The organism is [Scytonema hofmanni] UTEX 2349 (assembly GCF_000582685.1).
Classification (GTDB): Bacteria; Cyanobacteriota; Cyanobacteriia; order Cyanobacteriales; family Nostocaceae; genus Hassallia; species Hassallia hofmanni.
Genome location: NZ_KK073768.1, coordinates 590,723 through 702,273, shown reverse-complemented (window position 1 = coordinate 702,273; position 111,551 = coordinate 590,723). Strand labels below are relative to the sequence as shown.

Below are 111,551 nucleotides of genomic sequence, written 5' to 3'. Positions count from 1 at the left end.
ATTACTTACTAAACCTTAAGAACCCCACCCCGCCAAAGCTACGCTTTGTCTCCCCTCCCCGCAAGCGGGGAGGGGCTGGGGGTGGGGTGCAATGACTGTGGGAATAATAACTAATTACCCGGACATGATATAACGCACCATTTCTGGTTCCGAGTTGTGACCGGGAAAGAGAAAAAAAACTTCTTGGATAGTTGTTTGTCATTTGTCAGTGGTTAGTGATTTTGCAAGATTCTGCTTTGCAGCAAGGCAAACCCGGTCATTTTCATCTTTAACTAACTGCTCTAAGACACTTTTAGGAGTGTTAGGATTTTGTGCTACAGCAATCCGGATGTACTCATGATTATGTTTGGATAACTTCTCTAAAGATTGATTAGGCGTGTTTTCGTTTTCTGCCACCTGAATTTGGATATAAACTATTTCGCTTTGGGCTAGTTGCTCTAAAAGACTTTGGCTTAGATGTAAGGGAGTATTGGTATTCTGTGCTACATCAATGCGAATGTGTTCTTCGCTATCTTCAGCTAACTTCTCTAGTAAATAACTGGGTGTATTGTTGTTTCTTGCTACCGTGCAGCGAACATCAACCATTTCATCTTCTGCTAGCTGCTCTAAAGTGTGACTAGGAGTGCTATGGTTTCTTGCTACCGTACAACGGACACTGTTATTTTCATCTTTTGCTAGCTGCTCTAGGATGCTTTCTGGTGTATATAGATTACCTGCCACACCAGCACGGACACTCTTTTTTTTATCTTTGGCTAACTGCTCTAATATATTTTTAGGTGTATTGTAGTTTTTTGCTACCCGGTAGCGAACGAATCCAGCTTTATCTTGGGCTAGTTGTTCTAGGAGACTTTCAGGAGTATGGCAATTATTTGCTACATCACCACGAACATTCTTATTTTTATGTTTGGCTAGTTCTTCTAATACTTGATTCGGTGTGTTTTGATTAGCAGCTACGTTGCGGCAAATATCAATCGTTTTATCTTGGGCTAGTTGTTCTAAATAAGGTTGAGGTATGTAAGGGCTATCTGCTACAGCAGCTCGGATTTGTTCATTTGGGTGACTTACTGCCCATTCAATAAAAAATAACGGCAACCCATCCTCATTAAAAACAGAAGTATTAGCTTGATAAAGTTGCTCTATAAAGTTCGGATTCTCTACCAGGAGCAAATCTAGGACGGGATTGTTCAGCACTTGACATGGATAGTACTTAAACAAATTCAGCAATACATCCGTTGGTGTGTTGGGATTTTGAGCAACAGCTTGGCAAATGGCTTCATTGTCACTTTCTGCCAACTCCTGAAGTAGTTCCAGTGGTGTGCTTGGGTCTGCTGCTTTTTCCTCTGGGGTTTGGGGTACATTGCTCATGAGGATATTCTGATTTATGCTTGTTGTAAGTTTTTAGTTGTTAGAAGCAATACAAACCTTAAGAATGAGATAAGGAACACTCTTACTAACAGCTTATGACCTTCCGTGAAGAGTTTAAACTGCTGCTACGTGCCCGTTACCCTTTAATCTACATTCCCACCTACGAAGAGGAACGGGTAGAAGCAGCGATTCGGGAAGAAGCGGCAAACCAGGGCAACCGTCCGGTGTATACTTGGGATTTTGTGGATGGCTACCAAGGCAATCCGAATGATGCGGGGTTTGGTCGTCGCAACCCGCTGCAAGCTTTGGAGTTTATCGAGAAATTATCGGCTTCTGCGCCGGCGGTGTTGATTTTAAGAGATTATCATCGCTTTTTAGAAGATGTGGCGATCGCTCGCAAACTTCGCAATCTTGCTCGTCTCCTCAAGTCTCAACCGAAAAATATCGTTCTATTGTCGCCGAAAATCGCCATCCCGGATGACTTAACTGAAGTTTTGACGGTTTTAGAGTTTCCCTTACCGGCGGCTCCAGAAATCAAAGGAGAGATAGAACGCTTGTTAATCGCAACTGGTGGGAATTCACTTTCTGCCAAAGTTTTAGATGACTTGGTACGCTCTTGTCAAGGGCTTTCGATGGAAAGAATTCGCCGAGTTTTGGCTAGAGCGATCGCTACTCACGGCGAATTGCAACCAGAAGATGTAGATTTAGTTTTGGAAGAAAAGCGCCAAACTATTCGCCAAACGCAAATTTTGGACTTTTACCCCGCAACTGAGCAAATATCTGATATTGGTGGATTGGATAACCTGAAAGACTGGCTTTTGCGTCGGGGAGGCTCATTTACCGAAAAAGCCCGTCAGTACGGATTACCGCACCCCCGTGGTTTAATGTTGGTGGGTATTCAAGGAACTGGTAAATCATTGACCGCAAAAGCGATCGCTCATCACTGGCATTTACCTTTACTACGTCTGGATGTCGGACGGTTATTTGGTGGTTTGGTGGGTGAATCAGAATCCCGCACCCGCCAAATGATACAAGTAGCTGAAGCTCTCGCGCCTTGCATTTTGTGGATAGATGAAATAGACAAAGCCTTTTCCGGGCTTGGTAGCAGAGGTGATGCGGGAACCACTAGCCGCGTCTTTGGCACATTTATTACTTGGTTAGCCGAGAAAACCTCACCCGTGTTTGTCGTTTCTACCGCAAATGACATTCAAGCGCTACCACCAGAAATGCTGCGAAAAGGTCGATTTGATGAGATTTTCTTTGTTGGTTTACCCAGTCAAGAAGAAAGAAAAGCGATTTTTAACGTTCATTTATCCCGACTACGCCCACATAACTTGAAAAGTTATGAAATAGACAGGCTAGCTTACGAAACACCCGATTTTTCAGGAGCGGAGATTGAGCAAACTTTAATTGAAGCGATGCATATCGGGTTTAGCCAAAACCGGGACTTTGCTACCGACGACATTTTAGAGGCAGCCAGTCAGATTATACCCCTAGCGCGAACCGCTGTGGAGCAAATTCAGAAACTGCAAGAATGGGCAGCATCAGGTAGAGCGCGTTTGGCATCCAAACACAATCCCTTGAGCGATGCCTTGGGCAAGCTACGCTAACGCATTCAACGACAGCTGCAATAATAAGTTAGGAGTGATGAGTTAAGAGTTATGAGTTATAATCTTTGACTTTAACCCCTAACTCTTAACTTCTATGGTGGAAAGGTTATAAATATGGTAATTTCTAACGTATTAAAGTATATACTTGGGATTTTCTTGGCGATCGTTGTTTTAATCGGTGGTGGTGCCGGAACAGCGCTGTATATGATGAATCGAACTGCCGTACCTCCGACTAAACCGATTTTTGCGAATGATTCACCTGAGATAAAAGCACAAGCTCCCAAAACTCCAGGAGCATCACCCGTACTCACCCCTATCCCTGTTAAAGCGCAAACTCCCAAGCCAAACGCCACTCCCACTTTATCACCCGATACTGCTGAATCAACAAAGCCATTACCACCGGGAGCTTACCCTGCCCGTGTTAGTTGGTCTCAAGGTTTGATTTTGCGAGCAGAAGCAAAACAGGATGCTGAACGGGTTGGTGGAGTTGGTTTTAATCAAAAAATTGTCGTTGTAGAAGAAAGCGAAGATAAACTCTGGCAAAAAATTCGTCTTGAAGGTAGCGATAAAGAAGGTTGGGTGAAAGCAGGTAATACTAAAAAAGTTGACGATCAAGATAATTCCCAACCAACACAACAGCAATAAAGCCGTTGCTACGTTAAATAGTAATAAAAACCTACCTACCATCGTAGAGACGTTCCGGTGGAACGTCTTTACCGAAAAATTGGGTTTAAAGCCCCGTCGTTCGCGCGATCGGCTTTATTTCAATTAATTAGTGTACCAATATACTATACTAATGATAGTGGAAAGGTAATTAACCACTTAAAAAACCTAGCTGTCAAAAGACAAAGCACTGAACCTTGACAATTAAATCTATGCGGTTCTACTGCATTGTTCTAGTTTCCTCCTAGCAGTAGGTAAAAGATTTATAGGAGCTAGACGACTCAGATTTTTGGGGCTATTTGTTTCAAACTAAACAGGACTTGCAGCAATGCAACTAGGGTAGGGCATACCCAAAGTTAACGCTTGGGGAGAGTCCCACCTCTGGGCTAGGTAACGCAAGGAACCTAGTTTAAGTGGTCTCATTGAACCAAGAATCCCCGTCGATTTATCGCGGGGAGTGTCAAATTAGTTCTTGAAGTTTTGCTGCTACTGCGCCATTACTAAATAATTCTTCCGCCTTAATTATACCCGCTTGCATATCTGAACAAATACCACTGCGCCATAGATAAAATCCGCCATTCCATAAGGCTGTTTGCATCAGTTCGGAAGGTTTTCCACTTAACACGCTTTGCATATCCGCTACTAGTTGTTCGGTAGTTTCTAAGGGTACATTCTTGGTAGTAAAGTTGTAATCACGCGGAGCGAGGAGTAACCTTTCTATTGCTGTTAATCCTTCTTGTTGCGGTGCTTCAGGTGCAGATAAACCGATGATTGCAGTGCGATCGCGTGGTAAATCGCAACTACCTTCCAATCCCTTGACTAATGTAAATTTGCTTACTCCCCGCAGCGTCAAAGCTTGTTGAAACATTCCTTCTGTGGGAGGATGGACATACCCAGAAATAATATGAGCATCGCCAGTATAAGGACACCAAATTAACTCCATTGTCGCAAAAGGTGGACGCTTGCCTAGTTGGTCGCGGTACTCCCAAATACTATTAGTTAAGGGAAAATGCCGAGGCGTATAAACAAAGCCAATGCCTGTTTTTTCAAATACTTGCTGTTGTTTTTCTAGTGTCAGTGTAGTCCAATCAACTCCTAACTTCTGCCAAACTTCTACTAAAGGTATACCGTATTTTGTCGGCAAGCGAGATCCACCATGCATCACCACAAATTGCCCCGCAGAAGCCAACAGTAAAGCCGTCACGGGGCTGATGGGTGCGGTGCGGGTTCTGCCATCATAAGGTATGCCTAAAACTATCACTGGACGCGCAGAGTTAATATTTTGCAGTTTGGGTCCTAATTCTTCGTAAGCATCCAACATTCCCGCTAACTCTTCTCCCGTGGGACGTTTGATGCGGTGAGCAATTAAAAAGGCGCCGATTTGCGCTGGTGTCGCTTCACCGAGTAACATCATTTTAGTTGCTTTATCTGCTTCAACACGAGTTAAATTTTCTCCTGTGTGGTTCCCGCTGCCTACTTTTTTTAGTAATTCTCTGAATATATTGCTCATATAGTTAATGGATAGTGGGTACTGGTTAGTAGATAGTGGGAAAGAATAACTAACAATCAACAACTAACAACTATCAACCAACAAAGTTCCGTTAATACAAAAAAGTACCCTTGAGGGTACTGCGATAAATACATTGGCTAAGTCATAAATAAAGATGTGGGCAGAAAAACCATAGCCCCGAAGAGTAGCAACAATTAGAAACATTGGAGAAATTTTATGACAACACAACTTAGCCATGAAAGCCTAAAGGAGTTAGAGCTAACAAATTTCATTTTGACTCCAACGCTATACCTTGAAAAAGTTCCAGTAGCAGAACTATTAACAGTAGCAGCAGAAGGAACGTCATGGAGTGTCCAGCAAGCAAAGGGTAAGATTCAGGGCGTTGGCGCGAGTGTATCCGGGCTTGGTGCATACGCGCGTGTCAATGGATCAATGCGCTTCTCGACTATAACACTTGAAACGTCGAGAACCTTTAAAGAAATGAAAAAATCCTACGGTTTTTCTGCTGGTGTCAGCGGCTTCTGGAGTTGGATTGGTCTTGGGGCAAATGCTTCCTCCCACAAGCAAGAATTAACGCAAGTATTTAACGAGTTAAGCCAATCGACTAAAACCAGTGGTAAAATTAACATTGACCTTTACGTCACTGGATTGTTTCCTAACGTTCCAGTATCTGCCGCAGCATACATCCTAGCTTTTCAGGTGTCATCGAAGACTGATAGCACTATCAAGTTCCCAGTTATATCTTCAGGTGCGCCTACTCAAGATACTGGGGCGCAAGATCAAAATGGACAGAATCTCCCTACAAAGGACAATAACAGCACTATCGACATTTAGGTGTTAGGAAATCGTAGCTGGCATATTTTGGGCGGCGCTTGAAAAATCAGTGCCGCCTTTGCGGCTATCAATCATTTATTTTGAATGTGGGAATCATGATGAGGTGGAATTGATAATTCATAGCGTGTTTTGGCGGATTTAGGATATTTGCTGAGTGTAGATAGCAGGCAATATTGCCATCGTTGTAATACTGATATTGAACAAGATAAGTTAGCTCGCTTTGACCGTATTAAAGCGGCGATTGTGAAACTGGAAAAGCAACAAAAAAAATTTCAAACAAGGAAAACTTGCCCCTCCCACAGTTGATAGTATCAACGCTCCAACCAACAACTATCAACCAACAATTAAGAAGCCGATCGCTTTAAAGAATCAAACTGTTGTGGTATATTTTGCTGTACCAATTGCCAAAAGTACTGGATGGGTGGAATTAGCAGGCGATCGCCTGTTGTTACCATGACAACCCGACGAGTTAGACTAGAACTATCTGACAAATTAGTGTTTTGATTGCAGGCTAACTGACGAACTGCAAGAGTAGGGTCAAGACGTGCTTCGACTAATGCAGAGTGAGGCAGCAAAGCTATTAGTTCTCCTTGCCGTACCACTCCCCGGAAAGCATCTAAAGTATTTACCTCTAAAGCTGCTTGCAGTGTGGCTTCTAGACGCTCAAATCTATCCTGCACTAAGCGTTGCATCCCATAACCATCTTTAAAAACTACTTGGGGATAACGAGTTATTTCTGCCCAAGGAACGCAATCGTGTTCCGCTAGGGGATGATTGGCACAACAGAGTAATTCTATAGGTTCATCAAATAGGGTTTCTACCACCATTTCTCTAGCAGTGGTCAGAAAGCGGTTATTCATGACAATTGCCAAATCTACTAATCCATCTTTGAGAACTTTTAAAGCGCGATCGCTTCCCAATGATGTCACTCGCAATTGCACATTTGGATATTCATGACAAAATTTTTGCAGAATTGGTGGTAGATAATAAGCGCAGAGCGAGTGAATCACAGCGATACAAAGTTCTGACTGCCTTCCTGCGACTAAATCTGCTAACTCTTGACTGACAGTTTGCCACTCTAAGCAAATTTTACGCGCACGGGGTAGCACCCGTTCACCCCCCAAAGTCAGTTTTGTTTGTCCTGTTCTGTGAAACAATTCTAAGCCCAAATCTGCTTCTAGTGCCTGAATTTGGCGACTAATAGTTGATTGAGTGACACCACATTTTCTCGCTGCTTGTTGAAAGCTGCCAGTTTCTGCGATCGCTAGAAAGGCTTGCAACTGCTCTAGGCGCATTTTTATGTAGCCTGAATTACATTATGGCATTAACTAGGTTATCGGATGTTAGCGCATAATTTAGTAATCTTTGTTACAACCTGGAGCGATATGAACAGGGGGTAGGGGGTAGGGTGTAGGGTGTAGGGTCAATTGGACTCTTGATTCAAACCCCAACCAAATGTTGTAACCTTAAGGCTTATGCCAATTTTTTATAAAGCTGTATTTTACGCATAAGTAGTCAATTGTGCGTAAGTCAGTGCAAGGTAACTTTATTTGATTCATCAAAGCTGTCTTCAAGTCTTGGCACATTTTCTTTTTGAACATTACCGATAGGCAATGTAACAGTAAAAGTAGTTCCTACCCCAACTTCGCTCTTGACAGCAATTTTACCACTATGTAAGTCAACACACTGCTTGGCGATCGCTAATCCCAAACCAGTACCGGGAATCTTTCCCACATTACTGGCACGATAAAATGACTCAAACAGATGTTGTTGGTCTTCAGGGGAAATACCAATCCCTTTATCTTTAATCTGGAAAATTGCCTCTTCCTCATTAGAGATTAATTCCAAATCAATTGGACTGCCTTGAGGTGAATACTTAATTGCATTTGTCAGCAAGTTAGTCAGAATATGTCGTAACAGCTTTTCATCAATACAAGCATTTATATATTTATTTGGGCAAACAAAGTTAATTTTATTAGCACTAATAATTTGAGTTTCTTGAATAACTTGCTCGCAAAAATTATTTAAATTACTTGTAGTTAAATTGATTTTTTGCTTTCCTAATTCTCCTCTCGACAACAATAATATATCATCTAAAAGATTTGTAATGTTTTTGACATAAAATTGAATTTTATGGTAAAAATCCTGTTTTTTTTCTTCAGTTAATTTCTCGCTAGAACGGTGGAGTATTTGTGCAAAAGCAGAAATTGTATGTAGTGGATTGCGAATTTCATGAGAAGCAATTGAGATAAAGCGGGTTTTGATTTCGTTGATTTCTTGCAGATTCTCATTAGCAATTTTTAACTCTAAAGACAATTGTCGTCTTTGAAACAGCATTTCAACCCGCGCTTGCAATTCTACCTTTTCGATAGGAATGATAATCAGCTCATCAATAGTGCGCCATAAATGACGAGTTACCATCCCTACATTTCGACGGGATGTAACTAATAAAAAAGGTAAAAATAATGGTTCTTGAGCTTTTTTAGTCGCTTGTAACCAATGACCGTATCGATCCAATGCTCTCCCGCTTAAAATACATAAATCAAAAGATTGTGGTAAGCTGGGCAAATCATCATCAAAATCAGGTGAAAATACTTCGTAACGTGTTTCCAACCACTGGGATAGTAAGCGACGATTTTCTTTATGTTCTAGAAGTAGTAAAATCTTACACATATTTAATCTCCCAACAAGCTCTTAATCAACGCTAATAATTGTCGCATAACAAGGGGTTTAACTAGCATACTCCTAGCACCGTGAGCAAGGCTTTGGAGTTGAATTGTAGCACTTTGTTTAGGCGAGATAACCAAAAAGGGAATTTGTTGATTTTGCAGTTGTTCGCAGCGTTCCCAGATAGTACGATCAAAACCAGCAATATCTAGCATAACTAACTTAATTTCGGATAATTCGCTTAATTGGCGATCTAATTCCTCTAAACTAATAACACCGATGGTTTCATATCCTTGTTTAGTTAAAAATTGGTTAAGTAATTCCAGATTGCGGCTGTTGCTGTCTACAGTTAAAATCAGGGGTTTTTCACTCATTTTTCCCCATCAAAATTCTCTGTCCATTCGGGAGTGCCGCTGAGAATTTTTCTAAGTTTGCTGAGTGGTTTACCTACCTTGATACCGTAACGAGTTAGCTCAATTTCTCGCAAAGTTTTTTCAAAATCAGATAAGCGTTTCTTTAAAACCCCGATCGCTTTCCGCATTTCTCCTTGAATTTCTAAATAGCGCAAAAAGATGATATTATCTGCAATGTAACTGATACCAACATCAGTCGCTCGAAATTCACCGGTGATGTGTTGCATCTCGTTAACAATAATCACCGTCACACCCATATTCTGCAAATACTTGCATAAAGCGTGCAGATTGGTAATTAAATTGTCACCGCGCATCGCCAATTTATAACCAGCAACGCTGTCAATCATCACAATGGTGGCTCTTCTTTCTTCTACCTCTTCACGCACCAAACTAGCAAATTCATCGGCACTCAAGCGTAATGGCTCAACTGGCACAACTGACAGCGTACCGAAGTTAATCATAGCGTGAACTGGAATATTAACGCCTTCGGAACGAGCCACCAGAGTTTCTTCGGTTTCCTCAAAGGTGTAAACTACCGATCGCTCTCCTCTTCCTGCGGCTTCTTTCATAAACTGAAGTCCGATAGTAGTTTTGCCCACACCAGTAGGACCGGTTAAAATTGTCACCGTCCCGCGTTCTAAACCACCGTGCAGCAGTTGATCTAATTCTGGCACACCAGAAGCAACAGCCTGATTAGTATATTCGCGTTTGTAATTTCCTGGTTGCAGACGGGGAAAAACTTGCATTCCTTGATCGGTTAAGCGCACCGCATGAAAACCAGAGTGAAAGTCAGAACCGCGAAACTTAGTAACTTGCAACGTCCTGCCTTTGCTAGAATTATGCAGGTGAATTACACCATCGCTCATAAATTGTAAATCTTCGTCGGGAGCAGCTCTACTCGCTTCAGAAGTGAAAATTACCGTCGCACCACCTTCTAACAAATAGCGCATAAATGACAGCACTTGTTTGCGAAACTGGAAAGCGTCAGTAGACATGTAGCGAAACTGCGTGATTGCATCTAAAAACACTCGCTGGGGTTTAATCGTATCCAGAGACTCGATTAATTTTTGAGTCGTTGGTTCTCGTTCTACCTCGGCTGGTGAGAAAATATCATAAGTTTCCATTTGGGTGAAAAATTCCGCAGATGGGCTGAGATCCAAAAAGTGCATCGCTTCGGTGTTGAAACCAATAGCTGCACCATTACTTTTGATTTGCTCTGCGGGTTCACCAAAAGTTATATACATACTCGGTTCGTCGTTAGCTACACCTACTGAGAGGAAATGCAGTCCCAGTGTAGTTTTACCAGAACCAGGACCACCGCGCACCAAATAAGCTCGACCGGGGATAAAACCACCATGAAGAACTTCGTCAAAACCTCGTATTCCAGTCGAGAGACGCTTTTGATTCATTTATGAAAATTTCCCATAAACTCCACTACTGTTGAGGTGGAGTTGAAAAATAAAAGTTTGTACCCATTAGATAGATACCATAAATCTTAGAAACTTTTATCCCAAAGCTAGTTGGGAAATCCTCACTGGCTATCAGGCTCACATTGATAGAATTGAAGTAGTAGCACTATTGTTCAATCTAGCCGAATTAGAAACATGCCTTCAAGTTGCATTTCTGTTGAGAAAAAAAAGTTAAAAAATCCGCCTTTGTCACTTCACTATCTAGGCGATCGCGTTCTGCGTCAACCAGCGAAGCGTATTGCCAAAGTAGATGACGAACTTCGCCAACTGATCCGCGAAATGCTGCAAACTATGTACAGCAAAGATGGCATTGGTTTAGCTGCACCCCAAGTTGCAATTAATAAACAACTAATTGTCATCGACTGCGAACCAGAGAATGCAGCTAATCCGCCACTAATTTTAATTAACCCGACAATAAAACAGGTAAGTCGTGATATTATTGTTGCTCAAGAAGGATGTTTGAGCATTCCCAACGTATATATAGATGTCAAACGCCCAGAAGTTGTAGAAGTTGCATACAAAGATGAGAATGGGCGCCCCCGGACATTAAAAGCAAGCGATTTACTGGGACGCTGCATTCAGCACGAGATGGATCACCTCAATGGTGTATTGTTTGTAGATAGGGTAGAAAATTCTCTGACGTTGAATGAGGAGTTATCCAAGCATGGCTTCTCTTATCAAGCTGTGAAACCAGTACTATAAGGTAGTGTGAAGGATGATGATGACTCCAAAAAGCGGACTGTTTTTAGCAGGTTGTTGTATAAGTGCGATCGCTGGTGTCGGTTCAGTTTTTGAACTTACTTCCGGACAACCCGATTTAGGTATGCAAACAACTGCAATCATTCTCGCATTGAGCATTCCCCTCACCGGATTCTTTTTCTTTGCCGCAGTGCGAGACACAAAGGCTAACATTAAATAAGCATCAGGTACATAAAAAGGTAAAAGGCGAAAGGATGGACGGAATTTATTCTTTACCTTTTACCTTTTATTTTTTTTGGGCAATGGGCATAGGGCATTGGGCATTGGGCAATGGGAATTAAACAAGTGGCTGTAAGTAATGCGTTCTAATAGAATTCTTTCCATGCCCCATGCCCCATGCCCATTGCCCAATGCCCTAAAATAGAATCATGCTTTCAACTTCAACTCAACTAATGCGACTTTCTCAAGGACAACTCAACTTACTAGAACGTTGTCCCCGTCAGTTTCAACACACCTATTTACAACAATTAAATTCTCCCTTAAATCCAGAATACCAAGAAGGGCAAACTCTAGGTAGTCGCTTTCATCGACTAATGCAGCAGCAAACAATGGGTTTGCCAATTGAAAGTTTTCTCCAAGAAGACGCCCAACTACAAAGCTGGATGAAAGCTTTTGCGGATGCAGCACCGGAAATTTTAACTTCTGCCAATAGCGAAACTTTCCGCGACAGCGAACATTATCGCACTCTACAAGTTAAAAATTATCTGCTCACAGTAATATATGATTTATTGATTGCAGATAACCTGCAAGCGCAAATTCTCGATTGGAAAACTTCTCCCAAACCGCCAAACAAACGCAACTTAGAAAAAAATTGGCAGACACGTCTTTATATGTATGTGTTGGCGGAAACTAGCGAATATCCACCAGAAAATATTTCTATGACTTACTGGTTTGTCCAATCTGAAGGCAAACCGCAAAGTATTAAGTTTAGTTATAATACTGCCGCACACGAACAAAGTACAAAGAAGCTAAGTCAGCTATTAAGCAAGTTAACTAATTGGTTAGAACGTTATCAGCAGGGAGAAGAATTTCCGCAAGTAGCTTTATATAACAAGGCTTGTGAATATTGTCAATTTGCGACTCGATGCGATCGCGCACAAACCTCTACTGATATCATATCTGCGGCAAATCCCACTTCTAATATAGACAATACTCTACTCAATGTTGGTAGCATTCAAGAAGTAACCTTATAAAAGCCCTCAGGCTGGAAGCCTGGGGCTACACGAACGAGAGCTTACCAACGCGTAGGCTATATTATAAACAAGGCTGACTGAAAAGCAACTACGTTGCTCTTCGCAATTTTATGCTATTCATGTTAACATAATGGTCTAGGTGGTTGGGTCGAGCCAAAATGATAATTTACGAGTTCAAGGTCAAGGGAAAAGACAGACAGTATAGGGCGATAGACGACGCTATTCGTACTAGTCAGTTCATCCAAAATAAGTGTTTACGTCAATGGATGGACAACAAAGACAAGAACATCGACAAGTATGCATTGAACAAATATTGCGCTGTACTAGCTGCTGATTTCCCCTTTGCAGATGAACTCAATTCAATGGCTAGGCAGTCTGCTGCTGAACGTGCTTGGAGTGCGATTAGTCGGTTTTACGATAATTGCAAGAAGAAGGTCAAGGGCAAAAAGGGCTTTCCAAAGTTCAAAAAACATTGTCGTTCTGTGGAATATAAGACAAGCGGTTGGAAACTTTCTAATACTCGTAAAGCCATAACCTTCTCAGACAACAAAGGTATTGGAACTCTTAAATTAAAGGGAACCTATGACCTTAACTACTACCACATCAAACAGATTAAGCGTGTGCGGTTGGTACGTTCTGCTGATGGGTACTATGCTCAGTTTGCAATTGATATTGACATCAAAGTTGAAACACAACCAACAGGTCAAGTAGTCGGTATTGACTTAGGGTTGAAGTATTTCATTGCCGATAACAAAGGTAATGTGGAGCAATCACCGCAATTTTACCGCAAGTCTGAGAAGCAATTAAATCGTGCTAATCGCAAAAAATCCAAGAAATTTAGCAAGGACAGAAAAAAGGCGAAACTTCCACAATCAACCAACTACCACAAAGCTAGAAACAGGTATGCCCGGAAGCATTTAAAAGTAAGTAGGCAACGAAAAGAGTATTGCAAGGGTGTTGCATACTCCGTCATCCAGTCTAACGATTTGGTAGCCTATGAAGATTTAAACGTGAAAGGCTTGGTACGTAACCGACATCTGGCTAAATCAATCTCTGATGCTAGTTGGTTCACTTTCCGCAGCTGGTTGGAATATTTTGGTCACAAGTATGGGAAAGTAACGGTTGCCGTTCCACCTCATAATACAAGCCAAAATTGTTCTAAATGTAGCCAGAAAGTGAAAAAATCTCTGTCTACTAGAACTCATGTCTGTCCACACTGCGGATTCAATGAAGACAGAGACGTAAATGCAGCCATCAACATCTTGAAACTAGGACTCAGTACCGTAGGGCATACGGGAACTTACGCTTGGGGAGATTTGCCCTCTTGGGCGATTGGTGTAAACCTGTCGTCTAACGGCGAGTCAGTGAACCAAGAATCCCCGTGTCTAAAGACACGGGGAGTGTCAAATGAACTCTGATGAATTTGATGCGGTTTATGTCCGCGAATTAGGAATTGATGACATTGCCCCAGTTTACCACTTGGGGGAAAAGTTATTTACGAGCGAATTATACCCATATTTATATCGTACTTGGGATGAATGGGAGGTAATTGGACTTTACAACACAGATCCCGAATACTGTTTAGTTGCAGAAATCGATGAAGAAGTAGCCGGATTTATTTTGGGAACCATCATCATCAAAGCATCCTGGACTTACGGCTATATTCTGTGGTTAGGAGTTAGTCCTGCATTTCAACGTCGGGGAGTCGCTGACAAGCTAGTTGATAAAGTTGTCGCACGTATGATTGAAGATGGAGCGCGGTTCATGTTGGTAGACACCGATCCGACAAATGTACCCGCAGTGAAGTTTTTTAACCGCAAAGGTTTCGGAAATATCCGCCAGCATATTTTCTTGTCGATGAATTTAAGCAAGCACGATTATTATGGCAGACTAATTGATTATGAGCATCAAAAAGCAGAAAGAGCAGGTTATAGGCGATCGCGTCCTACCATTCGTCCACGCAAACCTGATGGAATTGGTAATGAAGTAGTCCTCAATCCTCTTGTGAACGAACCTCAAACAACCGACGAACAAAATCCGATTTAAGTAGAGAGAAAGTAAATAATTAAAGGTTTGTAGTGAGGGCTTCAGCACTCAAATGAGTGCTGAAGCCCTCACTACGAAATAATCTCAATATTTTTTACATTACTTAATCTACGCCTACTTACTTAGATTATTAATTTCTAATTTATTTAAATGCAACAGCAGTGGAATATTGTCGCAACTGAACAACCACCAGAATGGTTCATCGAAGCGGTGAAACACTACACCCCCAATAAAAGCGGACATTACGCAGCGCAGTTATTATGGCAACGCGGCATCAAAGACACAACACAACTAGCTAATTTTGTCAATCCTCAAGCTTATCAACCCGCGAGTCCCTTTGAGTTTGGCGAAGAAATGCTGTTAGCGGTGAGACGTTTGAAACAAGCGCGGGATGAAAAGGAAAAAATCGTTATTTGGGGAGACTTTGATGCTGATGGTATCACCTCTACTGCGGTGCTGTGGGATGGTTTAGGACAGTTTTTTCCCCAGAATACCCACTTAAATTACTACATCCCCAACCGCATAACAGAATCCCACGGACTCAACAATCAAGGCATTGATAAGCTGGCAAAACAAGCTTGCAAATTAATAGTTACTTGCGACACTGGCAGCACAAATATCAGTGAAATTATTTATGCTAAAGAACAAGGCATAGATATTATTGTTACAGACCACCACACATTACCCGCTGAACGTCCACCAGTTACAGCAATTATCAATCCCCGTTATCTGGCAAATACACATCCATTATTTCATCTTTCTGGGGTGGCGGTAGCTTACAAATTGGTTGAAGCGCTTTATCAAAGCTTACCGAAAGTACCTCAACAACCGCTAGAAGATTTATTAGATTTAGTGGCAGTGGGCTTAATTGCGGATTTAGTACAGCTAAGTGGAGATTGTCGTTACTTAGCGCAATTGGGAATTCAAAGATTGCAAGAAGACTTTAAACAGCTTCCAGCAACCAGAAGGCGTCCGGGGGTAGGGCGATTATTAGAATTATGCCAGAAAAGTGGCGATCGCCCTACAGATATTTCCTTTGGTTTGGGTCCACGAATCAACGCTGTCAGCCGTATTCAAGGCGATGCTTCTTTTTGCGTAGAACTACTGACTAGTCGCGACGAGAAGCACGTAAATCAACTAGCAGAAGAAACAGAATTAGCCAACAGCAGACGTAAATCTTTACAGAAAGACGTTGCTCAACAAGTAACGCAAAAGCTTGCTCAGTTAGACTTATCAACCACCAGCGTCATCGTTTTAGAAGATCCTCAATGGGCAGTTGGTGTTTTAGGTTTAGTTGCTGGGCAAGTAGCACAAGACACAGGACGACCGACAATTTTGTTGAGTACGGAGAGTGTGGGAGGAGTGGGGGATGAGGGAGATAAGGGAGATAAGGGAGATGAGGGAGATAAGGGAGATGAGGGAGATGAGGTAATTAATTTATCTCCCCCTGCTCCCCCTGCTCCCCCTGCTCCCCCTGCTCCCTCATCTCCCCCTGCTCCCCCTGCTTCCCCTGCTCCCCCTGCTCCCTCATCTCCCCCTCCTCTCGCAAGAGGTTCTGCCCGTTCAGTAAACTCAGTTGACTTGTATCAATTGGTAAAAGACCAAGCACATTTATTACATCGCTTTGGGGGACATCCCTTTGCAGCGGGGTTGAGTTTGCCGGTGGAGAATATTTCTTTATTTACAGAAGCGATTAATCAACGCTTGCGGCAAACTTTAGGTGGGGCAACTTTGACAGCAACAATCCAAGCAGACTTAGCTGTAACGGTAGCAGAGTTGGGCAAAGAGTTATTTTATGAACTGAAATTACTTGAACCGTGCGGAATGGGAAACCCTGTACCGAAACTGAAGATTGAAAATTGCTGGTTTGTAAATTCTTGGAATCGCAATCAGCAAGATTCGCGGGGGAAAAAGGTACAGTATATTAAAACAGATTTTGAAATTCGGGATGATTCTATTAGAAGCGGTTTTCCTGGGATTTGGTGGGGACACTACAAAGAGGAATTACCAATGGGAAGGTGTGATTGTATCGCTGAATTAGATTACAACACCTTTAAAAAGCGCTATGAAATCAGATTAATTGCCGTGCGAAAAAGTGAAACCTCAACTTTATTTCAGCACGCGCTTAATCCCTCAGCATTAATAGTAGACTGGCGAAATGTTTCTATTAAAGAAGATTCAGCATTTTTAGTTAAAGAGTGTCCCACAAGCTGGAATGATTTAAGAGTGTGGTTAAGGCGATCGCTTTACAATCAACAACAACTAGCGATCGCTTGGTCGAAACCTGAAAAGCAACAACCTGAGCAAATTTGGCTTACCCTTGTGGGAATTGCTAAATACCTCAGTCGCACAAATCAACCAGTTACTCGCGTTCAGCTTTTAGAAAAACTCGGCATTAAAGACCAGACTTTGTATTTTGGATTTAGAGCTTTAAAATACTTAGGATTCACAATCACTCGACTTGACCGTAACTTGCAAATGAGCTTCCATTCTACCAATATTGCGGAAACTCAAGCCGATGCTGCTGTTGAACTATTTTTAACCGCAGTGCGAGAAGAACAATTTCAGCGTGAGTATTTTGCCGAAGTTCCTTTATCTACTATTGTTGTGATGATTAATAGCCAGTAGTGAAAATTCCCGGTGTCCAGATCCCCGACTTCTCTAAGAAGTCGGGGATCTAAGAGACAGCTATATATGATCAAAGTATTAGATAAATAGCAATCAGATCATGCTACAGTACGATCCGCTGGACTGCTTACCCTCCGCCGAGGATTTGCCGGACTCTGACGATACCCCTGTGGATAACGAATTACAAAATTTGATTTCCGGTTTACTCAAAGCCATACTAGCTATGGTATGGGCAGACCGTATGGACTGGTTCTTTGGCATTGATATGGGGATTTATTACGATCCCGATCAACCGGCAATTGTACCAGATGGGTTTTTGAGTCTGGGAGTTGAACGGATTTTTGATGAGAATCTGCGTTTAAGTTATCTACTTTGGGAAGAACAGCGCGTACCGACTATGGTACTAGAGGTGGTGTCTCATAAACGGCGTGGGGAATACAGCACCAAAAAAGAATTTTATGCTCAGTTAGAAGTTTTATATTATGTCGTTTATAACCCCCAACGGCGAAGAAAAGCATCTTTAGAAGTGTATCGTTTAGTAAATGGCAAGTATCAATTACAGCGAGGAAATCCCGTTTGGCTACCGGAAATAGGGTTAGGAATTGGCTGTGAACGGGGGACATATCTAGGTATTACACGCGAGTGGCTTTACTGGTATGACGAGCAAGGGCAGCGTTTATTAACACCAGAAGAACGGGTTCAACAAGCACAACAAGAAGCGCGACAAGCACAACAACGCGCTCAAATACTGGCAGAGCGTCTAAAATCCCTCGGTGTAGATCCAGATTCTTTGGTTTAGAATGTGCTTCGGGCTGAATTATATCGGCTGCCAGCTGTGACAAGCAAGGCACAAGTCTAAAAAACTGGTGAACGAGTATCAAAGACTCATTAATGGAGTTCAAAGACTCATTAATGGAGTTCAGAGACTCATTAATGGAGTTCAAAGACTCATTAATGGAGTTCAAAGACTCATTAATGGAGTTCAAAGACTCATTAATGGAGTTCAAAGACTCATTAATGGAGCTAAAAGACTCATTAATGGAGTTCAAAGACTCATTAATGGAGCTAAAAGCCTCATTAATGGAGTTCAAAGACTCATTAATGGAGCTAAAAGCCTCGTGGATGAGTCAGCTTAACGCAAAATAGGCGGATCGCTTACACCAATTCTTCAAAATAGGCGACAGATGCCAACCTGAAAAGCCAAATTAAATGCTGACTTTCTTAATTACGAATTACGAATTACCAATTAAACCTTGCACTCTCGCTACCATTTGCCTAACTGCCTCAGCATCAGGAGATTGGATACGCTGCAATATCTCCAAGGCTGGCTGCAAATAATCTAAAGCTTTATTGTAATCGCCCTGTTGCTCTGCTATATGCCCTAACCGCCCCAATGTCATTGCCTTAGTTTGGACATCGCCGATTTGTTCAGCGATGGCAAGGGATTGTTGATAAAGTGCGATCGCATCTTCTATTTCTCCGCTATTAGCTTTGAGTATCCCCAATTGGTGCAACGTCGCTGCCTTAGTTTGGATATTACCGATTTGTTCATTGATAGCAAGGGATTGTTGATAAAGTGCGATCGCATCTTCTATTTCTCCGCTATTAGCTTTGAGTATCCCCAATTGGTGCAACGTCGCTGCCTTAGTTTGGATATTACCGATTTGTTTATTGATAGCCAGGGATTGTTGATAAAGTGCGATCGCTTCTTTTATTTCTCCCCTATCGGCTTTGATTCCCCCCAAGTTGTTCAACGTCGTTGCCTTGAGTTGGACATCGCCGATTTGTTCACTCAGAGCAAGGGATTGTTCATAAAAGGCGATCGCTTCGTCGATTTCTCCGCTATTGGCTTTGAGCAGTCCCAAGTTGTTCAACGTCATCGCCTGACCTTGGACATTGCCAATTTGTTCTGTGATCGCAAGGGATTGTTCATAAAAAGCGAGCGCTTCGTCGATTTCTCCGCTATTGGCTTTGAGCAGTCCCAAGTTATTCAATGTTCTTGCCTTTATTTGGACATCGCCGATTTGTTCTGTGATCGCAAGGGATTGTTCATAAAAAGCGATCGCTTCTTTTATTTCTCCTCTATTGGCTTTTAGCAGTCCCAAGTTATTCAACGCCACTGCCTTCATTTGGACATCGCCGATTTGTTCTGTGATCGCAAGGGATTGTTGATAAAGGGCGATCGCTTCTTCTATTTCTCCTCTATTGGCTTTGAGATTTCCCAAGTTATTCAACGTCCCTGCTTTCATTTGGACATCGCCGATTTGTTCAATGAGAGCGAGGGATTGTTGATAAAGGGCGATCGCTTGTTCTATTTCTCCGCTATTAGCTTTTAGCAGTCCCAAGCTATTCAAAGTCGTTGCTTTCATTTGGACATTGCCGATTTGTTCTGTGATCGCAAGGGATTGTTGATAAAGGGCGATCGCTTCTTCTATTTCTCCGCTATTAGCTTTGAGATTTCCCAAGTTGTGAATAATTCCTGCTTTTTCTTCTTCGTCTTCTGCTGGACAGCTATCCAGGGCTTGTTGATAATGCTTTTGGGCTTTACTGATTTCACCTAGTCTTTCTTCAGAGCAAGCTAACTCATGTAAAACTAAGTGATCTTCAGCAATTTCTAGAGTTGATTTGCACAGTTGAACAGCTTCCCGAAATCGGCTTTGATTTCTCCAAAGCCTTGCCAACCTTGCCAGGTCTAAAACAATATTATCTACCTTCCCCCGCAACGCCAAGCGATGAACTTCTAAGGCATGTTCCTCGCTAGAGGTTTCCACCTCTTGCCCCCAAAGGCGATACAACACCTCAGCCGCTTGCTTATGCAAAGCTTCCTCATCTTCCGGTAACTGCACAGGCAAAATGCGCGGCACTCGTAACGCCCCATCATGGCTAACTTCCAACAGTCCCAACGCCACAGCCCGACTAATATAATGTGACAAATTGGGAATATTCTCACAAACTGCGGCTAAAGCTTCCCTCGGTACTGGCAACTCAAACACCAAACCCCGTGACAACATCTCCCGCATAATTGTATCCATCTGTTCCAGCAGCGCTTCTGCTAAAACTTGCTCTCGCAACTCCACCGGATCTGCTGCCAACCGATTCAAAATTGCCGCCACATCAACAGTTGTATTTTGCAGAATCTTATCCAACCATTCCAGCAAGCGGGGATTCCCATCCGCCAACTTCTGCCCTTGCAATTTTAACCCCTCATCCACCTGAGATTTAACACCAAAGGCAGTGAGGCGATTAAACTTTTTTTGCAAATCTGCCCCTTGCAGTGCATCCAACGGCTGCTTGTGGAAATGCTGCAACTGCGTAAATTCAAAGTCGTAACGGCAAGTAATAATGATGCGGTGGGAAGTGTAATTTTCTCTAATTGCCCAAACTAAAGCCTTCATTACCTCTGCTGCTTCTGTTTGCAGCACATAACTCTCATTGCGGGGTTCCAAATTCCCTTCAAAGTCATCCAGCACCAACAAAAACGGCTTTGCTTCCTCATGCAACTGCTGGAAAACTCGCTTCAGCCGAAATCTCAATTCTTCATCGTAATTTTGTAAGCTCTTGCGTTGTTCGTTGTCATCCAACTTTTCTGTTAAGCGACTCACCAAACTAGCTTCATCAATGTGTCCCAACCAAACAACACGCTCAAAATTCGGTAGTCTGTCACAAAGCCTAGCTGCTAAACTACTTTTACCCAAACCGCCCATGCCATGAATCAACACCCCAACTTCATCAGTTGATTGTATCAGCACCCTTAAACAACTTTGCAATTGCCGACGACGACCAACAAAACTTTCCCGCGTCGGGACTTTCACCTTACCCGCAGGATCTAAAAATTGGGTAGAAACAGAAAGCGCTGGTGCTGGTTTCCGTCCACGAGTCCGCAAAGGTGTAACTAATGAACTTGGTAAATTACCTGCTGCATACAACCGCAATAAATGCCAATCCCGTGCTTTCTTCTTAATTAATGCTTGATAAGTACAAGCAAGAGCTTCGGTGATTTGCTTTCCCGCAGACAATTCTTGATACAATGCAGCAGCTGCGGCTGTAGCTTCAGGATCTAAAACCTTTTGACCCCAACCCAAAACCGCTTTTGCACCGGATTTCAGCAACTCTTCTGCCATCGACGGCACAGATCCAGAATTGCCAGCTTGCCCAGTGCGACAACCAGAGAGGAATATCAGTTTGGGCAGTCGAAATTGTAATTCTTGGGCGATATGCCCAGCACTGGCATAGTAAGCTTCACCTGTTGCCGTTTCTGTAATAAAGCGCGGTTGCCCATCTTGTAGAGTAGCATGACCCGTCAGGTGTAAAACATCAAAATAACCACTGTCGTAACTCTTGACTAAATAACCCAACTCCGATAAACAGCCGCTTTCTTCCACGGTCAAAGCTAAAGGTTGCCGCTTTGTCGCTTCGAGAATCCGTGCTTCCTCTCCCTCAAAATCCAGCACAGGTTTGACATCCAGCGGCGAAGTTGCCATAAACAAAACTTGCAAAGCTCGGTTTTCTGGTTCCCCTTCAATTGTCAATTTTTTTACCGTGCTATCCGACACCCACCGCACCGGGACAATAGCCGGGACACGCTGCACCAAAAAGCTAACCCCATCGTGCAGCACTTCCCAAGGCAGATGGTGTAGAGACGCGTTTTGTAGAGACGCGATTAATCGCGTCTGTATCGCTAAAACAATCCCCTCACGCTTATACTTATCTAGCATGGATTGCAGAGTGCGATCGCTCCCATCCAACCAGTTATACAACCGCCGTCCAGTTACTATATAATCCTCTGGTAAATCTGAAACGTAATAATCTCGCTCTGCCAACTTAATCAAATCGGCGATTTCTGTTATAGAGAGCGATCGCTTCTCATACTGGTTAGAATTATCAATAAAGTAACGTAGCTCTACGTAATTCTCAGCAACTTGCTTAAGGTCGAGGTGGAGTGTTTGCACATTCTTGCACTACAACTTTGAGACTTCAGTATTTACCTCAAGTTTATCACCCTCGATTCCGGAGACGCGATGAATCGCGTCACTACGATTCTAAAATTTGGCGAATCTCTTCCAAGGTTGCATCTTCTAAAAGGAGTCGTCTGCCATTGCGTCCCACAATCAACACCTTTTCAATTCTTTTACCAGATTGTTTTGCTTTATACTCTTGATACCACTTGCGGATTTGTTCAGCAATAGCGATCGCTCCCCCAACAATACCAACGATACTAGCAACAGTTGCGATTACTCCCTCTCTTTCGGGTGCTTCTGCACTAACCTTGTAGTTACCTGAGATACCGGGAATTGCTAAAAGCTCCTCTGTTGCAGCGATCGCATCTTCACCCTCAATCACCAACTTAATTTCTGCCATACTTTACCTGCAAGCATATCCAATCCAGGCTTATTTTCAATAATATCACCAGAGCGATCGGCGTTTCTTGGTCATTAATTATTCATTGACCACCAAAAAATCAAACTTTTTACCAAAAACACCTTATTTAAGGACTCCATACTTATTAGTTTATGTAAATCATTCTTAAGATATATTTTTATAATTCCTTTTCAGATGTATATTTACACCAGTCAGGCAAATAATACGTAAATCTACTTAATTAATTTTTAATCGTGGAAGAACTCCTCAAAGACATAGGAAGAATTCTACATCACAAGCCTCTGGATTCCATTCAGGAGTTTGTACTCTGTCAATCGTGGCAGGGAAAAACTTACAGTGAAATAGCAAAAGCATCGGGTTACGCTAGCGATTATATTAAGGAAGTTGGCTCCGAGTTATGGCAAGAGCTTTCAGAGGCTTTGGGTGAGAAGATAACAAAAAAAAATCTGTATATAGTATTGAGCAAATTGCTCGAAGACAAAGACAAAACTGTTTTACATGAGAACCAGACTCAACAAAAATTCACACAAGACATCAAGGTACAAAAAAGTTCTTTTGATTTAGTCGGTGTAAATAAGATAGAGTTTCCTAGCGGTCCGGTGCCGCTGGATTCTCCTGTCTACATCAATCGTCCTCCGATGGAAGAACTTGTTTATAGCGAAATTATGCACCCTGGTTGCTTAATGCGGATTAAAGCACCGAAAAAGACGGGGAAAAGTTCGCTCCTGAACCGGATTATTGCTCACGCTAAAGGGCAGGGTTATCAAACTGTGACTTTGGACTTTCAGGAAGCTGATGAAGCTGTTTTTGTTTCACTGGATAAATTTTTACGTTGGTTTTGCATTAATATCAGCAGGCAGTTAAACCTCGCTCCCAATTTGGATGATTACTGGGATGCAGAAATGGGCAGCAAAGTCAGCTGTAAAATCTATTTTGAGGGATATATATTAGAGCAAATTGATAGTCCGATAGTCTTGGCTTTGAATGAAGTCAATTTAGTTTTTGAACATCCGAATATTGCCCAAGACTTCTTACCAATGCTGCGATATTGGCACGAACAGTCAAAGCAAGATAAGACTTGGCAAAAACTGCGGTTAGTGGTGGTGCACACAACAGAAATTTATATCCCGCTGAAGCTGAACCAATCTCCTTTTAATGTTGGGGTAACAGTTTCATTACCTCCGTTTAGTTTGAAGCAGGTACAAAATTTAGCACAGCGCTATGGACTTTCTTGGGCAGCTTCAAAACAAGGAGCGCAAAGCCTTGAACCTTTACAAGAAATGGTGGGAGGACATCCATATCTGACGAGTTTAGCGCTTTATCATTTATGTCAGGGAGAAATGACGCTAGAAAAGTTATTAGAAACAGCTTCTACACCTGTGGGTATTTATAGCCAGCATTTACGAGAACTATTGAGTTTACTTCAAGCTGAACCCGAATTGATATCAGCTATGCAACAAGTTGTGAGTGCCGATCGCTCGAATCAGTTAGACGCGATCGCTGCTTATAAACTAGAAAGCATGGGTCTGGTTCAACTAGATAGCAATCAGGCTCTTCCTAGCTGCGAGTTGTATCGCCTTTATTTTAGCCAACAAATATTAAAGCACACAGGAGCTAGTCATCAAACAAAGCTGTTAGAGTCACAAACACAAGAATATTCAGACAGACATGACAACGCACTTATTACAGCTTTGCATAAGTTCGTAGCAAATTGACAATCTTTCAACTTGCTAAGATAGCTCCCGTCTTTTCAACTTGCACTGTTTTACGATTAGGTAAATTAGTCTGCTTAGTGATAGAGAATTCTTTTTTTGATATATCAAGAAGATAGGTAGTCGTTTGGCGAGAAATGAAAGGAAGAAAACCTTTATTATTAATTCGTTCTGCCTTTGTAACATTAGCACTAAATACGTTACCATCTCTATCTACTTGTGTCGCAGGCAAAGTTAACTTCTCTCCAGTTTTTTGGTTTTGCAAAATCATGTTACCTTTTTTATCTGATTTCACGCACACCTCAATCACATAGGTACTGGTGACTGTCGATGCGCTTATAGTGCAACCATCCATCGCTAATTGCATTGGTTGATTGGCTGGTAAAGTTTGAGCAGAAACAACGGAGTTTATTGCTCCACCAAAACTCAGAGCTAACAATGGAATGCTACTGATGATAAGTTTTTGAATATAACCGCGCATAATTTTGTCCGTAGCAGTTTTTTGATGGTCATCGCGACGTAAAATGGGCATTCTGTGACAGGGGGTAAGTTGCTCTTTATTTACTGTTTGCATTTTGATAGTTTTCCAGTTTTTTGTAGTTGAATTTACTGTTAAGTTTAGATTCATTCTGGCATTATTAAATTCCAGAATTTTCTCAAAAAAAAGCGCATTTACGGGCATATGCCACAATCCTCTATAGTGCAATACGCTTGGTGTTAAGCCCGAAAACCTCTGTAGAGACGTAGCATTGCTACGTCTCTATATGCCGAAATCAATACCAAAAATCCTTAAATGAACCGTATTGGCAGGTATTCCACCCCAAGTAGCGCAGTCTCGACGATTGATTTATACTAAAGAATCTACAATTTCTTGCAATCGCTTGCGAAGCTTAGTGCGATCGCATGGCAGTTTGAGAACATCAATAGCCTCTAAGAAGGGTGTTTTTACATGATTGTGATAAGTTTCCATCACGTTAGTAACGCTAGGTTTTGTTTTCGGATACCCTAATAAATATTCAATTACATCGCTATCTTCCACCCCGCGTAGATTGTGCATTATTTGATTGCGTAGGTCAGATTCCCCTAAATGTGCCCAAGGCTTAAAATTGCTATTTAATGCACGTAGCCACTCCAACATTCCAAAACGAGTAAATTCTAATGCTCCATCGTTTTTACGATTATATAAATAATAGCTAATAGTGTGTTTAGCAACTGGAAAATTTAATAAAGTCAATATTTGATTTTTAGTATTCTCTAGATTATCACTTTTTGTAAGTTTTAGTTTGTTTCCTACTTCATAATCATTAATTAAAAATAATCCTTGACAAGTCCATCGAATTAATTTGGATGCAGCTACACCGCGATATTGATTGCTAATTTTAGCTGTTTCATGAATAATTGCAACCTTCAAAAAAGTTTCTTGTGCCGCTGCAAGTAAAGAAATTCCTTGTAAATAATTATTTTGATTGAAGAAAAAGCTTATTAACTCTAAGCTATCAACAATTCTCTGACTGGCGTTATCAATTTCAAAATCCTTACTACTATTTTTATCAACACTATAAAGATTGAAAAAATTTACCATTATTTTGATTTTATCAAGTTCTGGTTGAATTCGTTCTATCCCATCTAGCATTTTTAATGCTGCACCAGGAAAACCACTAGTAATTAATTGCTTTGCCTTTTGAATTTGGATACCGCGCCAATATTCAGAATTTATACTACTAACTTCTTCTTGCTTTGCTTGCTGGGTGTATTCAACTTCTGGAGATTCAGATTGCTGGGAGTATTCGACTTCTTCTGCTCGCAATTCTTGATTATATTTAATATCATAATATTGATTGCTCAGAACAAATTTAACTTTTTTAAATTTGTTCAAACCCACAAATTGTACAGCAGAAGAGATTGCAGGTGTCCCGGCTTGATGGCTTATATATACAGGTTTTGATGGATTATATTTTATATTTTCTAAAGTATTGGCAACTAATTTATAAGTTTCATTCCAATGGTCTAAACCTTGACCTGATGTTGGTGCTAATTCTAAAAAATCATATTTTAAATTAAAATTTTTAACCTTTTCTCGGAAAAACCATTCTAAGATTGGTTTTAATGTTAAAGTATCCTGCCAATACGGACTTTTTTTATAACATCTTTGTTCTTCTTCAAAAATATTTTCTTGGTTGGTTAAAAGTACAATTACTCTCTCTAATATAATATTATTAACTTTAAAATATTCACGAAAAGTATTGAGTAGTGGAAAATCTAAATCCGAGTCATAAGAATTAGAATGATTTTCATATACCCGACCTAAAACTCTTGCCGGTGCGGTGTAACCTGCTTGTTTTTTATCCTTATCAATGCGGTCAGGTTGAGAAAATTCTTTACACTCTAAATCATTCCTAACTTTTTGATAAAATTCAGGTTTACCCCAGTTCTTATCATCCTTGAGAATAACATCGCTATTACCAGTAGTCACAATCCAAATACTCATACTTTTTCCTCTGGTTTCCAAACTTGGGTAAAGTTGCTATCCGTATCTAAAAAGTCTAGAAAGTCGCAGGTTTTATCAGAATTATCAGGAAATATTGTTAGTATTTCTATAAATTCTTGACCTTTGCGCTTAATATCACCATCTTGAGGTTTGATATATCGCGGGTACATGCGATGCCAAATTCTGCCGATTTGACTCATTTTCCCGGTTAGAACTGAGCTTTTAATTGAATTAGTTTCTTCGTAATTACCGTGAAACCATTTAACTGCTTCACTGTCTGTAATATCTTCGGCGATGCGTGCCCAAACTTCTACTTTTTGAGGATGCCAAACTTCACGCCAGTTACTATGTTGGTAATTAAGATTTCTTCCTCTTGATTCTACCCACTCTTTAATCGATTTATCGAGAAAATTTAAGAAATTTGTGATGCTATTTAGATTCCTTATTGAAATGTAGAAGTTTTTAGATTTATCTACAAATTCCCAATGACAACCTATCATCGGTTTTCTATTCCCTTCTAAATAATCTTCAAATACTAAGCGATGGTCTACTCTTCGCCAAGATTTACCAAAACCGCCTAAAAGCATCGAAAATTTAACTAGTTGAATAGCTAGTTTTTTTAACTTATCTCTTTCATCGTCAGGGACTTGACGCAAACAAAGGATATTTAATACTCCTTCAGTCAATTCATATGTTGGCATGTAAGAATTATTGTATCTGTAGGAATCAATATCTAGTTCCAGTGGATTAAACGCGATTCCTAAAAGTCCCACAACGGCATTTTTATCTGCAAATCCTCCCCAAAGTTCGCGGGTTAATTCTTCAGCGGTTTGTTCATTGGTGACACCGCTAAATAACCGCAATGTATGACCGCGTAATGCTGCTTTAAACATGTTTGGACGAAATTCGCCAACATCATCAATCAGCTTCGATGCTAATCCTTGTCCCGATAATCCGACTGTTACTAATTTAGTTTCTGGGTGTTTTACAGGTTGACCGTAACCTGCACTGACACGGCAACCAATTCCTTTCTCTAAAGCTTTTTCCCAGATACCCCAAATTGTATTCCATTCAGTTTCATCTTCTTTTAACTTAATGGTACTAGAAATACCAAAAATCAAAGTTGGTTGATAAAGGGATATTTGCAAAAATGCTGAATGGTTTTTATGATTATTTTCTTTTACTTGCCAATCTTGTTGGGGATGGATAACATCTACTAATTCTGTTTCCTTCCAAGTATCATCTTGGGGATATCCACCGTGAAAACGCAAAATACCAGGTTGAGTTTGATTATCTGAAGTATTTCCCCCGCAATAGCGTTTTTTTTGTTCTGGAGTGCAAGCACGTAAAAACGCACCTTTCATACTTGCACCGGGATAATAAGGAAATCCCCCTGCTGCAATTACTGGACGAATAATATCTTCATCCTGTCCGCTATTAGAAACAATTCGCCAGGTAATTTTATATTTTTTTGTTTGGAATATTTTACTGTGTTCTTGGGAGATAAACGTCGGAGATTGATTTTCAGCACCCTCTTTCCATTCCTTAACCCAGCGTTTGATATTGGTGGTGTCCCCGATATATTGAGTTTGCCCCCGTCCAGAAATCTGCGCTTGAAACATCAAGGGGACTTCGTTGGCGTTATTATTGGGGTTATTCTGCGTCATTATGACCTCCGGGAAGCTTATATCTCTGAGTCCACCACACTAAGCTGTCGCAGAATTGCGCGAGAACAGCTAAACAGATACGTTGGTCTTCAAGGGGAAGATTCCACAACTTTTCTGCTGTTTCTTGAATCTTTTTCGTGTCACGACTTTGTATTTCTTCTTTAGGAAGCAATATACCAGTTGGTTGCATAATGACTGCAAAGTTTTTCCATGTATCGCGCCAATATTTACCTTTATTTTGCTCTTTTGAGTCATTTTTAGCTATTAAACGCAGGTGTTCTCCCCAAAACCGCTCTAACCCAAACGCAACTGTTGTCCGCATTTTGTGGGATTGTCCAATTACACCTTCTATATCGCGATATTGTAAGACTAAACTTTGTGCTTGTTGGTCTAAATTATAGGGTTGCCAAGTCATATTTATACCCCCTCCAAAGTGATAACGCAATGTCCAAAACCGATGGATTCTAACCCACCAAGATACATTTCTGCTTCGTTTTTTCTAGCTTTACCGAATGGTTCCCATTTTTCATCGGGTTTATCTTTATTTTTCTTAATCGCAATGGGAAAAATCAGGATTGTTCCTTCAGGTAAGGCTTCGGTATTGAAAAAACCACCACCATCTACGACTTTTTCATTATCTTTCAAACGCACGCGACTTTGGCGATATAATGCCATGTCGTGAATCATTGAAATATCAGCATCATCGACGACAACCGCAGGTTGTTCTTTACCAGAGGGGAAACAATGACTGAGGTTTTCTAATTTATTAACTGTCAAAAAGCCCAAATTGAAAAATAAGGTTTTCTGACCTCGCGATTCGCGTGCTTTTAAAATGCTAGAACCAGTATAGCGATCCGGAATCTCAAAGTCTTTACCTGTAATACGTTTATAGCGTTTAAGTAAATAGGGACAAGTTACCCATACAATCGGTTGACCGGGACAAAATACGGGAAGCCAAACTATCGAAGCATGTTCAAATTTAATGATTGACTCGTTATTAATGTTTGACTGTTCGGAAGCAGCACCTTCACCGTACCAGTAATTAGTCTCAGTTTCGCCAGTATGTTGACGCATATCTGCACGAAAACGACCGCGTACCGAACTACCGGGAACAATACCTGTTTGGGTAAATTGTTCGCGGAAAATCAAGTTTAAATTACCAGCTTCTTCTCCCGCAGTTGCACCAACATGTAGGGGTGATAAAGTTTCAATAACCCCGTAAGCTTTTTTGTACATTATCAAGCAACTCCTTTAATTTTGATTGGTAAACACAAACCACATCCCACTCGTTTTAAGCTGTAGCCTTCGTTGGGAAACCAATTGATATCCCAGTCCCACCAAGGTTTATTAATTGGTGTTTCTAAGACATAAACACTACCTGCTGGAACTGCGTATCTTCCCCTTCCGAGTTGTCCTTTGGCGCGATAACGGTAATGGATGGGTTTGTCGGTTAACATTTGGATATTTGCACTGGGGAAATTTTCTTGTTGGGGGTGACGGTAGGAAAAGCGGGTTGAACCCCAAATTCCTGGTGAAATTAAAGCAAATGTCCGTTCTACAGGTTTATTTAATAGTTCGAGTACATCAGAATATGTGATTTCTTCACACTCGATTTCGACTAAATGGTTTTCTCCACCAAAACGATACCAGCCATTTTCAATTGGATAATTGGAGAGGTAAACAATGGAAGTATCTTCGGGTATTTGCACGGAGTTTTCTAGAAATAATCCGTCCTTTTGTTTCACGCATCGTTGGTTAGATTCTAAGCTGGGGTGGAGTGAGGAAACAAATTTCCAAGGATTTGTGGCGACAGATTCATTATCTTTGAGAAGTTCGGCTGAATTTTCCCAAGCTGTGATTCTTTGCCATTGGTAATCTGGTTCGATATTATCTTCTAAGCTGTGATTTTTGCGGCTGAATTGACCATCTACAAATATCCATTCATCTACACCTTTTTTACTAATAATTTTTGACCAAGGTATAGGAACATAAAAGTTTTGCTTGTCGTTGTTGTTTGTTGTCCAAAAAGGTCCCGCAACAAAAAGATTATTACTTAATTCTTGCTGAAGCTTTTCTTGTTCTTTTTTCGGTAGTCCTTCTTGATTAATTTTATTAATACTAAAAATTAAACCTGATAGCGTAGCGGCTTCGGGAGGGAATTTGGCACCAGAACGACCAACCAAATTTTCAGGAGAAAGAAATGCACCTGCACTTCCGTACATCATTCCTAAGGGAGTAATATAAATTATATATTTGAACATAAGTGCCAGCCAACTTTAATTAAATTAATTATCCATTCCACTGTGGCTTGTGCGCGTTCGTAACCGTTTGCTTCTTCACCAAAACCAACTATATTTTGAGTTATTTGATCATTAAGTAATGTATTGGCTATTTTAGGAAAATAAATTTCCAAAAATTTGACTGCAAACTCAATATTGTAAGTTTCTCGGTCGATTTGAAAGGCATGGCGTGCAGTTAATTGTGCTAAGTCAGTGTATATATGACTCCAATTTGGTTGTTCATTGTCGTCAAAATTAGTTTTTTCCCATTGCAAGTAGGTTTTATGATTCTTATCGCGGTATTCTCGCAAAATACCCAAATATTTCCAAGGACAAGTCCACTCAACGTACTGTCCGCTATTAAATAAAATTCTGATAGTTACTCTGTTACGTCCTAAGGCTTTTGCTACTTTTTCAGCTTCTCGGCAGTGTTGTAAAATATCTCGTTGGGGGACACTATGACCAGCCCAAATAAATCCAACACTTAAGGTTATATCTTGCTCGTGTTGTTTCCATTGTTGGGGTAATTGCATCAACCAGTTGAGTACATCTTGTAATTGGATGGCTTTTTTCTCTTTTTCGCTGTAAATCGCCCCTAAAAAATCATCACCACCAGCATAAACTACTCGTCCTAATTGTTTCGGAAATTCATTACTAAATTTCTCTCCCCAAAGACGCATCGCTTTACTAAAATTTTGAATTTCTTCATCACCATTTTCTAATTTTGCTAACTTTTTTAAATGGTCTCCAACTTTGTCACCATCTCCCATAAACCAACCCGTCCAACGCCCTTTATCTGTTTCAGTTACCTTTTCAGGACGGCGGTAAATATCGCTGAAGCTATCACCAAGAGGAGTCATGCCCAGATTTTCGGCTATATCTTCTCTGGTAACAAGCCTTTTAACTAATTCTGGTATGCTTAATTTCTCATTTGGAGCAATAAATTTACCTGATGGTTCTTCGTTTAGCCGTTTGTACTCTGATACGCAAGCTAGATTTTTATAGAATTCTTTGATTTGTTTGTCTTCATCTTTCCAGTGGCGATCGCGTGGATTTCTATCTTCTGCACCCAATCCCGGAAATGCAATTCCATCTGTACCTGTTAAACTTGAACTCTCCCCTATCCAATTAATCGCCGTCCAAGCACGGGAAAGTTTATGGGTTTCTAAATCTGCGATCGCTTTTTCTATCGTATTTCCCTCTCCCCAAAATACTTCCCAGGCATAGTTTCCCCAATTTCGCCATTCCCGTTCCCAGTGATATTCCTGAGGTAGTTTCTTTTCTACCCAAGTGCGACATTCTTGCAGTATGCGTTTCCAACCTGCAATCAAGGCATCATGAGCTTGTTGTTCGCTAAACTCCCCTTTGAGTAAAATCCGATTTGGCATTCCTTTATCAAGGTTGATAATTGCCGGCGAAATTACCTCAGTCGTTTCTCGCGCTTCTAAGACTATCTGCTGGCTAAGATAAGAGAGAATCTGCGATGCTCCATGTAAATCTCGCAGCTTCCGCGATTTTTCAATATGTCCCTGTACTGGCGCAAAGGTGACAACAGTGTATGTAGACTTAATTACGGTATCCACAGGGTTTATACATATAAGTTTTTTCGTCCTGTTGTTTGACAATTGAGTATCAATTTTTGCTTTAAAATCCGTACCAAAAAATAGCCATCCATAATAGCGCTAGCACTTATACTACAAGCTGGGTATCCAGTTTGCAGTAGTAGTAATCCAGTCCATAAGGCTGTCGTATTCAAGCTGATTTAAGTTAACATATGTACCTCAGGAATACGCAAGGGTTTTCGTGCGAATGACGAAAAAGTTAAAAGTCAATAGTCAATAGTCAATAGTCAAAAAGCTTATAGGGCAGACTTCTTGGCGGTTTTGAATGGATGGTTTATTTACGCCGCACTGTACTAGTAGCGGCTTGCAATTGAATCCAATACACTCTCAATACTGCTCGGTTAAGGAAATCGTAGGTTGGGTTGAGGCTCTGCGAAACCCAACAAAGCCCCCCAAATGTTGGGTTTCGTTCCTCAACCCAACCTACACGGGTTAAGGTTTTTGGGCTTAACCGAGCAGTATTGAATACACTCTGACCTCTCCCCAACCCCTCTCCTACGAGGAGCTACAGTGTACACACAAGTCGGAAAAACTTCATCCAGCTTTCATATTTGCGGTGCAAGACGCTGGCGTGACAAAGCTAAATTGTTGCAATCATGGCGATGTCTACGGCTGGCTACGCCTACGCATTTGTTATTTCGGCGGCGATCGCATTTGTTATTTCGGCGAACTCATTTGTTATTTCGGCGAACTCATTTGTTATTTCGGCGAACTCATTTGTTATTTCGGCGAACTCATTTGTTATTTCGGCGTGTCCATAACGCACGATAGTGGCGTGTCTAGACTAAAATGTTGCAAAAAAATTGTAGGTTGGGTTGACGTAACCAAACCCAACCTACACCGAATGCAGGATTTTAGCCAATACGCGCTACTACGAAACTACTAGAAGAGTTGAAACCTATGCTGGTTATACTTGTGTGTACACACAAGTCGAATTACCCCCCTTAATCCCCCCGATGGATTGGGGGGAAATTAGAAAATCTAGTTCCCTCACGCCACTTGCTACAACGGAGGGAACCTCCGCAACGCAGTGGCTCCCCTTTCCAAGGGGAGGGTTAGGGTGGGGTAATTCGAGAACTGGTAGTGATTCGATAACTTGTGTGTACACCGTAGTACTCCTCCACACCCTCGCGACGGGGTAAGCAATGTGCTTCAAACTCCTAATAGTTCGTTGACCCCGCCGATATCTTGTTGTATATAGGTTTCAGACGTTTTATACAACCCCAAGATGTCATTTCAGCCAACTGGTGATAAACCCCGTCGCAAATCGGGTCTTGACATTCGGTGGAGTAGGGGTTTCAATTAGAGGGGTGACTTTTCTTCGGAGAAGTGGAATTAATGGAAACAGCATCGCACACTCAGAGTAGAAGTTGATGGGTTCTAGTCACTTTTCTTCGGAGAAGTGGAATTAATGGAAACTAGATGGTGTCGCCATAGCTGAAAACCACTCTTGTGTCAGTTTTCTTCGGAGAAGTGGAATTAATGGAAACTTAATGGTTTCGGTGGCTGGATGAAAGGTGGCAAGAGTGTCACCAGTCACTTTTCTTCGGAGAAGTGGAATTAATGGAAACTTCTCAATCACTTCACCTGTGAACTTATCTACTGCGTCACTTTTCTTCGGAGAAGTGGAATTAATGGAAACACAGGAGCAAACAAAGGTAGTGGTGTGGACATCAGTCACTTTTCTTCGGAGAAGTGGAATTAATGGAAACGGTTGTGTTTTCAACCCTTTGCTTGGCGATCGCTAACTCTGAGCGTCACTTTTCTTCGGAGAAGTGGAATTAATGGAAACCTCCTGTGTTTTCTCCTACGGGAATTTGGGCAGAGTCACTTTTCTTCGGAGAAGTGGAATTAATGGAAACACCGGAACTACCTTGCACTGTGGGTCGGTGCTAGTGGGGGTCACTTTTCTTCGGAGAAGTGGAATTAATAAAAACACAAAAAAGGGGCAGAATATTCTGCCCCTTTTTCATTTCTCAACTCAAATAATCGTCGAACCGGGAATCTCAATTACAGGTGGTTCACCCCAAGTTTCAATCTGATTTAAAGTATGCTTCGTTATCGGATAAAACCGTACCTTATCTTCACATTCATGACGTACAGAATATTGAATTAACCGCAGATGAAGATAGATAAACGCCGATGGACGCAGATAAATTTGTACCTCAGTTCCTCATTCGCTTTTCAGGACTCGACACACCCAGACATTAAACATAGGATAGAAAGTAAAGCAAATTCAATAAAATATTCCTCTTAAATTTCTGCCTTTCATATTCCGATGTCTGCATCAAATATCTGCCACTTTCTCATCGGTGTTCCCGGTAGCGGTAAATCAACCTTCGCAACTGCACTCTGCAAACTCGGTAACTATGTCATCGTCTCTACCGACGAAATTCGCGCTGCACTCTACGGTGATGCTGCCATTCAAGGCAATTGGAATGAAGTTGAAAACCAAGCACTCGAAAATGTTGAAAATGCACTTGCATCCGGTAAAGGTGTCATCTACGACGCAACTAACTTCAAACGCGCTTTCCGCATGGATTTTTTAATCAAGGCAGAAAAACAAGTAAAAAGAGATTCTGTTGACTTTCCCGTTTGGATTGCCTGGTATCTAAAAACACCGATTGAAACCTGTATTGAGTGGAACCAAAAACGCGATCGCCAGGTTCCTCCAGAAATAATCGAAGCCATGTCCAAATCACTCTCAAACTTTCCACCGCTTCCAGGTGAAGGTTTTGCAGCAGTCGAAGAAGTTGATGTCACAACACTTGAACCGAATACCGCAGCAAAAGCAGCACAAATCGAAAAGCGCATCAAAACCCTGCAACGTCGCATCATCAACCGTCACAACCGCACCCAACACAACGGTATCACCTTTCATAACTATAGCCATTTGCTTGATTTTGACCGTTTAATGCACTTGATTTCCCTCATTATCAAGTATCCCGGTATCGGTAACTTGCACGCAACTAACCCCAATTTGCTGCACAATATTTTAGGCAATGTACCTGAATTTACCAATGATATCCAAGAAATTACTGCTATAATGGCGAAGTTGCGCGGCAATATCTACGCTAACCAAGAAGCGATCGCCAAAGACTTGCAGTGGTTGGAAGAAAATGGTGTAATAGCTGGAAATATAAGACAACAGAAGCTAGAAGCACAGATTCCTCTACTCTCCCCATTCTCCACTCATTCCTACTCAGATATCGAACCCTTCCAGCGCTTGATCGGAACAATTCGCTTTATCCTTCACCACCCTTTTTTAGCCAACACTGATAAAGGAAGTTTACCAACTCTAGCGATCGCACTTCAACAAGCGGGAATTATTTAAAGTCAATCTTCCCAAGTCTATATTTTCGTTGAAACAAACCGATGATAGAGAATTTCCCAATCGATTTCAGGCTGTATTACCTAAATGGTCATTAGATGAATTTGATTTATTGCGGTGGATTATTGGCTTTGGTGGAAATGTGAAAGTGATAGAACCACCGGAATTAGTGGAGAAAGTGAAAGGAGTTGGTAGCGGTATTATTGGAGTTTATGACAAATGAATACATGAAAATATTTAATTTTACCCATTGTACCAAGTTAATATAAGTTTTCAGCCAAAAGTGCATCTATCAACAATGCCAAAACCCGCAGATACCAGCACTAAAAAACTAATTAGTCTTGCACCTGATAATTGGGTACGATGGGTGACAAATATTCCCAATATTCGAGCCGGTGAAATTTTATCAGGGGAATTTCAATGGATAAGCCGAGAAAGTGAGCAGCGCGTTGCGGGGGTTCCCCCCCGTTGTAGCGACTGCGAACCCGTAGGGTGATGTATTAATCCGTGCAACCAGTCCCGAATACGGGGAATTTCTGGTTTTAAATGAATTACAATTACGCTACAGTTCTAAAATGCCCAGACGAATGCGTTCCTATGCAGCACTTGCAGAAGAAAAATACGAGTTACCTACTTACCCTGTGTTGATTAACATTTTGCAAACAAGCGATCGCACATTTCCAACTAATCCTATTTAACCCAATCGGTAGGGGACTTTCAACAAATACAGTGTAGTTCCCATTTCAAAATCAAGGATGACTTGCGACAATTTACATAGAATGATAAACTCCCTTAGTTTCATGCTGTAGTGAGTACTAAATCTTGAGTAAAAATTTATTCTCAATAGCTAGCTACTTGGTAGTGAATAATACTTAATCATTCGTTTGATTTCGTAGTATTGTGGGAAAAAATGTGCTCATAACGGTAAAAATCACTCTTTGTAACTATTTGTTTTTTATCCTTGTCTTTCTTGTGCTTGCAAAATGAATGTTTCTCTAGCTCAGGATCTGTCTATATATCAACTAGCTTTGAGCGTACAAAATCCTCCTCAACCACTACCTCTTAGTGCTGCTACTCTGCTGTCGCTGCTGCGATCGCAAATTGACTTATTAATTGAGCATAAAATTGCAGCCACTTTATGGGTAAAGCTACCACCACAGAAAATTTGGCAATCAGAATTAGCGCGTTATCACTCGTGGGTAAAAGCGTCTGATGTCATCTATAGTTGTGACGTGGATCTGGTTCAAAGGTGGAGAAAAGTCCGAAGTTCGGACGACTCAAATGGACATTTGGCTTCTAGTGACGAAAAAAGCATTATTCCATCGCTTCATTACCGCCAAGTGCAACTACCCCCAGATAGCCAACTGCGACGAGAATACTTTTTAATGGTGTTGTCACCGCAGTATGTTAGTTTAATTTTGGCACAGCGATGTCTGACGACAAGCGGCTTCTCTACGAGACGCTCCGCGAACGCGTCTACGCACAAAATAGGCAAAACCGATTTCACAAAAGTAAAAGGCAATAAAACCCCAGCTTTACTAACGATAAATATTTTTGAAGGAAGAATAATTCAGCAAGTTTTAGATGGTATAAAACAAGCAACTGCACCAGATTCATTTTCTCTCGTCCCGGCTGATTTTATTTGTCCAAGTATGCCGGATGCAACATTGATAAGTTCCCTGCTGGTAAAACAACTTCAACGACAAGAAGAAATAAATCGGCAAATGGCTGTTAGGCGTTTTAACAAAGTTCAGCAGCGAAATCAAAAACAATACAATAAAGAAGAACTTAAAGATGAATATTTAAAGAATGTGTGTCAAGAATTGCGTACACCCCTAACGCACATGAAGACAGCACTTTCATTGTTGAATTCCCCTAATCTAAAACCGCCACAAAGACAACGTTATTTACAAATATTGAATAGTTTGTGCGATCGCCAAAGCTCCCTAATTACTGGTTTACTGGATCTGGTAGAATTAGAGCGCAATTTAAACTTAACTACTTTAGAGTCAGTACGCCTGAGTGACATTGTACCGGGGGTAGTCAGTACCTATCAACCTTTAGCCGAAGAAAAAGGCATTCTCCTCGCCTACACCATACCCAATGACTTGCCAGCGGTTAGATGTGTCACTGGTAGGTTAAGGCAGATTGTTATTAATTTATTACATAACAGTATTAAGTTTACACCTAATGGTGGTCAAGTATCGGTGCGAGCCTTTGTAGGCGGAACTTACCCGCGTGAAGGCATCCAAAAAGCATCTACCACTAGCCGGGTTCAAAGAAATTATATCCAACTAGAATTTCGCGACACAGGTATAGGTATTCCCGAAAACGAGATTCCCAAAATCTTCGATCGCTTTTATCGCGTGCGTTCAGGGGCAACAGAAGACAAGGGAGGCGCCGGTTTAGGATTAACGATTGTTCAGCAACTGCTAGGACACTGTGGAGGCTCGATATCTGTCAAAAGTAAACTGTGTGAAGGTTCTATTTTTACAGTACAATTAGCGATCGCTCATGACGATAGGGCAATGGGTATGGGGAATGGGACATCGAAAGAATCCTATTAGAACGCGCATCAAAACTTGAGCGTCTTTAATGCCCAATGCCCATTGCCCAATGCCCAATTCTTAACAACTAACAATGTTTATCACCTTAATTGCAGACTACGGAAATGGCGATCCGGCTTTTGCTGAGGTTACGCAGCGTTTATTAACGGAATTGCCGCAAGCGCAAATAAATTTAGTTTCAACTCCGGCTTTTAGTACCCTCGCTACTGGCTTTTGGATTGCTCAACTTGGTTTGAACATTGGTCAGGAAGAACGTTTAATTTATCACAATTGTGCGCCCCGCCAAGATGATAAACAAGCTAGACGGAACAATGAAGGGGAGGGATTAACTTATGCTCTCCTTTCTAATAATGTTAAAGTCGTTGGTGTTAATGCTGGTTACACCCTCTCGTTTATCAAAGATTATGCACAAGTGCTGCATATTGTCAACGTTTCTAGAGGCGGTTCGCAATTTCGATCGCGTGATGTATTTCCCAGTGCAGCAGGTGCAATTGGTAGAGGGGATTTAAGCGTTTTGGGAGAAGTTTTGAACAAAAGTGATATTCCTGATGCACCAAGCGATCGCGTAGCCTGGATTGATGGTTACGGTAACATCAAAACCACCATCCCCGCAGATAGCATTAACCTCAAACCTGAAGCCAAAGTAATTATCCGCGTCGGTGATGTAGTAAGTGATGCAATATATTCCGACGGTAGCTTTAAAGTCCCAGAAGGAACATTAGCTTTTGCACCGGGAAGTTCTGGTTGGTTAACACCTGATGGAAAGCGACAAATTCGTTGGATGGAATTATTTCTACGTGGTGGTAACGCTTGGGAACGCTTCGGTAAACCGCGTGTAAATCAGTTAGTGACTTGTATTGGATAACACAAGTAATACCAGATTGTTAATCCAACAATCATGATTTTAGTTGATGAGTGGGTGGTGCGATCGCCCACCAACAGAGATGCTTTAGGTGATCATATTCAGAAATCCCATGTGAGGGGAATTTCTGCGGGGTTCTGGCAAATTACTGGCAGCCAACTCGCACAAGGAAACTCATCTTCTAAACCTTGTAGTTTAGAACGTGCCTCACGCACCGATTGATATAAAGGTTTACCACTAGAAAATTCTGTGAGAAGATTCTTCAAAAACTCCTGTGCTACTTTGTCAGGTACTGGTTCACGCATGACAATCATTTGGGGAATATGCAAATCTCCTAAATTAGTTGCTAATCCCAAACCATCGCAGGAGTTAAAAATTGCCAGGTGCAAACCTCGTTCAATAGCTTTAGTCAGAGCATTTTTTAACTCAGCAATAGTTAAACTATCAGTTTGGTTGATGCGAAAATGACCAATTTCTTTCTCAGATTGAGTAAAACTGTGACCAGCAAAAAAGAGAATATCCCAAGGTTGCAACCAAAGTTCATCATTTAGTACTTGACGTTGTGGTTCTACTAAAAACTTGACTTCGGTGTTGGGTAATTGTTTAAGTAAAATTCTATCTTTTTGAGTATTAATACCAGTGCTATCTCCTAATATTGCTAATATTTTGAGATATGATTTCGAGGATTTAGACTTTTCTTTTTTCTCATAAGTAGTTGAAGAAAGAGCAATTTCTGCTTGAGGATAGCGTTCAAAAAAATCCCAAAGCTGCAAGGGTATCCGCCGTAACTGAGTATCTTCTGTTTGCAGGAGAATCCGAATAGATTCTGATGGATTTAACTTTTCTAGTAATTGCTCTTTAACAGACCGAAATAATTCTGAATTTAACCATAAGTTTAAATGTTTTTTGAAATCATGTGCCAAATTATCACATTCCTTGAATAATTCTCGCTTGCTAATATTGGTAACTTGTGTTTCTGGAAACTTGATTCGCAAACTTCCCTGTAAGCTTTGGCGATATGCAGATTGCCATTGATTGTATACTAAAGCTAATTCTGAAGCCGGAGGTAATTGACCGTGAGATTCAAAATATGGGCGATCGCCTTCTAAACTGATTTGTATTGTAACTGGAAATCCTCTACTTAAGTCGCCTTGACCCAATTTTAAAATCACCAGCTTTCCCTCGGTTAATTTATTAACATTGGGAGCTATCATTTGCATTAAGTTCTTTAAATCTGATTGGTGTTGACGATAAAGACTAATTTGTTCATCTTTACTTTTTAATTCTGCTTGATATCTTATTTCTAACTGTTGGAGAGCAAATTCATAATTTTGAGTAAATTCAGCGTGGATTCTTGCCTTATTGGTTGACTCTGGTACATCCACACGCACAACTACAACATCATCACCCTTATTTTCAATACTTTTAATGGCTAAAGGAATGCCTTCATTTTCTATTTTTACTTTTGCTAAAGCCGCAGATAAAGCCTGTAAATCTAAACCGTTGCGGAAAATTAAATCAACAGTATTTATGGCTATTTGAAATAGTTTAGTAAATTCTCCATTAGCAAATTCTCCACTGCTAGGACGACGTTCTTGTTGATTATTTAAAAGATAAACGTAGTCACAAATAACTCTTTGTAGTTGAGTTTTGCTGTCAATATTCCAGGCTTCTAAACAAGCTCCAGTTAACCTTGATTCCTGAAAATTTGTAGCTACTGCTTGAGTTTTAGTCAGGTTTGCGTATTCTAGATTTGCACACTCTAAAGTAGCATCACTAATATCTGCTTCGCTTAAATTACTATAACTCATGTCAGCATAATCTAGGTTGATACCTTTGAGATTACAGCCGATATAAGATTTATTAGTGCCTCTTTTAGTAACAGCTAAATCTTGAATTATTGGGTTAATTAAAATAGTATTATTTAATCTGGCTAAATAAAGATGATGCGCTAAATGAAAATTAGTACGAATAATTTTGGCGTTGCCAAAGTTAACATTTTTCAGTTTGGCACAGCTAAAATTAGCATTGGTTAAATCTGCCTCCTGAAAGCTTGTTCCACCGATGCTAGAGACAGCAATAGCTAATTTTTGTATCCAGAGAAACTTTTTATCTCGATCACCCACTCGCCAACTGATATAACTAACAAATAATATTACAGCAAAACTGCCAATTGTCGCTGCGATCGCAGCTTCTTGGACTGCTTCAGCTTTTAAGTTTGGCAGTCTGTTAATCCCTGCAAATACTTCAGCGACTGCAACACCAATTCTCGTACCAGCTATAGTTCCAATAATACTACTGATAAACATGACAATTAGAGCTACAATTGCTATTGTTATCCCAGCAATTTGTTCAGCTACAGTCACCAGTAATACCATAATTATTAACATGACATAAATAATTAATGTGGTGACAGTAACACTCACAATACCAGCCGGAATTCCCGCAATTTTACCAGTCATGATTCCTAGCACAAATCCACAAAATATAGCTGTGCAAGAAACAACAAAAAATGCAGATGATAAGCTTTTGTAAATAGTAGTGATGGCAAAAACTATAAAAATACTTAAAACTATAATAGCCGCAAAATAATTGTCTGGACTAATTGAGTAAGGGAAAAGCAAATATCCCGTAAACACTGGTGCAAATCCTGAGACTAATCCTAAGATTATAGTTATTAGTAATGTTAACAGAACTAACCCAAATACCAATTTTTTCGGTAATCCAGCTTTAGCATTTTGGAAGTTAGCATTTTTAAGAATAACATTAGTAAAATTTGCCCCACGAATGTCAGAGTTACTGAAGTCTGCACCTATAAGGTTTTGACCGCTAAAGTCACGTCCTTGAAGATTTTTACTTGCAAAATTAAGAAGGAGCGCTAGTAACATAATAGTTTAATGTAGGTATGGTTTTTGCACTTAAGAAAAAAATATTTCTGTTGCTAATTGTTCCATAACCTACATAGTTTGATTCAATTAAATCACAAAATCTTCACTAAAATTAGCATTACCCAAGGCTACTTGCACGCTAAATCTTTCTCCCATTTCACAGCTAAATTTGAGTTGAATATAAACATCTGCATGTCTAGCAGTGACTTCACGCAATATTTGTCCAGAATCATCCAGCAATATTAACTTTAAATCTGGTGGTAAATAATTATCATTTCCTGCGGGGTAAAGTTGCAAAAGCACGCTAACATCACCATCAATTTTTTGTAAAAATGCCACAGCCAAAGCTACAGCTTTGCGTGCAATCTCCATTCCTAAATCAATTAGTTTAACCCTCCTGATTCCCACAGATGGATTTTCTGGGTCAATTTTTCGTAAACTTTCTACGGCTATCCATAGAGTTTCATCATCTGAATTACTTCGTAACAAACTGACCAAAGCTTGAATTGCTTGGGAACTACCAACAGCAATTTCTCCTAACTGCTTGGCTGCTCGTTGCCGTTGCCTTTCGTCATTTTCAGATGATAATTGCTGAATAATTGCTGCAATTTCATCAGGGGTTGACTGAGAAGCTTGTAAGTCAGTATAACTGCGGGTTGCAATGGCGATCGCTAAGTTTGGTAATGTAGCAAAAGTCTGCCATTCTGGCTCAAAAATATTTTCCCACCAGCGACTGAGGACAGTGTAAGTTTGATTAAAAGAGCCAGATAGTAAGTTTATCTGTCTATTTTGACTCAACCCAAATTCTGCCAAATCTTCGTTTATTTGTAATTGATCGTGCAGAAGTTTAGTGGTCAAATTCACACTTTTAATGTATGCGCGATAAGCTGCCACTGGTATTGTTAAAACATCACTCCAAGCTTGTTCTTGTTGGTGAAAGAGGACTAGTGTAGATATTTCTAAAGCTTGTTTTGTACCTATTTTTAACCCTAATCTCTCAATCTCATCAGTTTTTGGCTGTTGATTTACTAACCCATGATAATAGTCTCCTATAGTTAATAATATATCATAAATATCACGCGAAATCCTCTTAGCAACTGGCTGTAATAAATTGCCAATAAGCATCGGTTGTACGTGCCAAGTTTCAGCCAATAAATCTTGTGTTGAACCAGAAATATGTGCGGGAATAAGTAAATCAACATCGGAAATAAAATTAGTTTCCGTAGATAATACCATCACAGAAACAATCTCTGCCTCTGGTTCAGTCACAATCATTACATAGCGGGGTGGAGTGTTCCCTTGGAAAAAGCTTTGAGCTTCGGTTGAGTAGAGCTTATTTTCTTCATTTAAAGAAAATTCTCCATAATATTGCACCTGGTAACTTAATTCCCAGATTTCTCCAGGTTGTGGTGTTATTGGGTAATGTTTTTGCATATTAGCAGGTTTGGATTTTTCACGTTTTCTACGCATAGGGTGACATTTCCCAATATTGAAGGATAATTAATTGTCTTAACAAGTAAGCGCATGATTCTATGCCGATAAATAATAAATTTATTAAAGACTTGACAAAAACCTTACCATGTAGATTTTGAACGTCTACGAGTATCTTTGAGTTTAGTATTTTGTTGTTCTTGTTTAATAACTTCGGGTTGCAGTAGTCCTAATTCGATGGTGACACGTCCGACTAATTCCTTCCAACGCTTGGAAACTTCCCCTTGACTAATTCCCAATGCAGATGCTTGTTGGGTTTGGTTTTTACCTGCAACTATAAGTTGCCATATTTTGAGATAACCGCGATCGCCATAACGCGAATCTAGATTAAAAATAGCTTGTTTTGCTTTGCTGATTAAATCAGCACGCGCTACAGCATCCCACAAGTCGAACTCATCAGGAATTGTCTCTACCAAAGAGATATCTGTACCAGTAATGGTTGCATCGAGACTTTGGTGCTTTCGCAAACATTCTTTTTTGACAAAGTTAATAATCTCATACCGTGCTACAACAGTAGCCCAACGCTGAAATTCTTTAATCCCACCCTGAAACTTACCCGCGTTCAGGGCTTCGTAGACTTTCATTATGGCAGTTTGTGCGGCATCTTCGCAAGATACGGAAGTTTCTCTAGTATATTTGCGAGCAATCTTAGTGATTAGCTCTTGATGCTCTGCATCAATTAGTATAGTAGCAGGCTCTGCCACTGGTTTTGACTGCATATATTATCTCAACTTAATAAGCAGATTAGTTCCAGAGACTAATCTCTAATTTGTTTGTTCCAGATTTACCTAGTATTTTTGAGAATAAAAACACAGGTAGTTTGACTACGTATTTTATATATAGGTTTGGATATGGGATTTTATGCATCCACTGAGTAATTTAATTTGGGCTAAAAAGCTTTGTAAGCAAGGCTTTAATAACTTTCTCTCATGTCATCCAAAAAATTTCAGAAAAATTTGGAATAATCTATTTTGCTCATTTGTTATTGAAAGTGAGGACAAAAGAAAGCACCTCTAGAGATTATAAATAATTAAATGTGAGGAAATACTCATGAAGAATCATCTTCAAATCAAAAGCCTAATTCTCGGTTTATGTGATTACTCCTGATTGGCTTGAATAATTTGTTTGTCAGGATAGTGGAGTAATACAACTACAACCGCTATCCAATGATGAATAGCAAAATACCCTGATTTTACTTGTCAAGCAATATTCCAACCTAATCAAATTTCCAGGGATTATCTTATGGCATTAAATACATCGAAAGTTACCCGAACTCTCTTTTTATTGCTAGTTAATACTGCTCCTGCGGTATTCATTTCTAGTACAGCAGTCATGGCAGAACCTGTTCCTGTTGTACCTCCTCATTTAAGAACTCCACTACCAAAAGTCTGTATTGACCGTGGACTTTCTGAAAATGCTTGTGCAAAATTTTTATCAGAGCTTCAGGACAGTAGAATTCTTCGCGACATCAGAATCCAACGAATACCGGAAATAAAAATTCCTGATCGTTGTCTTTCTTGTCCACCTATTCCTACGATTGATTCCCAGATTCAGCCTGTTGTGAAGTAAGAGAACTAGTTTCTCACATTAAGAACAAATCAAACATTACAAAGAAATAATCATTTATGATTCGTCCAATCTATGCACTTTCTCATTTAAGTGTCGTTGCTATGAGCATTGCTACAATCGGCATATTATCAGCTGCTGCTGCTCATGCAGACACAAAGGTTGTGGTTCGCATGACTACAGGATCTGACGATTTGCGTGGTGGTAACAATGCTTTCATTAGCCTCAATTTGGTAAGCGGAGGAAGCACTGCTGAACAACCCCTTGGTGGTGGTTTTGGTCAAAACAGCGTTGTTCAGCGAAATATCACTTTTAATGAAACGGTGTCGTTAAATCAAATCAGGAGTATCACCATTCGTCACGATGGTTCTCCTCGCTCTGGTCATCCTTTTGATGGGTATGATAATTGGGACTTGCAAAGGATTTTAGTCTCCTTTGCTAACCGCAGTTTTCGTCCTACTGGAAACATTTACAACTCTGTCAATGATCCAGCTAGAAGGCGTTTTGTACAACGATTTACTGGAGAGACTCGCCAAATTGTGTTGCCCCGGCAATGATTTTTAATTTTTCTAGAAAGTTGCGATCGCTTTGATTTTAAGCGATCGCATTTTTTTAATTTTTTTTGGCTAATTCGATGACTTGTGTACACACCGTAGCTTAATCCTTCAGCGGCAGAAAAATCGTTAAAACTTCGCCGTGCTGCGGACGCTGACGGACAATTAGCTTACCGCCGATCGCCTGAAATAAATGCTTTGTCGCAGAAAGATTTAAACTAATTACACCCGTCTCTGGTTGGAACATCAACAATTGACCTAAAGCTTTACGAATTGGTGGGGTTACGGCTTCATAAGTGTTGTCACTATGTTTGCATTGACTATGCGGTGATAATTGTAACTTTAATTGATCGCCGGCAGGAATAACGTGTACTTGAATATGGCTACCGGCTGGTAAGCTGCGGGTAAAATTTTCGATTAAACCGGTGAGTACGCGATCGAGCATGGAAGGATTGCTTACCACCATTGGTAATTGCTGCGGTAAGACAACATCTAAAGTTAAATTACGTCGATTTGCGGTTTGTTGCCAACGGGGAATGCTCTGTTGTAAAACTTGATCTAGAGAAGTTGGTGTCAGTTGAGTGTTGCTCGATTTTGCGGTAGCACAAGTTTCTAACTCTGCGGCTTTAAAGAGCAACTCCATACGATCAATTTGCTCTGTACACTCGTGATCGATAACTTCCAAGCGCTTGATCACGTTTGCTGGTAATGTTTTCTGCTTTAATAGCAGACGTGTCATGGTACGAATTGTTGTCAACGGTGTGCGGACTTCGTGAGCAAAAGCTTGAAGCAATTCTACATCGGGACGGGGTGAACGATGAGCAGAGGCAGAAGAAGGAAAATGTTCTTTATCGTGTCGGTTGGTGGTTTTTTCTTCTTGGGGTAGTTGCGTTAACAATAACTGACTAAATTGCATCAAGATGTGGTAATCTGGTGCAACTGGTTCGTATTTCTGTACTAAAGAATTGAGTTCAGCGTAAAAATCAGGATTGTTTAGCATGACTCTCGCACCAAGCGATCGCCACGCCATCTGAACTACTTCTGGATCAAAGGAAAAGGAAAACCTTTTTTTACTGCAACTATCTTCTGCTAAAACTAGTACTAATCTAAATTTTTCTGTAAAAATTAAGCAAAATTGCTCACTTCCCAACGGATCGGCAGCTAATAAAGGCAGTACCGATTCATGAGGAGCAATTTCATCTGCCATTACTGTTGTCCCAGTCGGCATTTGAAATGGCATCAATGCCAACGGGTTGAATGGTTTTGCTGTAAAAGTTATTGTTTGCAAGCTTTGAGTTAATCTAGGATCGCTGAACAAAGGTGCTGGTGCAGCTAAAACTAATCCTTGGGTAGCATCAGTTGAAGTAGTTGCTAAAGTATTTAATAGCAACTGTTCAGTTGCAGCTAAACTGACGCACCACTGCCGGTCTGATGCAGCAGGTGAACATTCAGCCACGTTTAATTGACTTTCGGCTAAAATTTCACTCAGACTTGGCAAGATCCATTTGTACACAGGTTTTCACCTCTTAGTTCACTCAAGGGCTGACAGCATCTATAAAATACATATCTACTATGAGGTTATAGTTATTTGTGTACTGTCAACAGTCGTAGAACCGAACACCTTAGGAGCGATTTCCCCTAGAACAGCGATTGAGTATTCATTGTGGCTAGTGAATATTATTAGCTAGAAACGTTGCACCACTCTTAACTAGACATCTCCAGAGTCATACGTAGAGACGTAGCACTTGGTAGTCTAATCAAGGGTTTAGGGCAACGCATAATTAGTTTCTACCAGATGTCTACTGTAAAATTGCATAAGCCAAAAAGTGTTTGATATTTTGCACCGGACGATTAAAATCGCGGCGTTGCGCGTACAAAGTCCGCCTATGCGGACTAATTAGCATTCTTGTTTGCGTCTCTGCGTGAGATAAAAAATTGCATAAGCCGATGCGATTAGTGCGATCGCGCTGCTTTGTGCCAAAGCGGCAAAGCTACTATTTAAAGAACTAGTTAAAAGGATTTATCTAGAGTGAAATTGAACGAAAGTATTTCTACTGTGTTTGACTTTACTTGATATACTTTATACATAAAACATCAAATCTTTATGTACTTAAATCTTTTATAAGAAGAATAATGGGAATACTAGGGTAAATCAGATTCAGTAAAGTGCTTACCTACCTATGAACCAAAAATCTCCTATCACCAAGACTTGTGCTTGTTGCAATGTTGTACGCTGTCGGAATAGGGAAGCAGGCAAACTCTTTCTCTGGTTCCCCGTTCCACATACCCTGAAAAAAGTTACCTCCTACCTCCAGCAGTTTGCCGTAAAGTATGAACTGATGCACGAGCGACCAGGACTGAGTTTGGACTGTAGACCCGGACAGGCTCAAGAAATTGCCCGTAACCTGGCTCAACTATTTGCACCCAGAGAATTAAGAGAGACGCAAGTCCTTTTCATTCGAGGCACTATCCAGCCTCAACTCCAAGATTTTAGTGACATAGCCTCATTGCAGCGCTTCATTAAGTTCAACCAGTCGGACTGGCTGGTTGAAATGCTGGCAACAGAACGATTCACTAGTCACTTCCAAGCGATCGTCTCAATTAAAGATACATCCCAGATTTATGGATATGAATCGCTCTTGCGGGGGCTGGATGAACAAGGCAATTTAGTATTGCCAGCACCTATTCTGGATTTAGCAACAGAAGCCGGACTCCTGCCACAACTAGACCGAGTTGCTCGTCTGAGCGCAATCAATCAATTCACCCGTCATCAAGTGAGCGGGCATATCTTCGTCAATTTTTCACCCACAGCCCTTTATGACCCTGCTTCTTGCCTATACAGTACGGTAGAAGCAATTGATCGAGCAGGCATTTCCCATGAGCGCGTCGTCTTTGAAGTTGTGGAGTCAGACACTCCTCAAGATTTAGCCCACCTCAAAGCAGTGCTGCAATACTACCGGGATGGTGGGTTTTTAGTAGCCCTTGATGACCTTGGTTCTGGTTATTCCAATCTGAACTTGCTGCATCAGTTACGTCCTGACTTTATCAAGTTGGATATGGAGTTAATTCGAGATGTGCATCAAGATTTGTATAAAGCCTCGATTACTGAGAAACTTCTAGAGATCGCTCAAAAGTTAAACATTCAGACCGTTGCTGAAGGAATTGAATGCATCGAGGAACTAAACTGGCTGCGAGAACGAGGTGCAACGCTTGCCCAAGGCTATTTGATTGCCAGACCTAGTGCAGTCCCTGTCACTACAACCCCTCGTTTTGATTCGATCGCCTTAACTGTCGCATCTGCTTCTCAGCCGGTTAAGCAGCGCGTCCAACACCAAACTGAGTCCGAGCGAATTGTCGCGGCTGTTACCCAGCGCATCCGACAATCATTGGAGTTGAACGAGATTTTGCAAACTACAGCAGCCGAAGTGCGACAACTGTTTGAGGTAGACCGAGTGGTAATCTATCAGTTTAAGCCAGACTGGAGTGGGTTAGTTGCTGTAGAATCCCTAGCAGAAGGGTGCATGTCCATCCTGGGATTTAACGTTATGGATACGTGCTTTCAATCTACACATGCAAGTTACTACCAACAAGGCAATACTACATCGATTGAAGATATTGAAAATGCCGGACTATCGCCGTGTCATGTTAAGCTCCTGCGGAGTTTGCAAATCCGGGCAAACCTTGTGGTACCCATCTTGCAGCAAGACCATTTGTGGGGGTTATTGATCGCTCATCAATGTCGTAACTCCAGACGATGGCAGCAATCCGAAGTTAACTTGCTTAACCAGCTAGCAGGTCAAGCAGCGATCGCTATTCAGCAATCGGAACTTTACCAGAAATTACGACAAGTAAACCAGGAATTAGAGCGTGTTGCCTCTTCAGATGGTCTGACTCAAGTGGCAAATCGACGCTGCTTTGATGATACGCTTAAGGTCGAGTGGCAACGGTTGGCATCAGAGCAAGCCTCACTATCTTTGATTTTGTGTGATGTAGATTACTTTAAGCTTTACAACGATACCTATGGACATCTGGCAGGAGATGACGCACTCAGACATGTTGCCAAGGCAATCTCTCAATCAGTCAAACACCCTGCTGATTTAGTTGCTCGATATGGTGGAGAAGAGTTTGCAGTTATTTTGCCGAATACCGATGTCGAAGAAGCTATCATACTTGCTAGAGAGATCCAGACTAATATTAGTGCATTACAACTGCCCCATCGGAATTCTCAAGTCAGTAAATTCATCACCCTAAGTCTTGGCGTCACAACTATTACTCCTGATAATCAATCATCTGCTGCCACCTTGATTACTGCTGCTGACCAAGGACTCTACAAAGCAAAAGCACAAGGGAGAAATTGTATCGTGCAGATGGACTGTGAAAAGCCTAGCATAATATCTATTATTTAGTACCTCATAAGGCAAATCAACCCGGAGAAAATGAAATGCCCGGTATGGATATGCACCATTAACAATTAATAACTAACTTTGATGGGTGCATCTTTAATTAAACAATAAGGACGACTGTAGCACAGTGGAAGTTCTAAAGCGTGAGCCTGCAAAAATTCTGAATCGTTCATTACCTGCTCAGTCTCACCATCGAAAACAATTTCCCCTTGACTCAATACAACAGTGCGGGAACAAAGTTCCAAAGCTAAATCTAAATCGTGGGTAGCAATTAGTTGAGTAAAAGGCAAAGTTTGTAACAAATCAATTAACTGACGACGCGATCGCGGATCTAATTGAGCAGAAGGTTCATCCAATACCAAAACCTGCGGATTCATCGCTAAAACCCCTGCGATCGCAATCCGTTTTTTTTCCCCTCCAGACAAATTATCAGTATTTCGTTGCCCAAACCATTCTGGATCGATATCAACCGCAGCCATAGCTTCAAGAACCCGCTTTTTAAGTTCTTCGTCTCGCAAACCCAAATTCATCGGACCAAAAGCAACATCTTCCCATACTGTGGGCATAAATAGCTGATTATCTGGATTTTGAAAAACTAATCCGACAAAGTTCCGAATTTCTCGCAAATTCTTAGGTTCTACTAACCATTCCCCAATAATTACTTCTCCTTCTTGAGGTAAAGTAATTCCATTTAAGTGAAACTGTAACGTAGATTTTCCTGAACCATTTGCTCCAATTAATGCTACCTTTTCCCCAGCTTCAATAGATAAATTAATTTTTCTTAAAGCCTGAGTTCCATCAGGGTAGGTATAGCTAAGATTTTTGATTATTATCGGATTATGATGCATCAATATAATCTGATATTAGTTAGTGGTTAATTGATAGTTGATAGTGGGTAGTGGTTAGGGGATAGTGGTTATTAGTTAGTTGATAGTGGTTAGTAGACAACTTATAACTTACAAAATCAAATAAACAGCTTGTCCAATTAATGCTAAAATCACCGTCAAAGTTAAAGCGATCGCATCATTTCGTCCTGGTTCTGGTAATTTTTCTATCGGCATTACTCCTTGATAACCCCGCGACAGCATCGCTTGATGAATGTGGTTTCCTCGGTCGTAAGTGCGGATAAATAGCGCTCCAATCATATTACCAAGTACCAAACGAATAGTTTGATTACCGTTCATCAAGTTGCGCGATGCTGCGGCTCGTCGCATAATGTTAAATTCACCGATCAACACACCAATATAGCGATACATTGAAGCCAAAATTGCGACTAACAAAGGTGGGGTTCGCAGTTCGATTAAAGCATTAAGCAAGGCTGATACTGAAGTTGTTAAAGTTAACAAATTCAACATCAGTAAAGATAGCAACGCCTTAGTGGTGACACTACCTAACACAGTTAGCCCGACTGTAGTAATTTGCAAGGGACCCCAAGCCCAAAGTACTGTACCACCACCTCGGAACAAAGTACCCAAAAGCACAACACCCACAAAACCGAACTCAACAGCTAAACGTTTTAGTAGCACGCTGAAGGTGACTTTACTGAGTAATAAAATGCTTGCCACAGCCAAGGCATAAATTGCCCAAGTCCACCAATGTCCATTTGGTGTGAGGGCAATTGCAAATACAAGCAGCAATGTACATAGTATTCGGGTGCGGGGAGCGAGTTTGTGCCAGAGAGTAATCTGTTTACTATTAACATCAAGAGCGATCGCCCCAATATGTAGCAGCATCTAAGAATTTTGGATTTAGGACTTACGCATTTTGACGAAAAACTCAATCTTTAGATGAACTTGTACCACGTACAACTAATTTGCCAATTCCCCAAGCCAAGCCAAAAACGGCTAAAGTTCCGACTAAACCAGCGATGGGAGTAGCTACAGCTTCGGGTACACCTCTGAGGGCATATTCATCAAAAACAGCGTAGAAAGGTAGCTTTTTAGCTGGTGCATCTTCATGTGCTTTATCCTCAAATTTGAGATCCTGGGAGACTCGATCCAAGCCATCAGGGTTTTTACTGGCAAAGGGAGAAACAAAAATTGCAATTAGCAAAGCAATACCCAAACCAGCTATTACAAAAGCCCGATTGCGCGATCGCATATCATTACTCATAGTTGAATCCCTATTAATAACGTGACAGAGGACGAGATACAACCACCTTGCGTGGGGGATCGTAAAATAAATCCGGTCGAGTCCGCCAAATAAACGAAAGAGCTACTACGGTAATCGCTGCTTCACCAATACCGATTAGTACGTGCCATGATGCCATTGCAGCCAAAGCAACAGTTAACGGAACTGTTCCAGATATAGCTAGTTGTACAGCACACATAACAGAGGCAACCACTACACTTGCCCAAGCTGCAACAGAGGAAGCAATTGCCATTCCTGACAATTTATTGCCACCTATGGTAAACCGAATTGCTTTGTATAGATAATAACCACCAAATGTGCCAATCAACCCCATATTAAAAATGTTGGCGCCCAGCACAGTCAAGCCCCCATCTTGGAATATTACGGCTTGGACGATAAACACCGACACCATGACCAAAGAACCAGCCCAGGGACCCAACAAAGCACCTGCGAGGGTTCCACCCAAAAGGTGTCCGGAAGTGCCTCCAGGAATAGGGAAGTTTATCATTTGAGCCGCAAAGATAAAAGCACCACATACACCCATTAGGGGTACAGCTCGTTCTTGGTATTCTGTCTGCGCTCTCTTCAGCGCGAGTGCAATTAAACCGATGGCAATTACCCATGTGACAGCGATAATAGGTAAATTCAGAAAGCCATCGGGGATGTGCAGGGCTAACTGCGGCTGAGTTATCCAGTACAGCCAGCTTGAATATGTAATAAAAGTAAACACAATTATTCCTGTAATCTAAAGACTTTTTCAGTCAGCTTAGGCAATATAGGCAACATTCGACATTAACTGAGAATTTCCTAATATTTCAATGCTGTGGGGGGGCATTTTTACTGAAATTACACATTGGACATCCGGTAGAAAAGACGTAGAGACGTTCCGCCGGAACGTCTCTACAATTGTGTGGAATGTCGAAAAATCGTGAGATAAGGGGTGATACCCCACCAATCGCAATAGCTGTATCCTTTCGTTCTCGACGTAGTTGAAGTGGCTTCTCTTCTCCTGGTTGTCCTTTTAACACATAAATTCACCGGAAAACTAATAAAAATTACATAATCATTGGGTATTATTATTTGGGTTTAATAAGTGGTGGGGTGTTAATGTTGGTTCGGCGTAAACGTATCGTTATTATTCCTGTTGGTCTGAGCATTGCCTTGTTGCTCAGTGGTTGCGATAACAGCAAAGTTGCTCAGTGCGATCGCCTGATGAAGACTGTTAGTGAAGGAAATGCTCTGATTGAAAAAAATAAAGGTCAGCAGGTGACAACCAGTTTGAAACTAGCGGCTGATCTCCAAGCTGTCACCAAATCGCTCAAGGAAATGAATCTACCAGATCCTGAACTGAAAAAATATCAAGACGAATTTGTGAAAGTGTTTGACACTCTCGGCAAACAGATAACCAAAGCAGGTAAAGCTCTTGGTTCAGCTAAAACAGCACAAGCCTCAGAATCTGGTAGAGAAAGAATACAAAAAGCTAGAACAGATATCGATACCGCATTCACATCCGCAGCAACCACGGCTAAACAGTCTGATGCTTTAGAAGCTGAGGTGAAAAATTACTGTAGCCAACCGGAATGAAAAAGAGGGGGAAGGGGTAAAGGGGAAAGGGGAAAGGTTTTTTAAGAGGGAAAAGGCTAATAGCTAATGGGAAAAAAGCAGTTAGCATATTCACTTACTAGTCATTTTTATTACGTCTAAGTACGAAAAATTCCTGAAATACACCAATTTTATATGTCAAGAGAAATATTGGTGTTAGTAAGGTGAAATACAATGAGCGATATCGGTCTGCTGATGGCGGGCGTGTTAATTACTGGGCAAGCATTTCCGCCCAAATTACCTGAACAGCCATTAGTTGAGTCAGATAATGTGGTGCAGCAGTCAAAACATAGTCAGGCAATGAAAATTGTCCCACCGACTCAAATCACACCACCTGAATTGATACAACCAGATGCAAGTCTCCAAACCGTTCAATCAGCGCTAAAACCAGAGCATCAAAATATACTTAATAAATTTAGAGAAAAAATTGAGTCTCAAAGCTCCTTTACTCAAGTAGGGGATCAGGGAGACAAGGGAGACAAGGAAGACAAGGAAGACAAGGGAGACAAGGGAGACAAGGAAGACAAGGAAGACAAGGAAGACAAGGAGACAAGGAGACTTGGGGGAATTTCTTCCCCTGCTCCCCCTGCTCCCCCTGCCTCCCCTGCCTCCCTCTCCCCCCCTCCTCCACTCCCTCCATCACCCCAAATGTCTCAAGTCACATCGGTGTCACAACTGGACGATGTGCAACCTTCAGACTGGGCTTTTGGAGCTTTGCAATCTCTGGTAGAACGCTATGGCTGCATTGCTGGATATCCAAATAGGACTTATCTAGGTAACACTGCGATCAATCGTTATGAATTTGCATCTGGTTTAAACGCTTGTTTGGAGCAGATTAATAAATTAATAACCAACAATACAGCTAATACTGTTAAAGATGAGGATTTAATCGCGTTACAACGCTTACAAACTGAGTTTCAATCAGAGTTAAAACAAGTTGAGCAACGGGTAGACAATTTAGAAAGCCACGCAAGCGAAATACAAGGAAATCAGTTTTCCACGACAACGCGACTACTTGGGCAAGCTATATTTAGTCTCCAGGGAACGAATAGCGCTGATGTCGATTTGTTTCCTAGAGATAAAGTGCCAGAACGCAAGGCAGAAACCAATCTGACTTTTGCCAATAGCGTGCAACTAACCCTCGCGACTTCTTTTACAGGGAAAGATTTACTGCTAACTGGGCTGAGTTCGGGAAATTTAAATTCTTCTGCGTCCTCAGTATTTAACAATATGGGGCGGTTGGGTTTTGAGTCAAATACAAATAACGATTTATATATCAGTGATTTATCTTATCGATTTCCGCTTTCAGACAACTTGGGAATTATTATCGGTACGGTGGGTGTTAATCCTAGTAACACCTTTCGCGGTATTAATCCTTTAGAAGGGAATGGTGAGGGAGCAATTTCTTTATTCGGTCAGCGTAACCCGATTTTGGCAATTGGTAACGGTACTGGGGGTATTGGCTTTGACTGGCAAATAAGCGATCGCCTGAGTTTACAAGGCGTTTACAGTGCCGAAATTCCCAGTTTTCCCGGTGATATCCAAGTTGGGGGACTTTTTGGCGGCAGATATACCGCCGGCGCTCAACTAACTGTCGCACCCACCAATAAAATCGATGTCGGGCTGCATTATCTTTTCTCCCACTCCCCTGATGGCTTACTAGGAACCGGTACCGGCGATGCTCAGTTAATTTCCCCTTTTGCACCTGCGACAGCTTTTGATACCCATGCTGTCGGCGCTACCGTCGCATGGCGCATTAATCCTAATTTTCACTTAGGGGGTTGGGGAGGCTGGACTCACTCAAATCCAGTCAATCTTCCTGGAAGTGTGGAAACTACAAACTGGATGGTATTCGCTGCTTTTCCTAATTTACTGCGTTCCGGTAATTTGGGCGGCATTCTCGTCGGACAACCCCCGAAAATTACTTCTAGTTCTTTACCTGAAGAATTCAATTTTCCCAACTTTTCTGAAGGAGGTACAGCGGGTGGACGGGACGACACATCACTGCACGTAGAACTTTTTTATCGCGCTCAACTCAATGACAATCTCTCTCTCACTCCGGGTATCTTTGTGATTTTGAATCCAGATCACAACACTGCTAACGATCCCTTGCTAATTTGGGCATTAAGAGCAACATTCCGGTTTTAATTTTCTACGGATGTAAATGTAAATAAATGCACTAATTGCATACGGTTGTAGATAGTTCAGTTTCATTTTCACGCGCGTAATTTCCAGCAGATATTCCCCTGCTATAAAAACATGCGTGATTTTTTTTTTCATATTAATCAAGGAAGTTTTCAATGCAATTAAAATCGTCAGCAATTAAAACCAAATCCAACTCCCAAATTAAGAGTTTCGTAGTGAGCGCTTCAGCGCTCAAATCAAGGACTAAAGTCCTTACTACATTATTCACCTATCAAAATTCCTTTAGTGGACTACTAGTTATTACTAGCAGTATAGCCGCAGCCATTATCGGTTTCGGGGCAGAATCTGCTTCCGCTCAAATCACAATTCAAACTACTGGGGCTTTATCAGGTACTATCCAACTTCCCAAATTTAATCCTAACTTCAATCGGGTGATTACTCGTGTAGATACAAATTCCAAGGGTACTTATTCTCGCCAAGGTGTACCTTTGTATACGTCTAACTATGTAAAGGTACAAACTCGTGCCGATGGCAGTCTGCATTACTTCGTTGACTTTAAGGGACTTCCGGTTGTCTCATTTGATGGCTTACTGACTTCACCAGCACTTTCAAGCGGTAGTTTGACACCCTATAATTATCAAGGAAAATTGCCCGGAACCAAATTTGAAGCTGTAGTTCAAGATGAGTTTGGGTTAAAAAAAGCGCTCTACACAGGCATTGTCACCGATCCAAAAACGGGACAGCGGTATCAAGGTACTTTTAAAGTCACTGGACAAGGACCGCGATATAGCGATCGCAATGGTAGTGCTACCCCTACAGTGTTTGACTTCAAGTCGGATATACCAGGTAAACCAACCATCAGCTCGTTGAAAATGACTAATGCACCTCTGGTAAAGTTATTTATCACTATTCCCGCAGGTACAACTCCCATCACTCCCCGTAGTGATGCTGGTGGTGGTACACCGATCGCTGGTGGTGTTACACCGATTGATGTTGGTGGTATACCGATCGCTGGTGGTGGTATACCGATCGCTGGTGGTAGTACATCCATTGATGTTGGTAGTACATCCATTGATGTTGGTAGTACATCCATTGATGTTGGTAGTACACCGATTGATGTTGGTAGTACATCCATTGATGTTGGTAGTACACCGATTGATGTTGGTAGTACACCGATTGATGTTGGTGGTACATCCATTGATGTTGGTGGTACATCCATTGATGGTGGTAGTATTGATAGTGAGATTATGTCACCCATACAAAGCGCGATCGCAACAGAATCAAATTCTCCCTCACCCTCTGCTGAACCCAATGTAGAATTTAGTAACGGTAATTCTTCGGCACGAAATCCTTTAAGTATTGCCTCAAATATTTGCTCGCGCAAAGATATAAATTGCCCGACAAAACCATCTGCATCCAAGCAAACTATTGGTCCGCGCAGTCGAGTGCTGCTGCGTTAGGGAAATTGGGCATTAGACATAGGCATGAAAATGTAGAGACGTAGCAGTGCTACGTCTCTACAGGGGTTCGGGATAACGCATATTTAATTTTTACCAGATGTATATTGGGCATTAGACATCTCCATAAATTAATTATGCGTTACCCGAAACCCTTGTAGAGACTTTCCAGTGGAACGTCTTTACCTCTTTTCTTGTTTTTCTTCCCCCTTCCCCTCTTAAAAAAGCTCCTTTCCCCAATTTGGCAAGAAAAATAACACACCAGCTAATTGCACCCCTTAAAATAGTGTCAATCAGACCTTTTTTGGGAAATGCATATGAAAGAACGTCTTTCTGAATTACTACCCATAGTCATGCAAGTCTTGCAAAGAAATGTGGGCTGGATGACTTGGAACTTATTTCTGGCTTTTATACCTTTGGCTTTGAGTGTTTGGTTGTTTCGCACTCGTCGCGGACGTTCTTGGGTTTGGTGGTTTGGCTTCCTGGTGTTCTTCGCTTTTTTACCGAATGCACCTTATTTATTAACTGATGTCATTCACCTAATAGATGATATCCGTAGAGTTCCATCGATATGGATGATTACTTTAATCATAATTCCAGTGTATTTGGTGGTGATTTTATCTGGATTTGGGGCTTATGTAATATCTTTAATTAATTGGGGTTACTACTTACACCGCATTGGCAAAAGCCAGTGGATTTTGGGTGTTGAGTTAATTACCCATGCTTTGAATGCCGTTGGTATTTATTGGGGACGATTTTTGCGTTTCAATAGTTGGGATTTTATTACGCAACCTGATGCCATAATCACCAAAGGCGTAGAAGAAATTCTTGGTAAACAGCCTTTGGTTATTATCGCCATCACTTTTGTTGTACTAACAGCCTTACACTGGCTGATGAAAAAAGTGATTTTGAGTTTTCTTAAGCAACCGCAGAATAAGGTAGACATGAAGTCACGATCATCTCAAAATAAAGATGCAGCAGAACACATCTAGAGCGGCAATTTTCCTAATTAATAAAGTTTTTGCCGTGCTGCTTCTAAAATTATCTTTTGTTCGGCACGAGCGATCGCTTTATATGTTCGTTCTACCGCTTCTGGTTCCACAGATATAGACGTAATCCCCCATTCGACCAACTTATCAATAATTTCTGGATACAGCGCTGGTGCTTGTCCGCAAATTGAGCAAGGAATCCCGGCAGATTTTGCCATTGAAATTAGTTGAGCTACAGCTCTCATCACTGCTGGATGTCGTTCATCAAATGAAGACGCTAACTCTCCTTGTTCTCGATCTACTCCTAATAGTAGTTGAGTTAGGTCATTTGTACCAATAGAAATTCCTTGTACACCTGCTTTGACATATTCTGGTAATAAAAATAGCACACTTGGCACTTCTGCCATAATCCAAAGTTGAAATTGTGGCTTTTGAGTTAACCCTGCTGACTCAACTTTTTGACGACAAAAAGAAAACTCTTCCACAGTGCGAACAAAAGGCAATATTAAATGGATATTGTTGTAGTCTGCTTGCTGTATTGCCGCTATTGCTTCAAGTTCCAACTCAAAAACTGCGGAATTTTGCAAATAAGCAAAAGTGCCACGCTCACCTAACATCGACTGTTGCGAAGATGGTACATTAGAACTAAATGATGTCAATTCGTGCGATCGCCAATCTAAAGAGCGATAAAAAACTGGTCGTGGTGCAAACGCACGAACAAACTGCATCATTTGCTCAGACCATAGCTCTAATAATTGTGCCTTACGTCCGCTAGAAAGCCAACTACTCGGATGTTGTCCTTCAAGTATTGTTAATACCATCAATTCTGAGCGTAACAATCCTACCCCATCTAGAGGCAAATTTTGCACCTGTTCTATCAGGCTGGGCTGACTTAAATTAACCAGCAACTGTGTAGCAATCATGGGTAGGTGCGCTGACAAAAAAATAGGTGAATCAGAGACTAAAGGTTCCGTTTTCAAGTTGCCCAGTTGAGACTGTTGCCCTTTGTGGTATCCTGTAACTTGGGTAATGAGGGGAACTTCCTGACTTTCCGTATCATCTTTTCTTACACGATAAACTTCTCCCCTGTCACCATCCAAAAGTAGGCGATCGCCTGTTTGAATTAAAGTGGTGGCATCTTTTGCACTCACTACAGCTGGGATACCCAACTCTCTAGCAAGAATTGCCGCATGGCTGGTCAATCCTCCTTTTTCTGTGATGATACCGACAACTTGCTGCAATAACGGTAGCCAATCGGGAGCGATCGCTCGTGCAACTAAAATAACTCCTTTAGGTAGTTGTTCTGATGATAAAAGTGAATTTACTACATAAGCTGTCGCTGTCACCCGACCCGTCCCTGCTCCTATTCCCTTGAGAAAGTGTGTGTTGGAAACCGCAAATTGGGGAGCGGTAACTTTTATCAGATAAAGCTTTGGAGCCGGAAATTCCTCAGAGATAGTCCACTCAACGGTATAATTTGTACCGAGATCATTTTCAAGTAGATTCGCCAGTTGAATTAATTGTTGCAAATATTCTTCTTGTAAAGCGTACTGTTTTTGTTGAGATAACTCAAGCAAATGTGCCACCAAACAAGTATTATCTAGCGCCAAAGAATCTGTAGGTGCATTAAGACGATAAGCAAGCATTTTATTGCCCAGTTGTCGTTCTCTGACAACGCCGGTTTCCCGTTGAATGTAGTAAACATCGGGTTGAACTTCGCCGTGTTGCAGTGACATTCCCAATCCCCAGGTTGCTTCAATATCCCATCCAGAAGAGTTGGAATTGAGTAAACCGCTAGCGAGTGCATTTTCAATTCCTTGCACTAAAACTGCTAAATTAATTTGTCGCAGGTCAATTCCTAGACGTTGCCAATATAGTAAACTTTTGGCACGAAATAATTGGCTCCAAGTGTATTTTAATGCCAAAGCGATCGCTTCATATTCACAACGGCAAATTTGCGACTCCAGCAACCCAGATATATTCCCGACTCCATGCGTTGCAGTCGGTATCGCCAAAGTAGGTCGAAAAATTAAACACGCAGTTTTCCATTCCTTAGCTGCTTCAAGAATTTTATTCACCCACTTTGATGGTACAGTCGCCGCGATAATTTCCTGATGTAAATGACCAGCCACCTGTTGTAATTGACGCCAATTATTCACATCTAGGTGTAACGAAGAATAAGGCAAATCGGCAACTAATGCCTCTGAACTATTAAGAGTTTCCAGAAATTGCCGCAAAATTTCCGCACCCACTATAAAACCAGGCTTCACCGGGTAGCCACGCTGCATAATTCTGCCCAAGTGAAACGCTTTGTCACCAAGTTTGGCGCGGTCTTGCAGTTTAATTTGGTCAAGCCAGTAGAGTTTATCCACTCAAATTGTTAATTGTCAGTTGTCATGTAACTACGGGCATTATCTCCTGGTAGTTTGTCAGATTTCATCTACTCATTACCTTCGTTAACCCTCCTGTACCCGTGGCAAAAGGGGTTTAGTTAATTTATATAGTTGCACATGGGAGTATATTAATAATTAAAGTAGAATATAAGATTATTTTTTCTCTAAAAATATAAGCATTGTTAAGCACTTACTACCTTTTGCCCAATGATTGGCTAAATATCACTTTCCGGCTATGCCTCGCTTTGCTTTTTGGGGCAATTATCGGCTTAGAACGGCAACTCAAGCACAAACCCGCTGGTTTAAGAACTCATATGTTGGTATGTTTTGGTTCAGCGGTATTTACTCTCATACCTCTGCTCACAAATACCACTCAACCAGATAATAATTCTCTTAGTCGCATCATTCAAGGAATTACAGCTGGTGTTGGATTTCTTGGTGCAGGGGAAATTTTACGTGAATCTTCCCAAAAATCACAGCATTCTGAAGTTCACGGATTGACATCAGCAGCAGCTATTTGGGTTTCCGCTGCTTTGGGAATTGTCGCTGGCTGTGGTTTCTGGCAGTTAGGATTAATTGCTGTTGTACTGACTTTTTTGGTTCTCAACCTTTTTAAAAGGTTAGAAAAAGGTTATTACTTAAAAGTCAAGCATCAAAAGGAAGATATTTATAAGTTGGGAATTCCGCCAATTGAGGAAAATGAGCGTACAGACACAAATCAAGATAATAAATAACTTTATACCACCCAAGTACAACATTGCACAAGTTCGTAGCGAATCCTAGAGAAAAAAACTCTGCGTACCTCTGCGCTTTCCTCAGCGTCCCTCTGCGTTAAAAAAACGCTACGATTTTACCCAAAGCTGTACTAAGTCTTAATTAAACAACGCAAGTGCTTTAGCAAAAATAGTTTCTTCTGCTCTAGTTTCCAGAATTGACTTGACTAAATTTATCAACTCACCGTCGATTTTAGTATCATTTTCAATTGTTTTACTAGCTGCATAAAAACTCACATCATCTATTTTTAATTCATTGGTATTGCCTGTTTCCCAGCCTGATGTTTTGCTATCCCAAGAAAGCGATCTACCGCGTAAAGTAAATTGAAACCAAGCTATTTCATCGTTTTTCAATTCAAAAAAAATATCAAAATAGGGTTCTTCTCCTTGGAACCAAACCCTGCTAACATCTCCTTTTTTACTATGTTTAAGTATCTTTTGCTCAATTCTTCGCAATGATGCACCTAAGGATGCAATTTCATTTTTTTCGACAAAATAATTGCTTTTAGGCATGTTGGGAACCGTCAGTAAATTTAATTGAAATAAACAATAAGTATTATTTTTTTACTTGTAATATACAATATGATTACAGCAATTTCTAAGTTACTCCATAAAATATATCTGATTAGGGTATTGTGTATTCGTAGTGAGCGGTTTACCGCTCATAACTTTGATTATAAGGGCTGAAGCCCTTACTACGAAAGAATATTTTTTATTTTCAGTGACTAAAAAGCGGATGTGGATGATATTTCTCCTGCTTTAACGAAAAGAATTTGCGAAGAATTTAACCATTGAGAATCAAAAGAACCGAGGTGAGTTGTAGTAATTAAAGTCTGAAAACGGTCTTGAATAGCATCAAGTAATTGATTTTGTCTGGATGGATCTAGCTCGGCAAGAACATCATCAAGTAATAATAGTGGTGGTTCTCCAACGACTTCTTCAATTAGTTGTAATTCAGCTAGTTTTAAAGCTAGTACCAGCGTTCTTTGTTGACCTTGAGAACCGTATTGACGAGCGGGTGTTTGATTGATAATTAATTCTAATTCGTCACGGTGGGGACCGACAAGGGTTGTACCCTGACGAAGTTCAGCGATCGCTCGCAGCTGAATTTTTTCTAAAAAAGCTTGCTGTATTTGTTCGGGATGATTTTGGTCTAAAGGAACACTAGGAACGTAATTAATTTGTAAAATTTCTGTACTACCGCTAATGCTAGCGTGCCAAGCTTGAGCAATGGGTGTTAATCGTTGTAAAGCGCGATCGCGTCTTCTAATTACTCGTGTCCCCGTGGTAGCTAATTGTGCATCCCACAAGGCAAGTTCTGAGTCTTGAATGTTTGCTGAGTCTTGATGTTGTTTCAAAAAAGCATTACGCTGTCGCAATACCTGATTATATTGTTGCAAAATGTGAGCGTAAATCGGTTCAAGTTGAATTAAAAGCGTATCTAACCAGTTTCGCCGATTTTCCGGACCACCCCGCACCAATTCTAAATCTAAACTAGAAAATTGTACCGCATTCAACACACCGAGAAAATCCATCTGACGCCGCAGATTTTCGCTATTCAGAGCAACCGTGCGGCGACCATTGCGACGTAAAGTTAAAGTTAGATCGCTAATCCCAGTTTGTCGTTGTAAAGTGGCATTAATTTGAGATGCAACTTCCCCATCTTGAATTAAATCGCGATCGCGTGCCATTCTATGCGATCGCAATGTCGCTAACAACTCCACCCCTTCCAACAAATTCGACTTTCCCTGAGCATTATTGCCCACCAAAATAGTTTTCGCAGCAGAAAAATCAACCTGCTGCTCTTTATAGTTGCGAAATTGTCGGAGGTGAATGGTTTTGAGGTACATAGGGGGGATGGGGGAGCAGGGGGAGCAGGGGGAGCAGGGGGAGCAGGGGGAGCAGGGGGAGCAGGGGGAGCAGGGGGAGAGTATTAAATTTTGAATAATCCTTGTCTCCTTGTCTCCCTTGTCCCCCTTGTCCCCCTTGTCTCCTTGTCTCCTTGTCTCCCCCACTGTCCTTAAACGACTTTCTTACCCATTAATCTGAAGAAAATTTTCTCTGCTTCAATCCAGACAAACATCAAAGCACTAAAGCCGATGCAAACCCCTAATTCTTGTAAATTGAGATAGTGAGTACCAAAGAAAGCTCGCAGGGGTGGGACGTATACTAACATCAACTGCAAAATTGTTGTGACAACCACCGCTCCCAATACAAAGATATTAGAAAACGGATTCATTTCTATCGTCAGCTGATTGTTAGAGCGAATCGCGATCGCATGACCCATCTGAGCAATACATAATGTTGTAAACACCATTGTTTTCCAAGCATCGCGATCGCCTGTATACTCTGGTGCATGGGTATGCTGGTAAGCCCACCACATCAAAGCAATTGAGATTATAGCAAAGATAATCCCAATGCGAATCATATAAGAACCTAATCCCCTAGCAAAAATACTTTCGCGGGGATTAAAAGGTGGACGCTGCATTACATCTGGTTCTGGAGGTTCCACAGCTAACGCTAAAGCTGGTAAACCATCTGTAACCAAGTTCATCCATAAGATTTGTAAAGGTGTTAGGGGAACTCCTCCCAAACCGAGTAATGGTGAAGCGGCAATTGTGAGAACTTCGCCAATGTTACTACCTAAGATGTATTTAATAAAGCGGCGAATGTTGGTATATACGACTCTACCCTCTTTGGTGGCAGCAACAATCGTGGCAAAGTTGTCATCAAGTAACACCATGTCACTGGCTTCTTTACTCACATCAGTGCCTGTGATGCCCATCGCGATACCGATATCAGCTTGTTTGAGGGCGGGGGCATCGTTGACACCATCGCCTGTCATAGCCACAAATCGACCCCGACGCTGCAATGCTTGAACAATTCGCAGTTTGTGTTCTGGGGCTACTCGTGCGTAAATGCTTACCAAGTCTACATTTTGCTCTAGTTCTTGGTCGCTCATGCGTTGCAATTCTTGACCGGTGAGGACGCGATCGCCTTCTTTGGCAATTCCTAAATCTGTAGCGATCGCTCTTGCCGTTAGCTGGTGATCCCCGGTGATCATTACTGGACGAATTCCTGCATCCCGACATTCTTGCACAGCTGCCCTTACTTCTGGGCGCGGTGCATCCAGCATTCCCACCAATCCCAGCCAGACTAACTGTTGCTCGGAAGCTTCATCTGATCCTGATGGTGGTACTTCTGTCAACGGTTTGTAGGCAAAACCCAGCACCCGCAAACCTTTGCTCGCCATATTATCATTTTCGGCGAGAATTTGTTTACGTTCTGCATCGGTTAATTCTGCTGACTTATCGCCCAAATAAAGTTGGGTGCAACGTGCCAAAATCAACTCTGGTGAGCCTTTGGTGAACATTAAGTAACGTTCGGAGTTTAACATGTGAGCGATCGCTGGATCGACCGCTGTCATCGGCGATACTCCTGTAGAGACTTCCTCAACTTGAGTAATTACACTCATTCGCTTGCGTTCTGAGGAAAAAGGAAATTCTGCTACTCGCGGTAATTTACTACTCCATTGGTCTTTTTCAATACCGGCTTTTCCCGCAAGTGTGACTAATGCGCCTTCTGTCGGGTCGCCTAAAATTATCCATTGCCCTTTATCTTGTTGCAGTACCGAATCATTACAAACGGCACAGGCAACAAGCATTGCGGGGATTTCGGGATATTGTTCAACGGAAAGTTTTTGACCATTTAACTGAAAATCGCCTGTAGGAGCGTATCCTTCACCCGTGACCCGAAAAGACAAGTTGTTAGTATAAACTGATTGCACCACCATTTTATTTTGAGTTAGGGTGCCAGTTTTATCAGAGCAGATGGTGGTGACAGAACCTAAAGTTTCCACTGCTGGCAATTTGCGAATCAAAGCATTTCGCTTCACCATCCGCTGAGTTCCCAGTGCCAAAGTGACGGTAATTACAGCGGGTAAACCTTCGGGAACTACAGCCACTGCCATACTTAAAGAAACTTCTACAAGTTCTTGGAGGTTGCTAAAACCTCTAGCGGCGATGACACCACCAACAATGACGATCGCGACTAAAATTAAAGAACCAGTAACTAGCACGTTACCTAATTGAGTCATCCGTTGCTGCAAAGGCGTCGGTTCGCTTTCTACCGACTGCAACAAAGTGGCGATTTTCCCCAGTTCTGTTGTCATTCCGGTATTCGTTACCAGAACTTTAGCGCGTCCTTGGACAACTTCTGTACCTTGAAAGACTAAATTCAGGCGATCGCCTAATGATGTATCTTCTGGTAAAATTAATACAGCTTGTTTATTTACAGCTTCTGCTTCGCCCGTCAGTGCCGACTCTCGAATTTGCAAATTAGACTCTTCGATTAAGCGTCCATCTGCGGCTATCTGCACCCCGGCTTCTAGGAAAATAACATCACCAGGTACAATATCCTTGCCGGCGACATCTAGTAGTTTACCAGAGCGGATGACTCGCACATGTGGAGAAGAAAGTTTTTTCAGAGCCGCAAGAGCTTTTTCGGCACGACTTTCTTGAACATAGCCGAGTATACCATTGAGGATGACAATTGCTAAGATAGCGATCGTGTCTTTAAATGGTACTTCACCAGGCTTAAGCTGTCCCGATTGCCAAGACAGAAAATCTAAACCTCCAGAAATCAAGGCTACGGCAATCAGCATCAACAACATAATGTTCTTGAACTGATCGAGTAGAATTTCCCAGGCACTACGACCACCAGTTTCTTCTAGTTCATTGGAGCCGTATTTGTGCAACCGCTGTTCTACTTCTTCGGGCGTTAAGCCAGAGTCTGCGTTACTATCGAGCAGGTCTAACGCTTTATTAACTTCTAAACTATGCCAAACAGGGGCACCTTCGGGCAAAGAATTAGCAGACATCGTATTGGTCACAGGAAATGGTTACAAAACTCGATCATAATCTTAGTGATGGCGATCAAACATCAACTAAAGTTACATTCACACTGTTTCTTGGTTGTCACACCATAAGTGTAATGTCTGAGAGAAGAGTGATTTTTATTGTAAAAATGCATTACAGCAGCCTATCGCTCTAATCGAATACACGTAGAAACCTAGCGGTGTTAGGTCTCTAAAAGATTTTGGGATTTATACATGTACTTTATTTACCTCAAATCTGCCGTATGTCTTATTACTGATAAAACAGTGTGATTTCACACACACATTATACAAAAGTCCAAAAGTTTATTTTGCACTTTACTTGAGAAAGAGTAAAGTTTTTTTTCTCTCCCCCCTCCCCTGTTAAATGTTTACACAAAGAACAATTCGACCGCTTAGTGCTGCTGCCTTATCTGGCATAGCCTTTATCCAAGATACACTCATCGCGATTGACAGCGCCAAAGGGCATCTACTGCAAATTGATCCGATCTCCGACAATACCAAAATTCTGAATTCTCACCAAGTCAGGGAATTTAGGGATGTGACAGGTCTTGCCGTGTGGGAAGATACCCTATGGGTAACGCGGGATAACAGTGTTTATTTGTGTAACCTAAATTCTTTAGGTTTAGAGCATTTTGTTACATTACCTTATCCGGCTGATGGTGTTGCTGTTTGGGAATCAACCGTTTATGTCAGCTGCCAAAAGTTAGGCAGTATTCTGGTTTTCGACCGAGAGACACGAAAGGAGATTACTAAATTTTATGCTCCTGGCGTGGGGATCGAAAATTTGGTAGTTAGTGAAGAAACTCTTTGGGTTAGCGACACCATAGAGCAAACAGTTTACTGTATCGACAGAGCTACCGGAGAAGTTCAATTTAGCGTGTTAACGCCGTTTGCATGTCCTACAGGCATTGGTTTACATAAAAATGGCGAAACAGGCGAAGAAACGCTTTTCGTCGCTTATGCCTCAGAGGAGCCGTATATTCGGGATAATCCCAATGCTGATCCGAGTTATGAATTGACCTATCGCGATCGCACTTTTATTCACCCGTTACATTATCATTACGATCCAGATAAGCGCTACGCCCTCTCTAACGGTTATCTGATAGAAATGTCTTATGCTGAAGAAATTTCTCCCTTAGAAGAGGTGTATTTACAAGATATAGAATGGCGAATTGCCCTACCGTCACAAACTGACCGTCAAAAGCTCAAACACATTGAACCGATTGGTTTGCCTTTTATAGAAGAAGAAATCGACGGACAACGTGTGGCAGTATTCAAACTTGATACCCTTGCCCCAGGTGAACGACATATATTTGGCTGGAAAGCACTTTTAGAAGTTCGGGGCATTAAGTATCGTATCACACCCAAAGATGTAGAAGATATTCCGGAAGTATTACCAGAATATCAAAGTCGTTACTTAGTTGATGATGACGACTTATCAATGGATAGTACTATAGTCCGCCGCTCGGCTTATGAAGCAGTTGGTTCAGAAACCAATTTGCTGCGGAAAATGTACAGTATCCGCAATTACGTTTACGACCAATTATCATATGGCATTAAACCATACATCGACACGCCAGATATAGTTTTAGAACGCGGTATTGGTTCTTGTGGGGAATATGTCGGTGTATTGCTTGCATTATGCCGTTTAAATGATATCCCTTGTCGCACCGTCGGGCGTTATAAATGCCCTGCCTTTGCTGAACATAAGAATGTGCCGCTACAACCTGATTTTAATCACGTTTGGTTAGAATTCTACGTCCCGAATATTGGTTGGTTGCCAATGGAATCAAATCCTGATGATACAGGCGATCGCGGTCCTTATCCCACACGCTTTTTTATGGGCTTATGCTGGTATCATATCGAAATAGGCAAAGGTGTCACCTTTGAAAGCTTGAGCAGTAAAGGGACACGATTGACAAAAGAAGATGTGGCGATCGGTGATTTGGCGATTAACCATATTCAGTTTACAATTCTCGAAGAATTACCGCCTTTTTAGCTACCTATAACTACTTTTTGCTGCCATTTTTTTTCAGCGGTTCCGTTCCTTCCCGACTTCTTAAAGAAGTTGGGAATCTGACCAATTTCTCACAAAAAAATTCGCTCTTAAGTCCGTAAGGTGCGTTACTAAGTTAACGCACCCTATATTTACTGGCTATCTTGAATTAAATTTATATTATCACCGTTAAGTCTCGCAGGCAAGACAGATGACACAAGAATTAGTAGACCTAAAAAATAGTATTCTGGAAGGAAGATACGCAGATGCTTTGATGATTGTTGATGAATTAGAGGGCATGAGTAAACAAGCTAATCTGCGTCAAATTAAATCGTTTTTAAGGATTATGTTAATTCATTTCATTAAGAATCAATTAGAGCAGCGATTAACAAATTCTTGGGCTGCTTCTATTCGCAATGCCATACGTGAAATTAAATCAATAAATATCAAAGATAATAAAAAGTCTTACTACATCAATCAAGATGAATGGTCAACGTTTATAGAAGAGGAAGTAATTGAAGATGCTATAGCTGATGCAAGTATGGAAGTTTTGAACGGAAAATATACTCGCTCTCAACTGTCAGCAATACTAGATAGAAACCAGATTTTAACTACAGCAACTGGGTTTCTAGCTTTAACATATACTTATTCAGCAAAAGAATTACCAGCGATTATGGATGATTATCTAGCTCAATTACCTGGTGGGGAAGATTGGATAAGTAAGTGAGTCCACCTTTTGTCTTGGCTTCTGCCAAGATGGGAGCGTAGCGAAAGATTGAGTGTGAGTAAAAATAAAGATAAGCAATTGAGAACAATGCCCCTTATCGAGCGTGCCCAATTCAACTAGGCTTACGCAAGATGACCAAAAAACGAACCGCAGAGGACGCAGAGAACACAGAGGAATAAGAGTTTGAGAGAGTTTTTGCGTAAGTCCTGTCAACGTGGCAAATGCACCTTAGTCGGCTTTAAAGACGAAAAATCACAGATTGAGTTAAACGGACAAAATCGACAATGATATCCGGGATTTGCGGGAAAAATTTTACTAAAACCATTATTCATTTGTTGATATCGTTGTAAATCGCGCTGATGTTTTTGAGCAATGCTAGCTAATTCAAATTCTAAAGATGTTAATTCGCTTTTTGTAATGCTAATTAATTCAGATTTTTTACTAAACTCTAAATTATAAAATGAAGCGACTGCCTGATACTTAGGATAAAGATAACGAGCAGCTAACAAATAAACTAATGCCTGTCTTCTATCAAAAGCGGATTTACCAGTTTTGAAATCTAAAATATGTAAAGTGTCAGAAGAATCTGAAAAAACACAGTCCATCGTCGCATATAAGCGGAAGGAATAATTTTCCTGTTTAATCAAAATAGGTTTAGGAAAACCTTCATCACCACGAGTTAATTGAATGATGTGTTTACCCGAAAGTAATGGTTCTTCATGATATTTATTTAAAATTTGCAATACACGCTGCTGAACTTCCTCACTTGAGTAATTTAATTTCAGTAGCTGTGCAACTTTTTCTACACCGTCTGAAGAGTTCAACAAGTGTCTATTGTGATGAAACTCATAAACGCCTTTTTGGGCAAGTAGCCCAATGCGCTGGGGTGCCGTGGCTGTTTTTAACAGTGCTTTGACTAGTGGATCGTGTTGACGCGCTTTGATAAACCCCCGTCTCATCTGGCAATGCCAGCGTTCTTGTCCGGAAGCTGGGGCAATTAAAGACCAAAGGTGATAACTGGCAAAAGGTTGATCGGGGGTTGACATTGCTCAGAAACAGTGAGAGAAAATACGGTGGGGAGAAGTACGATCAAAGGAAAACCGCAATTCATAACTTCTTTAGATGGTTGCAGCTACACACGCTTTGCGGGAAGCTTCATATAGTATTCACGATGGACTCTTAGGAAGTAGCAAAAATGAGCGCGAGTAGCAATTCTGGTAAAATCAAGTTTGGTACTGACGGATGGCGAGGAATTATCGCCGATGACTTTACTTTCCCAAATGTGCGGAAAGTAACAAGAGCGATCGCTACTTATCTGGAAACGGCTTATACAAAAGACCGACCAGTTCTGATAGCTTACGATACTCGCTTTTTAGCTGACGAGTTTGCCCAAACAGCAGCCAAAGTATTGGCTGACTTGGGTTGGACGGTAAAAATTACTGACAGGGATTGTCCCACACCAGTAATTGCTTACAATGCCCGTCACTTAAATTCAGCAGGGGCACTGATGTTTACTGCCAGTCATAATCCTGCACCCTATTGTGGGATTAAATACATCCCTGACTATGCAGGTCCTGCCACTCCAGAGATTACTGATACTATTGTGGCAAATATTGAAGGAGCATCGGATGAATTGCCCAAAACCAATTCAACTGATAAAATTTCTACCTTCGACCCGAAACCAGAGTACATGAAGTTTATCTACACTTTATTGGATGTAGATAAAATCAAGAGCGCTCAGTTAAATGTCAAGTATGATGCCTTATATTCTACATCTCGCGGCTATTTAGATGAAGTTTTGCAACATTGTGGCTGTGAGTTAGAAAGTTTTCACACCTACCGCGATGTTCTTTTTGGTGGCGGAATGCCCGAACCCAAAGGCGAACAACTGGTAGAGTTAGTAGAAGCAGTACGCAACGGTAAAGCAGATTTAGGTTTAGCAACGGATGGAGATGCCGATCGCTTTGGCATTGTCGATGAACTAGGCAACGTCCTTACCCCTAATAACGTGTTACTACTACTAGCACGCCATTTAATTAAGAATAAAGGGAAAAAGGGCGCGATTGTTCGCACGGTAGCCACAACCCATCTTTTAGACAACTTTGCCGCGAAATACGGGGTGGAACTTTATGAGACACCAGTCGGGTTTAAATACATCGGCGAAAAAATGCGCGAAACCACCGTTTTGATTGGTGGAGAAGAATCTGGTGGTTTAAGCATCATCGGACATATTCCCGAAAAAGACGGCGTATTAGCCGATATGCTAGTGGCAGAAGCGATCGCCTACGAAGGCAAACCGCTGAGTCAAATGGTAACTGAAGCGATCGCTGAAGCAAATGGTCCCCTTGACAACAAACGTCTTGATTTGCACCTCGAAGATGCCCATAAAGCCGCTGTCATCGACTCTTTTAGCAAAAACCCCCCCGCAGAAGTTGCAGGCATTAAAGTCAAAGAAATAGGGCGCAAAGACGGCATTAAACTTTACTTAGAAGAAGGTAGCTGGGTACTGCTGCGTCCTTCTGGTACAGAACCCCTGATGCGCGTTTATCTAGAAACCAACTCCCCAGAAAAGCTAGCCAAAATCGCTGAAGAAATGGAGAGCGTAATTGCTAAACTAGAGCCGTAGTGGATAGTGGATAGTGGATAGTGGATAGTCGATAGTGGATAGTGGTTGGTGGATAGTCGATAGTGGACTGTTAACAATCAACCACCAACCACCAACCACTAACAACCAACGACCAACCACCAACCACTAACAACCAACCACTAACAAATAACCACCAACAAAAAGTGAAAACTCTAGCTAATCTGCTCATATCGTTAGTTGTAGCTATTTGGGTAGTAGCGATCGCGATTATTTCAGTCCAAAACGCCACACCAGTATCTTTAAAATTCTTTACTTTCCAGTCAATTCAAATTCCAATCGGTTTAGTCTTGGCTTTCAGTGCTGGTGTTGGGATAATTGGTATCGCACTCTTGCAGCCATTGTGGGGTCTTTCTACTCCACAGCGTAATTATACGCAAGACGATGCTGAATTTTTTGTAGACGACGAAGATTTTTAATAATCTACAAGCAAACTTAATTTAAAGATAAGATTAATGTGTTCTAAGATACTTGCTATATTGAAGTAGCTTTGCTACAAGTATATGAAAATACAATTATACAAGCGGCGAATATGCCAGAAATAAACTTTTTAATCAGCCCAAAAGCAATTCTGGAAACTCTCAGAAACCCAAAAATGATTACCAGGGGTTTTGAGGTAGCAAAAAATACACTTTTTGGAAAGGAAACACCTATAGACAATAATGACAGATATGTATTGGAAAAAATAATTATTCCGTATTTTGTTGAGAGAGAAGAATTTACGAAAGTGCTATTTGTGGGATGTGGTTCTTATACAAAACATTATGAAAAATGGTTTAAAGATAAAGAAGAGTATTGGACTATTGATATAAATCCATTAAAAAAAATATACGGAGCCAAAAACCACATTGTTGATTCTTCGAGTAATTTAAGCTCTTACTTCCAAGACAATCATTTCGATTTAATCATCTGCAATGGCGTATTTGGGCATGGATTGAATGACAAAGAAGATGTTGAAAAAGCATACGGCGGATGCTATCAATGTTTACGTGATGGTGGTGTTTTAATTATAGGGTGGGATGATTTCCCAGAATCAAAACCCTTTGATCTGGAAACTTGTGAAAGTATTAATCGATTTAAGCCATATGTTTTCCCCCCAAAATCAACTTCACAAATATCAACTGCACAAATATTGAATTTGACAGACCCTGCGGAAAAACATATCTACAATTTTTATGTTAAGTAAGCAGTAGGCGAATATTTGGGAATTAACTTTGGCTGCCCAATTGGGTAGCTAAGTATAGCGATCGCATTTTTTACGAGCGCGTTTTTTAACGCAGAGGAGCAAAGGAGGTAAGCGCACAGTGACGCAGAGTTTTTTTCTCTAGGATTCGCTAGGAAAAAAGCGAAATTCTGTACTAAGTTAATTTTCAGATGAATCTGATGTTTTTCGTGGTCGTCCACCTCGCTTGCCGTTTTCACGCGCTGCGCTTGCTTTTGCAGTTGAGCTTACGGAACCTCCTTTGCTTCCTAATTCAGCCATCCAAGCCTTAGTACCAAATATTCCCACCATCAGGGCAGGGATGCTCATATCTACATCCAACTGTTCCCAGTGCAGCCCTTCACCAGAAGGAGTGACTTCCACATTATTAAGTTTATCTGGAGATGCACCCGCCAATCCCTGAACCAATTCAGGAGGAAACAAAAAAGTAGCCCCTGAGCGCAGTTCAATAACTATGCGATCGGTATTTAGATCGTAATGGGCAGCTTGAGCGCGTGGCTCAGAGGCATCTGCGATCGCAGCAGATGCTCTTGCCTGGGCTATCTCATTATTTAAGGTTTCCTCCGTCAAATCTAGGTTCTTCATGAATTTCTCTCCATTTTTCTAATAGTTCCGTTTGGTGTTCGATCACCAGCTTTAGCGCTTTAATTGCATCCTTATTGCTCATGTTCCAGACTCTGAGGAATGTAGGACGCTCAGTTTCACTACCGAGGTTAATCTTGGCTTCTCCCTCAGCTTTAAGAACATGAACATGGGATGGAAGATGATCGTTAAAATAAATACGAACACTAAAGCCATCTTTATTAAATACAGTTGCCATTAAAAAATACTAATAACTTTTCTTATATATTTAGACAATAACCCAAGCGCTTAGGTTATGTCAACAAATTAAAAAACCTTGCCACTCAAGACAAGGTTAAAGCTAAAGCTTTTGCAGGCTATCTCTACTTCGTCTCCATCCAATTTTCACCGGCACGCACATCTACAATTAACGGTACACTCAACGATACAGCATTTTCCATCGCTGACTTAATTTGCGGTTCTAATTCTTCCCACTCACTGGGGAGAATTTCAAATACTAATTCATCGTGAACTTGCAACAATAACCGCGATTGATATCTTTGCAAAATTTCATGCATTTTCACCATTGCAATTTTGATAATATCAGCACTGGAACCTTGAATTGGGGCATTAGCAGCAGCACGTAATAATCCCGCATCGTCAGCACCCAAATTACCCAGTTTTTTCAAGTCAATATCTTCTGGTTTATTGCCTTTGTACTTGCGGATGCTGTTGCTGGTAAAATTCAAATAACGACGACGCCCTAAAATAGTTTCGACATATCCTTGAGCGATCGCTTGTTTTTTCACACTCTCCAAATATTCAAATACTTTCGGATAGCGACTGTAAAAACGTTGAATAAACTCGTTAGCCAGGGTTTTATCTACACCAGTTGAACGCGAAAACCTCAAATAACCCATCCCATAAATCACACCAAAATTAATGGTTTTCGCCAATCTTCTTTCATCTGTTGTTATATCTTCTTTTTCAAACACCAACCGTGCTGTAACAGTGTGAATATCTTGATTGTTTTGGTATGCTTCAACTAACACTGGTTCTTGACTCAAATGAGCCAAAATTCTTAACTCAATTTGCGAGTAATCAGCAGCTACCATTAACCAACCTGATTCTGGCACAAAAGCCTTACGAATCTGGCGACTAAAAGCAGTCCGAATCGGGATATTTTGCAAATTTGGATTAGAAGAAGATAACCTTCCAGTAGATGTCACCGTTTGGTTAAAATCCGTATGTACCCGTTGAGTATCTGGACGCACCAAACTTGGTAGTGCATCCACATAAGTAGACTTTAATTTAGATAAAGTGCGATACTCCATAATCGCATCAACAAAGCCCGTTTCATCTACTTCTTGCAGTCTTTCTAGTGTCGCTGCATCAGTAGAGTAACCTGTTTGAATTTTCCGAGAATACTTCGTACTTAAACCCAATTTGTCAAATAATATCTCACTTAATTTTTTCGGAGAACCCAAGTTAAACTTTTCTCCAGCTATCTCAATAGCTTGCTGTTCCAACTTGGCTAAATCTGTTTCTAACTGCTGTGAAAGTTCTTTTAAATAATCTGTATTAATGCGGAAACCTGTATATTCCATTTGCGCTAAAACTGGTTCTAGCGGTTGTTCAACTTCCAGTAAAAGCTTATGTAAAGTTGGAATTTTATCTAATTCCTCCCGCAATTTTGGTACTAATCCAAATGTAGAATAAGCATCCATACCGCAATAATCAGCAACAGAGGAAATGTCAATATCAGCGATAGTTTTACCCTTAGGAACTAATTCTAAGTAACTTTTTGCTGTTAAACCTAAATATTTATTCGACAAATCACTCAAATTATGGCTACCATCTGGATTCAACACATAACTTGCCAACATCGAATCAAATACTACACCCGCTAACTTAATTCCTTGACAGCGGAGAACTAACCGGTCAAATTTTGCATTTTGCAACGCTTTCGGATAATCAGCACTTTCTAAAATTGGACGTAGTGCTTTTAGAGCAATTTCTTGATTTAGATTATCTCCACTTTTATGATTAAGAGGAATATAAGCTACTTCATCAGGATTACTTCCCCAGCAACAGCCAATTCCTACTAAGGAAGCATCACGAGGTTCTAAACTGGTGGTTTCAGTGTCCCAAGCAATCGGAGTTTCTATACTGGTAAAATTTTGTAAAAGCTTCACTAACTCGCTTAGTTTGGCTTCTGTGTCGATAATGCGTGGTTGAATTGGGGAAGCCGATTGCAGTTTAACTGCTGCTGTATCCTCAGCAGTAAAAAACCACAAATCATTATCTTCATTTGGGTGAATTTGTTTTGATGTTTCTTCAATTGTCCCACCAAAATGTTGCTGAAGTTCGTTAATTTTGCCTAAAAAAGACTTAAATTCTAACTTTTCTAAAAGTGGTGTAAGGATGCTGGTATCAAATCCGGTTAATTTACAATCTTCTAAATTAACTTCTATGGGGACATCAAGTCTTATACTTGCTAAAAAGCGAGAATGTTCGGCATCTTGTTTACCAGCTTCCAGTTTTTGCTGAGTTGCACCTTTAATTTCACCTAAAGAAGCATATATATTATCAAGAGTACCGTAGGTATTTAGCAGCGGCACTGCTGTCTTTTCTCCGATTCCCTTAACACCGGGAATATTATCTGATTTATCGCCACAAAGAGCTTTATAATCGACAACTTGTGATGGTAAAATGCCTAGCTTTTCTTTAACTTGTTCTGGTGTAAATTCGCTGATACTACTTGTAGAACGCTTCAGCGCGTCTGGAGTAAAGTAGAGAACAGTAATTTCTTTTTCTGTGTCGATAAGTTGAAATAAATCGCGATCGCCTGTCAAAATTTTTACTCTATACCCAGCGGTAGTTGCTTTTTGTGCTAAAGTACCTAACACATCATCTGCTTCATAACCAGGAGCGGTAAAAATTGGCAAATTGAAGCCATCAAGCAACTCGTGCAGATTTTTTAAATCAGGAATAAAGTCTTCTGGTGTTTCTGGACGATCGGCTTTATAAGTATCGTCAGCTTCGTGACGGAAGGTTGGTAAACCCAAATCAAAAGCAACAGCGATCGCTTCCGGCTGTTCGGTTCCCATTACCTCCAGCAAAGACTTGATAAAGCCAAAACATACACTGGTGGGAATTCCCGCTTTTGTACGCATTCCCCCATTTCGTCCTTTAGCGAAAGCGAAGTAAGAACGATAAGCGAGGGAGTGTCCATCTACTAAGATGAACACCGGACGTGTGAGGAGTGTAGAATCGGAAGTCAACTGGTTTGAGGATGTTTGAGACATACCCCTATTTTAGACGTTCTGGCGGAAGGTCTCTACTTATTATCCAACTAAAAGCTGAATTATGAATTTAGTACCCTGCCCTGGCACAGAGATGCAATCAATAGAACCACCATGTTTTTCCACCACAATAGACTTTGCGATCGCCAACCCCAATCCCGTCCCTTTCCCAACAGCTTTCGTAGTAAACAAATGGTCAAATATTTTTGATTTTACTTGTTCATTCATACCCTTGGCATTATCAGCGATCGCAATTTTAACTAGATTATTTTCGACTGAAGTTGTAATCGTAATGCAGTTAGGACTAGCTTTAATTTCTTCAAAACTGCGTCCGGTGTTAGATTCATCTAAGGCATCAATGGCATTTGCAATCAGATTCATGAATACCTGATTTAATTGACCAGGAAAGCATTCTATTTGAGGCAAATCACCGTAATTTGTCACAACTTCAATGGTGGGACGTTGTTCATTTGCCTTGAGGCGATGTTTAAGAATTAAAATCGTGCTATCAATGCCTTGGTGAATGTTAAATGGCACTTTGTAATCTCTATCTGCACGAGAGAAAGTACGTAAACTGGTGCTGATATTTTTGAGGCGATCGCACGCCATAGACATGGAATCAAGCATTTTAGGCAAGTCTTCTAAGCTATATTCCAAGTCGATTTCTTCAGCGTGGTCAAGAATTTCTTCACTTTTACTAGGTAAACTTTCTTGATAGAGTTTTAAGTGTTCAACAATATCAGCAATGGTGGGTTTAGCTTGTTTTAGACTGGCAGAAATAAAACCCAAAGGATTATTCATTTCATGTGCCACCCCTGCAACTAAATTACCCAATGCAGACATTTTCTCACTTTGGACAACTTGTAATTGGGCTTGTTGTAAATTTGCTAAGGCTGTTCCCAGTGCTTGAGATTTTTCTGTCACCACTTCTTCAGCTTGTTTGCGAGCCGTAATATTAATAGTTGTCCCGACTACGCGATAAACTTTCCCCGTCTCATCTTTTAAGGGACTGAGTGTGGTTAAGAACCAAGTTTTCTGGTCATTAAATGTTAGACATTCTTCATAGGTAACGGGTATTCCGGTTTGAAAACAATGCAGATATTTTTGCTCCACTGCTGCACCTTCATCAGAAGCCAGTAATTCTTGCGGACTTTTACCCAGCACTTTGTAAGCAGGTATACCAAGCGCTAGTTCGCAGGATTTACTCCATCCTGTGTACTCAAATCTACCATTATCCCTAATATCAGTCACAAATATTAGACAGCCAACACCTTCATAAATACTACTTAGGAACTTTCCTCGCTCCTGAAGATGATTATATAATTGGGCATTTTCCAAAGAAATCGCGGCTTGAGTGCAGAGAAAATTTATCACAGAAAGGCGATCGCTAGTAAATACCCCTAGAGTCAGTTGATTTTCTAGATAAAGAATCCCTACCAAATGCCCTTGATTAATAATCGGGGTACATAATACACTCTGGGGTTGATATTGCAATATATATTCCCCAATTATCCCAGGAATATCTGTTTTGCAATTGTCTATCACAACTGTTTCTTGGGTATTTTTGACATAATTAATAATATTTATGGGAATGTCTTGACAATTATCTATTGATTCTGAATTCAGGATAGTTTGTATCTCCCCATGCTCAATAAAGGTAATTGCTCGGACTTGCCAAGTATCGTCATCTTGGGGAAGAATTAGTGCAGATTTTTTCGCGCCAGAGTTTTCTAGGATAATGCGGGTGAGATTGGCAATGAGTTGATCTAATTCCAGAGAACTGGAAATAGCTTGAGCGGCTTTGAGGACAGAGGTAAAATCCAGGACATCGGAAATATTGGTGCTGCCAGTGCTATTCGTGCGAGTATATGAGGAAGTGCCATGAAAAGTGATAGTTTGTGAGGGGTTGAGGTTGAGTCTTTGCTGTTGCAGGATGGGTTGCAGCAGTTGAGGATAGCGTTTTTCTAAGTCTTCTATTTTGGCTTTTGCGCCCCAGCGAGCGTAGCAGTAGTATGCTTGGTGCATATATGCTTGAGCGACTTTTTCTTTACCCCAATCAAGGTAGAATTTTGCTGCCAGTTCGTTGCTAAGTGCTTCTTCTTGGATGTAGCCGTTGGCTTTGGCTCCTGAAATAGCGCGATCGTACAGGTCAGCAGCTTCCCAATATTGCCTAAGTATTTGTGCCTTTTCTGCCTCAACTAGATCGTAGCGATGCTGATTATTCATCGGAGCATGGTATGCCCAGAATCGCATTTTTTCCTGATTGGCTTCAATTTGCTTTAAATACTTTTGTTGTTCATTGAGTTCAGCTTGCAAATAGTTGCCACTAAGAGCCAGAGAATGATAGAAGTTGAGAATCACAACCTGCATGAAACCAAATGCAGAACCTGCCTGCTGATGAGCTAAATCTATCAGTTTTAAAGCCTGAGTATAATCTCCAAATTGATAAATTAAAATTGTTTTGGCTACGTAAAAAATAAATAAGACTGTACCACTTTTAGCCGCGATTAAACAAGGTAGTTTTTCAGCTTCATCAAAGCTATCTCCAATCAATAAATATTTGTCTTGAGCTAAATCCAGTAAATTCAAACCTAATTGCCGCCATATTTGAGAAAAATGGGTAGGTATTTCTTGTTTGATTTTTACACAAATGTCTATATATGGTGCTTGTTGCTGAATGGTATATTCTAAATTATTTGTAGAGAAAAATAGGTAACTACACAAATTAGCAGCACAATAACCTCCCCACTCAATATCTCCTGTGTCTAAACCACTTTGCACTCCTTCTTGTAGCTGATGAATACTATTTTTGGTATGTTCTTTCCAGTTTCTAATATTAGAATTGAACAAATTATAAACTTTAGCTTTTAGCTCTTTAGCATCAAATTCATTTAAAAGCTTTAAAGCAATATTACCAGCATGATATCCTTCATTTAACTTGCCAATTCCAGACATTAACAATCCATAAAAACCGTAGGCAAATGCAGATAATGCAGAATTACCATGTTCAATACAGAGATTGATCATTGTAATGATTAACTGAGGAAAAATTTCCGGTTTAGCCATAAAAACTGGAGCGCAGAGAATTTTGATAATCTGCATTGCTGATAGTTTATATGGATCAGTCATTACTAAAAGTTTTGTTAGCTCATCTAAGTTTGGTAACTTAACTAATAAGCTTTCATCATCTGACAATTTTACAAGAGAAATATCTAATTTCTCTAAAAATTTCAGTCCGATTTCGATAGCTTTTATCATTTCTAATTGAGCTATAAAAATCTGCATTTTTGCTTCATATAATTTAACTTGATCAAGTAGAGTTTTACTGTTTTGCAAAGCAATTTCATTTAGAAGCATTGAACGATCAAAGTTAATATTTAAATATTCTGCCTCTACAGTTTCAATATATATTTTGAGGGTTAAGTCATATTGAGATTCCCAACTATCATTTGCTAGCAAATTTAACCCAGCATTCAGATACCCAATTGCTGTTTCATAAGCTGTGGATAACTTTGCTTTCTTACCTGCTATGAGATTAAGTTTAGCAAGTTCATTTCTTTCTAACTGATTTGTGAGTAAATCTACACCAAAATTTAGCTGATTGACAATCTCAAAAATTCTCCCTTCTTGCTCCTCTTCAGAAATATTATTTAAAAGTAGTTGCCCAATTTTTAGGTGAGTGGACTGTTTTTTATCTTCTGGTATCAGAGAATAGGCAGCTTGCTGGATGCGATCGTGTAAGAATTTGTAGGTAACAGTCTCTTGATTTTCTGGTGTGCGTGCAAGACTTTCTTGCCCGACATAAAACTTATAAACATCACTGAGCGGTAAAATTAAACCTTCTTGTAATGCTTTCCACAAATCAGTAGCCGCTTCAATCTCCGATTGTTTTGAAACAATTGCCAAAGTTGCTAAATCAAAAGAGTTGCCAATACAAGCAGCTAACTGCAATATGTCTTGAGTTGATTGGGGCAGTTTTCGTAATTGAACTGCCATAAAAGCAACAACATCATCTGTAACTGCAAGAGTTATCACCTGTACAATGTCACATTGCCAACAGCCTGACTCAAAATCAAATTTAATCAGATTTTCTTGATGCAATGCTTTGAGAAATTGCGTAGCGAAAAACGGATTACCTTGAGTTTTTTGATATACCAGTTGAGAAAGAGTCCATGCCAAAGTTTGTGTACATTTCAGTGTGTCAGCAACTAACTGATTTACTTGCCCTTGACTCAATGGTGTTAACGTAATCGTATTAATCGTGAAGAGTTTTTTCTGAATCTCGCTCAAAGTCAACAGTAATGGATGTCCTGGGTTGACTTCGTTATCACGGTACGCACCAATTAATAAAAGATGATTTGTATCAGCCATCAATAGCTGGATTAATTTCAGTGATGCTGAATCTGCCCATTGCAAATCATCAAGGAACATTACTAAGGGATGTTCAGTACTGGTAAAGACTTGAGTGAATTTTTGAAATAATAAATTAAATCTATTTTGTGCCGCATCTCCTGATAATTCCATTGCTGGGGCTTGTTCGCCAATAATTCTTGATAGTTCGGGGAGAACTTCAATAACTACTTGTCCATTTTCTCCAACAGCCTCTAATATTTGGTTTCTCCATTGGTGGATTTGGATATCACTTTCAGTTAACAATTGTCCAATTAAATCTCGGAATGCTTGCACAAAGGCACTAAAGGGAATATTGCGTTGAAATTGGTCAAATTTGCCTTTGATAAAATAGCCACGTTGTCTAACAATTGGTTTATGAACTTCGTTGACAACTGCTGTTTTTCCAATACCAGAGAAACCTGCGACGAGCATTATTTCTGTTGCACCAAGGCTGACTCTTTCAAATGCTTCCAGTAGAGTTGATACTTCGGTTTCTCGTCCATAAAGTTTATCGGGGATGATGAAGCGATCGCACACATCCCTACTCGCAATTTCAAAATTCCCAATCGTACCAGTCTCTTGTAGCTGATGTAAACAATTTTCTAAATCAAACTTCAACCCCAATGCACTTTGATATCTGTCTTCAGCATTTTTTGCCATCAATTTCATGACAATATCTGAAATCACCTGCGGTATCTCATCTCTAATAACTGAAGGAGGTTGTTTTGCAATATGAGAATGTACCAACTCCATTGGCTCATTTGATTTAAATGGCAATTCTCCAGTGAGTAATTCGTAGAAAGTTACACCCAAAGAATAGAAATCTGTGCGGTAGTCAATTCCCCGATTCATTCTTCCTGTTTGTTCTGGAGAAATATAAGCTAGTGTCCCTTCTAAAACATTGGGATTGATGACTGTTTGGGTTTCTCGTGGTAGTAAAGATGCAATACTAAAGTCGATTAATTTAACTTCTTTTGTTTCTGGGTTAATTAAAATATTGGCGGGTTTGATGTCTTTATGAATAATCCGCTCGCGGTAGAGTATATCTAAGGTATTGCAGAGTGCGATCGCAATCTCTAAAAACTGTTGACCAGACGCGATATATCGCGTCTGGTTAGAGGTAAAATAATCTTTGAGAGAAATTCCACCAAAGTCTTCCATCACCAAGACATAGCCATTTTGGTATGCTTCTAGGCTATAAGTTTGCACAATTAGCGGTGAGTTGAGATTTTTAGCTATAGTGTACTGATTGCGAAACGATAAGAGTTCGCTAAAACTTGGATAAGGATTTTTCAGCCACTTAATAACTACTGGTAATGAGTCAGTCTCTCGATACCCTCGATAAACTATGGTTCTGGAACCAGAGTAGAGTTCTTCACTGATGCGATATCCGGGAATACTGACAAAAGTGCTAACCATATTGCGCTCATCTTTAAAACTTCCAGATTTAGTATTCCCAGATGTCTGAAGCTGTTTAACAAAAAGAGCGAAAATTCATACCGCAATTCAAGGTTAAATTCTGTACCCTCACCCAAAAGTGTGTTCTCGATTTATACTGGTGAAACTATTGATTTTCTCAGTTTGCAAGTAACCCAAGGCGATCGCAAGGAGTAAAAATTACTGGTACTCTACACTGGTAAAATAATCCTTGAGGGAAATCCCTCCAAAGTCTTTCATCCAAATGTGCAAATAAATTTTATTTATACCACGCAAAAATATCTACACCTGAGGATTTGCGACGTTTGTTAATAATTGTCAAGTCTTTTGCTAATCTCTAACTGTGACTTCAAAACTTAGAAAATTTATGCATAAAGCATCAGCCGACAATAATCAAGCTACAGCGGCAACAGACATTAAACTATTAGTTCTAGATATTGATGGTACGATCGCTGGCGAATCTAACAACCTGAGTCAAAAAGTTATTAGCGCGATCGCTGCGGTCAAAGCAAAGAATATCAAAGTAGCGATCGCTACTGGTCGCATGTATCGTTCTGCTTTACGTTTCCACCAAAAAATTAATTCTACCCTGCCATTATTAGCTTATCAGGGAGCCTGGATTCAAGATCCAATTACCCAAAAAATTCATCGCCATTTGTCTGTTTCCAGAGAAATGGCAGAAAAACTACTAGATTATTTTGAACAACCTGAATTGCGATCGCTTTTATCTGTTCACTTCTACATCAACGATGAACTGTATGTCCGCGAATTAACAACAGAAACTGAAATTTATGCCGAACGTTCTAATATTGTCCCCATAGTTGTGGGTGACTTGCGTTCCTCTTTAAGCAATGAACCGACAAAGATTTTGGCTTTATGCGATGACATAGATATTATCAAAAATTTGTTGGGGAATTTGCGCCGGCAATATACCCCCAGTGAACTGTATCTTACTACATCTGTTGCCACTTTTTTTGAAGCGACTAATCCTTTAGTCAACAAAGGAACTGCTGTACGTTACCTAGCTGAAGAAGTGCTAGGATTACAAAGAACTAACGTCATGACTATTGGCGATAACTTCAATGATTTGGAAATGCTGGAGTACGCTGGCATTGGTGTAGCGATGGGCAATGCACCAGAAGAAGTTCAAGCGATCGCCACTTGGGTAGCTCCTAACGTCGAACAAGATGGAGCTGCCACAGCAATTGAAAAATTTTTGCTGTAATTAGTTAGTTATCATTCGTTATTATCAATAACTAATAACGAATAACTAACCAAAAAATCAGAAAGGACACCGACGACTGGCCGTGTTTCGTCTCGGTGCCCTTGCTGGTTCGCTCCTCACACACCAGATAATATAGCGTGAGATATTCTAGAAGTCAATATCTGTTACAAAACTTTGGAATTTGGGTTAGAAACTCATAATTCAACTAGAGCAAAGACCCCTAATTTTTCTTCTAACAAAAACCTTAATACAGACTGAGTAGCTATAACTAATCCTAATCTGGCTTGAGAAAGCTCTGGTGAGGTAATTTTCACATCACCCCAAATTCTACAGTTGCACCAGAAAGCTTCAAAAGCTTGGCTCAAATTGATCGCTGCTTTTTCCCAGTTAACCGAACCTGCTGCAAATTGAAATTCTAAATCATCTACCACTTGTACTAACTCAGAAATTAGCCGACGGGAAGCGGAATGGGAAAAGCGAAGTTTGCGATCGCTATTCAGCCAAGGTATCGGGTTGGGAGAAATTACACTCCCCATAGCCGAACCAGTATTTACATTATTGTCACCAAATTGAATCAATTTCTCTTGTTGAGCTAACCGCATTAACGAGCAGCACCGAGCATGAGCGTATTGAACTGCAAATAAATGTGAAGAATTTTCGATCTTCGTTTCTCCTTGTCCCCCCTTCTCCTTGTCCCCCCCTCTCCTTGTCCCCCCCTCTCCCTGTCCCCCCCTCTCCCCCATCCCCTGAACCAGCTGCTGCAAGCAAGCAGCTAAAATAGGATCGGTTAAAACAAAATGAATGTAACCTGGTGGAACAATTTCTATGATAAATTCGTCGCCACAGTTCGACGATAAATGAGAGGCGATCGCACAAGCAATGTCAATTCCTTTCCGATTCTGAGATTTTGACAGTTGTAAAGCCACCCCGGATATATATAAAATTCTATTAATATCTCTACTTTTATATAGAGGAATTTTATCATTCTCTATACTTGGTATATTATCTATCTTGGCATAAATACTTAAAACTGATAGTAAATGAGTGTAAATTAACCGTTTAATTCCTGTATTATTACTAAGTTGTAGCAATTGAAGCACAAATGACTACCATTTAACCCTTAAGGGTTCATATTGTTGATATTATGTCATCTATCTTTAGACAGAATTTAATCTAGATAAAGAAAAATGAGAATTGTGCAAAATTTGATTAATAGTAAGTAAACTTTACTACCATCATAGTACAGTAAGAGTTATAACAAAAGTGTAGAGAGTAATTTGCTCTCTATCTTTAAAGATGGCTGGCGCTGTTAGGCGTTAAGCCTACATCACCAACACAAAGACACTCCTTGCACCTTTTTATGACGTCTTTGTCTTCAGCCGAACGCTCTTTGTTACCTATGCAATCTCCATCCTCCTTCTCTGAGGCATCACGCCCTTTTCTGACTTGGCAACGAATTATTGATTGGGCTCAAGAACACTATCGCTGCCGCACCTTTAGCAAAGATGAGCGCATTCCAGCTAGACCTGGATTGCTGTATTTGGTGCAAAGGGGTGCGATCCGCATGGTAGGCACCGCCCAGGTTAGCGCGACAGCAAGTCAGCTAACGTCTCGACGAATCAACAGAACTCCAGAAGAAGCTTTCTTGGGTTTTGTTGGGGCAGGACAGCCATTTGAAATTGTTGCCCAATCACCATTTACACTCCAGTCCTACGCCCATGTAGACCAAACTGCGGTGCTTTGGATGTACTGGCACGACCTAGACAACTGGCCCCACTTCCGCCGGGAAGTTATGGATGCTTTTAGGTATCAGCACCAGCGCAAGCTGCTGTGGCTGAGTGCCTTAGGACAACGGCGTACAATTGATCGGCTCTTAGGATTCCTCACATTATTGATTGAGGAATATGGCGAACCGTCAATGAGCGAAACCGACCCCGATGTAATTCGCGGCTATTGTCTGCCCTTCCCCCTCACCCATGCCCAAATTGGCAGCGCGATCGGTTCGACTCGTGTCACCGTCACCCGCTTGATGGGTAAGTTGCGTCAACGCGGCTTAATCCTTACCCAAGGGGATAATCTCATTTGCTTGCCAGCTGAGTCTATTAATAGAGTCAACTAAAGCGCCTACTACCAATAGCAGGTGTCAGCGAATTTTGACAAACCCAGTCTGGGTAATCAATTCCTGTCCCTGCTCGGTTAGCAGTAAGTTGGCGTAAGCAACACCTGCTTGCTGCTCGATTTGACCATTTTGTTTGACTACCACAAACAGATTGCGAGTAATCGGGTAACTTCCTGACTGGAAAGCTTCAATGTTCAGCTTGTTACGTTTACCAGGACATAATGACGCGGTTACAAATGGTTCTTGGTAGGGAGCAATATATTTTTGTTGTGTCCGCCCTAACGGTAAAGGCTTGATTGAACATTGGGGAACCACCTCTGGGGCAGAAGCGTAGTAAATGCTACCAAGACTTAAGCTGACTTTTTCCAGCCCTTGGGTGGTGGTGGAAACAAATTCCACATTGTTACCGAAACCTTGACCACCCAAGATGTCTTGGACAAAAATCTCCACAGTGCCGCCATCATCGATGCGGCGCGAATATGGCTTAATGGGGATATCAGAACCACCTACTTGGTTCCAATTCGTGATCTTGCCGATGTAAATTGACCGTAACTGTTCTACAGTCAATCCTGGGATATTTAGGTTGGGGTTAACTGCGATCGCCAAACCATCAATTGCAACGGGAATTTGTTTCAAATCAAATCCACGCTGTTTGGCACGAGCTAACTCTTGATCTTCAACCGGTCGAGAAGACTGGGTAAACGCCAGTTGACCGTCGATTAAAGATTTTATCCCACTGCCAGAACCGCGATTGCCACTGCTTGGTTCTAAATAACGCAGCCTGAACTCTGGTCTAGCTCCTTGAATTGCTGAATCAACTGCCAGTCGAATCGGTGCCCATGAGGTGCTACCTCCGTATGTGAATAATCCTGTAGGCACATTCTCCACAGAAGCGAAATTATTGCCACTTGCTTGCGGAGTCTTTCTAGCACCGTTAGTAGAATTTTCCGACTGAGAACTTGTAGATTTACCCAAGTTAAAACCAGATTTTTTTGTAAACCACCATAACCCACCAGCTATCAGCCCAACTGTAATCAGAAGGGATAATACTAGAACTGGTGTTTCATTTTTTTGGGACATAGCAAATTACCTTCTGAGGAGGGGAAAGGGGAAAGGAAAAAAGGGGAAAAGGACAAAGAAGAAGAAACAAAGCAATTAACTTTTTTCCGCTGTACAAGTTTAAAACCCCTTTCTCCCTTACCTTTTTCCCTTAGAGCGTGAACGCACATGTCAATTAAATATAAGTGCTTGATAAATGCTTGCTACTTGAGAGTGTAGTTACATTCTTTTATCAGCGAATCGTGACAAATCCAGCTTTTGTAATTAATTCTTGACCTTGATCCGTCTGGAGCAAGTTAACGTAGGCTTCTCCAGCTTGCTGGTCACTTTGACCATTTTGCTTAACAATCACAAATAACCGTCTGGTGATGGGGTATTCACCACCTTGAAAGGCAGCTGCATTTATTTGATTACGCTGTTGCGGACATTGCTCAAGGGGAATGAAAGGCTCTTTGTAAGGGGGAACCAGTTGATCTGATTTACGTCCCAGTGGCAAGGGTTTAACAGTACATTGTCCGACTATTTCCGGGGCAGAAGCATAGTAAATGCCGCCTCGATTACTCGCTACTTCTTGTAAAGCTTGAGTTGTTGTGGGGATAAATTGCACATTTGCGGCAAACTTTTCTTTATCTAAGACATTTTCCTCAAAGAATTGGATAGTGCCTCCCTCTTCGAGACGCCGAGAGTAGGGTATAATTGCTAATTCTGGACCCTTTACCTGTTTCCAGTTAGTAATTTTGCCAGTGTAAATGTCTTTTAACTGAGCGAGGGTTAAACCAGGAATATTCAGATTGGGATTAACTGCGATCGCAATGCCATCAATTGCTACCGGGATTTCTTTTAGCGTAATATTCAGCTGTTGCGCTTGTTGGTATTCCTCTTGTTTAATTGAACGAGACCCATGAGAAAAAGCCAATTGGTTATTCAACAACATCTTGATACCAGAAGCAGTACCAGGGGCACCTGTGATGGGATCGGTGTAGCGTAGTCGAAATTGCGGTTGTGCCGTTTGAATCAGTGGGTCAACTTCTCTACGGATCGGTGCCCAAGTTGTGCTGCCTCCATAGCTAAATAATCCAGGGGGAACCTTTGGTACTTGGGCAAAAGTGTCCCCTTTTGATACGACTTGCGAGGATGGATTATTGGTAATATTGCTGGTAAGACCATTCTTAGCCAACCACCAAAACACACACCCCACCAATCCGAGTGTGATCGTTAGAGCTAAAACTAAAACTGTTGTTTCATTAGCTTGATGTTTTTGGGACATAATATTTATTTTAATTTTTGTCCATAAACGCAATGTGACATTTTGCTGATGGTTATAGGTTAACGATTGGTTAATTTTTATTTTTTAATTGCAGATTATGGTATTGGCACAAAATCATAGCCAGTACGAGAACGAGTACCGGGAGCGATTTTTACAAGTTGAACTGGAGCATTGCGATCGCCTGATGCTAAAAACCGAATCGTGCCAGAAGCACCGATTGCAGTAAAGTTGGACGAGGTAATTGCTTGTTGAATACCCTCTCGTGTCGGATTAACTTCTATAGCGGCAATCAACGCTTTTGTCGCGTCATATGATAGCGCAGTTCGCCAACTCACATCAGCACCCCACAATTGCCGAGACTTTTGAGGAAAGTTTGAAGAAAGATTGCCATCAATATGCCAGGGAACTGCCAGTACCATTCCCAGAGCTTGCTCTCTTCCTACTTCTAAAGTTTTGAACGCGTAAACATCATCTCCCCCCAAAAGAGTTAACCGTTTTTGGTTAACCTGAACCACTTGCAGCGCTTTATCCTCAGTCGTAGTGTTAGAAGCTAACATCAAGACTTCTGCACCTTGCTTAGTCGCTTGTTCTACACTTCTAGCCGCACTAAAATTTGCTTGGGACAAGTCAAATTCATTCAATACTTGTCCACCTTCTAAAGACACAGATGAGACAAACTCAGATTTGAGTGATTGGCTGTAGTTACTCTGGGAATTGAAAAAAACCGCTGCATTTTTTTTCTGCAACTTGTTTACCATGTAGTTGGCTAAACTTCTCGCAGCAATGAAATCACTGGGAACTGTACGAAAAATGTATTGGCTAAAGTTAGAAATCTTAACAGAAGTACTTGTGGGAGTGATGGCTACAAGTTTTCCCGAAGTATAAATAGTGCCTGCGGCTAAAGTTGTATCACTGGTATTAGGACCAACTACACCTAATACTTCTTGATTTTTAACTAAGGTTGTGGCGATTTGCTTGGATATTTCGGGATTATCATCATCGTTGGCAATTCCTACCTTCAACCTCACTCCCTTAATTCCTCCAGAGGCATTTATTTCATTTTGAGCTTGAGCGATACCGCGTAAAATTTCTAAAGAGGTATTTGGATCGTTACCAATGGGCAAAGATGTAACTATGGTGTAGCTTTTTGCAGAGCCAATCCGAGCATTATTAAGAAATATCAGCGCTTCTGGGTCGTTAGGTTTTTGTTTAATAGCTGTTGTCAAAGGAGCGATCGCTTTTTCATAACTTCCCGCAGCTATTGCCTCTACACCTTCTTTTTTAGCTGGTGCTATTTCAAGAGCTATTAAAGTTTTTTCACCAAAACTAATTCGGTCTTTAATTGATTCTTGATTATTCTTTGGCAGCGAATTATTATCCGATTGTTTTTGTGATATTATACTATCTTTAAATAACCACAAAACACCGCCAATAACCCCCAATGTAATTAACGCAGCCAAAACAAGAACAGTAGTTTCGTTCTTTTGGGACATAAAATTTTTATTGATTGTGAGTAATTGGCTATATTATTACGTTTATTCCCCGATCCAAGTGCTAATAAACTCTACTTGGTTTTCCATTTCCTCTGCTGATTTAGCTGCAACTAATCTTAAAATACCGCGCATCAGTTCTCCGATTGAGTAACGTTGCTGCTGCACTAAAATCATTCCTGAGTGAGGTTGTTCTTGAGTCAAAAAAACTGTGTGTAAACTATAGAAATCTTGAATGTTAGAACTATACAAAACCCGACCTTGTGACCTTGCCCAAATTAATTGTTCTTCATCAGAAAAGCTCAATCTGTTTACATTTAGAGTTGTGATTACATCTACACCCCGATTTTGCAGAGCCAGAATTAGAGAACGTCCCGTAGAATCCTCATCCATGTATAGTTGAATCTGGCTCATCCTAGCTTTCCAGCTTTATGTAATGCCTCTATGCGATCGCCTTCTGCCTCTTGCTCGGCAATGTCAGCATCGATTTCTTCCCGATTGGTATGATAATACGTCAAGGCTGCATAAACCTGTGCTAAGGTTAGATGACCAATCTGATCAGCAATTTCTTCTGCACTGTAACCTTGCTTATACCAGATAGCAATTCGACGGACTGTGACACCAGTTCCAGCAATAATTGGACAGCCCCCATGAATTCCTATTTTACGGGTAATGAGAGTGCCAATATCAGTAATAGTAGTTGACATAGTTGATCCGTGACTTTTATTTTGTTGTCTATTTTAGCAAATGTTTGAAATACACGTAGTTTCTGATTTTTGCAGCAAAGTTGCACAACCATTTAACTGTATTTAAAACATCAGAGATAATAATTTATATATCAGACGAAATATTGCTGTAACTGCAATGGCTATTAACCCGGCTGCAACTGCAAAAATTGCGACTTGCCCAGAGCTAAGACCAATATGTAAAAAGGGTACAAAATAGATAAGCGTAAAAGAAATTCCGCCAAGAATTAACAAATCAAGCTTTTCAATCCATCGCCGTGTTTGGGCAAAAATGAGTAATCCTAAAATTATGGCGGAAACAGTTAAAGTGATTATTGGCGATTTTACTAGACTTAAAAGAGCGATCGCAATCAATGCACCCTCAAATCCACTAAACGCTGCACCAGTTAACAACTCAATTGTCGAAAATGTTGGTTTTGTAGGTGCTTGTTGTGGTGGCTGTGTTTGTGACGATAACTTTGCTACAGATGGTTTAGGGGGACGTAGTTGTGTTGGAGGTATAGAAAGTGAATCTAATGCCGAAAGAACCTCTTGAGCGGACTGAAAGCGTTGATTTGCAGCTGGCAAAAGCATTCGGTCTAAAATATCAGCAACACCTGAATTGATAGATACAAGCATTCGCCATTTCCACTGGTTGCTATAACCATCAAATAGCTGAATTGCTTCCTTCTTTGTGAGTAAGGTCAGAATTGTTACAGCTAAAGCATATAAATCTGTAGACGGATATACTTGACCTCCAGACATTTGCTCAGGAGGTGCAAATCCCATAGAATATATTCCAGTAGAACCACCAAACCCGGTTGGGGCATTTGTTACTTGCTTCACTGCGCCAAAATCCAGCAAGTATAATTTGCCCTGGCGATCGCGCATAATATTAGAGGGTTTAATATCCCTATGGATAATGCCTTCATTATGAACAAACTTTAGCACCTTCAGAATTTCTCGCAGCACTTCTAGGGCTTCTTCTTCAGTAAATGGACCTCTAGGAGCTAATTCTTCCTCTAAATTTTGTCCATCAATATATTCTTGTACCAGATAAAAAAATTGTTCTTCCTGTTCTGATTGCCAGCTTTTAACTGTTATTTCAAAATAAGCAAATAAGTCAGGAATTTGCTCATTTTGGTTGCCTATTTGCGCTAAAACATCTGCTTCTCGTTCAAACAACTGTTGTGCCAATTGCAGTTGAGTTGAAGTTAAATTTCCCGCTGGTTGGAATTGCTTAACTACACATTGACGCATTCCGGGAATTCGGCGATCGCGTGCCAAAAAAGCGGCTCCAAAACCCCCTCTACCCAGCAACTTCAGCGGTACATATCGTCCATCCAGTATCAGCGGCATTCCACAAGTGGTGCAGAATTTTTGCTGTATTGTTTTCAAGGTTATGTTATCGTCTAAATCCGTAAAATAATTTTGTGGGCGAGGGCAGCGTGGACGAGTGCAGTAAACTTCCATTTTTTTTGGTTTGTTATCCAAAGTCAAAAGTCAAAAGTCAAAAGTCAAAAGTTTTTTATCAGTGAATTTTTACTTTTAAAAGGACACGGTACTTGTGGTGCAAATCATCCACCTAACGTTTGCGCCACCACCTTTAGATAGAATTTTGCTATTGCGGATTTTCCTTCAAGATACGCATCTACATCAGTGCCCTAGTTTTGACTCTTGACTTTTGACTCTTGACAAAATCTTAGCTTTAATCAGAGTTTGGCATTGCTACATCCAATGTACTGACGACAATGTTTTTTGGTGACGATTTTAACACATCTTGATTCCATCCTGGGGTAGCGAACTGGGGCAAAATTTCTCGGCTAAAGGCTTCAGCTGCCTTTGATCTATACCGATTGGGATTAAAAATGAGCCACAGTGTCCGCTTGACAACAACCCCTTCAATTGGAGCGCGGTGCAGCACACCCATTTGCAATTCTTTAGCGATCGCACTAGTAGAAACAAAGGCAGCTCCCAAGCCAGATTGAACGGCATTTTTAATTGCTTCTATGGAATTGAGTTCCATTTCAAATTTAAAACGCCTTGCATCGATATCGCAGCGTGCTAGCACTTGGTCGATTACCTTGCGAATAGTAGATTGAGAATCCAGAGCAATGAATTGTAATTTATATAGGTCTTCTTTTTGAATCGTTTCTAGTTTGGCAAAAGGATGAAAAACAGGTAATATCAGCGCTAGCTCATCCTCGGCGTAAGGAATAATTTCCAAAGATTCTGCCAGTTCGCCGGGAATCTCGCCGCCGATGATTGCTAAATCAACCTGTCCATTAGCGACACTCCAGGCTGTCCGACGGGTAGAGTGGACATGCAATTGCACCGCCACATCTGAATATTTTTGTCGGAACATGCCAATCATTCTCGGCAACAGATAAGTGCCAGTAGTTTGAGAAGCACCGACAATTAAAGTTCCACCTTGGAGATTTTGTAAATCTTCGATCGCGCGACAAGTTTCTTGACATAGGGTGAGAATTTTTTCACCATAACTCAAAAGTAAATGCCCCGCCTCCGTTAATTGTGCGCGACGTCCTCCACGGTCGAATAAAGGTACATCTAGTTGCCGTTCTAGGTTTTGAACTTGTAAACTCACAGCGGGCTGAGAGACGTAGAGGCTATCAGCGGCACGCTTGAAGCTTCCTTCTACGGCGATCGCTTTGAGAATACGCAATTGATCTAAAGTGAAAGGAAGGTCAGACATAAGGCTAAACCCACAAAATCCATGAGCATGAGTAGCGGTTGCAGCAAAAAATTAGCACTTCACCCAATAAATTTGGCGAACACTGCAATTTATTGCATCTTAAACTTGGAACTTTAATCGAAAAAGACAGTAGCACAACATCTTGACGAAAGTCCCCTTTTGAATACTTTGTGGTATTAGTTGTACTTAATTTACGTTTTCTTTAAATTACTTCACCTATGTATATGATATTGAGCAGCTGGTTGACCAACAGTCATTTTGTCATGCTGGGGCTACAACTAGTTTTTGCGATCGCCCACAGTGGAGGAGCAGCTTTGCGTCCCTATGCCGAAAAACAAATTGGACCAAGGCTCTATCGCATTTTCTTTGCCTTACTCAGCTTGCCTTTAGCTGTAATTTTAATCGTTTACTTTATTAACCACCGTTATGATGGCTGGCAACTTTGGCAACTACAAGGTGTGCCAGGAATCAAGCCGATAGTTTGGGTGCTTTCAGCGATTTCGTTTTTGTTTTTGTATCCAGCTACATTCAATCTACTAGAAATTGCTGCCATTCAAAAGCCCTCCGTCCACCTCTACGAAACGGGCATTATTCGGATTACCCGTCATCCGCAGATGGTCGGGCAGATAATTTGGTGTGTTGCTCATACCCTCTGGCTCGGTACAAGCTTTACTCTTGTTACCTCAGTGGGGTTAGTGCTGCACCACTTATTTGGAGTTTGGCATGGCGATCGCCGTTTGATATCCCGTTACGGCGAAGCCTTTGAAATGGTCAAACAGCGAACTTCAATTATTCCTTTTTTAGCTGTTCTCGATCGCCGTCAATCTCTTAAATGGCAAGAATTTCTCCGCCCTGCTTACCTGGGGGTCGCTGCTTTTATTGCTCTACTTTGGTGGTCACACCCCCTATTGCTTGAGGCAAGTAGTAAGGTACAATGGCTATTTTAGGTACACCCTCATAACAGAAGATGAAGATTTCATCTTCTTAATTGCTACCCAATTCCCTATAGGATTGGTGGGAGTGCATCTGTCAGTGGGGGACGCGATCGTCAAAAGCGAGATTTGAGAAAAGTGGTAATTGCCAGTCAGTTACCCTCAGAGTCAGGAACCTCAGCCTAAAGGCATGAGGCTTGAAAGAGAAATCCTTCATGCTATTCTGACCAGCCTAAGTCTTCACTGACTACGTTTTTTGAGTCACGACACCGGAGAATGCGCAGCCAGTTTTCCGCTCTGTCGCTGTAAGTTAAACAGTTCTAAGGTCACTGGAACAGTGCTTTCAGCCTAACAAGCTCTTAAAACTTTGGCGAGGCTAACATCACCCCGAAAGGGAGGCTCGTTTGAGCAAAACACTATGCGTACAGGGCTTGTTGTTTGAGGCGGTAATTGTCCCGCTGAAAGTGCAACACACTCATTACACCGAGCCAACCAGCCCCAAGGCGGTAGTAGTCAAAAAAAAAGACAATATAAAGCCGTCCTGGAAGGACGGGGTTTCTACCCATTTTTCTGATGAAACTAGATGACAAAACAGTTTAAAATCTCTCCCCAGAGGCAGTCAGGAGTTGAAAATCTAAAAAAGCCACCGTGAGAGCTTCGTGCTGGCTTTTTTATCAGCGCCACAATAAACGCGCTTGTTTTTCGCATAATAAAATTATTTGTGCCCTGGAACAGTCTATTTGCAGAACTGTATTGAAGCGTCAAATCAGAAATGCTGATGGCTAGTTTGATATAAAAACCCTGTAATTATAGAGGCATCATGGTGTTGTTGGTCAGTGAGCGAACATTTAATCAAGAAGTTTTAGAATCTCCAATTCCTGTTTTAGTAAATTTTGAAGCGCCTTGGTGCGGCTTATGTCGTATAATCCAGCCGCTGTTGTTGCAGTTTAAAACTCAATGTGGCGAAGAAATAAAATTGGTTGGAGTTAACGCCGATCAAAATTTTAAACTTTCTACCACTTATCGGCTAAAATCACTGCCAACCTTACTGTTGATTGAAAATGGTATCGTTCGGGAGCGTTTAGACTGTTTTCGTGGACGAGACGATTTACGCCAAGCTCTAGAAAAAATCAAAGTTAGTTATACCAATCGCCCAAAAACCTACAGCACCCCAAAAATAGCCGACTTAGGCTGTCGGACTGCATAAGACTGGGGCAATGGGCAATGGGCATGGGGCATGGGGCATGGGGCATGGAAAGAATTGTATTTATTCACGCACTTGCTTTACTTCTTTAATTCTCACTGCGAGCGTGCCCATTGCCCATTGCCCATTGCCCATTGCCCATTGCCCATTGCCCATTGCCCAATGCCCCAAATATAAAACCATGCTTAATTACCTCACCTAACAACCGTCGGGTGGGGTATTTTATGCTAAAAGGTGTGTGTCACAATTATTAACAGTTGCGACCTGGACAGATGCCTTTGGGCAAAACTGTCAAAAGCAAACGTAAAGAATTATAAATGTAGGCGTCAGTGATGGAAGTTATCTATCAGTATGCGTGGCTGATTCCGGTATTACCTCTTTTAGGGGCAATGCTGGTCGGTCTAGGGTTAATCTCGATGAATCAGGTGACAAACGCAGCCAGAAAGCTAAACGCGGCGTTCATTATCTCCCTAGTGGGGATAGCAATGGGGCTGTCGTTTGCCTTGCTGTGGAGTCAACTTCAAGGACATGCGCCTTATATCCGCACTATAGAATGGGCGGCAGCAGGCAATTTTCACCTGAACATGGGCTACACTATTGACCATTTAACAGCCCTGATGCTGGTGATTGTGACAACGGTAGCCTTTTTGGTCATGGTGTACACCGATGGCTACATGGCTCACGATCCTGGATATGTAAGGTTTTACGCTTATCTCAGCTTGTTTGCCTCTTCAATGCTGGGTTTGGTGGTCAGCTCGAACTTAGTCCAGATTTATATATTCTGGGAACTAGTCGGGATGTGTTCTTACTTGCTGGTCGGCTTTTGGTACGATCGCAAGTCAGCAGCAGATGCAGCACAAAAAGCTTTCGTCACCAACCGCGTGGGTGACTTTGGTTTGCTGTTGGGTATTTTAGGGCTTTACTGGGCGACAGGAAGCTTTGATTTTGGTGTGATGGGCGATCGCCTCGCACAACTTGTCCAATCAGGTTCCATCAGCAATGCCCTCGCCATCTTGTTTGCGATTTTAGTCTTCTTGGGTCCGGTAGCCAAATCAGCCCAATTCCCCCTGCATGTGTGGCTACCAGACGCGATGGAAGGTCCCACCCCCATTTCTGCCTTAATCCATGCAGCAACGATGGTGGCGGCGGGTGTTTTCCTCATCGCTAGGATGTACCCCGTTTTTGAACACGTCCCAGCGGCAATGAATGTAATTGCCTACACTGGGGCATTCACCGCCTTTTTGGGGGCAACAATTGCCATAACCCAAAACGACATCAAAAAGGGTTTAGCTTACTCCACCATCTCCCAACTCGGTTACATGGTGATGGCGATGGGAGTAGGTGCTTACTCTGCCGGACTTTTCCACCTAATGACTCACGCTTATTTCAAAGCGATGCTGTTCTTAGGTTCTGGTTCAGTGATTCACGGGATGGAAGGCGTCGTTGGTCATGACCCCGTTTTGGCGCAGGATATGCGCTTGATGGGGGGACTGCGGAAATATATGCCATTTACCGCGATTACCTTCTTTATCGGTTGCTTGGCAATTTCCGGTATCCCACCTTTTGCAGGTTTCTGGTCAAAAGATGAAATTTTGGGAGAAGCTTTTCAGGCTAGCCCACTTCTTTGGTTTATCGGCTGGTTAACTGCCGGCATTACTGCTTTTTATATGTTTAGAATGTATTTCTCTACATTTGAAGGCAGCTTTAGAGGCAATGACCAGAAAATCAAGCAGAAACTCAAGAAAGCAGCCACAATCGTTCTGGAATTAGAGACAGAAGCAGCAGCAACCCCTGTTTTTGGTCCTGGGGCGATGAGACATGGCGAATTAGAGGCACATGACTCCCACGGGCATCATAGCGATTCTCCCCACGAATCGCCGTGGACAATGACTTTGCCTTTAGTGGTGTTGGCGATTCCTTCGATGTTGATTGGTTTGGTGGGAACACCTTACGCCAACTACTTTGAGCAATTTATCTTTCCTCCCAGCGAAACCCTCGCCGAAGTGATGGAAAAAACCGCCGAGTTTAACCCGACGGAATTTTACATTATGGCGGGAAATTCAGTGGGAATCGGTTTGATTGGGATTACATTGGCTTCGCTGATGTATCTGTCGCGCAAGATTGATCCTAGTGCGATCGCCGAAAAAATCAAACCACTTTACGAGCTATCTCTTAACAAGTGGTATTTTGATGACATTTACCATCGCGTCTTTGTCCTCGGCTTGCGTCGCATAGCCAGACAAGTCATGGAAGTTGACTTCCGCGTTGTCGATGGTGCTGTTAACCTGACAGGCTTTTTCACCCTAGTTAGTGGTGAAGGTTTGAAATACCTCGAAAATGGTCGCGCTCAATTCTATGCCTTGATTGTGTTTGGGGCGGTTTTGGGTTTAGTGATTGTCTTTGGTGTTACCTGATTTTAATCGGGGTGGGCGATCGTCCGCCCCTAAGTTTTTTTTATGACAATTGGTTACGCTGTGACTAGAAATTTAATAGATGAAATTAAGGATAGATGCTAAAAAAATTAGATAGTTAAAAGTATACTACCAAAATAAAGGAGACTATCTGGCTACTTTAATAGACATATTAGGCATAAATCAGGATTAAAAATGGTTTCAGATAATGAGGTAAAGCCACCAACTCAAGTAAATGCATCACCTACCAAAAACTTTTTTGTAGAGATGCTTACTCGCGATATTGATCTAGAAGACTCAATTCTTGATCTTCTAGATAATTGTGTTGATGGAATACAACGCATTATTAAAGATCGCCCAAGTTCAGATAAGCCATATCAAAATTTTTGGGCAAAAATAACATTTTCAAGTGAAGTATTTAAAATTGAGGATAACTGTGGAGGTATCCCCCTAGAAGCTCAACACTATGCTTTTAGAATGGGAAGACCGACAGATATCATCAATGGTAACACTTACACTATTGGTACTTATGGTATTGGTATGAAAAGAGCTATCTTCAAGATGGGACGCTCAAGTAAAATAATATCTAAAACCGAAAATGATTCCTTCAAAGTTACAATTAATCCCGAATGGCTAACCTCTGATAGTTGGGAATTACCCATTGAAAGAATACAACATTCTCTACCTGAAAATGGTACAGCAATTGAAGTAACACATCTACGTGATGGAATTGTCACACAATTTTCGTCGCCACAATCACCTCTCCTTAACTCCCTTGTAGGAAAAATCTCCCATCACTATAGCTATATTATTAACAAAGGCTTTACTGTCTTTGTGAATGGGTTAAAAGTCCCTCTAATATCTCTAAATCTTCTTTGGGATGGTGTTGAGAAAATAAACAGTAAAAATGCTGCCATTGCTCCATATCTTTATGAAGCTCGGAAAGATGATGTGGAAATCAGGCTGGCAGTCGGTTTTTACAGATCAATAGCTAGCGAAGATGAAGTAAATGATGAGACAGAGGGTATCAGACGAAGTAGTGATACAGCAGGTTGGACTATTATTTGTAATGATCGCGTAGTATTATACTGTGACAAAACACGTTTAACTGGCTGGGGTGAAGCAACAGTTCCTAGTTATCACCCTCAATTTATTGCTATTTCAGGTGTCATACATTTTCGTAGCAAAGATGCAAGAAGTCTTCCTATTACAACTACAAAGAGAGGTATAGATGCAGCTTCTGATATCTATTTATATGTGAAGGATTTCATGCGGGAAGGGCTGAAAATTTTTACTTCCTATACCAACAAGTGGAAGAAAAATATTCCTGAAGAAAAAGAAATAGTAAGTAAAGCTAAGACTGACGATCCAAATGTAATATTCGAGGCTATACCTGAAGAAGTTTGGAAACCAGTAAAGAAAAGAACAAGCGATAGTAAATCCTTTTCTACTGAAAGAAAGTTTACTCCTACCCTACCCGTGCCAGAGGCTAAAAATACTGGAAATAGAAGAAATAACATAAGCTTTGCAAGACCTTCAAAAGAAATTGAGATAGTTGCTGAATATTTATTTGAAGACTCTGAGCGTGAACCATCAGAGGTTGGTAATGAGTGCTTTGAAAGAATTTTAAGAGAAGCTAAACAATGAGTGGTACATCTATTCCTTATCACCTACGACAAAATAAAGCAATTGACAGATATGCATTCATGGAACTTCTCGCAAAAATTGACAAGTTCTGTGACATTTCTGAGTACAGTTATATAGGTTTCGGTGGTCATTCACTGGAAGATTTTAAGTATGTCCACTCTTATTTGAGAATTTCCAACATGATTTCAATAGAGGAGGATGAAGAGGTCTATAAGCGACAGAAATTTAACCAGCCGCATAATTGTATTGACTGTTTTTTGAAACCTAGCAGTGATTTTATAAATGATTTTGAAAGAACTGATGGAACTATTATTTGGTTAGATTATACGAAACCATCCGATTTAAGGAATCAAATCGAAGAATTTCAAGCTATTTTTAATAAACTTCTTCCCTTCGATGTTATAAAAATTACATTAAATGCGAATGCTTCCTCCTATCTAGAAGCACGGACAGGAGCTAAGACAGATGAAATACATCAACCAAGATTAGAAGAGTTAAGGAGAAGATTAGGAGATATTTTTCCCTATGCTGAAGTGACTACAAACATGATGACAAAAAAGAGGTTTCCAGAAGCATTATGTCTAGTTCTAAAATTTGCAGCTAATCTAGCAACCCAGGGAAGACCAGATGTTTATTTTCAACCGATTACTTCCTTCTCATATTCTGATGGTGGACACGAAATGTTAACTGTTACAGGCATTATTTTAGAGAAGGAACAAGAAATTATTTTTTTTGATAAAACTAATATAAAACAATGGGAACTTAGCAACACCAATTGGGGGAAACCACAGAGGATAAATGTACCTAACCTAACGGTTAAGGAACGGTTGTACATTGACGCTCTTCTGCCTAATTCAGAAGCGGAAGCTATTCAAGAAAATTTAGGATTTTTATTTGATAAAAACGATAAATTATCACTTGAAATGTTGAAAACATATGTTATGTTTTATCGACAATGTCCATTTTTCTCAAAAATACTTATTTAATAAACAATTTGGTTATTTAATACCTGTTATGCTGAACTTTTAATTAAGCATAATAACTTGGCTTTAAAATACTGATAAGCTTTTCTCGCACTCTGTCTAACTTGCTTTTCAAGAGACTGATATTTATCCCAAAAAGAAGGAAGAGTTGCAGACTTCATAAATTTTCATAGTTCATTGGTTTTGCAAGTCCTTCTGCAATCTCTTTTTTAGCAGATTGAGCAGATGCAATCAGTTGTTGTTGAGTTTTCTTAAATGATTTATTCCATTTCAATTCATCTTGCAAATCTTCCAGGTACTCTCCAAGATGTTCTGCAACTTTTTCTTGCACATCTTCAGATAAAGATTCCATCATCTTAATTACAGTAGCGATCGCTGGAGATGACATAATCGAATTTACCTTATCAACTTTCCCTGTCTATTTTACTAAAAAACTCAATCAAATCGCCTACTGTAGTCCCAAAGCTCTGAAGTGGCTTTCAATTTGTGCGATTATCATAGGGTTAGTTCTGCTGTGATGCTTTTTTGTACCAAATCAACACCAAACAGCATCTTGTATTTTTAGCAATGGGTCGGGTTACGCGATCGCTTAAGGTGAGCTTTGCGATCGCGCTTTATCTATGTAGGGCTATCTCTTTTTAATTGCATCTTCAATCTCCTCTAAGCTTACATCTGCCTGATCAGATTTTGCATAAATGAGTAGAAGTAAAACGCATTCAGGTGAGACAACTTGATAAATCACCCGATATCCACCACTTTTACCCGTAGGGATATCACTGTTTTTTGCTCGAACTTTAAAAACAGTCAAGTCTATCCCAGAGATTTGATCGCCGATAAAATTTCCAGCCTCTAGCTGATCGATAATGGGTTGAATGTCAATTTGAATTTACTGATAGCGTTTAGTCAGAGTTTTGAGACGGCGTTTGAAGGGAGATGTAAAGCGAACTTCTGCCATAAATCTAGGCTTCGATATCGTCCCAAAGCTCTGAAACTGGAAAAGTTTGTCCTGCTGCTGCTTGTTGCATAGACTCTTGCAGTTCGGCTAATATTTGTGCTTTTGGCTCTTGTTCATCAATCCAAGCTAAACCACTGAGGTTATCAGAATTTATGGAACTTATAAGCTGTTGCCAAAGTTCTACAGGGACGAGTACATCTGTTGTTTGCCCATCTACGTTGGTGACATAACGAATCTGACTTTCAATTTGTGCGATTATCATAGTGTTATTTCTCCTGTGATGCTTTTTTGTATCAAATCAACACCAAACAGCATCGTGTATTTTTAGAGATGCGGTAGGCTACGCGTAGACGCGGAGCGGCTTGTCGTAGACATCGCACCACTAGACTATAATTTTAGCGGCTTTTTTCGGGTAAATTTTTGACTTGACTGGGAGTATCCCAACCCCCATTCCGCACCCCCAAGTGTCAAAAGAGACTCCTAAGAGACAAAATGAGGGATTGCCAATTTAATTAAATCAACCTAACAATGAAGGCAAAATTGCCAAAAAGCTGTTAGTTAATAACTAGTGACTTTTTGCCAAACATGATTTTGATAGCAGATTGATTGTGATGAATATAGCTAATTTCCCCTGGCTGACGACGATTATTCTGTTTCCGATAGCGGCATCACTACTGATACCCCTAATTCCAGATAAAGACGGCAAAACAGTGCGCTGGTACGCCTTGATTGTAGGGCTGATAGATTTTGCGCTGATTGTTTACGCTTTTTATACCGGGTATGATTTCTCCAATCCAGATTTACAGTTGGTGGAGAGTTATCGGTGGGTACCGCAACTAGATTTGAATTGGTCAGTAGGGGCAGATGGTTTGTCCATGCCTCTAATTATTTTGACTGGATTCATTACCACGCTGGCGATTTTAGCAGCTTGGCCCGTGACCTTCAAGCCCAAGCTATTTTACTTTCTGATTCTGGCGATGTATGGCGGTCAGATTGCCGTATTCGCGGTTCAGGATATGCTGCTGTTTTTCCTGGTGTGGGAACTGGAACTAGTACCGATTTACTTTTTGCTGTCGATTTGGGGAGGTAAAAAACGGCAATACGCAGCGACCAAGTTTATTTTATACACTGCTGGCGGGTCGCTATTTATTTTGCTGGCTTCCCTGACAATGGGATTTTACGGCGATACGGTGACGTTCGACATGCGATCGCTTGCCCTAAAAGATTACGCCCTAAATTTCCAGCTTTTAATGTATGCTGGCTTTTTGATTGCCTACGCTGTCAAATTGCCAATCATTCCCCTGCACACCTGGCTACCAGATGCCCACGGTGAAGCCACAGCCCCCGTACACATGTTGTTAGCGGGTATTTTGCTGAAAATGGGCGGTTACGCCTTAATTCGCATGAATGCCCAAATGCTACCCGATGCTCACGCTTATTTTGCCCCTGCGTTAGTGGTTTTGGGGGTAGTTAACATCATCTACGCTGCCTTAACATCCTTTGCCCAGCGCAACCTGAAGCGGAAAATTGCCTACTCTTCAATTTCGCACATGGGATTTGTGCTCATTGGTTTTGCCTCCTTTACCGATTTAGGATTGAGTGGGGCAGTTTTACAAATGGTTTCCCACGGCTTAATTGGGGCAAGTTTGTTCTTCTTGGTAGGGGCAACTTATGACCGGACACACACCTTAATGCTAGATGAAATGGGTGGTGTCGGTAAGAGAATGCCGAAGATTTTCGCCATGTTTACTACTTGTTCGATGGCATCTTTAGCGTTACCAGGAATGAGCGGTTTCGTGGCAGAATTAATGGTGTTTGTGGGTTTTGCCACCAGCGATGCTTATAGTTCTACCTTTAAAGTTATCGTGGTCTTTTTAATGGCAGTTGGAGTGATTTTAACTCCGATTTATCTGCTATCAATGCTACGAGAAATTTTCTACGGGGAAGAAAACGAAGAATTAGTTTCTCACCAAGCTTTGATAGATGCTGAACCCCGCGAAGTGTTTATCATCGCTTGCTTGTTAATACCAATTATTGGAATTGGTTTCTATCCTAAGTTGCTGACTCTGATGTATGATGCGACAACTGTGCAGTTAACAGCAAGGTTACGCGATTCAGTACCGACATTGGTACAGCATAAAGAAGCACCAACGGTGTCATTGAGTGCGCCGGCAATTGGTAATTAGAAAGTTAATTTCCAATTAATATTGCTTTGAGGGTGGGTTTTGAACCTGCCCTTTTTTTGTCAAGAATGTAGAGACGTAGCACTGCTACGTCTCTAGGGGGTTCTGGATAACGTATTCAGTAAGCTAGTAGGATGCGTTACGGACATTTGTTCTAACGCACCATCTTAGAATTAGATTGCGATGCGTTATATCAAGTCCGTTTGATTAGTCATAATACCCGGAACCCCACCCCGCTTTTGCTGACGCAAAATCTCCCCTCCCCGCTTGCGGGGAGGGGCTGGGGGTGGGGTCTTTCTTGACTTGGGTACTATAACTAATTATCCGAACTTGATATTAGTTCATAAACGCACTTTACGCTATAGGTAGTTTTATCGCGGTAAGTTCCTTAATTTGGTTAAATTACCATATTAATTATCACTATTTTCAATAAAACTTCTTAAAATTCCTAAAATTTTTCTAACATCATTTATAAAATATTCATTTAAATCAATCTCTATTATTTGTCCAGACAAACGCATAAATTTCCAGTTAGTACCTGTGGTGACAGCACCGTAAATTGTTTTAATTTCATTTTCTTTTTGCTGATTAAATAGTTGTGCAGCTACCATTTCAGCTATGCATTGTCCCAAACCAGATTGAATATTATCATTTTTAGCTTCTACCAAAGCAATGACTGGTGCTTTGATAATTATTTGTTCTGAAGACTTACTAATAAGAAAGTCACAAAAACCAGTTAAACCTTTTTCTGGACTAACGTTAAATTCTCGACCGGAAAACAAACTAATTTGATTTTGTAATATATCTTTTAGTTCTACAAGAATTGGTGTTAAAATTAATTCCGAACGAGCTTTCTCGGTTCCAATAGATAATGCTAATGGTATATACTTTTTAAGTGCTTGTGCCAAAAAATCACTGTATTCTACTGGGGGTGTGTCCGCAAAAATTCCCACATTTTCCACAATGGTAATTCCCAAGGTTGTCTCAACAGTGTCTATACTGAATTGACTGTATGACATTTGACAAAGATTTTAGTAAATTTAACTTTTATGCTATTGAACTTGATTCTATCTAAAATCTCACCATTTCTTTGGTATGTATGGCAAAACACAAAGCTTCTACTCGGTGAATCAATTTTCTACAATCTATTTAGAATCAGCTTTGGCACAACCGCTCATGTTAGACTACAACCCATTGCACTGTTTGCCATCTTCCGAAGAACTACCCGACTCAGACGATACACCTGTGGATAATGAACTACAAGATTTGATTCCCGGCTTGCTAAAAGCGATGCTGGCTTTGCTGTGGTCAGAGCGCTGGGATTGGTTCTTTGGCGTTGATATGGGTGTTTATTATGACCCAAATAAACCCGCGATCGTCGCCGATGGATTTCTCAGCTTAGGAGTTAAACGCTTTATTGGTGAGGATTTGCGCCTAAGTTATGTACTGTGGGAAGAAAATAAGCTGCCAATTTTGATACTAGAGGTTGTTTCTCAAACCCATCGGGGAGAATACAGCACTAAGAAAGAATTCTATGGGAAAGAATTAGGGATTTTGTACTACGTTGTATATAATCCCTGTCGTCGCAAAAAGCCACCTTTGGAAGTGTATCGCTTAGTGAATGGCGAATATGAGTTACAGCCAGGAAATCCGGTTTGGCTACCGGAGATTAATTTAGGAATTGGACGCGATCGCGGAATTTATCAAGGTATAGCGCGGGAGTGGTTGTACTGGTATGACGAACAAGGGCAAAGGATGCTGACGCCAGAAGAACGCATTACTGAAGCGGAAGAACGCGCAAGTTATGAGGAACAGCGACGTGTGGAAGCAGAACAACGCGCACAAATGTTAGCAGAAAAATTGACCGCCTTAGGTATCGATCCGGAAAGTTTGGGTTAATATTTTGCCTGGACGACTGGAAGTCGCGGCTATACAAACGAAGCCCACCTTCGTGGGCTAAAGAGTTTAGTAGTTTTCTTCATGGAAGTTTTACATTTTTGTTGCTGAATAGGTTGTGATTAGTTGGTTAATCAGGGAATTCTATGTATAAGGCTACTCATCTGTAGCTGGGAAAATCTTTAGAAGTCTGTTTTTAACCGCTAATCACAATCAGGATTATTTCATGATTCCAATTATCTTGGGTGCTGTTGCCTTAGCTGGTGCTGCAATCTATGGTGTAAGTGAAGCAATAAAAGAAGAGGAAAAGCGTAAGCAAGAAGAGGAAAAGCGTATCCTTGCCAGTGGTATTTATGAAGTGGATCAGATGAGTGGTAAGGAATTTGAAAAACTCTTATCACTACTTTTTAGAAAAACTGGTTATGAAGTGAGTCTGACTCCAGACACCCAAGATTATGGAGCCGACTTAATCCTATACAAGAATGGCTTAAAAACTGTGGTTCAAGCAAAAAGATCCAAGAATCCTGTAAGCGTCAAAGCTGTACAGGAAGTAGCAAGTGCAGTTAGACACTATAAGGCAAACAAAGCGATTGTAGTTACTAACAACAGGTTCACAAAGAATGCTTTTAATCTTGCATATTCTAACGAAGTACAACTATGGGATAGAAATAAGCTGATTAAATTTATGCTTGATTCTAAAAACATTTAGATCATACAACACAATACTAAGCGATCGCATCCAATAATAACGAGCAACTAGCCTTAACATTAAATTCAATCACAGAAATAGCCAAATCAAGCCCATTTCAAGAGCTTGCAAACCTAACTTCTGTCCGCGCTGCCCTAGACGATCCAGACCACGAATGGACATTTTGATTTTATAACAAGCATTTTACGCAAAGATGCATTTAATTAGCCCGCGTAGGCGGGCTTTGTTTGTAGAGCCAGCGGCTTCTAGCCTGAGGGGCGAATTTGAGGGTGCGGAATGTGGGTTTATACTTAGATGATGCAATTGTGATGAAAGCCCACATTACTATGAGCGATGATTGCATAATTGAATGGTAAAACATAAGCGTGTTGACAACATTCTGAAAATGCATAAGTTACTCCTATGTGAACTACATATACTAGGTAGCTTATGACTAAAAAACAGAAAATGTTTGTTACACATTAGGTTATGGGAATGAGTAAGCAGTTAGGCAAGCATTTTTTGAAGTTACTATTTAGACGTAAAAAAACGCTTGGTCGAAAATACAGGGAATTGATTACTGCCTTCTGCGTAGCAGTCTGCATCTTAGTTTTGCGCTCTTTCGGATTATTACAATCCTTAGAGTGGGCAGCCTTGGATCAATTTTTCCGCTTACGTCCAGATGAAGCGCCACAAAACCATATTACTATTGTAGCGATTGATGAAGTTTCTTTGCGCCAAGTAAATTCTTGGCCCATTTCAGATCAGGCGATCGCAGAGATGTTAGAGAAACTAAAAGTCCACAAACCTCGTGCTATTGGTTTAGATATATATCGAGATTTGCCAGTTGAGCCAGGACATTCCAATCTAGTTGAGGCTTACAAATCTACACCAAACTTAGTTGGGATTGAATTATTGGGACCTAACAAAAATACTATTGTTTCAGCCCCACGGGAACTAAGCGATCGCCATCAAGTTGGTTTTAATAATGTGGTGTTGGATGGTGATGGCAAAATACGTCGCAGCTTGTTGTATTGGCACGACGTTGATCGTAAATCACATCAAAGTTTTGCATTGAAGCTGGCTTTATTATATTTAAAGAACGAGGGTATTACTCCCAAAAAAGCAGCCAGTAATCATAATTATTTGCAGTTAGGTAAAGCGGTGTTTCATCGTTTTCAACCGAATCATGGTGCTTATATAAAAGCTGATGGTAGAGGCTACCAAATTTTATCTAACTTTCCTAAACCAGCCTGCAATAACTTGCAAGTAGAATCCTGTCCGTTTCGTCAGGTTTCTCTTATAGATGTGCTAGCTAACCGAGTACGAAAAGACTGGATTAGCGATTCGATTGTGCTAATTGGTTCGACTGCGCCGAGTCTCCCAGATGATGTATTAATACCATACTCCAGCCGTTTGATGGGGACGGTTCAGCCTGTAGCTGGCATCGAATTACAAGCCTATTTTATCAGTGAGTTAATCGCAGCTGCCCTGGAAGGACGACCTTTACTAAAAGTTTGGTCTGATGAAATCGAATGGTTGTGGATTTTTGCTTGGGCTTATTTGGGAGTTGCTACCAGACGGCGAATACAACACCCTTGTATTAGTGGCTTAAGTATAGTTTTTTGTTGTTTGCTGCTAACTGGTTATGCTTATGTTACTTTTCTTGATGGTTGGTGGATACCAATCTTACCTGGGTTGCTTACCTTTTGCAGTTCAGCTGTTGTGCTGACTTATCAACTTGCTCACATGCAAGAAGAATTAAAACGCTCTAAAGATTTTTTAGGACAAGTGATTAACACGATTCCTGACCCCATTTTTGTCAAAAATGAAAAACATCAATGGATTGTTTTAAATCAGGCATATTGTCAATTTATCGGTTATCCGAAAACTATGTTAATTGAAAAGTCAGACTATGACTTTTTCCCAAAACATGAAGCTGATGTTTTTCGCAGGCAAGATAATCTGGTGCTTTCGAGTCAACAACCCCAAGAAAATGAAGAAGAATTTACCGATGCTGTTGGTAAGACTTATCTGATTGCGACAAAGCGATCGCTTCACAAAGATGCCGCTGGTAATTTATATTTAGTTGGGGTCATCCGTGATATTACGCAACGCAAGCTGAAGGAAGAACAACTCAAGGACACTGCTGCTAAGTTAACCCAATCAAATACGGAGTTATCCCAATCAAACGATGAATTAAAACGCAAAGAAGACCAGATGCGTTATCTTGCCTATCACGATAGCCTCACTGGTCTACCCAATCGCAAATCTTTCGCCGAACAACTTCACGAGTCGCTAGAGTGGGCACAAAGTAACAATTTATTACTAGCACTGCTATTTATTGATTTAGACGGCTTTAAGCAAGTTAATGATACTTTAGGACACGAAATCGGCGATCGCGTTTTGGTGGCGATCGCCCACCGACTCAACAACTCTTTGCGCGGCACTGATACCATTTCCCGTTTGGGTGGCGATGAATTTACCGTGATTTTACGCACAATTCCCAATATAAAAGTTGCAGCAAGAGTCGCCGAAAAAATTCTCACAACCATTAACGAGCCAATTGTTTTCGACAAATATACTATCAGAGTCTCCGCCAGTATTGGCATTAGTATCTATCCAATTAACAGCCACAACTACGAAACTTTGCTTAAAGAAGCAGATAACGCGATGTATCGTGCCAAGCATTTAGGTAAAAATCGCTATGAATTTGCGTAGTGACAACTCTCACCGCTAACTGCAAGCAATCAACGGTGCTTACTCAGAAAATATTGATATTTTTTCAAAAAAAATATACATTTTAAAAACTACTTTTTAGTAAAGATATGTCTTTGAGCTGATGTAAAGAGCATATCAATCAACTAAAAATTTATAAATATATAACTTTTGGCTGATGCCAAGAGCAGTACTTTCAGAATATCTATTAAATGTCAACAATAATTCAATCTTAAGCAGTCAAATCACGCGACTTTTTATTTACACATAGCAAATAAAAATTTAGTTATTTCCTGAAAAAATTAATCAGACTCTTGAAGATAATAAAAAACAGGATGAAATCAAAATGCAAGGTAATATATCTAGAGAAATAGAAACAAGTTTAAAAATTGCTACTGCTGTAGTATTTTGTATTGGCTCTGCCTTGATAATCCCCAAAGTTGCCGACGCAATAACAGTTTTAAGCAGTTTGGCTACTAATAGTGTTAGGTCAATTGAGAGCAATTCTCAGACATTAAATACTGAATCCAGTAGCGATATTTACGAACCCCCAAATAATGGTAGTCCTGATAGTCAACATGGTACTGGCACACGTTAAGAAATTAGAAATTTACCAAATTCAGTTGATAAATAGGCAAGCAGAAATAAACATAAGTTGCTTTTTTTACGCATCATGCCCATTCATTTATCTTCACAATTGTTAATTGCTAATAATATCATGTAGAGACGTTCCGGCGGAACGTCTCTACGACGGTAGGTAGGTTTTTATTGCGGAATGTCTCTATGACGGTAGGTAGGTTTTTATTAGTGTTAATTAAACGGACATGATATTATCGAACTTTTATTCCAAGAGTATCTTTGTACTAGAGTATGTGCCTGCCAATCCACAGCGCTTTGAGGAAAATCTAAACGGAAGTGTCCACCACGACTTTCGGTTCTAAAAGCAGCGCTTTTAAGAATTAAATAAGCTACATCTAATAAATTGCGGGTTTCAGCCCAGAGTCGCAACTGCTTTTCAACATCTGGTAAAGTGAAAGTAGCTGATTCTGTTGGGTGTAATGTAAGTAAAAATTGGCTCAGTTTCAAAGCAGCAAAATCTTGTTGCCAAGATTCAATTATTACGATCGCTTGCTCTAAACTTGATTGTTGACGACAAATACCAGCATTTTCCCAAACTAAACGCGGTAACTTCTGTCGTAGTGCTTCTAACTGTGCTTGTTCGTTGTTCCACTCACTTTCAGAAAGAATAAATTCAGAAAGTGTAAATTCAGATTCTTTCCCTTTATCCTTTATCCTTCTGACTTCATCCTTTATATTAGCCATCTGTGCGCCAAACACGATACATTCGAGTAGGGAATTACTTGCTAGACGGTTCGCTCCATGTACGCCGGTACTGGCAGTTTCCCCCACCGCATATAAACCGGGAATATTTGTTTGATTCATCAAATCCGCAAAAATACCACCCATCCAGTAATGAGCAGCTGGGGCAACGGGAATTAATTGCGAAAAGACATCAATGCCCCAATGCTGACAAACCTTAACAATATTGGGGAAGCGATAACGAATCTTGTCAGCTTTTATGGGGCGCATATCTAACCATACATGAGCCGTGGCAAGGTCGCTAGAAGTGCGTTGCAAGTGGCTGAAAATGGCTCGACTGACGACATCTCTAGGAGCGAGTTCACCAGCCGGGTGATAGTCAAAGGCAAAGCGTCGTCCTTCATTATCTACCAAATGTGCGCCTTCGCCCCGCACAGCTTCACTAATGAGAAAGCGATCGGCACCAAGTTTAGTTAAAGCAGTCGGGTGAAATTGGACAAATTCTAAGTCTCGCAGAATTGCTCCAGCACGCCAAGCGATCGCTACTCCATCGCCGGTACTCACTGCTGGGTTAGTCGTTTGTGCAAAAACTTGACCACCACCACCAGTTGCCAAAACTACTGCACCGGCTCGTATCCAGGTAATTTTACCTTGATAAAACAGACTAATTCCCTGACATCTTCCACTTTCGGGTTCCAGCCACAAACTTAACGCCAAAGCTTGCTGAATTACTTGAATATTTGGGCGTCGCAATACTTGAGCGGTAAGGGTAGTAGTTACTTCCCTGCCTGTAGTATCAGCAGCGTGAAGAACCCGATTCCGAGAATGGGCAGCTTCTAAAGTTAAAGCTAACTCATTATTATGACGGTCAAAAGCTACTCCCAAATTTACTAAAGATTGAATGCAACTTTTAGCGTGTTCTGCGAGGAATTCCACCGCTTGGGTATCGCACAAACCTGCACCTGCACGTAAAGTATCTTCAATATGCAAGTAAGCAGAATCTTCCGGAGCGATCGCCGCAGCAATACCTCCTTGTGCCCAATCACTAGCGGACAAAGAAACTGTTTCTTTAGTAATCAAACCGACTTGTAACTGCTCTGGCAAACAAAGTGCCGTGTATAATCCAGCAGCACCAGCACCGACTACTAAGACATCAAATTGGCTGTTGACTTGTACCACATGAAAAGGTCTGTGAACCCGGCGATTATGCTCTTGATTCCAAGTTTTCTGGAGATGTTCAATATTGTTAAGGTCTTCCGGTAAGGTCATTAATTAATCCTCACCGTCAAATAAATCTGAAAAATCAAACGCTAAGGGTTGAGAATCAGCCTTTGATTTAGTTTCCTTGGCTTTTAACTCATCCGGTTCCGGTGTGGGGGT

General features: G+C 40.9%; 87 protein-coding genes, 2 pseudogenes and 1 CRISPR repeat array. Of the genes and pseudogenes, 42 read left to right on the top strand and 47 right to left on the bottom strand.

From position 1 onward, the window contains the following. Window positions 1–198: 198 nt before the first annotated feature. The gene (locus tag TOL9009_RS38555; RefSeq protein WP_051502837.1) at window positions 199–1,365 is read right to left on the bottom strand and encodes a HEAT repeat domain-containing protein; all 1,167 of its coding nucleotides are present in this window, start codon (window positions 1,363–1,365) and stop codon (window positions 199–201) included. Window positions 1,366–1,460: 95 nt separating this feature from the next. Between TOL9009_RS38555 and TOL9009_RS0108115 the strand changes: the two genes are divergently transcribed. After that, window positions 1,461–2,975 (top strand): AAA family ATPase, encoded by a 1,515-nt coding sequence (locus tag TOL9009_RS0108115; protein ID WP_029632361.1) that lies wholly within the window; start codon window positions 1,461–1,463, stop codon window positions 2,973–2,975. A gap of 114 nt (window positions 2,976–3,089) precedes the next feature. Beyond that, on the top strand, window positions 3,090–3,620 hold the full coding sequence (locus tag TOL9009_RS0108110) for an SH3 domain-containing protein (protein ID WP_038296241.1): 531 nt from the start codon (window positions 3,090–3,092) through the stop codon (window positions 3,618–3,620). Between the two features lie 478 nt (window positions 3,621–4,098). Here TOL9009_RS0108110 and TOL9009_RS0108105 read toward each other — a convergent pair whose 3' ends face one another. Next, window positions 4,099–5,148, bottom strand: a complete 1,050-nt coding sequence (locus TOL9009_RS0108105; protein ID WP_029632359.1) for an anthranilate phosphoribosyltransferase family protein — start codon at window positions 5,146–5,148, stop codon at window positions 4,099–4,101. Between the two features lie 216 nt (window positions 5,149–5,364). On the opposite strand from TOL9009_RS0108105, the gene TOL9009_RS0108100 reads away from it, so the two are divergent. Beyond that, complete coding sequence (locus TOL9009_RS0108100; protein WP_029632358.1) at window positions 5,365–5,982, top strand: hypothetical protein; 618 nt, start codon at window positions 5,365–5,367, stop codon at window positions 5,980–5,982. 344 nt (window positions 5,983–6,326) lie between these two features. On the opposite strand, the gene TOL9009_RS0108095 is transcribed toward TOL9009_RS0108100, so the two are convergent. The 4 genes from TOL9009_RS0108095 to TOL9009_RS0108080 all read right to left on the bottom strand — a co-directional run bounded on the left by TOL9009_RS0108095 (window position 6,327) and on the right by TOL9009_RS0108080 (window position 10,471). After that, a complete protein-coding gene (locus TOL9009_RS0108095) occupies window positions 6,327–7,277 on the bottom strand; it encodes a LysR family transcriptional regulator (protein WP_029632357.1) in 951 nt (316 codons plus the stop codon). A 235-nt stretch (window positions 7,278–7,512) separates the two neighbouring features. After that, on the bottom strand, window positions 7,513–8,655 hold the full coding sequence (locus TOL9009_RS38550) for an ATP-binding response regulator (RefSeq protein ID WP_063628681.1): 1,143 nt from the start codon (window positions 8,653–8,655) through the stop codon (window positions 7,513–7,515). 2 nt (window positions 8,656–8,657) lie between these two features. Beyond that, on the bottom strand, window positions 8,658–9,023 hold the full coding sequence (locus tag TOL9009_RS0108085; protein ID WP_029632356.1) for a response regulator: 366 nt from the start codon (window positions 9,021–9,023) through the stop codon (window positions 8,658–8,660). Next, window positions 9,020–10,471: an ATPase domain-containing protein gene (locus TOL9009_RS0108080; protein ID WP_029632355.1), complete on the bottom strand. Its 1,452-nt coding sequence runs from the start codon at window positions 10,469–10,471 to the stop codon at window positions 9,020–9,022. The genes TOL9009_RS0108085 and TOL9009_RS0108080 overlap by 4 nt, the downstream gene beginning before the upstream one ends. 195 nt (window positions 10,472–10,666) lie before the next feature. Here TOL9009_RS0108080 and def point away from each other — a divergent pair, with 195 nt between their 5' ends. Together def and TOL9009_RS0108070 are read left to right on the top strand one after the other, a co-directional pair. Further along, window positions 10,667–11,233 carry a peptide deformylase gene (gene def, locus TOL9009_RS0108075; RefSeq protein WP_029632354.1) on the top strand — a complete coding sequence of 189 codons (567 nt, stop codon included), beginning with the start codon at window positions 10,667–10,669 and terminating at the stop codon, window positions 11,231–11,233. Between the two features lie 13 nt (window positions 11,234–11,246). Next, entirely contained in the window at window positions 11,247–11,450 is a 204-nt protein-coding gene (locus tag TOL9009_RS0108070; protein ID WP_029632353.1) for a hypothetical protein, read from the top strand. A 59-nt stretch (window positions 11,451–11,509) separates the two neighbouring features. Here TOL9009_RS0108070 and TOL9009_RS49105 read toward each other — a convergent pair whose 3' ends face one another. Continuing rightward, window positions 11,510–11,641: a hypothetical protein gene (locus tag TOL9009_RS49105; RefSeq protein ID WP_260675862.1), complete on the bottom strand. Its 132-nt coding sequence runs from the start codon at window positions 11,639–11,641 to the stop codon at window positions 11,510–11,512. Between the two features lie 17 nt (window positions 11,642–11,658). Here TOL9009_RS49105 and TOL9009_RS0108065 point away from each other — a divergent pair, with 17 nt between their 5' ends. From TOL9009_RS0108065 to TOL9009_RS47015, 6 genes are all read left to right on the top strand, one after another. After that, a complete protein-coding gene (locus TOL9009_RS0108065; RefSeq protein ID WP_029632352.1) occupies window positions 11,659–12,483 on the top strand; it encodes a PD-(D/E)XK nuclease family protein in 825 nt (274 codons plus the stop codon). Between the two features lie 158 nt (window positions 12,484–12,641). Beyond that, window positions 12,642–13,901 carry an RNA-guided endonuclease InsQ/TnpB family protein gene (locus tag TOL9009_RS0108060; protein WP_029632351.1) on the top strand — a complete coding sequence of 420 codons (1,260 nt, stop codon included), beginning with the start codon at window positions 12,642–12,644 and terminating at the stop codon, window positions 13,899–13,901. Next, the gene (locus TOL9009_RS0108055; RefSeq protein WP_029632350.1) at window positions 13,891–14,529 is read left to right on the top strand and encodes a GNAT family N-acetyltransferase; all 639 of its coding nucleotides are present in this window, start codon (window positions 13,891–13,893) and stop codon (window positions 14,527–14,529) included. The genes TOL9009_RS0108060 and TOL9009_RS0108055 overlap by 11 nt, the downstream gene beginning before the upstream one ends. Before the next feature lie 150 nt (window positions 14,530–14,679). Continuing rightward, window positions 14,680–17,157 (top strand): single-stranded-DNA-specific exonuclease RecJ, encoded by a 2,478-nt coding sequence (locus TOL9009_RS0108050; protein WP_029632349.1) that lies wholly within the window; start codon window positions 14,680–14,682, stop codon window positions 17,155–17,157. 100 nt (window positions 17,158–17,257) lie between these two features. Further along, on the top strand, window positions 17,258–17,956 hold the full coding sequence (locus tag TOL9009_RS0108045) for a Uma2 family endonuclease (protein ID WP_029632348.1): 699 nt from the start codon (window positions 17,258–17,260) through the stop codon (window positions 17,954–17,956). 92 nt (window positions 17,957–18,048) lie between these two features. Continuing rightward, window positions 18,049–18,303, top strand: coding sequence for a hypothetical protein (locus tag TOL9009_RS47015; protein ID WP_038296240.1), 255 nt, complete (start codon window positions 18,049–18,051; stop codon window positions 18,301–18,303). Window positions 18,304–18,389: 86 nt separating this feature from the next. Here TOL9009_RS47015 and TOL9009_RS0108035 read toward each other — a convergent pair whose 3' ends face one another. Next, window positions 18,390–22,106 carry a tetratricopeptide repeat protein gene (locus tag TOL9009_RS0108035; protein ID WP_029632346.1) on the bottom strand — a complete coding sequence of 1,239 codons (3,717 nt, stop codon included), beginning with the start codon at window positions 22,104–22,106 and terminating at the stop codon, window positions 18,390–18,392. 82 nt (window positions 22,107–22,188) lie between these two features. Next, window positions 22,189–22,515, bottom strand: a complete 327-nt coding sequence (locus tag TOL9009_RS0108030; RefSeq protein WP_029632345.1) for a hypothetical protein — start codon at window positions 22,513–22,515, stop codon at window positions 22,189–22,191. A 254-nt stretch (window positions 22,516–22,769) separates the two neighbouring features. On the opposite strand from TOL9009_RS0108030, the gene TOL9009_RS38545 reads away from it, so the two are divergent. Continuing rightward, window positions 22,770–24,251 carry an AAA-like domain-containing protein gene (locus tag TOL9009_RS38545; RefSeq protein ID WP_051502836.1) on the top strand — a complete coding sequence of 494 codons (1,482 nt, stop codon included), beginning with the start codon at window positions 22,770–22,772 and terminating at the stop codon, window positions 24,249–24,251. 7 nt (window positions 24,252–24,258) lie between these two features. Here TOL9009_RS38545 and TOL9009_RS0108020 read toward each other — a convergent pair whose 3' ends face one another. The 8 genes from TOL9009_RS0108020 to TOL9009_RS47010 form a co-directional block, all read right to left on the bottom strand. After that, entirely contained in the window at window positions 24,259–24,822 is a 564-nt protein-coding gene (locus TOL9009_RS0108020) for a hypothetical protein (protein ID WP_144238176.1), read from the bottom strand. A gap of 273 nt (window positions 24,823–25,095) precedes the next feature. Then, entirely contained in the window at window positions 25,096–26,736 is a 1,641-nt protein-coding gene (locus tag TOL9009_RS0108015) for a hypothetical protein (RefSeq protein WP_029632343.1), read from the bottom strand. Next, complete coding sequence (locus TOL9009_RS0108010; protein ID WP_029632342.1) at window positions 26,733–28,403, bottom strand: hypothetical protein; 1,671 nt, start codon at window positions 28,401–28,403, stop codon at window positions 26,733–26,735. The genes TOL9009_RS0108015 and TOL9009_RS0108010 overlap by 4 nt, the downstream gene beginning before the upstream one ends. Continuing rightward, entirely contained in the window at window positions 28,390–28,818 is a 429-nt protein-coding gene (locus tag TOL9009_RS0108005) for a hypothetical protein (RefSeq protein ID WP_029632341.1), read from the bottom strand. The genes TOL9009_RS0108010 and TOL9009_RS0108005 overlap by 14 nt, the downstream gene beginning before the upstream one ends. A 2-nt stretch (window positions 28,819–28,820) precedes the next feature. After that, window positions 28,821–29,639 (bottom strand): type III-B CRISPR module RAMP protein Cmr4, encoded by an 819-nt coding sequence (gene cmr4, locus TOL9009_RS0108000; protein ID WP_029632340.1) that lies wholly within the window; start codon window positions 29,637–29,639, stop codon window positions 28,821–28,823. A gap of 2 nt (window positions 29,640–29,641) precedes the next feature. After that, on the bottom strand, window positions 29,642–30,664 hold the full coding sequence (locus TOL9009_RS0107995) for a hypothetical protein (RefSeq protein WP_029632339.1): 1,023 nt from the start codon (window positions 30,662–30,664) through the stop codon (window positions 29,642–29,644). Next, window positions 30,649–32,265: a Cas10/Cmr2 second palm domain-containing protein gene (locus tag TOL9009_RS0107990; protein WP_038296239.1), complete on the bottom strand. Its 1,617-nt coding sequence runs from the start codon at window positions 32,263–32,265 to the stop codon at window positions 30,649–30,651. The genes TOL9009_RS0107995 and TOL9009_RS0107990 overlap by 16 nt, the downstream gene beginning before the upstream one ends. A 661-nt stretch (window positions 32,266–32,926) precedes the next feature. After that, on the bottom strand, window positions 32,927–33,070 hold the full coding sequence (locus tag TOL9009_RS47010) for a hypothetical protein (protein WP_186227504.1): 144 nt from the start codon (window positions 33,068–33,070) through the stop codon (window positions 32,927–32,929). Between the two features lie 544 nt (window positions 33,071–33,614). Then, window positions 33,615–34,241: direct repeats of the CRISPR family, unit length 36 nt; unit sequence GTCACTTTTCTTCGGAGAAGTGGAATTAATGGAAAC. A gap of 341 nt (window positions 34,242–34,582) precedes the next feature. On the opposite strand from TOL9009_RS47010, the gene TOL9009_RS0107980 reads away from it, so the two are divergent. From TOL9009_RS0107980 to TOL9009_RS0107955, 5 genes and pseudogenes are all read left to right on the top strand, one after another. Continuing rightward, the gene (locus tag TOL9009_RS0107980) at window positions 34,583–35,638 is read left to right on the top strand and encodes an ATP-binding protein (protein ID WP_029632337.1); all 1,056 of its coding nucleotides are present in this window, start codon (window positions 34,583–34,585) and stop codon (window positions 35,636–35,638) included. 28 nt (window positions 35,639–35,666) lie between these two features. Further along, entirely contained in the window at window positions 35,667–35,858 is a 192-nt protein-coding gene (locus TOL9009_RS0107975) for a WCX domain-containing protein (RefSeq protein WP_029632336.1), read from the top strand. A 75-nt stretch (window positions 35,859–35,933) separates the two neighbouring features. Next, window positions 35,934–36,321: pseudogene (locus TOL9009_RS38540) on the top strand (hypothetical protein); the annotation flags it as partial. Window positions 36,322–36,618: 297 nt separating this feature from the next. Beyond that, window positions 36,619–38,202 (top strand): DICT sensory domain-containing protein, encoded by a 1,584-nt coding sequence (locus TOL9009_RS0107960; protein ID WP_029632334.1) that lies wholly within the window; start codon window positions 36,619–36,621, stop codon window positions 38,200–38,202. A gap of 73 nt (window positions 38,203–38,275) precedes the next feature. Then, window positions 38,276–39,067, top strand: a complete 792-nt coding sequence (locus tag TOL9009_RS0107955; protein ID WP_029632333.1) for an SAM hydrolase/SAM-dependent halogenase family protein — start codon at window positions 38,276–38,278, stop codon at window positions 39,065–39,067. A 98-nt stretch (window positions 39,068–39,165) separates the two neighbouring features. Here the strand turns inward: TOL9009_RS0107955 and TOL9009_RS0107950 are convergent, their stop codons facing one another. The 3 genes from TOL9009_RS0107950 to TOL9009_RS0107935 form a co-directional block, all read right to left on the bottom strand. Beyond that, window positions 39,166–41,952, bottom strand: a complete 2,787-nt coding sequence (locus TOL9009_RS0107950) for a pentapeptide repeat-containing protein (protein ID WP_029632332.1) — start codon at window positions 41,950–41,952, stop codon at window positions 39,166–39,168. An 87-nt stretch (window positions 41,953–42,039) separates the two neighbouring features. Beyond that, complete coding sequence (locus tag TOL9009_RS47005) at window positions 42,040–43,422, bottom strand: DUF1822 family protein (RefSeq protein ID WP_063628680.1); 1,383 nt, start codon at window positions 43,420–43,422, stop codon at window positions 42,040–42,042. 104 nt (window positions 43,423–43,526) lie between these two features. Next, window positions 43,527–44,162, bottom strand: a complete 636-nt coding sequence (locus TOL9009_RS0107935; RefSeq protein WP_029632331.1) for a sigma-70 family RNA polymerase sigma factor — start codon at window positions 44,160–44,162, stop codon at window positions 43,527–43,529. A gap of 523 nt (window positions 44,163–44,685) precedes the next feature. Here TOL9009_RS0107935 and TOL9009_RS0107930 point away from each other — a divergent pair. After that, window positions 44,686–45,012, top strand: a complete 327-nt coding sequence (locus TOL9009_RS0107930; RefSeq protein ID WP_029632330.1) for a hypothetical protein — start codon at window positions 44,686–44,688, stop codon at window positions 45,010–45,012. A gap of 56 nt (window positions 45,013–45,068) precedes the next feature. Continuing rightward, on the top strand, window positions 45,069–45,566 hold the full coding sequence (locus tag TOL9009_RS0107925; RefSeq protein WP_029632329.1) for a hypothetical protein: 498 nt from the start codon (window positions 45,069–45,071) through the stop codon (window positions 45,564–45,566). Between the two features lie 100 nt (window positions 45,567–45,666). On the opposite strand, the gene TOL9009_RS0107920 is transcribed toward TOL9009_RS0107925, so the two are convergent. Next, a complete protein-coding gene (locus TOL9009_RS0107920) occupies window positions 45,667–47,076 on the bottom strand; it encodes a sensor histidine kinase (RefSeq protein ID WP_029632328.1) in 1,410 nt (469 codons plus the stop codon). Between the two features lie 667 nt (window positions 47,077–47,743). Between TOL9009_RS0107920 and TOL9009_RS0107915 the strand changes: the two genes are divergently transcribed. Next, window positions 47,744–49,969 (top strand): EAL domain-containing protein, encoded by a 2,226-nt coding sequence (locus TOL9009_RS0107915; RefSeq protein WP_029632327.1) that lies wholly within the window; start codon window positions 47,744–47,746, stop codon window positions 49,967–49,969. A gap of 65 nt (window positions 49,970–50,034) precedes the next feature. Here TOL9009_RS0107915 and TOL9009_RS0107910 read toward each other — a convergent pair whose 3' ends face one another. The 4 genes from TOL9009_RS0107910 to cbiM all read right to left on the bottom strand — a co-directional run bounded on the left by TOL9009_RS0107910 (window position 50,035) and on the right by cbiM (window position 52,826). Then, entirely contained in the window at window positions 50,035–50,814 is a 780-nt protein-coding gene (locus tag TOL9009_RS0107910) for an energy-coupling factor ABC transporter ATP-binding protein (RefSeq protein ID WP_029632326.1), read from the bottom strand. Window positions 50,815–50,922: 108 nt separating this feature from the next. Beyond that, window positions 50,923–51,699, bottom strand: coding sequence for a cobalt ECF transporter T component CbiQ (gene cbiQ, locus TOL9009_RS0107905; protein WP_029632325.1), 777 nt, complete (start codon window positions 51,697–51,699; stop codon window positions 50,923–50,925). 43 nt (window positions 51,700–51,742) lie between these two features. Continuing rightward, window positions 51,743–52,078 (bottom strand): PDGLE domain-containing protein, encoded by a 336-nt coding sequence (locus tag TOL9009_RS0107900; RefSeq protein ID WP_029632324.1) that lies wholly within the window; start codon window positions 52,076–52,078, stop codon window positions 51,743–51,745. Window positions 52,079–52,091: 13 nt separating this feature from the next. Next, the gene (gene cbiM, locus TOL9009_RS0107895) at window positions 52,092–52,826 is read right to left on the bottom strand and encodes a cobalt transporter CbiM (RefSeq protein ID WP_260675861.1); all 735 of its coding nucleotides are present in this window, start codon (window positions 52,824–52,826) and stop codon (window positions 52,092–52,094) included. 350 nt (window positions 52,827–53,176) lie between these two features. Between cbiM and TOL9009_RS0107890 the strand changes: the two genes are divergently transcribed. From TOL9009_RS0107890 to TOL9009_RS0107875, 4 genes are all read left to right on the top strand, one after another. After that, the gene (locus tag TOL9009_RS0107890; RefSeq protein ID WP_313770053.1) at window positions 53,177–53,680 is read left to right on the top strand and encodes a hypothetical protein; all 504 of its coding nucleotides are present in this window, start codon (window positions 53,177–53,179) and stop codon (window positions 53,678–53,680) included. 192 nt (window positions 53,681–53,872) lie between these two features. Further along, window positions 53,873–55,846: an iron uptake porin gene (locus tag TOL9009_RS0107885; RefSeq protein ID WP_029632321.1), complete on the top strand. Its 1,974-nt coding sequence runs from the start codon at window positions 53,873–53,875 to the stop codon at window positions 55,844–55,846. A gap of 152 nt (window positions 55,847–55,998) precedes the next feature. Further along, on the top strand, window positions 55,999–57,303 hold the full coding sequence (locus TOL9009_RS38525) for a hypothetical protein (protein WP_242055082.1): 1,305 nt from the start codon (window positions 55,999–56,001) through the stop codon (window positions 57,301–57,303). A gap of 314 nt (window positions 57,304–57,617) precedes the next feature. Beyond that, window positions 57,618–58,292, top strand: coding sequence for a DUF1361 domain-containing protein (locus TOL9009_RS0107875; protein WP_029632320.1), 675 nt, complete (start codon window positions 57,618–57,620; stop codon window positions 58,290–58,292). Between the two features lie 17 nt (window positions 58,293–58,309). Here the strand turns inward: TOL9009_RS0107875 and TOL9009_RS0107870 are convergent, their stop codons facing one another. Beyond that, complete coding sequence (locus TOL9009_RS0107870) at window positions 58,310–60,661, bottom strand: putative PEP-binding protein (protein ID WP_029632319.1); 2,352 nt, start codon at window positions 60,659–60,661, stop codon at window positions 58,310–58,312. Between the two features lie 200 nt (window positions 60,662–60,861). Between TOL9009_RS0107870 and TOL9009_RS38520 the strand changes: the two are divergent. After that, window positions 60,862–61,311, top strand: a pseudogene (locus TOL9009_RS38520) (MgtC/SapB family protein); the annotation flags it as partial. A 243-nt stretch (window positions 61,312–61,554) separates the two neighbouring features. On the opposite strand, the gene TOL9009_RS0107860 reads toward TOL9009_RS38520, so the two are convergent. From TOL9009_RS0107860 to TOL9009_RS0107845, 3 genes are all read right to left on the bottom strand, one after another. Beyond that, window positions 61,555–61,968 (bottom strand): hypothetical protein, encoded by a 414-nt coding sequence (locus tag TOL9009_RS0107860; RefSeq protein WP_029632318.1) that lies wholly within the window; start codon window positions 61,966–61,968, stop codon window positions 61,555–61,557. Window positions 61,969–62,180: 212 nt separating this feature from the next. After that, window positions 62,181–63,305, bottom strand: a complete 1,125-nt coding sequence (gene recF, locus TOL9009_RS0107855; protein ID WP_029632317.1) for a DNA replication/repair protein RecF — start codon at window positions 63,303–63,305, stop codon at window positions 62,181–62,183. A gap of 170 nt (window positions 63,306–63,475) precedes the next feature. Next, entirely contained in the window at window positions 63,476–66,334 is a 2,859-nt protein-coding gene (locus TOL9009_RS0107845; RefSeq protein ID WP_029632316.1) for a cation-translocating P-type ATPase, read from the bottom strand. Between the two features lie 382 nt (window positions 66,335–66,716). Between TOL9009_RS0107845 and TOL9009_RS0107840 the strand changes: the two genes are divergently transcribed. Then, window positions 66,717–68,351: a transglutaminase domain-containing protein gene (locus TOL9009_RS0107840; RefSeq protein ID WP_029632315.1), complete on the top strand. Its 1,635-nt coding sequence runs from the start codon at window positions 66,717–66,719 to the stop codon at window positions 68,349–68,351. Window positions 68,352–68,559: 208 nt separating this feature from the next. Next, entirely contained in the window at window positions 68,560–69,075 is a 516-nt protein-coding gene (locus TOL9009_RS0107835) for a DUF29 family protein (protein ID WP_029632314.1), read from the top strand. 209 nt (window positions 69,076–69,284) lie between these two features. Here TOL9009_RS0107835 and TOL9009_RS0107830 read toward each other — a convergent pair whose 3' ends face one another. Further along, window positions 69,285–70,121 carry a PD-(D/E)XK nuclease family protein gene (locus TOL9009_RS0107830; RefSeq protein ID WP_029632313.1) on the bottom strand — a complete coding sequence of 279 codons (837 nt, stop codon included), beginning with the start codon at window positions 70,119–70,121 and terminating at the stop codon, window positions 69,285–69,287. Between the two features lie 149 nt (window positions 70,122–70,270). On the opposite strand from TOL9009_RS0107830, the gene TOL9009_RS0107825 reads away from it, so the two are divergent. The 3 genes from TOL9009_RS0107825 (at window position 70,271) to TOL9009_RS0107815 (ending at window position 72,905) form a co-directional block, all read left to right on the top strand. After that, on the top strand, window positions 70,271–71,701 hold the full coding sequence (locus tag TOL9009_RS0107825; RefSeq protein WP_029632312.1) for a phosphoglucomutase/phosphomannomutase family protein: 1,431 nt from the start codon (window positions 70,271–70,273) through the stop codon (window positions 71,699–71,701). A gap of 164 nt (window positions 71,702–71,865) precedes the next feature. Continuing rightward, window positions 71,866–72,138, top strand: coding sequence for a LapA family protein (locus tag TOL9009_RS0107820; RefSeq protein WP_029632311.1), 273 nt, complete (start codon window positions 71,866–71,868; stop codon window positions 72,136–72,138). Between the two features lie 113 nt (window positions 72,139–72,251). Then, window positions 72,252–72,905, top strand: a complete 654-nt coding sequence (locus TOL9009_RS0107815; protein WP_038296237.1) for a methyltransferase domain-containing protein — start codon at window positions 72,252–72,254, stop codon at window positions 72,903–72,905. Window positions 72,906–73,082: 177 nt separating this feature from the next. Here the strand turns inward: TOL9009_RS0107815 and TOL9009_RS0107810 are convergent, their stop codons facing one another. The 4 genes from TOL9009_RS0107810 to TOL9009_RS0107795 form a co-directional block, all read right to left on the bottom strand. Beyond that, window positions 73,083–73,526 carry a DUF2442 domain-containing protein gene (locus TOL9009_RS0107810; protein ID WP_029632309.1) on the bottom strand — a complete coding sequence of 148 codons (444 nt, stop codon included), beginning with the start codon at window positions 73,524–73,526 and terminating at the stop codon, window positions 73,083–73,085. Further along, complete coding sequence (locus TOL9009_RS38515; protein WP_038296235.1) at window positions 73,489–73,761, bottom strand: DUF4160 domain-containing protein; 273 nt, start codon at window positions 73,759–73,761, stop codon at window positions 73,489–73,491. Before TOL9009_RS38515 ends, TOL9009_RS0107810 begins: the two co-directional genes overlap by 38 nt. A gap of 124 nt (window positions 73,762–73,885) precedes the next feature. After that, window positions 73,886–76,810 (bottom strand): DNA polymerase I, encoded by a 2,925-nt coding sequence (gene polA / locus TOL9009_RS0107800; RefSeq protein WP_029632308.1) that lies wholly within the window; start codon window positions 76,808–76,810, stop codon window positions 73,886–73,888. Between the two features lie 39 nt (window positions 76,811–76,849). Further along, window positions 76,850–82,618, bottom strand: a complete 5,769-nt coding sequence (locus TOL9009_RS0107795) for an AAA family ATPase (protein ID WP_029632307.1) — start codon at window positions 82,616–82,618, stop codon at window positions 76,850–76,852. Between the two features lie 385 nt (window positions 82,619–83,003). Here TOL9009_RS0107795 and TOL9009_RS0107790 point away from each other — a divergent pair, with 385 nt between their 5' ends. Beyond that, on the top strand, window positions 83,004–83,861 hold the full coding sequence (locus tag TOL9009_RS0107790) for a Cof-type HAD-IIB family hydrolase (RefSeq protein ID WP_029632306.1): 858 nt from the start codon (window positions 83,004–83,006) through the stop codon (window positions 83,859–83,861). 194 nt (window positions 83,862–84,055) lie between these two features. Here the strand turns inward: TOL9009_RS0107790 and TOL9009_RS0107785 are convergent, their stop codons facing one another. Continuing rightward, window positions 84,056–84,961 (bottom strand): DALR anticodon-binding domain-containing protein, encoded by a 906-nt coding sequence (locus TOL9009_RS0107785; protein WP_313770052.1) that lies wholly within the window; start codon window positions 84,959–84,961, stop codon window positions 84,056–84,058. A gap of 260 nt (window positions 84,962–85,221) precedes the next feature. Between TOL9009_RS0107785 and TOL9009_RS0107780 the strand changes: the two genes are divergently transcribed. Next, the gene (locus tag TOL9009_RS0107780) at window positions 85,222–85,980 is read left to right on the top strand and encodes a Crp/Fnr family transcriptional regulator (protein WP_029632304.1); all 759 of its coding nucleotides are present in this window, start codon (window positions 85,222–85,224) and stop codon (window positions 85,978–85,980) included. Between the two features lie 24 nt (window positions 85,981–86,004). On the opposite strand, the gene TOL9009_RS0107775 is transcribed toward TOL9009_RS0107780, so the two are convergent. From TOL9009_RS0107775 to TOL9009_RS0107745, 7 genes are all read right to left on the bottom strand, one after another. After that, window positions 86,005–87,060 carry a PstS family phosphate ABC transporter substrate-binding protein gene (locus tag TOL9009_RS0107775; RefSeq protein WP_029632303.1) on the bottom strand — a complete coding sequence of 352 codons (1,056 nt, stop codon included), beginning with the start codon at window positions 87,058–87,060 and terminating at the stop codon, window positions 86,005–86,007. 211 nt (window positions 87,061–87,271) lie between these two features. Continuing rightward, a complete protein-coding gene (locus TOL9009_RS0107770; protein ID WP_029632302.1) occupies window positions 87,272–88,306 on the bottom strand; it encodes a PstS family phosphate ABC transporter substrate-binding protein in 1,035 nt (344 codons plus the stop codon). Between the two features lie 95 nt (window positions 88,307–88,401). Then, the gene (locus tag TOL9009_RS0107765; RefSeq protein ID WP_029632301.1) at window positions 88,402–89,799 is read right to left on the bottom strand and encodes an ABC transporter substrate-binding protein; all 1,398 of its coding nucleotides are present in this window, start codon (window positions 89,797–89,799) and stop codon (window positions 88,402–88,404) included. 42 nt (window positions 89,800–89,841) lie between these two features. Continuing rightward, window positions 89,842–90,210 carry a DUF5615 family PIN-like protein gene (locus TOL9009_RS0107760; RefSeq protein ID WP_029632300.1) on the bottom strand — a complete coding sequence of 123 codons (369 nt, stop codon included), beginning with the start codon at window positions 90,208–90,210 and terminating at the stop codon, window positions 89,842–89,844. After that, window positions 90,207–90,503, bottom strand: coding sequence for a DUF433 domain-containing protein (locus TOL9009_RS0107755; RefSeq protein ID WP_029632299.1), 297 nt, complete (start codon window positions 90,501–90,503; stop codon window positions 90,207–90,209). The genes TOL9009_RS0107760 and TOL9009_RS0107755 overlap by 4 nt, the downstream gene beginning before the upstream one ends. A 102-nt stretch (window positions 90,504–90,605) precedes the next feature. Further along, window positions 90,606–91,994 (bottom strand): protein kinase domain-containing protein, encoded by a 1,389-nt coding sequence (locus tag TOL9009_RS0107750; protein ID WP_029632298.1) that lies wholly within the window; start codon window positions 91,992–91,994, stop codon window positions 90,606–90,608. A 235-nt stretch (window positions 91,995–92,229) separates the two neighbouring features. Beyond that, window positions 92,230–93,234: a LysR family transcriptional regulator gene (locus TOL9009_RS0107745; protein ID WP_029632297.1), complete on the bottom strand. Its 1,005-nt coding sequence runs from the start codon at window positions 93,232–93,234 to the stop codon at window positions 92,230–92,232. A 224-nt stretch (window positions 93,235–93,458) separates the two neighbouring features. Between TOL9009_RS0107745 and TOL9009_RS0107740 the strand changes: the two genes are divergently transcribed. From TOL9009_RS0107740 to TOL9009_RS0107715, 5 genes are all read left to right on the top strand, one after another. Beyond that, window positions 93,459–94,181, top strand: a complete 723-nt coding sequence (locus TOL9009_RS0107740; protein WP_029632296.1) for an NnrU family protein — start codon at window positions 93,459–93,461, stop codon at window positions 94,179–94,181. 805 nt (window positions 94,182–94,986) lie between these two features. Further along, window positions 94,987–95,373 carry a thioredoxin family protein gene (locus TOL9009_RS0107735; protein WP_029632295.1) on the top strand — a complete coding sequence of 129 codons (387 nt, stop codon included), beginning with the start codon at window positions 94,987–94,989 and terminating at the stop codon, window positions 95,371–95,373. A gap of 329 nt (window positions 95,374–95,702) precedes the next feature. Beyond that, window positions 95,703–97,784, top strand: a complete 2,082-nt coding sequence (locus TOL9009_RS0107725) for an NAD(P)H-quinone oxidoreductase subunit 5 (protein WP_029632294.1) — start codon at window positions 95,703–95,705, stop codon at window positions 97,782–97,784. A 192-nt stretch (window positions 97,785–97,976) separates the two neighbouring features. Further along, the gene (locus TOL9009_RS0107720) at window positions 97,977–99,428 is read left to right on the top strand and encodes an ATP-binding protein (protein WP_029632293.1); all 1,452 of its coding nucleotides are present in this window, start codon (window positions 97,977–97,979) and stop codon (window positions 99,426–99,428) included. Next, window positions 99,425–100,414, top strand: a complete 990-nt coding sequence (locus TOL9009_RS0107715; protein WP_029632292.1) for an O-methyltransferase — start codon at window positions 99,425–99,427, stop codon at window positions 100,412–100,414. The genes TOL9009_RS0107720 and TOL9009_RS0107715 overlap by 4 nt, the downstream gene beginning before the upstream one ends. 154 nt (window positions 100,415–100,568) lie before the next feature. On the opposite strand, the gene TOL9009_RS0107705 is transcribed toward TOL9009_RS0107715, so the two are convergent. The 3 genes from TOL9009_RS0107705 to TOL9009_RS0107695 form a co-directional block, all read right to left on the bottom strand. Continuing rightward, window positions 100,569–100,799 carry a hypothetical protein gene (locus tag TOL9009_RS0107705; protein WP_029632291.1) on the bottom strand — a complete coding sequence of 77 codons (231 nt, stop codon included), beginning with the start codon at window positions 100,797–100,799 and terminating at the stop codon, window positions 100,569–100,571. A 240-nt stretch (window positions 100,800–101,039) separates the two neighbouring features. Continuing rightward, complete coding sequence (locus TOL9009_RS50145; RefSeq protein WP_313770051.1) at window positions 101,040–101,219, bottom strand: hypothetical protein; 180 nt, start codon at window positions 101,217–101,219, stop codon at window positions 101,040–101,042. 151 nt (window positions 101,220–101,370) lie between these two features. Continuing rightward, entirely contained in the window at window positions 101,371–101,628 is a 258-nt protein-coding gene (locus TOL9009_RS0107695; RefSeq protein ID WP_029632290.1) for a hypothetical protein, read from the bottom strand. 349 nt (window positions 101,629–101,977) lie between these two features. On the opposite strand from TOL9009_RS0107695, the gene ndhD1 reads away from it, so the two are divergent. Beyond that, entirely contained in the window at window positions 101,978–103,552 is a 1,575-nt protein-coding gene (gene ndhD1 / locus TOL9009_RS0107690; protein WP_029632289.1) for a photosynthetic/respiratory NAD(P)H-quinone oxidoreductase subunit D1, read from the top strand. Window positions 103,553–103,959: 407 nt separating this feature from the next. Here the strand turns inward: ndhD1 and TOL9009_RS0107685 are convergent, their stop codons facing one another. After that, complete coding sequence (locus tag TOL9009_RS0107685; protein ID WP_029632288.1) at window positions 103,960–104,568, bottom strand: hypothetical protein; 609 nt, start codon at window positions 104,566–104,568, stop codon at window positions 103,960–103,962. A 157-nt stretch (window positions 104,569–104,725) separates the two neighbouring features. Between TOL9009_RS0107685 and TOL9009_RS0107680 the strand changes: the two genes are divergently transcribed. The 4 genes from TOL9009_RS0107680 to TOL9009_RS0107665 all read left to right on the top strand — a co-directional run bounded on the left by TOL9009_RS0107680 (window position 104,726) and on the right by TOL9009_RS0107665 (window position 109,449). Then, window positions 104,726–105,448, top strand: coding sequence for a Uma2 family endonuclease (locus tag TOL9009_RS0107680; protein ID WP_029632287.1), 723 nt, complete (start codon window positions 104,726–104,728; stop codon window positions 105,446–105,448). Window positions 105,449–105,671: 223 nt separating this feature from the next. Beyond that, window positions 105,672–106,154 carry a restriction endonuclease gene (locus TOL9009_RS0107675; RefSeq protein WP_029632286.1) on the top strand — a complete coding sequence of 161 codons (483 nt, stop codon included), beginning with the start codon at window positions 105,672–105,674 and terminating at the stop codon, window positions 106,152–106,154. Window positions 106,155–106,628: 474 nt separating this feature from the next. Beyond that, on the top strand, window positions 106,629–108,854 hold the full coding sequence (locus TOL9009_RS0107670) for a CHASE2 domain-containing protein (protein ID WP_029632285.1): 2,226 nt from the start codon (window positions 106,629–106,631) through the stop codon (window positions 108,852–108,854). 343 nt (window positions 108,855–109,197) lie between these two features. Next, window positions 109,198–109,449: a hypothetical protein gene (locus TOL9009_RS0107665; protein ID WP_051502835.1), complete on the top strand. Its 252-nt coding sequence runs from the start codon at window positions 109,198–109,200 to the stop codon at window positions 109,447–109,449. A gap of 212 nt (window positions 109,450–109,661) precedes the next feature. Here the strand turns inward: TOL9009_RS0107665 and nadB are convergent, their stop codons facing one another. Continuing rightward, on the bottom strand, window positions 109,662–111,440 hold the full coding sequence (gene nadB, locus TOL9009_RS0107660) for an L-aspartate oxidase (protein WP_186227503.1): 1,779 nt from the start codon (window positions 111,438–111,440) through the stop codon (window positions 109,662–109,664). Between the last annotated feature and the right edge of the window lie 111 nt (window positions 111,441–111,551).

What these genes read in the sequence shown, in the direction of transcription:
- TOL9009_RS38555 (WP_051502837.1), bottom strand. Translation starts at nt 1,365, where the DNA reads ATGAGCAATGTACCCCAAACCCCAGAGGAAAAAGCAGCAGACCCAAGC.
- TOL9009_RS0108115 (WP_029632361.1), top strand. Translation starts at nt 1,461, where the DNA reads ATGACCTTCCGTGAAGAGTTTAAACTGCTGCTACGTGCCCGTTACCCT.
- TOL9009_RS0108110 (WP_038296241.1), top strand. Translation starts at nt 3,090, where the DNA reads ATGGTAATTTCTAACGTATTAAAGTATATACTTGGGATTTTCTTGGCG.
- TOL9009_RS0108105 (WP_029632359.1), bottom strand. Translation starts at nt 5,148, where the DNA reads ATGAGCAATATATTCAGAGAATTACTAAAAAAAGTAGGCAGCGGGAAC.
- TOL9009_RS0108100 (WP_029632358.1), top strand. Translation starts at nt 5,365, where the DNA reads ATGACAACACAACTTAGCCATGAAAGCCTAAAGGAGTTAGAGCTAACA.
- TOL9009_RS0108095 (WP_029632357.1), bottom strand. Translation starts at nt 7,277, where the DNA reads ATGCGCCTAGAGCAGTTGCAAGCCTTTCTAGCGATCGCAGAAACTGGC.
- TOL9009_RS38550 (WP_063628681.1), bottom strand. Translation starts at nt 8,655, where the DNA reads ATGTGTAAGATTTTACTACTTCTAGAACATAAAGAAAATCGTCGCTTA.
- TOL9009_RS0108085 (WP_029632356.1), bottom strand. Translation starts at nt 9,023, where the DNA reads ATGAGTGAAAAACCCCTGATTTTAACTGTAGACAGCAACAGCCGCAAT.
- TOL9009_RS0108080 (WP_029632355.1), bottom strand. Translation starts at nt 10,471, where the DNA reads ATGAATCAAAAGCGTCTCTCGACTGGAATACGAGGTTTTGACGAAGTT.
- def (WP_029632354.1), top strand. Translation starts at nt 10,667, where the DNA reads ATGCCTTCAAGTTGCATTTCTGTTGAGAAAAAAAAGTTAAAAAATCCG.
- TOL9009_RS0108070 (WP_029632353.1), top strand. Translation starts at nt 11,247, where the DNA reads ATGATGATGACTCCAAAAAGCGGACTGTTTTTAGCAGGTTGTTGTATA.
- TOL9009_RS0108065 (WP_029632352.1), top strand. Translation starts at nt 11,659, where the DNA reads ATGCTTTCAACTTCAACTCAACTAATGCGACTTTCTCAAGGACAACTC.
- TOL9009_RS0108060 (WP_029632351.1), top strand. Translation starts at nt 12,642, where the DNA reads ATGATAATTTACGAGTTCAAGGTCAAGGGAAAAGACAGACAGTATAGG.
- TOL9009_RS0108055 (WP_029632350.1), top strand. Translation starts at nt 13,891, where the DNA reads ATGAACTCTGATGAATTTGATGCGGTTTATGTCCGCGAATTAGGAATT.
- TOL9009_RS0108050 (WP_029632349.1), top strand. Translation starts at nt 14,680, where the DNA reads ATGCAACAGCAGTGGAATATTGTCGCAACTGAACAACCACCAGAATGG.
- TOL9009_RS0108045 (WP_029632348.1), top strand. Translation starts at nt 17,258, where the DNA reads ATGCTACAGTACGATCCGCTGGACTGCTTACCCTCCGCCGAGGATTTG.
- TOL9009_RS47015 (WP_038296240.1), top strand. Translation starts at nt 18,049, where the DNA reads ATGGAGTTCAAAGACTCATTAATGGAGTTCAGAGACTCATTAATGGAG.
- TOL9009_RS0108030 (WP_029632345.1), bottom strand. Translation starts at nt 22,515, where the DNA reads ATGGCAGAAATTAAGTTGGTGATTGAGGGTGAAGATGCGATCGCTGCA.
- TOL9009_RS0108020 (WP_144238176.1), bottom strand. Translation starts at nt 24,822, where the DNA reads ATGCAAACAGTAAATAAAGAGCAACTTACCCCCTGTCACAGAATGCCC.
- TOL9009_RS0108015 (WP_029632343.1), bottom strand. Translation starts at nt 26,736, where the DNA reads ATGAGTATTTGGATTGTGACTACTGGTAATAGCGATGTTATTCTCAAG.
- TOL9009_RS0108010 (WP_029632342.1), bottom strand. Translation starts at nt 28,403, where the DNA reads ATGACGCAGAATAACCCCAATAATAACGCCAACGAAGTCCCCTTGATG.
- TOL9009_RS0108005 (WP_029632341.1), bottom strand. Translation starts at nt 28,818, where the DNA reads ATGACTTGGCAACCCTATAATTTAGACCAACAAGCACAAAGTTTAGTC.
- cmr4 (WP_029632340.1), bottom strand. Translation starts at nt 29,639, where the DNA reads ATGTACAAAAAAGCTTACGGGGTTATTGAAACTTTATCACCCCTACAT.
- TOL9009_RS0107995 (WP_029632339.1), bottom strand. Translation starts at nt 30,664, where the DNA reads ATGTTCAAATATATAATTTATATTACTCCCTTAGGAATGATGTACGGA.
- TOL9009_RS0107980 (WP_029632337.1), top strand. Translation starts at nt 34,583, where the DNA reads ATGTCTGCATCAAATATCTGCCACTTTCTCATCGGTGTTCCCGGTAGC.
- TOL9009_RS0107960 (WP_029632334.1), top strand. Translation starts at nt 36,619, where the DNA reads ATGAATGTTTCTCTAGCTCAGGATCTGTCTATATATCAACTAGCTTTG.
- TOL9009_RS0107955 (WP_029632333.1), top strand. Translation starts at nt 38,276, where the DNA reads ATGTTTATCACCTTAATTGCAGACTACGGAAATGGCGATCCGGCTTTT.
- TOL9009_RS0107950 (WP_029632332.1), bottom strand. Translation starts at nt 41,952, where the DNA reads ATGTTACTAGCGCTCCTTCTTAATTTTGCAAGTAAAAATCTTCAAGGA.
- TOL9009_RS47005 (WP_063628680.1), bottom strand. Translation starts at nt 43,422, where the DNA reads ATGCGTAGAAAACGTGAAAAATCCAAACCTGCTAATATGCAAAAACAT.
- TOL9009_RS0107935 (WP_029632331.1), bottom strand. Translation starts at nt 44,162, where the DNA reads ATGCAGTCAAAACCAGTGGCAGAGCCTGCTACTATACTAATTGATGCA.
- TOL9009_RS0107930 (WP_029632330.1), top strand. Translation starts at nt 44,686, where the DNA reads ATGGCATTAAATACATCGAAAGTTACCCGAACTCTCTTTTTATTGCTA.
- TOL9009_RS0107925 (WP_029632329.1), top strand. Translation starts at nt 45,069, where the DNA reads ATGATTCGTCCAATCTATGCACTTTCTCATTTAAGTGTCGTTGCTATG.
- TOL9009_RS0107915 (WP_029632327.1), top strand. Translation starts at nt 47,744, where the DNA reads ATGAACCAAAAATCTCCTATCACCAAGACTTGTGCTTGTTGCAATGTT.
- TOL9009_RS0107910 (WP_029632326.1), bottom strand. Translation starts at nt 50,814, where the DNA reads ATGCATCATAATCCGATAATAATCAAAAATCTTAGCTATACCTACCCT.
- cbiQ (WP_029632325.1), bottom strand. Translation starts at nt 51,699, where the DNA reads ATGCTGCTACATATTGGGGCGATCGCTCTTGATGTTAATAGTAAACAG.
- TOL9009_RS0107900 (WP_029632324.1), bottom strand. Translation starts at nt 52,078, where the DNA reads ATGAGTAATGATATGCGATCGCGCAATCGGGCTTTTGTAATAGCTGGT.
- TOL9009_RS0107885 (WP_029632321.1), top strand. Translation starts at nt 53,873, where the DNA reads ATGAGCGATATCGGTCTGCTGATGGCGGGCGTGTTAATTACTGGGCAA.
- TOL9009_RS38525 (WP_242055082.1), top strand. Translation starts at nt 55,999, where the DNA reads ATGCAATTAAAATCGTCAGCAATTAAAACCAAATCCAACTCCCAAATT.
- TOL9009_RS0107875 (WP_029632320.1), top strand. Translation starts at nt 57,618, where the DNA reads ATGAAAGAACGTCTTTCTGAATTACTACCCATAGTCATGCAAGTCTTG.
- TOL9009_RS0107860 (WP_029632318.1), bottom strand. Translation starts at nt 61,968, where the DNA reads ATGCCTAAAAGCAATTATTTTGTCGAAAAAAATGAAATTGCATCCTTA.
- recF (WP_029632317.1), bottom strand. Translation starts at nt 63,305, where the DNA reads ATGTACCTCAAAACCATTCACCTCCGACAATTTCGCAACTATAAAGAG.
- TOL9009_RS0107845 (WP_029632316.1), bottom strand. Translation starts at nt 66,334, where the DNA reads ATGTCTGCTAATTCTTTGCCCGAAGGTGCCCCTGTTTGGCATAGTTTA.
- TOL9009_RS0107840 (WP_029632315.1), top strand. Translation starts at nt 66,717, where the DNA reads ATGTTTACACAAAGAACAATTCGACCGCTTAGTGCTGCTGCCTTATCT.
- TOL9009_RS0107835 (WP_029632314.1), top strand. Translation starts at nt 68,560, where the DNA reads ATGACACAAGAATTAGTAGACCTAAAAAATAGTATTCTGGAAGGAAGA.
- TOL9009_RS0107830 (WP_029632313.1), bottom strand. Translation starts at nt 70,121, where the DNA reads ATGTCAACCCCCGATCAACCTTTTGCCAGTTATCACCTTTGGTCTTTA.
- TOL9009_RS0107825 (WP_029632312.1), top strand. Translation starts at nt 70,271, where the DNA reads ATGAGCGCGAGTAGCAATTCTGGTAAAATCAAGTTTGGTACTGACGGA.
- TOL9009_RS0107815 (WP_038296237.1), top strand. Translation starts at nt 72,252, where the DNA reads ATGCCAGAAATAAACTTTTTAATCAGCCCAAAAGCAATTCTGGAAACT.
- TOL9009_RS0107810 (WP_029632309.1), bottom strand. Translation starts at nt 73,526, where the DNA reads ATGAAGAACCTAGATTTGACGGAGGAAACCTTAAATAATGAGATAGCC.
- TOL9009_RS38515 (WP_038296235.1), bottom strand. Translation starts at nt 73,761, where the DNA reads ATGGCAACTGTATTTAATAAAGATGGCTTTAGTGTTCGTATTTATTTT.
- polA (WP_029632308.1), bottom strand. Translation starts at nt 76,810, where the DNA reads ATGTCTCAAACATCCTCAAACCAGTTGACTTCCGATTCTACACTCCTC.
- TOL9009_RS0107795 (WP_029632307.1), bottom strand. Translation starts at nt 82,618, where the DNA reads ATGGTTAGCACTTTTGTCAGTATTCCCGGATATCGCATCAGTGAAGAA.
- TOL9009_RS0107790 (WP_029632306.1), top strand. Translation starts at nt 83,004, where the DNA reads ATGCATAAAGCATCAGCCGACAATAATCAAGCTACAGCGGCAACAGAC.
- TOL9009_RS0107780 (WP_029632304.1), top strand. Translation starts at nt 85,222, where the DNA reads ATGACGTCTTTGTCTTCAGCCGAACGCTCTTTGTTACCTATGCAATCT.
- TOL9009_RS0107775 (WP_029632303.1), bottom strand. Translation starts at nt 87,060, where the DNA reads ATGTCCCAAAAAAATGAAACACCAGTTCTAGTATTATCCCTTCTGATT.
- TOL9009_RS0107770 (WP_029632302.1), bottom strand. Translation starts at nt 88,306, where the DNA reads ATGTCCCAAAAACATCAAGCTAATGAAACAACAGTTTTAGTTTTAGCT.
- TOL9009_RS0107765 (WP_029632301.1), bottom strand. Translation starts at nt 89,799, where the DNA reads ATGTCCCAAAAGAACGAAACTACTGTTCTTGTTTTGGCTGCGTTAATT.
- TOL9009_RS0107760 (WP_029632300.1), bottom strand. Translation starts at nt 90,210, where the DNA reads ATGAGCCAGATTCAACTATACATGGATGAGGATTCTACGGGACGTTCT.
- TOL9009_RS0107755 (WP_029632299.1), bottom strand. Translation starts at nt 90,503, where the DNA reads ATGTCAACTACTATTACTGATATTGGCACTCTCATTACCCGTAAAATA.
- TOL9009_RS0107750 (WP_029632298.1), bottom strand. Translation starts at nt 91,994, where the DNA reads ATGGAAGTTTACTGCACTCGTCCACGCTGCCCTCGCCCACAAAATTAT.
- TOL9009_RS0107745 (WP_029632297.1), bottom strand. Translation starts at nt 93,234, where the DNA reads ATGTCTGACCTTCCTTTCACTTTAGATCAATTGCGTATTCTCAAAGCG.
- TOL9009_RS0107740 (WP_029632296.1), top strand. Translation starts at nt 93,459, where the DNA reads ATGATATTGAGCAGCTGGTTGACCAACAGTCATTTTGTCATGCTGGGG.
- TOL9009_RS0107735 (WP_029632295.1), top strand. Translation starts at nt 94,987, where the DNA reads ATGGTGTTGTTGGTCAGTGAGCGAACATTTAATCAAGAAGTTTTAGAA.
- TOL9009_RS0107725 (WP_029632294.1), top strand. Translation starts at nt 95,703, where the DNA reads ATGGAAGTTATCTATCAGTATGCGTGGCTGATTCCGGTATTACCTCTT.
- TOL9009_RS0107720 (WP_029632293.1), top strand. Translation starts at nt 97,977, where the DNA reads ATGGTTTCAGATAATGAGGTAAAGCCACCAACTCAAGTAAATGCATCA.
- TOL9009_RS0107715 (WP_029632292.1), top strand. Translation starts at nt 99,425, where the DNA reads ATGAGTGGTACATCTATTCCTTATCACCTACGACAAAATAAAGCAATT.
- TOL9009_RS0107705 (WP_029632291.1), bottom strand. Translation starts at nt 100,799, where the DNA reads ATGTCATCTCCAGCGATCGCTACTGTAATTAAGATGATGGAATCTTTA.
- TOL9009_RS0107695 (WP_029632290.1), bottom strand. Translation starts at nt 101,628, where the DNA reads ATGATAATCGCACAAATTGAAAGTCAGATTCGTTATGTCACCAACGTA.
- ndhD1 (WP_029632289.1), top strand. Translation starts at nt 101,978, where the DNA reads ATGAATATAGCTAATTTCCCCTGGCTGACGACGATTATTCTGTTTCCG.
- TOL9009_RS0107685 (WP_029632288.1), bottom strand. Translation starts at nt 104,568, where the DNA reads ATGTCATACAGTCAATTCAGTATAGACACTGTTGAGACAACCTTGGGA.
- TOL9009_RS0107680 (WP_029632287.1), top strand. Translation starts at nt 104,726, where the DNA reads ATGTTAGACTACAACCCATTGCACTGTTTGCCATCTTCCGAAGAACTA.
- TOL9009_RS0107675 (WP_029632286.1), top strand. Translation starts at nt 105,672, where the DNA reads ATGATTCCAATTATCTTGGGTGCTGTTGCCTTAGCTGGTGCTGCAATC.
- TOL9009_RS0107670 (WP_029632285.1), top strand. Translation starts at nt 106,629, where the DNA reads ATGAGTAAGCAGTTAGGCAAGCATTTTTTGAAGTTACTATTTAGACGT.
- TOL9009_RS0107665 (WP_051502835.1), top strand. Translation starts at nt 109,198, where the DNA reads ATGCAAGGTAATATATCTAGAGAAATAGAAACAAGTTTAAAAATTGCT.
- nadB (WP_186227503.1), bottom strand. Translation starts at nt 111,440, where the DNA reads ATGACCTTACCGGAAGACCTTAACAATATTGAACATCTCCAGAAAACT.